The 115343-nt window shown below is 37.7% G+C and carries 120 protein-coding genes, 6 tRNA genes and 2 pseudogenes (2 of these 128 only partly in view); 58 read left to right on the top strand and 70 right to left on the bottom strand.

Translation table 11 applies throughout. The annotated features are described in order from the left end of the window. Positions 1–61: the start of an enoyl-CoA hydratase-related protein gene (locus tag F933_RS15105; protein ID WP_005062617.1), read on the bottom strand. The gene continues 740 nt to the left of window position 1, outside the view; the window shows 61 of its 801 coding nt (coding positions 1–61); the start codon lies at positions 59–61; its stop codon lies beyond the left edge, outside the window. 109 nt (positions 62–170) lie between these two features. Between F933_RS15105 and F933_RS15100 the strand changes: the two genes are divergently transcribed. Beyond that, positions 171–746, top strand: a complete 576-nt coding sequence (locus F933_RS15100) for a nicotinate-nicotinamide nucleotide adenylyltransferase (RefSeq protein ID WP_005062616.1) — start codon at positions 171–173, stop codon at positions 744–746. Here F933_RS15100 and F933_RS15095 read toward each other — a convergent pair. Then, positions 743–1654 carry a LysR family transcriptional regulator gene (locus tag F933_RS15095; protein WP_005062614.1) on the bottom strand — a complete coding sequence of 304 codons (912 nt, stop codon included), beginning with the start codon at positions 1652–1654 and terminating at the stop codon, positions 743–745. The two genes, F933_RS15100 and F933_RS15095, sit on opposite strands and share 4 nt — an antisense overlap. Before the next feature lie 98 nt (positions 1655–1752). Here F933_RS15095 and gstA point away from each other — a divergent pair, with 98 nt between their 5' ends. From gstA to F933_RS15080, 3 genes are read left to right on the top strand one after another with little or no spacing between them, the layout of a single operon-like run. Beyond that, positions 1753–2355, top strand: a complete 603-nt coding sequence (gene gstA, locus F933_RS15090; RefSeq protein ID WP_005062613.1) for a glutathione transferase GstA — start codon at positions 1753–1755, stop codon at positions 2353–2355. 38 nt (positions 2356–2393) lie between these two features. Further along, complete coding sequence (locus tag F933_RS15085; RefSeq protein ID WP_005062611.1) at positions 2394–2606, top strand: tautomerase family protein; 213 nt, start codon at positions 2394–2396, stop codon at positions 2604–2606. 1 nt (position 2607) lies between these two features. Further along, positions 2608–2988, top strand: coding sequence for a nuclear transport factor 2 family protein (locus F933_RS15080; RefSeq protein WP_005062610.1), 381 nt, complete (start codon positions 2608–2610; stop codon positions 2986–2988). Here F933_RS15080 and F933_RS15075 read toward each other — a convergent pair. From F933_RS15075 to dapD, 8 genes and pseudogenes are all read right to left on the bottom strand, one after another. After that, positions 2989–3352, bottom strand: a pseudogene (locus F933_RS15075) (glyoxalase superfamily protein). A gap of 12 nt (positions 3353–3364) precedes the next feature. Beyond that, a complete protein-coding gene (locus tag F933_RS15070) occupies positions 3365–3940 on the bottom strand; it encodes a CAP domain-containing protein (protein WP_005062608.1) in 576 nt (191 codons plus the stop codon). Positions 3941–4056: 116 nt separating this feature from the next. Continuing rightward, positions 4057–4518 carry a peroxiredoxin gene (locus F933_RS15065; RefSeq protein ID WP_005062607.1) on the bottom strand — a complete coding sequence of 154 codons (462 nt, stop codon included), beginning with the start codon at positions 4516–4518 and terminating at the stop codon, positions 4057–4059. Positions 4519–4538: 20 nt separating this feature from the next. Then, positions 4539–5225 carry a Dph6-related ATP pyrophosphatase gene (locus F933_RS15060; protein WP_034711136.1) on the bottom strand — a complete coding sequence of 229 codons (687 nt, stop codon included), beginning with the start codon at positions 5223–5225 and terminating at the stop codon, positions 4539–4541. Positions 5226–5319: 94 nt separating this feature from the next. Continuing rightward, positions 5320–5736 carry a hypothetical protein gene (locus F933_RS15055; RefSeq protein ID WP_005062605.1) on the bottom strand — a complete coding sequence of 139 codons (417 nt, stop codon included), beginning with the start codon at positions 5734–5736 and terminating at the stop codon, positions 5320–5322. 30 nt (positions 5737–5766) lie between these two features. Next, positions 5767–6435, bottom strand: coding sequence for a 7-cyano-7-deazaguanine synthase QueC (gene queC, locus F933_RS15050; RefSeq protein WP_212749955.1), 669 nt, complete (start codon positions 6433–6435; stop codon positions 5767–5769). Between the two features lie 72 nt (positions 6436–6507). Continuing rightward, positions 6508–7218 carry a 7-carboxy-7-deazaguanine synthase QueE gene (gene queE / locus F933_RS15045; RefSeq protein WP_005062603.1) on the bottom strand — a complete coding sequence of 237 codons (711 nt, stop codon included), beginning with the start codon at positions 7216–7218 and terminating at the stop codon, positions 6508–6510. Positions 7219–7335: 117 nt separating this feature from the next. Continuing rightward, a complete protein-coding gene (gene dapD / locus F933_RS15040; protein WP_004805724.1) occupies positions 7336–8157 on the bottom strand; it encodes a 2,3,4,5-tetrahydropyridine-2,6-dicarboxylate N-succinyltransferase in 822 nt (273 codons plus the stop codon). Positions 8158–8449: 292 nt separating this feature from the next. Here dapD and carO point away from each other — a divergent pair, with 292 nt between their 5' ends. After that, positions 8450–9196: an ornithine uptake porin CarO gene (carO, locus tag F933_RS15035; protein WP_005054931.1), complete on the top strand. Its 747-nt coding sequence runs from the start codon at positions 8450–8452 to the stop codon at positions 9194–9196. Between the two features lie 83 nt (positions 9197–9279). Here carO and F933_RS15030 read toward each other — a convergent pair whose 3' ends face one another. The 6 genes from F933_RS15030 to F933_RS15005 form a co-directional block, all read right to left on the bottom strand. Continuing rightward, the gene (locus F933_RS15030; RefSeq protein ID WP_005062602.1) at positions 9280–10203 is read right to left on the bottom strand and encodes a CysB family HTH-type transcriptional regulator; all 924 of its coding nucleotides are present in this window, start codon (positions 10201–10203) and stop codon (positions 9280–9282) included. A 53-nt stretch (positions 10204–10256) separates the two neighbouring features. Next, entirely contained in the window at positions 10257–11327 is a 1071-nt protein-coding gene (locus tag F933_RS15025; protein WP_005062600.1) for a sulfate/molybdate ABC transporter ATP-binding protein, read from the bottom strand. Between the two features lie 11 nt (positions 11328–11338). After that, complete coding sequence (gene cysW / locus F933_RS15020; protein WP_005062599.1) at positions 11339–12223, bottom strand: sulfate ABC transporter permease subunit CysW; 885 nt, start codon at positions 12221–12223, stop codon at positions 11339–11341. Further along, positions 12220–13053, bottom strand: a complete 834-nt coding sequence (cysT, locus tag F933_RS15015; RefSeq protein WP_005062598.1) for a sulfate ABC transporter permease subunit CysT — start codon at positions 13051–13053, stop codon at positions 12220–12222. The genes cysW and cysT overlap by 4 nt, the downstream gene beginning before the upstream one ends. A 75-nt stretch (positions 13054–13128) precedes the next feature. Next, complete coding sequence (locus F933_RS15010) at positions 13129–13731, bottom strand: RBBP9/YdeN family alpha/beta hydrolase (protein ID WP_005062596.1); 603 nt, start codon at positions 13729–13731, stop codon at positions 13129–13131. Positions 13732–13762: 31 nt separating this feature from the next. Next, complete coding sequence (locus F933_RS15005) at positions 13763–14770, bottom strand: sulfate ABC transporter substrate-binding protein (RefSeq protein ID WP_005062595.1); 1008 nt, start codon at positions 14768–14770, stop codon at positions 13763–13765. 427 nt (positions 14771–15197) lie between these two features. Here F933_RS15005 and pabC point away from each other — a divergent pair, with 427 nt between their 5' ends. The 3 genes from pabC to tmk are packed head-to-tail and all read left to right on the top strand — an operon-like array spanning position 15198 to position 17688. Beyond that, positions 15198–16010, top strand: coding sequence for an aminodeoxychorismate lyase (gene pabC / locus F933_RS15000; RefSeq protein WP_005062592.1), 813 nt, complete (start codon positions 15198–15200; stop codon positions 16008–16010). Positions 16011–16012: 2 nt separating this feature from the next. Then, entirely contained in the window at positions 16013–17089 is a 1077-nt protein-coding gene (gene mltG / locus F933_RS14995) for an endolytic transglycosylase MltG (RefSeq protein WP_005062591.1), read from the top strand. After that, entirely contained in the window at positions 17089–17688 is a 600-nt protein-coding gene (gene tmk / locus F933_RS14990) for a dTMP kinase (protein ID WP_005054918.1), read from the top strand. The genes mltG and tmk overlap by 1 nt, the downstream gene beginning before the upstream one ends. A gap of 233 nt (positions 17689–17921) precedes the next feature. Here tmk and nadB read toward each other — a convergent pair whose 3' ends face one another. Then, entirely contained in the window at positions 17922–19559 is a 1638-nt protein-coding gene (gene nadB / locus F933_RS14985) for an L-aspartate oxidase (RefSeq protein WP_171065972.1), read from the bottom strand. Between the two features lie 373 nt (positions 19560–19932). Between nadB and F933_RS14980 the strand changes: the two genes are divergently transcribed. The 11 genes from F933_RS14980 to F933_RS14930 all read left to right on the top strand — a co-directional run bounded on the left by F933_RS14980 (position 19933) and on the right by F933_RS14930 (position 29264). Continuing rightward, positions 19933–21309: a Do family serine endopeptidase gene (locus tag F933_RS14980; protein ID WP_005062589.1), complete on the top strand. Its 1377-nt coding sequence runs from the start codon at positions 19933–19935 to the stop codon at positions 21307–21309. A gap of 118 nt (positions 21310–21427) precedes the next feature. Next, entirely contained in the window at positions 21428–21880 is a 453-nt protein-coding gene (locus F933_RS14975) for an acyl-CoA thioesterase (protein ID WP_005062587.1), read from the top strand. A gap of 154 nt (positions 21881–22034) precedes the next feature. Continuing rightward, entirely contained in the window at positions 22035–23852 is a 1818-nt protein-coding gene (lepA, locus tag F933_RS14970) for a translation elongation factor 4 (protein WP_005062586.1), read from the top strand. A 71-nt stretch (positions 23853–23923) separates the two neighbouring features. Continuing rightward, entirely contained in the window at positions 23924–24787 is an 864-nt protein-coding gene (gene lepB / locus F933_RS14965) for a signal peptidase I (protein ID WP_005062584.1), read from the top strand. 21 nt (positions 24788–24808) lie between these two features. Beyond that, complete coding sequence (locus F933_RS14960) at positions 24809–25186, top strand: DUF4845 domain-containing protein (protein WP_005062583.1); 378 nt, start codon at positions 24809–24811, stop codon at positions 25184–25186. Beyond that, positions 25155–25850, top strand: a complete 696-nt coding sequence (gene rnc, locus F933_RS14955; RefSeq protein ID WP_005062582.1) for a ribonuclease III — start codon at positions 25155–25157, stop codon at positions 25848–25850. Before F933_RS14960 ends, rnc begins: the two co-directional genes overlap by 32 nt. Positions 25851–25854: 4 nt before the next feature. After that, the gene (era, locus tag F933_RS14950; RefSeq protein WP_005062580.1) at positions 25855–26880 is read left to right on the top strand and encodes a GTPase Era; all 1026 of its coding nucleotides are present in this window, start codon (positions 25855–25857) and stop codon (positions 26878–26880) included. A gap of 26 nt (positions 26881–26906) precedes the next feature. Continuing rightward, positions 26907–27104 (top strand): NF038104 family lipoprotein, encoded by a 198-nt coding sequence (locus F933_RS14945; protein ID WP_005054897.1) that lies wholly within the window; start codon positions 26907–26909, stop codon positions 27102–27104. A gap of 9 nt (positions 27105–27113) precedes the next feature. Next, the gene (gene recO, locus F933_RS14940) at positions 27114–27821 is read left to right on the top strand and encodes a DNA repair protein RecO (protein ID WP_005062578.1); all 708 of its coding nucleotides are present in this window, start codon (positions 27114–27116) and stop codon (positions 27819–27821) included. A gap of 53 nt (positions 27822–27874) precedes the next feature. Beyond that, entirely contained in the window at positions 27875–28603 is a 729-nt protein-coding gene (gene pdxJ / locus F933_RS14935) for a pyridoxine 5'-phosphate synthase (RefSeq protein WP_005062577.1), read from the top strand. A gap of 4 nt (positions 28604–28607) precedes the next feature. Beyond that, on the top strand, positions 28608–29264 hold the full coding sequence (locus F933_RS14930; protein WP_005062576.1) for a MiaE family protein: 657 nt from the start codon (positions 28608–28610) through the stop codon (positions 29262–29264). A gap of 110 nt (positions 29265–29374) precedes the next feature. On the opposite strand, the gene F933_RS14925 is transcribed toward F933_RS14930, so the two are convergent. Further along, positions 29375–29450: transfer RNA gene (locus F933_RS14925), tRNA-Asn, on the bottom strand. Between the two features lie 235 nt (positions 29451–29685). Here F933_RS14925 and F933_RS14920 point away from each other — a divergent pair. Both F933_RS14920 and F933_RS14915 read left to right on the top strand, forming a co-directional pair. Next, positions 29686–30117 carry a hypothetical protein gene (locus F933_RS14920; protein WP_005062575.1) on the top strand — a complete coding sequence of 144 codons (432 nt, stop codon included), beginning with the start codon at positions 29686–29688 and terminating at the stop codon, positions 30115–30117. A 102-nt stretch (positions 30118–30219) separates the two neighbouring features. Then, positions 30220–30636: a GFA family protein gene (locus tag F933_RS14915; protein ID WP_005062574.1), complete on the top strand. Its 417-nt coding sequence runs from the start codon at positions 30220–30222 to the stop codon at positions 30634–30636. 81 nt (positions 30637–30717) lie between these two features. Here the strand turns inward: F933_RS14915 and F933_RS14910 are convergent, their stop codons facing one another. Then, positions 30718–31953 (bottom strand): pyridoxal phosphate-dependent aminotransferase, encoded by a 1236-nt coding sequence (locus F933_RS14910; protein ID WP_005062573.1) that lies wholly within the window; start codon positions 31951–31953, stop codon positions 30718–30720. 213 nt (positions 31954–32166) lie between these two features. Here F933_RS14910 and F933_RS14905 point away from each other — a divergent pair, with 213 nt between their 5' ends. The 7 genes from F933_RS14905 to F933_RS14875 all read left to right on the top strand — a co-directional run bounded on the left by F933_RS14905 (position 32167) and on the right by F933_RS14875 (position 37243). Next, on the top strand, positions 32167–32346 hold the full coding sequence (locus tag F933_RS14905) for a hypothetical protein (protein WP_005054882.1): 180 nt from the start codon (positions 32167–32169) through the stop codon (positions 32344–32346). 197 nt (positions 32347–32543) lie between these two features. After that, complete coding sequence (locus F933_RS14900) at positions 32544–33287, top strand: hypothetical protein (protein ID WP_005062572.1); 744 nt, start codon at positions 32544–32546, stop codon at positions 33285–33287. Then, entirely contained in the window at positions 33287–33967 is a 681-nt protein-coding gene (locus F933_RS14895) for a hypothetical protein (RefSeq protein WP_005062571.1), read from the top strand. Before F933_RS14900 ends, F933_RS14895 begins: the two co-directional genes overlap by 1 nt. A 136-nt stretch (positions 33968–34103) precedes the next feature. Next, positions 34104–34595, top strand: coding sequence for a chorismate--pyruvate lyase family protein (locus F933_RS14890; protein WP_005062570.1), 492 nt, complete (start codon positions 34104–34106; stop codon positions 34593–34595). A 15-nt stretch (positions 34596–34610) separates the two neighbouring features. Continuing rightward, positions 34611–35492, top strand: a complete 882-nt coding sequence (gene ubiA, locus F933_RS14885) for a 4-hydroxybenzoate octaprenyltransferase (protein WP_005062569.1) — start codon at positions 34611–34613, stop codon at positions 35490–35492. Positions 35493–35598: 106 nt separating this feature from the next. Beyond that, complete coding sequence (locus tag F933_RS14880) at positions 35599–36936, top strand: alpha/beta hydrolase (RefSeq protein ID WP_005062568.1); 1338 nt, start codon at positions 35599–35601, stop codon at positions 36934–36936. A gap of 100 nt (positions 36937–37036) precedes the next feature. Further along, positions 37037–37243 carry a hypothetical protein gene (locus tag F933_RS14875; protein WP_005062567.1) on the top strand — a complete coding sequence of 69 codons (207 nt, stop codon included), beginning with the start codon at positions 37037–37039 and terminating at the stop codon, positions 37241–37243. Between the two features lie 19 nt (positions 37244–37262). On the opposite strand, the gene F933_RS14870 is transcribed toward F933_RS14875, so the two are convergent. The 6 genes from F933_RS14870 to F933_RS14845 form a co-directional block, all read right to left on the bottom strand. Next, complete coding sequence (locus F933_RS14870; RefSeq protein WP_005062566.1) at positions 37263–37700, bottom strand: DUF2726 domain-containing protein; 438 nt, start codon at positions 37698–37700, stop codon at positions 37263–37265. 54 nt (positions 37701–37754) lie between these two features. Then, a tRNA-Asn gene (locus F933_RS14865) sits at positions 37755–37830 on the bottom strand. A gap of 193 nt (positions 37831–38023) precedes the next feature. After that, positions 38024–38099 (bottom strand) — tRNA-Asn (locus tag F933_RS14860). Positions 38100–38108: 9 nt separating this feature from the next. After that, positions 38109–38184: transfer RNA gene (locus tag F933_RS14855), tRNA-Asn, on the bottom strand. A 146-nt stretch (positions 38185–38330) separates the two neighbouring features. Then, positions 38331–38957 (bottom strand): superoxide dismutase, encoded by a 627-nt coding sequence (locus tag F933_RS14850; RefSeq protein WP_004670542.1) that lies wholly within the window; start codon positions 38955–38957, stop codon positions 38331–38333. A 165-nt stretch (positions 38958–39122) separates the two neighbouring features. After that, complete coding sequence (locus tag F933_RS14845; RefSeq protein ID WP_005062565.1) at positions 39123–39881, bottom strand: Nif3-like dinuclear metal center hexameric protein; 759 nt, start codon at positions 39879–39881, stop codon at positions 39123–39125. A 191-nt stretch (positions 39882–40072) separates the two neighbouring features. Here F933_RS14845 and F933_RS14840 point away from each other — a divergent pair, with 191 nt between their 5' ends. Beyond that, the gene (locus tag F933_RS14840; protein ID WP_005054865.1) at positions 40073–41257 is read left to right on the top strand and encodes a trypsin-like peptidase domain-containing protein; all 1185 of its coding nucleotides are present in this window, start codon (positions 40073–40075) and stop codon (positions 41255–41257) included. A gap of 220 nt (positions 41258–41477) precedes the next feature. On the opposite strand, the gene F933_RS14835 is transcribed toward F933_RS14840, so the two are convergent. The 4 genes from F933_RS14835 to map all read right to left on the bottom strand — a co-directional run bounded on the left by F933_RS14835 (position 41478) and on the right by map (position 46647). After that, positions 41478–42692, bottom strand: a complete 1215-nt coding sequence (locus F933_RS14835; protein ID WP_005062564.1) for an alginate export family protein — start codon at positions 42690–42692, stop codon at positions 41478–41480. A 74-nt stretch (positions 42693–42766) separates the two neighbouring features. After that, positions 42767–44113, bottom strand: a complete 1347-nt coding sequence (locus F933_RS14830; RefSeq protein WP_005062562.1) for an MFS transporter — start codon at positions 44111–44113, stop codon at positions 42767–42769. A 392-nt stretch (positions 44114–44505) separates the two neighbouring features. Beyond that, entirely contained in the window at positions 44506–45627 is a 1122-nt protein-coding gene (locus F933_RS14825; protein ID WP_005062561.1) for an OmpW/AlkL family protein, read from the bottom strand. Between the two features lie 195 nt (positions 45628–45822). Beyond that, positions 45823–46647 (bottom strand): type I methionyl aminopeptidase, encoded by an 825-nt coding sequence (gene map, locus F933_RS14820; protein WP_005062560.1) that lies wholly within the window; start codon positions 46645–46647, stop codon positions 45823–45825. Between the two features lie 223 nt (positions 46648–46870). Between map and rpsB the strand changes: the two genes are divergently transcribed. After that, entirely contained in the window at positions 46871–47623 is a 753-nt protein-coding gene (gene rpsB / locus F933_RS14815) for a 30S ribosomal protein S2 (protein WP_005054855.1), read from the top strand. Positions 47624–47762: 139 nt separating this feature from the next. Next, positions 47763–48641 carry a translation elongation factor Ts gene (gene tsf / locus F933_RS14810; RefSeq protein ID WP_005062559.1) on the top strand — a complete coding sequence of 293 codons (879 nt, stop codon included), beginning with the start codon at positions 47763–47765 and terminating at the stop codon, positions 48639–48641. 79 nt (positions 48642–48720) lie between these two features. Here tsf and F933_RS14805 read toward each other — a convergent pair whose 3' ends face one another. The 8 genes from F933_RS14805 to gloB all read right to left on the bottom strand — a co-directional run bounded on the left by F933_RS14805 (position 48721) and on the right by gloB (position 60059). After that, positions 48721–49947 (bottom strand): multifunctional CCA addition/repair protein, encoded by a 1227-nt coding sequence (locus F933_RS14805; protein WP_005062557.1) that lies wholly within the window; start codon positions 49945–49947, stop codon positions 48721–48723. 95 nt (positions 49948–50042) lie between these two features. Next, positions 50043–52313, bottom strand: coding sequence for an NADP-dependent malic enzyme (locus tag F933_RS14800; RefSeq protein ID WP_005054849.1), 2271 nt, complete (start codon positions 52311–52313; stop codon positions 50043–50045). Positions 52314–52501: 188 nt separating this feature from the next. Continuing rightward, the gene (locus F933_RS14795; protein ID WP_005062556.1) at positions 52502–55378 is read right to left on the bottom strand and encodes a bifunctional diguanylate cyclase/phosphodiesterase; all 2877 of its coding nucleotides are present in this window, start codon (positions 55376–55378) and stop codon (positions 52502–52504) included. Positions 55379–55492: 114 nt separating this feature from the next. After that, positions 55493–56212: a 16S rRNA (uracil(1498)-N(3))-methyltransferase gene (locus F933_RS14790; RefSeq protein ID WP_005062555.1), complete on the bottom strand. Its 720-nt coding sequence runs from the start codon at positions 56210–56212 to the stop codon at positions 55493–55495. A gap of 22 nt (positions 56213–56234) precedes the next feature. Beyond that, a complete protein-coding gene (metF, locus tag F933_RS14785) occupies positions 56235–57071 on the bottom strand; it encodes a methylenetetrahydrofolate reductase [NAD(P)H] (protein ID WP_005062554.1) in 837 nt (278 codons plus the stop codon). Positions 57072–57145: 74 nt separating this feature from the next. Then, positions 57146–58528 carry an adenosylhomocysteinase gene (ahcY, locus tag F933_RS14780; RefSeq protein WP_005062553.1) on the bottom strand — a complete coding sequence of 461 codons (1383 nt, stop codon included), beginning with the start codon at positions 58526–58528 and terminating at the stop codon, positions 57146–57148. Between the two features lie 297 nt (positions 58529–58825). Further along, entirely contained in the window at positions 58826–59032 is a 207-nt protein-coding gene (locus tag F933_RS14775) for a hypothetical protein (RefSeq protein ID WP_004654498.1), read from the bottom strand. 295 nt (positions 59033–59327) lie between these two features. After that, positions 59328–60059, bottom strand: coding sequence for a hydroxyacylglutathione hydrolase (gene gloB / locus F933_RS14770; protein ID WP_005062552.1), 732 nt, complete (start codon positions 60057–60059; stop codon positions 59328–59330). Between the two features lie 365 nt (positions 60060–60424). Here gloB and F933_RS14760 point away from each other — a divergent pair, with 365 nt between their 5' ends. Together F933_RS14760 and F933_RS14755 are read left to right on the top strand one after the other, a co-directional pair. After that, a complete protein-coding gene (locus F933_RS14760) occupies positions 60425–61411 on the top strand; it encodes a hypothetical protein (protein ID WP_005062551.1) in 987 nt (328 codons plus the stop codon). Continuing rightward, complete coding sequence (locus F933_RS14755) at positions 61405–62280, top strand: arginase family protein (RefSeq protein WP_005062550.1); 876 nt, start codon at positions 61405–61407, stop codon at positions 62278–62280. The genes F933_RS14760 and F933_RS14755 overlap by 7 nt, the downstream gene beginning before the upstream one ends. 45 nt (positions 62281–62325) lie before the next feature. Here the strand turns inward: F933_RS14755 and F933_RS14750 are convergent, their stop codons facing one another. The 9 genes from F933_RS14750 to F933_RS14710 form a co-directional block, all read right to left on the bottom strand. Then, entirely contained in the window at positions 62326–63021 is a 696-nt protein-coding gene (locus F933_RS14750) for a methionine ABC transporter permease (RefSeq protein WP_005062549.1), read from the bottom strand. Further along, entirely contained in the window at positions 63018–64043 is a 1026-nt protein-coding gene (locus F933_RS14745; RefSeq protein WP_005062547.1) for a methionine ABC transporter ATP-binding protein, read from the bottom strand. Before F933_RS14745 ends, F933_RS14750 begins: the two co-directional genes overlap by 4 nt. Positions 64044–64113: 70 nt before the next feature. Further along, complete coding sequence (locus F933_RS14740; protein WP_005054829.1) at positions 64114–64989, bottom strand: MetQ/NlpA family ABC transporter substrate-binding protein; 876 nt, start codon at positions 64987–64989, stop codon at positions 64114–64116. Between the two features lie 603 nt (positions 64990–65592). After that, positions 65593–66879, bottom strand: a complete 1287-nt coding sequence (gene purD, locus F933_RS14735) for a phosphoribosylamine--glycine ligase (RefSeq protein ID WP_005062546.1) — start codon at positions 66877–66879, stop codon at positions 65593–65595. A 104-nt stretch (positions 66880–66983) separates the two neighbouring features. Beyond that, positions 66984–68558, bottom strand: a complete 1575-nt coding sequence (gene purH / locus F933_RS14730) for a bifunctional phosphoribosylaminoimidazolecarboxamide formyltransferase/IMP cyclohydrolase (protein WP_005062545.1) — start codon at positions 68556–68558, stop codon at positions 66984–66986. An 80-nt stretch (positions 68559–68638) separates the two neighbouring features. After that, on the bottom strand, positions 68639–68908 hold the full coding sequence (gene fis, locus F933_RS14725) for a DNA-binding transcriptional regulator Fis (protein WP_001086304.1): 270 nt from the start codon (positions 68906–68908) through the stop codon (positions 68639–68641). Between the two features lie 375 nt (positions 68909–69283). Then, a complete protein-coding gene (locus tag F933_RS14720) occupies positions 69284–70147 on the bottom strand; it encodes a DUF3426 domain-containing protein (RefSeq protein WP_005054824.1) in 864 nt (287 codons plus the stop codon). A 14-nt stretch (positions 70148–70161) separates the two neighbouring features. Further along, positions 70162–71067, bottom strand: a complete 906-nt coding sequence (prmA, locus tag F933_RS14715) for a 50S ribosomal protein L11 methyltransferase (protein WP_005062543.1) — start codon at positions 71065–71067, stop codon at positions 70162–70164. A 181-nt stretch (positions 71068–71248) separates the two neighbouring features. Beyond that, on the bottom strand, positions 71249–71617 hold the full coding sequence (locus F933_RS14710) for a hypothetical protein (protein ID WP_005054819.1): 369 nt from the start codon (positions 71615–71617) through the stop codon (positions 71249–71251). Between the two features lie 253 nt (positions 71618–71870). Between F933_RS14710 and mnmG the strand changes: the two genes are divergently transcribed. Then, positions 71871–73751, top strand: coding sequence for a tRNA uridine-5-carboxymethylaminomethyl(34) synthesis enzyme MnmG (mnmG, locus tag F933_RS14705; RefSeq protein WP_034711207.1), 1881 nt, complete (start codon positions 71871–71873; stop codon positions 73749–73751). Between the two features lie 52 nt (positions 73752–73803). On the opposite strand, the gene F933_RS14700 is transcribed toward mnmG, so the two are convergent. After that, the gene (locus F933_RS14700; protein WP_005062540.1) at positions 73804–74367 is read right to left on the bottom strand and encodes a hypothetical protein; all 564 of its coding nucleotides are present in this window, start codon (positions 74365–74367) and stop codon (positions 73804–73806) included. Positions 74368–74522: 155 nt separating this feature from the next. Continuing rightward, positions 74523–75524, bottom strand: coding sequence for an AraC family transcriptional regulator (locus tag F933_RS14695; protein ID WP_005062539.1), 1002 nt, complete (start codon positions 75522–75524; stop codon positions 74523–74525). 582 nt (positions 75525–76106) lie between these two features. Between F933_RS14695 and F933_RS17545 the strand changes: the two are divergent. From F933_RS17545 to F933_RS14665, 6 genes and pseudogenes are all read left to right on the top strand, one after another. Beyond that, a pseudogene (locus F933_RS17545) lies at positions 76107–76490 on the top strand (hypothetical protein); the annotation flags it as partial. A gap of 16 nt (positions 76491–76506) precedes the next feature. After that, a complete protein-coding gene (locus tag F933_RS14685) occupies positions 76507–77472 on the top strand; it encodes a 2-hydroxyacid dehydrogenase (RefSeq protein WP_005062536.1) in 966 nt (321 codons plus the stop codon). 111 nt (positions 77473–77583) lie between these two features. Then, entirely contained in the window at positions 77584–78171 is a 588-nt protein-coding gene (locus F933_RS14680; RefSeq protein WP_034711121.1) for a 1-acyl-sn-glycerol-3-phosphate acyltransferase, read from the top strand. Positions 78172–78294: 123 nt separating this feature from the next. Then, a complete protein-coding gene (locus F933_RS14675) occupies positions 78295–79737 on the top strand; it encodes a M48 family metalloprotease (protein WP_005062532.1) in 1443 nt (480 codons plus the stop codon). Between the two features lie 27 nt (positions 79738–79764). Beyond that, a complete protein-coding gene (locus F933_RS14670) occupies positions 79765–80130 on the top strand; it encodes a GFA family protein (protein WP_005054801.1) in 366 nt (121 codons plus the stop codon). A 40-nt stretch (positions 80131–80170) separates the two neighbouring features. Continuing rightward, entirely contained in the window at positions 80171–80530 is a 360-nt protein-coding gene (locus F933_RS14665) for a hypothetical protein (protein ID WP_005062530.1), read from the top strand. A 73-nt stretch (positions 80531–80603) separates the two neighbouring features. Here the strand turns inward: F933_RS14665 and F933_RS14660 are convergent, their stop codons facing one another. Then, a complete protein-coding gene (locus F933_RS14660) occupies positions 80604–81050 on the bottom strand; it encodes a GatB/YqeY domain-containing protein (RefSeq protein ID WP_004808327.1) in 447 nt (148 codons plus the stop codon). Between the two features lie 29 nt (positions 81051–81079). Beyond that, positions 81080–81295: a 30S ribosomal protein S21 gene (gene rpsU / locus F933_RS14655; protein WP_004652785.1), complete on the bottom strand. Its 216-nt coding sequence runs from the start codon at positions 81293–81295 to the stop codon at positions 81080–81082. Positions 81296–81440: 145 nt separating this feature from the next. Between rpsU and tsaD the strand changes: the two genes are divergently transcribed. Both tsaD and F933_RS14645 read left to right on the top strand, forming a co-directional pair. Beyond that, positions 81441–82448, top strand: a complete 1008-nt coding sequence (gene tsaD / locus F933_RS14650) for a tRNA (adenosine(37)-N6)-threonylcarbamoyltransferase complex transferase subunit TsaD (RefSeq protein ID WP_005062529.1) — start codon at positions 81441–81443, stop codon at positions 82446–82448. A 198-nt stretch (positions 82449–82646) separates the two neighbouring features. After that, a complete protein-coding gene (locus F933_RS14645; protein WP_005062526.1) occupies positions 82647–83150 on the top strand; it encodes a hypothetical protein in 504 nt (167 codons plus the stop codon). A gap of 112 nt (positions 83151–83262) precedes the next feature. On the opposite strand, the gene F933_RS14640 is transcribed toward F933_RS14645, so the two are convergent. From F933_RS14640 to F933_RS14630, 3 genes are all read right to left on the bottom strand, one after another. Further along, positions 83263–84171, bottom strand: coding sequence for a DMT family transporter (locus F933_RS14640; protein ID WP_005062523.1), 909 nt, complete (start codon positions 84169–84171; stop codon positions 83263–83265). Between the two features lie 2 nt (positions 84172–84173). Beyond that, positions 84174–84746 carry a TetR/AcrR family transcriptional regulator gene (locus F933_RS14635; protein ID WP_005062521.1) on the bottom strand — a complete coding sequence of 191 codons (573 nt, stop codon included), beginning with the start codon at positions 84744–84746 and terminating at the stop codon, positions 84174–84176. Between the two features lie 138 nt (positions 84747–84884). Beyond that, positions 84885–85427, bottom strand: a complete 543-nt coding sequence (locus F933_RS14630; RefSeq protein WP_005062517.1) for an HPP family protein — start codon at positions 85425–85427, stop codon at positions 84885–84887. A 91-nt stretch (positions 85428–85518) separates the two neighbouring features. Between F933_RS14630 and F933_RS14625 the strand changes: the two genes are divergently transcribed. Beyond that, entirely contained in the window at positions 85519–86079 is a 561-nt protein-coding gene (locus F933_RS14625; protein ID WP_005054783.1) for a TetR/AcrR family transcriptional regulator, read from the top strand. Between the two features lie 67 nt (positions 86080–86146). Here F933_RS14625 and F933_RS14620 read toward each other — a convergent pair whose 3' ends face one another. Together F933_RS14620 and F933_RS14615 are read right to left on the bottom strand one after the other, a co-directional pair. Then, on the bottom strand, positions 86147–87247 hold the full coding sequence (locus F933_RS14620) for a DUF6670 family protein (protein ID WP_005062514.1): 1101 nt from the start codon (positions 87245–87247) through the stop codon (positions 86147–86149). Between the two features lie 102 nt (positions 87248–87349). Next, the gene (locus F933_RS14615; RefSeq protein WP_005062513.1) at positions 87350–88237 is read right to left on the bottom strand and encodes an ATP-binding protein; all 888 of its coding nucleotides are present in this window, start codon (positions 88235–88237) and stop codon (positions 87350–87352) included. Between the two features lie 176 nt (positions 88238–88413). Here F933_RS14615 and F933_RS14610 point away from each other — a divergent pair, with 176 nt between their 5' ends. From F933_RS14610 to F933_RS14595, 4 genes are all read left to right on the top strand, one after another. Beyond that, a complete protein-coding gene (locus F933_RS14610; RefSeq protein ID WP_005062511.1) occupies positions 88414–89922 on the top strand; it encodes a DUF3336 domain-containing protein in 1509 nt (502 codons plus the stop codon). Continuing rightward, complete coding sequence (locus tag F933_RS14605) at positions 89897–90721, top strand: protein kinase domain-containing protein (RefSeq protein ID WP_005062508.1); 825 nt, start codon at positions 89897–89899, stop codon at positions 90719–90721. The genes F933_RS14610 and F933_RS14605 overlap by 26 nt, the downstream gene beginning before the upstream one ends. Before the next feature lie 106 nt (positions 90722–90827). Continuing rightward, positions 90828–90912, top strand: a tRNA-Leu gene (locus tag F933_RS14600). Positions 90913–90980: 68 nt separating this feature from the next. Next, positions 90981–91054: transfer RNA gene (locus F933_RS14595), tRNA-Trp, on the top strand. A gap of 112 nt (positions 91055–91166) precedes the next feature. On the opposite strand, the gene F933_RS14590 is transcribed toward F933_RS14595, so the two are convergent. The 4 genes from F933_RS14590 to F933_RS14575 form a co-directional block, all read right to left on the bottom strand. After that, complete coding sequence (locus F933_RS14590; protein ID WP_005062507.1) at positions 91167–91409, bottom strand: helix-turn-helix domain-containing protein; 243 nt, start codon at positions 91407–91409, stop codon at positions 91167–91169. Between the two features lie 134 nt (positions 91410–91543). Continuing rightward, positions 91544–92548 carry a cytochrome d ubiquinol oxidase subunit II gene (gene cydB / locus F933_RS14585; RefSeq protein WP_005062506.1) on the bottom strand — a complete coding sequence of 335 codons (1005 nt, stop codon included), beginning with the start codon at positions 92546–92548 and terminating at the stop codon, positions 91544–91546. After that, positions 92545–93978: a cytochrome ubiquinol oxidase subunit I gene (locus F933_RS14580; RefSeq protein ID WP_005054776.1), complete on the bottom strand. Its 1434-nt coding sequence runs from the start codon at positions 93976–93978 to the stop codon at positions 92545–92547. The genes cydB and F933_RS14580 overlap by 4 nt, the downstream gene beginning before the upstream one ends. 145 nt (positions 93979–94123) lie before the next feature. After that, positions 94124–94591 (bottom strand): DUF2946 domain-containing protein, encoded by a 468-nt coding sequence (locus F933_RS14575; protein WP_378236426.1) that lies wholly within the window; start codon positions 94589–94591, stop codon positions 94124–94126. 461 nt (positions 94592–95052) lie between these two features. Here F933_RS14575 and F933_RS14570 point away from each other — a divergent pair, with 461 nt between their 5' ends. From F933_RS14570 to F933_RS14560, 3 genes are all read left to right on the top strand, one after another. Then, a complete protein-coding gene (locus tag F933_RS14570) occupies positions 95053–95430 on the top strand; it encodes a hypothetical protein (protein ID WP_005062502.1) in 378 nt (125 codons plus the stop codon). A 65-nt stretch (positions 95431–95495) separates the two neighbouring features. Beyond that, positions 95496–97598: a TonB-dependent receptor gene (locus tag F933_RS14565; RefSeq protein ID WP_005062500.1), complete on the top strand. Its 2103-nt coding sequence runs from the start codon at positions 95496–95498 to the stop codon at positions 97596–97598. A gap of 14 nt (positions 97599–97612) precedes the next feature. Beyond that, positions 97613–98095, top strand: coding sequence for a copper resistance protein NlpE N-terminal domain-containing protein (locus F933_RS14560; protein WP_228127875.1), 483 nt, complete (start codon positions 97613–97615; stop codon positions 98093–98095). A gap of 41 nt (positions 98096–98136) precedes the next feature. Here the strand turns inward: F933_RS14560 and F933_RS14555 are convergent, their stop codons facing one another. The 10 genes from F933_RS14555 to folE2 form a co-directional block, all read right to left on the bottom strand. Further along, entirely contained in the window at positions 98137–99480 is a 1344-nt protein-coding gene (locus tag F933_RS14555) for a PepSY-associated TM helix domain-containing protein (protein WP_005062496.1), read from the bottom strand. Between the two features lie 133 nt (positions 99481–99613). Then, complete coding sequence (locus tag F933_RS14550; protein WP_005062494.1) at positions 99614–100462, bottom strand: hypothetical protein; 849 nt, start codon at positions 100460–100462, stop codon at positions 99614–99616. A gap of 30 nt (positions 100463–100492) precedes the next feature. Further along, the gene (locus F933_RS14545; protein WP_005062493.1) at positions 100493–102610 is read right to left on the bottom strand and encodes a TonB-dependent receptor; all 2118 of its coding nucleotides are present in this window, start codon (positions 102608–102610) and stop codon (positions 100493–100495) included. Positions 102611–102708: 98 nt separating this feature from the next. Continuing rightward, positions 102709–103830 carry a tetratricopeptide repeat protein gene (locus F933_RS14540; protein WP_005062491.1) on the bottom strand — a complete coding sequence of 374 codons (1122 nt, stop codon included), beginning with the start codon at positions 103828–103830 and terminating at the stop codon, positions 102709–102711. Between the two features lie 55 nt (positions 103831–103885). Next, on the bottom strand, positions 103886–104125 hold the full coding sequence (locus tag F933_RS14535) for a putative periplasmic lipoprotein (RefSeq protein WP_005062486.1): 240 nt from the start codon (positions 104123–104125) through the stop codon (positions 103886–103888). A gap of 15 nt (positions 104126–104140) precedes the next feature. After that, positions 104141–105634, bottom strand: a complete 1494-nt coding sequence (locus F933_RS14530; RefSeq protein WP_005062484.1) for a DUF4331 domain-containing protein — start codon at positions 105632–105634, stop codon at positions 104141–104143. A gap of 319 nt (positions 105635–105953) precedes the next feature. After that, positions 105954–107309 carry a dihydroorotase gene (locus F933_RS14525; RefSeq protein WP_005062482.1) on the bottom strand — a complete coding sequence of 452 codons (1356 nt, stop codon included), beginning with the start codon at positions 107307–107309 and terminating at the stop codon, positions 105954–105956. Next, the gene (locus tag F933_RS14520; RefSeq protein ID WP_005062481.1) at positions 107299–107859 is read right to left on the bottom strand and encodes a gamma carbonic anhydrase family protein; all 561 of its coding nucleotides are present in this window, start codon (positions 107857–107859) and stop codon (positions 107299–107301) included. The genes F933_RS14525 and F933_RS14520 overlap by 11 nt, the downstream gene beginning before the upstream one ends. Positions 107860–107880: 21 nt before the next feature. Further along, positions 107881–108300, bottom strand: a complete 420-nt coding sequence (hisI, locus tag F933_RS14515) for a phosphoribosyl-AMP cyclohydrolase (protein WP_005062479.1) — start codon at positions 108298–108300, stop codon at positions 107881–107883. Further along, positions 108294–109196, bottom strand: coding sequence for a GTP cyclohydrolase FolE2 (folE2, locus tag F933_RS14510; RefSeq protein ID WP_005062477.1), 903 nt, complete (start codon positions 109194–109196; stop codon positions 108294–108296). The genes hisI and folE2 overlap by 7 nt, the downstream gene beginning before the upstream one ends. 110 nt (positions 109197–109306) lie before the next feature. Here folE2 and F933_RS14505 point away from each other — a divergent pair, with 110 nt between their 5' ends. From F933_RS14505 to zigA, 3 genes are read left to right on the top strand one after another with little or no spacing between them, the layout of a single operon-like run. Continuing rightward, a complete protein-coding gene (locus tag F933_RS14505; protein ID WP_034711119.1) occupies positions 109307–110020 on the top strand; it encodes a YcbK family protein in 714 nt (237 codons plus the stop codon). A gap of 6 nt (positions 110021–110026) precedes the next feature. Beyond that, positions 110027–110425, top strand: a complete 399-nt coding sequence (locus tag F933_RS14500) for a hypothetical protein (protein WP_005062474.1) — start codon at positions 110027–110029, stop codon at positions 110423–110425. Positions 110426–110440: 15 nt separating this feature from the next. After that, a complete protein-coding gene (gene zigA, locus F933_RS14495) occupies positions 110441–111664 on the top strand; it encodes a zinc metallochaperone GTPase ZigA (RefSeq protein WP_005062472.1) in 1224 nt (407 codons plus the stop codon). Positions 111665–111732: 68 nt separating this feature from the next. Here the strand turns inward: zigA and F933_RS14490 are convergent, their stop codons facing one another. Further along, positions 111733–112545 carry an IclR family transcriptional regulator gene (locus F933_RS14490; protein WP_005062470.1) on the bottom strand — a complete coding sequence of 271 codons (813 nt, stop codon included), beginning with the start codon at positions 112543–112545 and terminating at the stop codon, positions 111733–111735. A 266-nt stretch (positions 112546–112811) separates the two neighbouring features. Here F933_RS14490 and F933_RS14485 point away from each other — a divergent pair, with 266 nt between their 5' ends. The 5 genes in view from F933_RS14485 to F933_RS14465 are tightly spaced (at most 25 nt apart) and all read left to right on the top strand, a layout consistent with a single transcriptional unit that may run on beyond the window. Beyond that, the gene (locus tag F933_RS14485; RefSeq protein ID WP_005062468.1) at positions 112812–113117 is read left to right on the top strand and encodes a non-heme iron oxygenase ferredoxin subunit; all 306 of its coding nucleotides are present in this window, start codon (positions 112812–112814) and stop codon (positions 113115–113117) included. A 25-nt stretch (positions 113118–113142) separates the two neighbouring features. Continuing rightward, entirely contained in the window at positions 113143–113442 is a 300-nt protein-coding gene (locus tag F933_RS14480) for a recombinase-like helix-turn-helix domain-containing protein (protein WP_005054741.1), read from the top strand. A gap of 17 nt (positions 113443–113459) precedes the next feature. Continuing rightward, on the top strand, positions 113460–114530 hold the full coding sequence (locus tag F933_RS14475; protein ID WP_005062465.1) for an aromatic ring-hydroxylating oxygenase subunit alpha: 1071 nt from the start codon (positions 113460–113462) through the stop codon (positions 114528–114530). Beyond that, positions 114523–115287 (top strand): SDR family oxidoreductase, encoded by a 765-nt coding sequence (locus tag F933_RS14470; RefSeq protein WP_005062462.1) that lies wholly within the window; start codon positions 114523–114525, stop codon positions 115285–115287. Before F933_RS14475 ends, F933_RS14470 begins: the two co-directional genes overlap by 8 nt. Before the next feature lie 12 nt (positions 115288–115299). After that, a protein-coding gene (locus F933_RS14465) for a VOC family protein (RefSeq protein ID WP_005062459.1) crosses the window boundary here: on the top strand, positions 115300–115343 show its 5' portion. Its footprint extends 889 nt past the window's final position; only the first 44 of its 933 coding nucleotides appear in the window; its start codon is at positions 115300–115302; the stop codon falls past the right edge of the window.

The raw sequence follows: 115343 nt of genomic DNA, 5'->3' as shown, positions 1-115343 counted from the left end.
CGCCATCTTCTAAATTTGCTTGCAAATGTTGATGAGGTTGTTGAATACAGCTAAGTGTCATCGTACTATCCTTGCTTTAATCCAGATTGATTTTTAAAGTGCTCTCATTATGTCGCATATTTGCGTTACATAGTGCAACTGATGAGTTCACAAAAAGTGAAATTACGCCTATGTACACATTTGACTATCTTGTTTTTATTGGACGCTTTCAGCCTTTTCATTTGGCACATCTACAAACCATTGAAATTGCGTTACAGCAAAGTCAGAACGTGGTATTGGCATTAGGTTCAGCACAATCAGAACGGAATATCAAAAATCCATTTTTAGCCCATGAACGTGAGCAAATGATTCTGTCTAATTTTTCAGAAGATGATCAGAAACGGATTCATTTCGTGCATGTAGTTGATGTATATAACGATGAAAAATGGGTCAAACAAGTCAAAACCTTGGTTAATCAAGTGGTTCAGCCAAATGCAAAAGTAGGTTTGATTGGTCACTTTAAAGATGAATCTTCGTATTATTTAGCTTTATTTCCTGAATGGGAAATGGTTGAGTTGGATAGTTTAAAGGATTCAATTTCGGCCACGCCTATGCGAGAAGCTTATTATCGAGGTGAGATTCAAACCGAATTTTTCCCTAAAGGCACGATTAAATTTCTGACTGAATTTAAAAATACAAAAGTCTATGCGGAATTGCAGCGTAAATATCTTGAGGGTGATAAAAGTAATTTGGATGAATGTTTTTAAGATTTTAGTTCTTTAAGTAGAAAATCGATGAAAACACGAATATGGAAAGATTCGTGTTTTTTTGATGGATAAACTAAAGAAAATGGGCGTGAAGTGCCTGAAAATTCGGTAAGCACTTCAATCAAATCTCCATTCTTAAGCTCATTTTCTACAATAAAACGATAGGTTTGTAATAAACCAGCGCTATGTTTTGCCAGTGTAACCGTGCCTAAAATATCGTCTAGACAACGAATATTTCCCGCACTTTGATATTCAATTATTTGTTGATTCGTGGTAAATAGCCACGGAACATTTTTCCCCGTGCTAGGGAGAACAAATTGAATGCATTGATGATGCTGTAAATCTTCAAGGCTTTGCGGTGTACCGAATTGTTTTAAATACTCAGGCGACGCCACTACAATCAGTTCAGCCTGTTCTAGTTGCCGTGCAATCAAATTTGAATCAGCAAAATGTCGTCCACGAATCGCCAGATCATATCCTTCTGCTATAAAGTCCACATTTTTATTGGTGAGTTGAACATCTACTTTGATGCTTGGATATTGCTGTGAAAACTTTGCCAATAACGGGAGGATGCGATAGTGTCCATATGGTGTTGGAACACTAATACGAATTAAACCAAAGGGTTGCTGTGTTTGATTTTTGAGTTGCTGTTCTGCTTCTAAAATTTGATTCAGCGCTTGCTTACATTCATCAAAATAGATTTTCCCTTGCGCGGTTAAACGGACTTGTCGAGTCGTTCTTACAAACAGTGGGGTCGCTAAATGCTTCTCTAATCGAGCAATGGAGCGACTGACCGCTGCTGGACTCACACCTGCATGTAAGGCTGCCTTAGAAAAGCTTTCATATTCTGCTACTAAGCAAAACAATTCGACGCTACTAAACATCATCCGTTTTAGAGGGTGATTCATTCATTACACCATGTAAAAAATGATTTGAGTTGTAAGCTATTTAAGCACATAAAAGTAAACAATAAGATGATTCCCATACCTTGTATGGAGTTATTTTTATGAAATTGTTCTATTCACCAAATGCCTGTTCTTTAGCCCCACATATCGTTTTAAGAGAGCTTGGGCTTCCATTTGATTTAATCAAAGTCGATTTGCAACAGCATTTAACTCAACTGGGTGAGGACTTTTATAGACTCAATAAAAAAGGACAAGTACCTGTATTACAGCTTGAAGATGGTTCTTTTTTAACGGAAGGTGCTGTGATTAGTCAGTTTCTTGTTGATCAATTCGAACGTAAGGATTTATTACCTGAAATAAATACCCCAGAGCGTTATCAAACACTTTCTTGGATGAATTTTATTGCTTCAGAAATTCATAAAGCATATTCACCATTTTTCCATGAATCCTATGGCGAAGAATCTAAAACTATCTTTAGTACGATTTTAAATAAACACTATGCATGGGTTGATCAACAGTTAGACGGGCAAAACTATTTAACGGGAAGTAATTTTACCATTGCTGATATTTATCTGTTTGTGGTGACACGCTGGGCTGACTTTATTGGATTTGATCTTGAGCATTTTATTCATTTAACAGCTTTTATGCAGCGAATTGCTCGTCGTCAAACGGTTCAAGACGCAATAGCAGCCGAAGCATCTTAGTATTCTTACCATCTATAAAATTATAAAAGGAGATCCACATGCCTTATATTTTAATTCAAATTACTAAAGAAAATGTCACTACTGCACAGAAACAACAGTTGATTCAAGAGGCTACAGATTTAGTGGTTCGGGTGCTTCATAAAGATCCAGCTACAACATTTGTGGTCATTGATGAAGTTGATACAGATAACTGGGGTGTGGCAGGCGAATCAGTTTCGACCATACGCAATAGACAAAGAATAGGTAAATAAGATGGAAAATAATTCGATAACTAAGATTCAACTGCAGCTCGAAAAATACTTTGATGGTTTGTACTTTTGTGATGTGAATAAATTGCAGGACGTATTTCATTCCGATGCAACTTATATCAACGCTACGGATGATCCGATGCTTAAGTTAGATATGGATAGTTATTTCTCTATTGTTGAAAAGCGTATTTCACCCGCATCTCAAAACCAATTAAGACAAGATAAGGTTATTGCGATCAATTTGATTCATGATCAGTTAGCGATGGTACATGTTGAATGTGTGATTGAACCTAAATATTTTTATGATGCACTGACATTGGTACAAAAGCAGGGTAAGTGGAAAATTATTTCTAAAGTCTTTCATTATCAACTTTTAGCGGATTAATTAAGCATCTTCCCAAAAGATAATTCGATTGGAAAAGGGATCAGTTACACTTAGTTCTAAAGTTTCCCAATCTGTTTTTTTCAACTTGAGGTTTAGCGAACTTATAATCCTTAACCTCAAGTTCATTTTTTAACAAACTCAGATTTTCCCAGTAAATACGAATTGCGCTATGTGGACTCGCATCACCAAAATGTTCAGATAAATGAAGAATACAATCATCTTTGGAAATTTGTAGATAAACAGGGAAGTTATCCCCAAATATATGTTGCCAGTCGATTTGAAAACCTAAGTAATCTAGATAAAATGATCGTGCGAGTTCAATATCAAAGATACGAAAAATAGGGATGATTGAACCATTTTGCATGTTTATTCCTTATTAACGAACACCAAACTGTTGAGTCCAGTAACTCTTTTGTTTGGCGGTTTGATCTAATGAACAGGCGACCGCATAATCTGTAAATTTGGGATGCATTAAATTACTACAATGCACAGGGCTAGCAAGCCAGACCGCCATGACTTCATTTAAATTTTTTTGTCCTCGTGCGACATTCTCACCACCACCTTTACCTTTGAAACCGTATTGTTTTAATCGGATCTTTAAATCTAATCCTGTTGTGCTGATATGCCCGAGAAAAGCATGGCTTGCCATATCTTTAGTATGAGCAACAGCACTGTGATATAAGTTCTGATTCCATTTTAATGGCGCAACAGCAGCAAAATATTGTTTGCCACATTGCCGTCCTTGTTGCCGAATCTCATTAATCGTATTCATAATCATTTGTTGATAAGCAGGATTTTGTATATCTTGGCAACGGATTTCTGTTGTTGCAATTTGAATCTGTGTTACAGAGACTAAGTTTTCTTCTGCCGTTGCGGTTTGTGGTGCATTAGTATTACAAGCAGAGAGTATAAAAAATAAAGGAAACAAATAGAGTGGTCTGCGATAATTCATTTTTAATGTCTTTAATTATTTTAATCTTTTCATCATACGCTAAGGTCCAAGCAGTGAGCAATTTTCCCATAACAAAAAAGCGAGTATGAAACTCGCTTTTTTGTTACCCAACATATTTATGCGGTTTGTAAGGTTTTTAGGTCTTCGAGTACTTGTTCAGCATGCCCAGCTGCTTTAACTTTGCGATAGCTTTTCACTAATTGTTTGTTGTGAAAAATAAAGGTTGAACGTTCAATACCCATGACTTGTTTGCCATACATATTTTTCTCTTTAATAACATCAAAGTGTTTGCATAAGACTTCTTCTTTATCACTAATTAAATCAATGCTAAGCGACTGTTTCTCAGTGAAGTTTTGATGTGCTTTAACTGAATCTCGTGATACACCAATAATTTGACAATTTAAGGCATCAAACTGATCTTTTAAGCAAGAAAATCCAACAGCTTGAGTCGTACAACCAGGTGTTGAGTCTTTAGGATAGAAGTATAAAACTAACCATTCACTTTGGAGTTCGGTTAAGTTTATTTCACCTTGAGTCGTTGAGAAAATTTGATTCGGTAATTGAATATTTTCTGACATTTTTCATCCTTCAATAAACGTTATCGTTGCTCTAATTCAAGTGGTAAAAATGCGTATTCTTCATGATAAACAATTTCACCCCGACTTACAGGAATAGCTTTGTTAAAAATGGGACCATTAATCACTGTGGTGTGAAATTCACCACCTTCGCCACATGGATCAATGCCACGATTTTCTAACTCTTGGATGTACTCCAGAGTTAGGATTTTGCCTAAATCTTCGATTTTCATACCGAGTTTAAGATTGACGGTCACGATAACACTGCGAAAACCAAGATTGATGAACTCTTCTACCACTTCTTTATGTGGGCGCAACCACAGTGGCATGCCCAATTTTAGTCCCACTTGCTGAGTCACCTGATCATGCCAGCAGCCATGTTCAGGCATGTCTAAATCACCAGTGACCAGTACTTCAGCACCTTGTTGTTTTGCTTGATTGAGCAGTGCAATAAACTTACTTTCATAATCAGCCCAACTCGATGATGTCATATAAACAGGTAAACCAATCGCATCAGCTTGAGCACGGATAATATCCAGTGGCATTGCGTGTGAGCGTGAGCGTTGACCTTGTTCTTCTAGCATTACAATCAGTCCAATCACAGTACCTGTTTGCATGGCGTGATATAAGGCGAGGGAACTATCTTTGCCACCACTAAAAGATACGATTGATTTCCGTTGTTCGGCATTAGTTTTCCATTGATCTTGCATGGTGTTATTCAATTGATTCAAAGTAAAAGAGATTTTAGCAAACCCCAATAAAAAAGCCCGCATAAATGCAGGCTTTGTTTTCAGCAATACAAGCTTACTTTTTAGGAGCTTGTTGTTGAGCAGCTTTCATTGCTTCTTCAGTTAGTTTTTCTAACTTAGATACTAATGGAGCACCTAGACATGCTTGTAAGTCTTTATTTTGCTGTTGAACAAAACCTAAAGAACTTGGACTTTTCTTCGCGTTGATTGCGCTTTGAATTTCCCATTTCTGAGCTTCAGTCACTTTACCTTGCGCATCAATTTGACAACCACAGAACTTGCTTACTTCAGCCGCTGTAAGTTTTCCGCCTTTAGCTGTTTGATCTTTACAAACATTGACTAATGCAGATTTCACATTGGTACTTTTATATGCAGCTTGCAATGGGTTATCAGCTGCATGCGTTGCCGTTGCGAATAAAGCAGCAGCTGACATCATTGTAGAAAGAATAAGATTTGATTTAGAAAACTTCATATAATGTACCTAATTTTTACCCTATATCGGTTATTCAGCGTAGCGCGTAGGATCCGCAATACCTGCTTCGATAAAACCTTGTTGACGTAAACGACAACTGTCGCACTTACCACATGCACGTCCTTGAGCATCTGCCTGATAGCAGGATACCGTTTGACTATAGTCTACGCCATGTTCGATACCTAAGCGTATAATATTCGCTTTGGATAAATGTAACAAAGGTGTTTCAATTTTAAGGGGTTTTCCTTCAACGCCCGCTTTCGTTGCTAAACGCGCGAGATTGGCAAAAGCGTCAATAAATTCAGGACGACAATCTGGATATCCTGAATAATCAACAGCATTGATACCAATTACGATGGCTTTTGCGTCAAAAACTTCTGCTGCTGCAAGGGCATAAGATAAGAAAATAGTGTTACGTGCTGGAACATAAGTTACAGGAATGCCTTCTTGTAATTGTTCTGGAACATCAATGTTATGATCTGTAAGCGCAGAACCGCCTAAATTACCTAAATCAATGTTAATGACACGATGTTCAACACCCGCACGTTGTGCTAATGCTCTAGCAGCATCAAGTTCTGTGGTCGAACGTTGACCATACATAAAACTTAAAGCGATACATTCATAATTTGCCTGTGCCCAAGCAAGACACGTTGTTGAGTCTAAGCCGCCAGACAATAATACGATGGCACGAGAACGCATATTATTTTCCATTATTCAACCTAAAATAAATTTGATGAAAGCAATGATTGATTAAAATTGCTTTAGGAACTTTTAACGACCAGATTCGTCATTCCATAACAACTTATGTAACTGCAATTGGAATCGAACAGGGAGATGGTCTTCTAAAATCCACTGGGCTAAGTCACATGCAAATGCTGGGAGAGCAACTGCACCTTTTTCAACAGCAAAAGCAGGAGAGAACCAAACGGTACTGACTTTGTCTTGCAACTGCAATTTTTCAAGTTGCAGTTTTGACCATTCATAGTCAGCACGATTACAAATCACAAATTTAATCTGATCGTGTTGAGTTAAATAGTCGATATTGGTAAATAAATTACGATGATCTTCATTAGAAGTTGGCGTTTTTAAATCAAGAACTTTAGAAACACGCGGATCAACTTTAGATACATCTAATGCGCCGCTTGTTTCTAGAGAAACTTCAAAACCAAGATCACACAAACGCTGTAACAAGATCAAGCAATTGGGTTGAGCAAGTGGTTCGCCGCCAGTAACACAAATATAAGGTGTTTTATGTTGGCTAGCAGTTTCAATAATCTGTTCAAGTGACTGACGTTCGCCACCTTCAAACGAATAAGTGGTATCGCAATAACTGCAACGTAATGGACAGCCTGTTAAACGAATAAAAACCGTTGGTAAGCCAAAAGTATTCGCTTCGCCTTGCAAAGAATAAAAGATCTCTGTAATGCGTAAACCAGCCGCAGGATCTGAGACAGGAATTGCAGAAGAACGTAAGGAAGCCATAAGCAGTTACCACAAACAGATGCTAAACAAGTAGCATGTTACATAAAAACAAAATCTCTACGACCATGACTGATCGTAGAGATGGGGAACAGGCAGTTCCGCAATAAATATTACAAATTAGTCTGCGCGTAATAAATCGTTCAAGCTGGTTTTCGCGCGAGTTTTCGCATCCACTTTTTTCACGATGATTGCAGCATAAAGACTATAAGTACCACATTTTGATGGAAGGCTACCCGCAACAACTACAGAACCTGCTGGAACACGTCCGTAATGTACTTCACCAGTTTCACGATCAAAGATTTTGGTTGATTGACCAATGAAAACGCCCATTGAAATTACAGAACCTTCTTCTACGATCACACCTTCAACGATTTCAGAACGTGCACCGATGAAGCAGTTATCTTCAATAATTGTTGGGTTAGCTTGTAATGGCTCTAATACACCACCGATGCCTACACCACCTGACAAGTGAACATTTTTACCGATTTGTGCACATGAACCAACAGTTGCCCATGTATCAACCATTGTACCTTCATCAACATAAGCACCAATGTTGACATAAGAAGGCATCAAGATCACATTTTTCGCTTGAAAACTACCACGGCGAGCAACAGCAGGCGGTACAACACGAACACCAGCAGCTTTAAACTGTTCTTCAGTCCAGCCAGCGTATTTAGTATCTACTTTGTCATAGAAACGAAGATCACAAGCTTCGATTGGCTTGTTATCATTCAGTTTAAATGAAAGTAAAACTGCTTTTTTTAACCATTGATGAACAACCCATTCACCATCGATTTTTTCAGCAACACGAAGTGTACCGTTATCTAAAGCTGTTAATGCTTCTTCTACAGCTTGACGGATTTCTGTTGGGCAGTCCGTTGCGCTATAGTTTGCACGGTCTTCGAATGCTTGCTCAATGATTGTAGAAAGCTGAGACATGATCTTCCTTCTTCCAAAAAAATTTTAAAGATTTTACACTAAATTGCTTCAATAAGCTTTGAAAAAAGTCGTTACAATATTTTGTTTTATTTATAAGCAATAAAAATGTAACAAAATCGGAGATTATTGTTTTTTATCTATAATTTCAAAATATACAATTACTTTAAATTTGTATCAAAAAATAACAAAAAGTAATCATTTTCTGTATAAAAAGTTGGCGATCAATCTTTTATTATGCAATCACAGAAACAATATTAAATTTTTAATAAGAGTATTTTTTGAGGAGACTTACATGAAAGCTTTGCGCGTTATGTTGGCAGCTGGTGCATTAACAGCAATTGCAGGTACTGCTTTTGCAGCAGATGAGCAAGTTGTTAAAGAATCAGTTTATGCATTCCCATCTTACTTAGACCCAGTGTCAGTTCGTGCTGAAGTAGGTACAACAGGTTATGGTGGTGCTATCACATATAATGCTAACCCATATGTTGGTGTAACATTAGGTTATAACGGTGGCGACATTTCTTGGTCTGACGACATTAAAGTAAATGGCTCAACATATGATGTAGATATGGATAACAAGACTGCATATTTAAATGCTGAAGTTCGTCCATGGGGAACAAGCGAGAGCGTATTCGCTAAATCACTCTATGTTGCAGCGGGTGTTGCATATTTAGATAATGACTACGATTTAACTCGTAATGTTGATGCAACACGTGCTTTCCGTGTAAATAACCAAGACTTCTTAGCGAATGCTGGTGGCGTGAAAATCGATGGTAAAATGGAGTATAAAAACGACATCGCACCATACTTAGGTTTCGGTTTTGCACCAAAAGTTTATAAAAACATCGGTGTTTTCGGTGAAGTAGGTGCTTATTACACAGGTAATCCTAAAGTTACTTTAACATCTACAGGTACAGCAACAACTGCGGGTAGCCAGTCTTTGACTGAGGCTGTGAATGCAGAAGCAAATAAAATTGCTAATGATGACAAATACCAGTGGTTACCAGTTGGTAAAGTGGGTGTAAGCTTTAGCTTCTAAATCACGAATAAAAAAACGAGCTTTAAAGCTCGTTTTTTTATGTTCGCATAATAATAAAAAATGGCTCTCATTGAGCCATTTTTTTATTCTTCAGGATAGGCAACTTTTTTAAGTTCTTTAATATTTGTTTGGGGTGAGCATAAAGAGATAAATTCGTAGCCATAACCACGAAGTAAATGTCCTTTTCGAACTGCAATCCAAGTTGTATTGACGCCAAAAATCTCTGTTTTAAGTTGTTCTAGGCGATAGTCTTTGTCATTGTCATACGCAACATCATTGACAATACCAACGCCCATATTCAGTTCAACATAGGTTTTAATGACATCGGCATCAAGCGCTGACATCACGATATCTGCATGTAAATGTGCATCGTCGAATGCTTTGTCGATTTTTGAACGCCCTGTGAAACCACCATGGTAAGTGATCAGCGGATATTCAGCTAAAACCTCTAAGCTCAAGGTATCTAATTTGGTTAAGGGGTGGTCTTTCGGCGTAATAATACTGTGATGCCACTCATAATAAGGCACACTAGCTAAATTTTCCTCAGTCGTTAAAGATTCAGTCGCAATACCGATATCAGCTTCGCCTTGAAGTAACATTTCAGCGATTTCAACAGGACTTGCCTGTTGTAGAACTAAATGTACTTTTGGAAATAATTTTTTAAATTGATTTACGATTGGTGGCAACACATAACGAGCTTGAGTATGTGTAGTTGCAATCGTTAATGTACCTTCATCAACTTTATTAAAATCATCGGCTAGACGTTTAATATTATCGGCATCGACCAACATCCGCTCAACAATGCTGAGTAGTGATTGCCCTGGTTCAGTCAATCCTAATAAGCGCTTACCTTTACGCACAAACAGTTGTACACCTAATTCATCTTCTAAATCTTTAATGTGTTTACTGACACCAGATTGGGAGGTATAAAGTGCCGCAGAAGCTTCAGTTAAGTTAAAGTTTTGACGAACAGTTTCTCGAATAATTCTGAGTTGTTGAAAGTTCATAAAGTTTTTCCTCATAAGAGGATGGGGCATATTCTTACCCCATCAGTATTATTTTAAGCAACTTGCGTCGATTGATCTGCAAATAAATGAAGTTGAGCAGCACTAATCCAAACTGTTTGATTTGGTTTGAATTGATGTAAATTTGCTTCTTCTACATTTAATAAAATTTCAATAGTACGTCCACTACGATCTTGTAATTCAGCCACGACCCGCCCAGCGATCCACACTTCACGTAAGAAGGTTGCCTCAATCGTATTCGGTTGAGGTTGGGGATGAATATGTAATTCATTTGGTCGTGCAAATGCAATCACTTTACCTTGTGGTGCATCTAAACTTGTTGGTAATTGGATACGATCATCGCCGATTCGGATGATACCGCCAGTATGCTCACCTTCAAAACGATTTGCTTGACCAAGGAAATCAAAAACAAATGGAGTAGCAGGTTTTTCATACACTTCACGCGGTGAGCCGATTTGTTCGACATCACCTTTGTTCATCACAATGATCTGATCTGCAACTTCTAGCGCTTCTTCTTGGTCATGGGTGACAAAGATTGAAGTAATATGCAGTTCATCATGTAAGGTACGTAGCCAGCGGCGTAATTCTTTACGAACTTTAGCATCAAGTGCACCAAATGGTTCATCAAGTAACAAAACGCGTGGTTCAACTGCGAGTGCACGAGCCAATGCAATACGTTGACGCTGACCTCCTGAAAGCTGAGCAGGGTAGCGGTCTGCTAAGAAACCAAGTTGTACCAAATCTAGTAAACGAGTGACCCGTTTTTTGATTTCAGCTTCGGATGGACGTGTTGCACGTGGGCGAACACGTAAACCAAAGGCGATATTGTCAAAAACAGTCATGTGACAAAACAAAGCGTAGTGTTGAAATACAAACCCAACTTGACGTTCACGTACATGGATGTCAGTTGCATCTTCACCTTCGAGTAGAACCTGACCACCATCCGCAGATTCTAAGCCCGCAATAATGCGTAACAACGTTGTTTTTCCGCAACCAGAAGGACCAAGCAGAGCAACCAATTCACCTTCAGGAAAATCTAAAGAGATATTTTTGAGTGCATGGAATGCACCAAAGTGTTTTTCAATATTTTTAACTTGAATACTCATGTGTTCATTCCTTAGGGATTTGTTTTATGTTCATTTGCTTGGTCTTGGCGGACTTCAAGCCAAGTTTTCAAAATCAAAGTAATGATCGCTAAAAATGCCAGTAATGAAGACACAGCAAATGCAGCACTAAAGGTATATTCGTTATAGAGAATCTCGACATGAAGCGGTAATGTGTTGGTTTCACCGCGGATATGTCCTGAAACGACAGAGACTGCACCAAACTCTCCCATAGCACGCGCATTACACAGAATCACACCATAGATCAAACCCCATTTAATATTTGGAAGAGTCACTTTCCAGAAGGTTTGCCAGCCCGAAGCACCAAGTACAATCGCTGCTTCTTCCTCTTCGGTTCCCTGAGCTTCCATTAAAGGTATAAGTTCACGTGCAACAAATGGTACTGTAATAAAAATAGTAGCTAAAACAATGGCAGGTACGGCATACAGAATTTTAATATCATGATCCATTAACCAACCACCAATCCAACCTTGAGAGCCAAAAATTAATACAATCATCAAACCTGCAATTACAGGCGAAACTGAGAATGGCATGTCGATAATCGTGGTCAAAATGGCTTTGCCACGGAATTGGAACTTTGCAACAGCCCATGCCGCCGCAACACCAAATACAACGTTAATTGGTACGGCTATTGCGGCAGTGAGTAAGGTTAGCTTTACAGCGGATAAAGTATCTGAATCAGTCAGTGCATTGATATAAACATTCAGACCTTGTTTAAAAGCTTCAACAAAAACCAAAATCAAAGGTAAAATTAAACAACTCAGAAAGAAGATAAGTGCAACACTAATAAAAGTGTAACGGACCCAAGTCGGTTCGCGGGTTGCATCTCTAGCTTGTAATTTAAGCGCTAAACTATTGCTACTGGTATTTAAGCTCATTGTGCAGTTCTCCCTGTACGACGACTTGCCCATGCTTGTACTAAGTTAATTAAAAATAGAATGGCAAAAGAGAGAACAAGCATAACCACAGCAATCGTGGTCGCACCTGCATAGTCATATTCTTCTAAACGAGAAATAATCATAAGCGGAGCGATTTCTGTTTTGTAAGGCTGGTTACCTGCAATAAAGATCACTGAACCGTATTCGCCGACACCACGAGCAAAAGCCAAAGCAAAGCCGGTCAGTAGAGCTGGAAATAAAATTGGTAAAATGATTTTGGTAATCGTCTGGTAACGATTTGCACCAAGAGCAGAAGCGGCTTCTTCCAATTCAGTTTCAATGTCACTTAGTACGGGTTGTACGGTACGAACCACGAAAGGTATACCAATAAAAATCAGAGCTAAAGTAATCCCAATCGGGGTGTAAGCTACCTCAATCCCAAGTGGAGAAAGATATTGTCCAATCCAGCCTGTTGGTGCATATAACGAGGTTAATGCAATGCCTGCAACAGCAGTAGGAAGAGCAAAAGGTAAATCTACTAAAGCATCGACAATACGTTTACCTGGGAAACTATAGCGAACTAAGCACCAAGCGAGTAATAAACCAAAAATAACATTTACCAATGCCGCTATTAATGCAGCACTAAAGCTAAGTTGTAGAGACTTTAAAATTCGCTCTGACGTTAAGATTTCCCACAAGCCATCCCAACCAATCCCTAAGGATTTGATAAAGACAGCAGATAAAGGAATAAGCACAATCAAAGACACGTAAGCGAGGGTGAAGCCTAATGAGAGACCAAACCCAGGCAGCACTCGGGAACGCTGCGACATGATATTTCCTCAAAGAGAAATGTTTGCTAAAACAAGCAAATAAATAATGCGAATACTAAAAATACGGGAGCGGTGTTAGGCAAATTTTAGATTGAAATTTGCCTGACTCATTCGGGCGACGAGCTGCGTCTTTTTTTCAGGGAGTAAGTAGTTCAGGATCTCAGGGAAAGGACCAAATCCAGATGCGACATTGATATGACCGACAGCACCTAAATTAATGGGGGTTAGTTTCCATGCTTGAGCCAATTGCAAAGCATCGACATAACCTAACCAAGGGTCATTTTCACTAATTAATAAAGTAGTTGGTACTTCAATTTTGATCTGCTGAAAATACTGTTTATAGTCAATCAAGCTATGACGTGCGAAGCCTGCTTCACCAAAACGTGCAGGGTTGGCGGGTGCAACCAATACCAGATTTTTAACTTTTGCTCTGAGTTCTGGGTGCTCAGCAAGCGCAGCAATACTGGTTAAGCAGCCAAAACTATGCGCCACGATTTGAACAGGTGCTGGAGCAGAAACAACAGTTTTAATAAATTGGACAATCCATTCACTGAGCACAGGACGATCCCAATGTTTCTGTTGAACGCGAGAGCTAGACACAAGTTGCTGTTGTAACCAAGACTGCCAGTGTTGCGCTTCGCTACCACCTACACCTGGAACAATTACGGTATGAATCATGTCCGCTCTCCCTATCTACTTTTTAAGTAAATTATTTTGTAGTGCTGTTGATCTTGACGATTTGGTCAAATATACCGCCATTATCAAAGTGGGTTTTTTGTACCTTAGTCCAACCGCCAAACTCTTTATCAATCGTCACAAGTTTGAGTGGTTTAAATGTTGTACTGTATTTCTTTAAAACAGCCGCATTTCGAGGACGATAGAAGTTACGAGCAGCAATTTCTTGACCCGCAGGAGAATATAAATAGTTCAAATATCCACGTGCGATTTGTAAGTTGCCTTTCTTCTCAGCATTTTTTTCTACGACTGCAACAGGTGGTTCAGCCAAAATGGAAAGTGAAGGTGTGATAATTTCAAACTTACCTGGTTGTTCGCGTATTGCAAGAAATGCTTCATTTTCCCAAGCAAGTAATACGTCACCAATACCGCGTTCAGCAAAAGTTGTAGTTGCACCACGTGCCCCTGAATCAAGAACTTTGGTTTGCTTGTAAATTTGGCGAACAAATTCTTGGGCTTTGGCATCGTTACCACCTTTTTGATGTTTTGCCCAAGCCCAAGCACCTAAGTAGTTCCAACGTGCGCCACCAGATGTTTTAGGATTTGGTGTAATAATTTCTACGCCAGGTTTAACCAAATCGCCCCAGTCTTTGATTTGTTTAGGATTACCTTTACGCACAAGGAAAACAATTGTTGAGGTATAAGGTGTTGAGTTGTTTGGTAGCTTCTTTTGCCAATCGGCTGGAAGTAATTTTGCATTTTCAGCAATTTCATCAATATCAGCTGCTAGGGCAAGGGTCACCACATCAGCATTTAAGCCATCAATGACTGCACGGGCTTGTTTACCTGAACCACCATGTGATTGTTTAAAGTCAATGTCTTGACCAGTGCGTTGTTTCCAAAATGCACCGAACTGTTTATTGAAATCTGTATAAAGTTCACGAGTTGGGTCATAAGAGACATTTAAAAATTCTTGTGCCGCGAAAGATGAAACGGAAAGTAGTGCAGCAATAACGCCGACTTTAACTTGAGATAAACGCATGAAAACCCCTTTAATTGATCTGTTATCAGCAGATCTTCAATCATTGTTTGGAATATGTACGCAGCATAACGATAGTTTTTTTGCAAAAAAAATAATTAAAATCGAATTTGATATGAATTAAAAAGAAATATAAAAAACAGATAACTTATGCATATTTTTTGATAATAACTTTGCTTATATCTATGAAAACAAGATGTTGTGTCATAACGGTTTTAAATGTGGCGTATAAAAATTAGTTTATTTTTAGTTCGCTTGATTTTGGATGAAATCTAAATTTGTTTTATTCGTGGGATAGTTGTTTAGCGGCAAGATTAAAAAGCCAATCACGGTTATGTTAAACATTCTGGTCGCTGATCTGTTACCTAGAATTTCCGAAACTTAGCTTTCAAGGTATGATGATGGCGTATTTCAAACTGAATTCTTGATCATGCAGTGTTATAAAAACGGACAATTGATTGATTCGATCCCATTATTAGATCGAGCCTTTCACTATGGAGATGGTTGTTTTACCACTGCACGGATTTTTCAAGGTGTGTTCGAACTAAAACACTTACACTTCGCACGCTTAAAAGTAGCTTGCCAAAACCTAAGTCTCGACGCCGATCTTTCTCTAATTGATGAATCATTGGAACAACTTAAACAGCAAAATCCAACTTTGAATGGTACCTTTAAAGTCGTTATCAGTCGTGGTGAAGGGGATCGAGGCTATAGTCTTCCTTTACATGCGGCTGATATTTACGTGTGGTATTACCCTAGAGTGATGCAAGTTTTTCAACCTGAATGGATTGAAAGTGGATTGTTAACTCATGCTTTAGGTCTCAATATGCCGCACTTGGTTGGGTTGAAAACATTGAACCGATTAGAGCAAGTCTTACTTAAACAAGAAGCTGATCAGCAAGGCTGGCTAGAAGCATTAGTGAGTGATGTGCAGGGTTATATTGTAGAAGGGGTGAGCAGTAATTGTTTTATTCGCATAAATGATCAATGGATTACGCCTGAACTTCGGTATAATGGCGTTCACGGTGTGATGCGAGCGACAATTCTCTCTCGAATGCAGCAACAGGATATTCATTGTGAGCAACGTTGTATTGAATTAAATGAAATTGAACACATTCAAAGCTTATTTTTCTGTAATGCTTTGCATCCAATGAAAGCCGTCATTCGATTTAATCGGCAAGCTTTAGCTCAGCAACCATACCTTGATTTATTTAAAACTTTAAAACTTAGCCAGATTGACTAAATATGCCAAAGCCACCTAATCCAAGTAAGACTAAGAAAAAACCAAAAGCTAAACCGAAATCTATCTTTCCATTAAAAGCCTCTTTCATCGCGATCATCATTTTTGTAGTGCTGGTTTTGGGTGTTTTATGGTCAAGTTTATTTAAGAATTATCCTATTGACTCTAAAAAACAAATTTTAGTGATTTCTTCGGGTGACACTTATTCTGGTTTTATTGACCGTTTGGCAGAAGAAAATAAGGTGAATTTTCCGATTATTTTAAGGATTTATCAGAAATTTATGATTCATGACACCATGAAAGCGGGTGTATATGAAATTACACAAGGCATGAGTGTTCGTCAGGTTTTAGAAATGCTATCGAATGCTGACAATGCGCAGATGAATCGTATTTTAGTGATTGAAGGCACGACATTTAAGCAACTTATTAATAATTTAAAGAAAGATCCAAATGTGACTAAAACTGTCTTACACTTACCTAAAGATCAGTTATTAAAAGAGTTGGATATCCCTTATTCTCATCCAGAAGGTTTATTTGCACCTGATACGTATTTCTTCGCAAAAGGTGAAACAGATAAAAAAATCTTAACTGATTTGTATCGCCGTCAAATGAAATCATTAGATGAGGCTTGGGCTAATAAAGCACCGAATTTACCCTATAAAGATAAATATGAAGCATTAATCATGGCTTCAATTATTGAAAAAGAAACCAGTTTGGATAGCGAACTTGAGCAAGTGTCGGGTGTGTTTGTTCGTCGTTTGAAAATAGGGATGCGTTTGCAAACTGATCCAACAGTGATCTATGGCATGGGTGACAACTATAAAGGCAATATCACTCGTAATGATTTACGCACACCAACGTCCTACAATACTTACACCATTAATGGTTTACCACCAACGCCAATTGCTTTACCAAGTAAAAAAGCGATTGAAGCAGCCATGCATCCAGACGATGCTAAAAATATTTACTTTGTTGCTACAGGTAATGGTGGGCATAAATTTACAGCGTCTTTAGAAGACCATAATCGTGCAGTGCAAGAATATTTAACTGTGCTACGTTCAAAGAAAAAGCAGGGTGAATAATGTTTATTAGTTTTGAAGGTACGGAAGGTGTTGGTAAGACTACGCTGATTCGTAAAATTCATCAGTACTTTGAACAACAAAGTAAAGAAGTGGTGTTGACCCGTGAACCCGGTGGAACACCATTGGCTGAGCAGATTCGTTCCTTATTATTGGCTGTGAATCATGAAGAGCAAATGAGTCATGATACCGAGCTGTTATTGATTTACGCTGCACGTGCACAGCATTTACAACAAGTGATTTTACCTGCATTAACGGCGGGAAAAATTGTGCTGAGTGATCGTTTTACTGATGCTAGCTTTGCTTATCAATGTTCTGGACGTGGCTTGAGTCAGGAAAAGTTGCAACTGTTGAATCAAACTTTTGTGGCGAAAATGCCGAATATTACATTTTGGTTGGATGCCCCGATTGAGTTGGGAATGACTCGTGCACGAGAGCGTGGTGCATTGGATCGTTTCGAGCAAGAAAAATTGAGTTTCTTTGCGAAGGTTCGTTCTGGTTATGAGACTTTATGGCAAGCAGAGCCTGAGCGGATTAAGCGTTTGAATGCAACGCAGAATGCTGATGTTGTGTTTGATGAAGCTTTGCAATATTTGAAATAAGAGGCTTGATAATGAGTTTGCCCTGCCTCATAAAAATGCGGGTAAATGAATGCTTTTTGTATAGGTCTTGCCTTACTTTTCAGGGATGAAAAGTAACAAAAATCCTTTGTTGCGCTGACGGTACATCCTTGATACCGCAGCGCAACAGGCGACATCCATGTCGCCTACCACGATACTAAATAACAACTACAAACTCATTTATAAAGCTTAAGAAAATCAATAGCCTTAAAATATCACTCATTCACCAACGGCTGCTCCACCTTAAAATTCGGTGGCGTCAATACTGTTTTGCGAATTTCATTCAACAGTTCAGGATAATCCAATGTGTAATGCAAACCACGCGATTCCTTACGTTCCATCGCGCAACGTACAATCATTTCTGAAACCAGCACTAAGTTACGCAATTCAATCAAGTTCTTGCTGACACGATAATCTTGATAGTATTCATTAATTTCACGTTTCAACATTTCGATACGGTGTAAAGCACGTTGTAGTCGTTTAGTCGTGCGAACAATACCCACATAGTTCCACATGGTAGAACGTAGCTCATCCCAGTTTTGTAAGATGACAACATCTTCATCCGCATCGGTGACTTGAGATTCATCCCAAGAAGGTACATCTGGAAATTCAAAGCTTGTGTTGTGTTTGCTCTTAATATCTTCTGCTGCGCTCATGCCATAAACAAAACATTCGAGTAGTGAGTTACTTGCCATACGGTTTGCGCCGTGTAAACCTGTATAAGAGGTTTCACCAATGGCATATAAACCATCTAAATCCGTTTGGCTATGCTCATCGACGACCACACCACCACAGGTATAGTGCGCAGCAGGAACAACAGGAATCATATCTTTGGTGATATCAATGCCAAGTTCAAGCAAACGTGCATAAAGTGTCGGGAAGTGTTCAGTAATAAACTCGGGTGATTTATGCGTGATGTCTAACCAGACATGACGAATACCTAGGCGCTTGATTTCATGGTCAATGGTACGTGCTACAATATCACGTGGTGCAAGTTCAGCACGCTCATCAAAACGCAACATGAAACGTTCACCGTCTGGTAGACGCAGATAAGCGCCTTCACCACGCATTGCTTCGGTAATTAAGAAAGAGCGTGCTTTCGGATGATATAAACAAGTCGGATGGAATTGGTTAAATTCCATATTGGCTACACGACATCCTGCACGATAAGCCATCGCAATACCATCACCTGTTGCGATATCAGGATTTGATGTGTAAAGATAAGCTTTCATTGCGCCGCCGCAGGCAAGCGCAGTAAACGGAGCTAAAAAGGTGTGAACTTGTTCATGATCTTCATCAAGTGCATATAAACCAATTGCACGATTAGTCTGATCTTGATGACCAAGTTTATGTAATGTAATTAAATCGATCGCAATATAATTTTCAAAAATTGTAATATTTTCACGCTCTTTTGCTCGTTCAACCAAGGTGGTTGAAATGGCTTTTCCAGTTGCATCAGCAGAGTGAATGATACGACGTTGCGAATGACCACCTTCGCGTGTTAAATGTAATTGTTCATCATCATCTAAGGTGAACTGCACACCTTGCTTGAGTAGGAAGTCAACAGAAGGTTTGCCGCCTTCAACTGTATGTTGGACTGCATCTAATTCACAAAGATGAGCACCTGCAATCATTGTGTCACTTATGTGTTGTTGAATAGAATCAGTTTCATCTAATACTGCAGCAACACCGCCTTGCGCATAGAAAGTACTCGCTTCTGTTAAAGCTGCTTTTGCTAAAATGGCAATCTTGTAATGACTTGGTAAAGAGAGTGCAAGACTTAGACCTGCACCACCACTGCCCACAATTATCACATCAAAATGGTGAATTGTTTTTAAATCAGGCATGTCGATCTGCTTCAGTTTCAAACGTTTGCTAATGACACCGCTTTTTTCTCAAAAAGGCAAGTGCCAATCTGCCTAGAGTTGAGTGATTTTTTAGCGAATGTTGACAATTTTAACTAAGAGTATCTTTAAGCTAGATGAAAAAACAAACGGATTACGTTTCAATACATTGTTTTAATCTGAAATTAAGCTGATTGACTTAAAAATAGTGTGAATGAATTAATGATGAATTTAAATCTCCATAATTTATTCACATTCCATGATTGTTTTTCTTTGTATGCATTGAAAACATAAACATATTTTTACGAAAAGAGTTAGGGGATTATGCTAAAAACATAGTCTTAAAATTAATTAAATCAATTGGTACATAGGTTCTTGCTTCATGAAAAGTCGCTATTTACAACAAGGAATGTATGCTGCCGTATTTACGGTGGCAGCTGTACAGGTTAATGCTGCATCGCCAGTGGATTTTTCAAATCTCGTAGAGCAGGTGAGTCCTGCTGTCGTGAGCGTCAATGTTGTGAAAAAAATGACTCAGGATGAGTTGTTACAACAACAAGTCCCAGAAATTTTACGTCGTTTCTTCGGTAATCAAGTCATTATTCCTCAACAACAGGGACCACAAGAAAAAACAGGTTACGGTAGCGCATTTTTTATTAGTAAAGATGGCTATTTGGTTACTAATCATCATGTGATTGAAAATGCATCACGAATTAGTATTACCTTAAATGATCGCCGTGAATTAGATGCAACTTTAGTGGGTAGCGATGAACGTACCGATGTTGCTGTTCTAAAAGTGAATGGTGCAAATTTCCCTGAATTAAAAATTGGTAATGTAAATCAGCTAAAAGTGGGTGAACCTGTTTTAGCGATTGGTTCACCTTTCGGTTTTGATTACTCTGCGTCCGCAGGTATTGTGAGTGCTAAATCTCGAAATATGAGTGGTGAAACGTCAGTTCCTTTTATTCAAACGGATGCTGCATTAAACCCAGGTAACTCAGGTGGTCCATTATTCAACCAACGTGGTGAAGTTGTTGGTGTGAACTCACGTATTTTTAGTGGGACTGGCGGTTATATGGGTTTGTCATTCTCTATTCCAATTGATGTTGCAATGGAGGTAGTACAGCAGCTTAAAACTACAGGTAAAGTGACGCGTTCTTATCTTGGTATTATGTTGCAAGATATTGATCGAAATTTAGCTGAAGCATATAAATTACCGAAACCTGAAGGCTCGTTAATTACACAAGTCACCGCGAAATCACCAGCAGAAAAAGCAGGTTTGAAATCTGGTGATGTAATATTGAAAATTAATGGTGCTTCTATTTCGCGTACTAGTGATTTACTCAATGTATTAAACCGTGTTGCACCAGGTCAGACAGTTCAGTTAGACGTTTTACGTGATGAAAAAACACGTACAATTTCAGCAACTTTGGGAACAGCACCTGACGATACTCCAGCAGCTGAGGATAAAAATAATCCAACCAGCGGTTTAGGTATGAGTATTCGTAACCTAACTGAAGCGGAACAGTCTCGTTTAGATGTTCGTGGCGGTATTTTGGTACAAGATGTGAAGCGTGGTGGTTTGGCTTCATTATCAAATATTGTTGCTGGCGATGTAATTTTGCAAGTTAACGGCACACCGATTACCAATAGCCAAATGTTTGCAAAAACAGTTGCTGCGTTACCAAAAAATAGCGTTGCTCGTGTTGCGATTATTCGTCAAGGTCAACGTGCAATTTTAGGTTTGCGTTTACCTTAATAAGCTAGGTATTTTTGAAAAACCACTCTTCAGCTTGAGTGGTTTTTTATTTTGTAATACCGAAATGTTTCGTCTAGTGTATGCACATGAGTTTTATTATCGTGATTAAACAATATTTATGAGTACGATTTTTGATTTAAGAATACAAGTTCAACCAAATCATATTGATGTGCTTGGGCATGTAAATAATGTAGTTTATGTTCAATGGATGCAGGACGTTGCAGCAGCACATATTGAAACGCTTGGTTTGGGAGTTGCGCAATATTTAGAGTTAAAGCATGCAATGGTTGCTGTTGAGCATCATGTTCAATATCGTAAAGCTGCTTTGCAGGGTGAGGAAGTCATTTTAAGAACATGGCTAGATGATATTAATGCACTGTATTCTTTTCGTCAGTACGCATTTTATCGTCCACAAGATCAAAGTGTTTTATTTGTTGGAAATACCAAATGGGCATGTATTGAAATTAGTACAGGTCGCCCTAAACGCATGTCACCGAGCTTTAGCCAAGCATATCAACCAATCAGCTCTGAATTAAATCCAATGGATTTTTCAATTTCATATGAAAAATAATCGCTGCTGTCTAGAAGCTATGGTTTCGTATGCAGATAATTATTTTGAATACTTTGAAAGGTCATTCTGTTATAATTCCTCACAATTTTGTTAAACCGCTTTGGCTCATCACTTTCATTGAAGTATTGAGCGTTTTATTTTCTCAAGGTAACCCATGGCGCAAGCTAAAAAATCCGTAGATATCAAAAATATACGCAATTTCTCGATCATTGCTCATATTGACCATGGTAAGTCGACTTTGGCTGACCGTTTCATTCAAATGTGTGGCGGCTTACAAGATCGTGAGATGCAAGCTCAGGTATTAGACTCAATGGAGCTTGAGCGTGAGCGTGGGATTACCATTAAAGCTGCATCGGTTACCCTGTATTACACGCATCCAAATGGTCAAGAGTATCAACTCAACTTTATTGACACTCCGGGGCACGTTGACTTTTCTTATGAGGTTTCACGTTCTTTAGCTGCATGCGAAGGCGCTTTATTGGTTGTTGATGCTGCACAAGGTGTTGAAGCGCAATCCGTTGCGAATTGCTATACAGCGATTGAGCAAGGCTTAGAGGTTTTACCAATTTTAAATAAAATTGATTTGCCTCAAGCAGAGCCTGAACGTGTCATCCATGAAATTGAAGAAATTATTGGAATAGAAGCAACGGATGCACCTACATGTTCAGCTAAGACTGGCTTAGGTGTTGAAAGTGTTCTAGAGCGTTTAGTCGATGTTATTCCTGCACCGGAAGGCGATCGTGATGCGCCATTACAAGCATTAATTATTGATTCATGGTTTGATAATTATCTTGGTGTTGTTTCTCTAGTTCGAATCAAACAAGGTCGTATCCGTAAGGGCGATAAAATGTTGATTAAATCGACAGGACAAACGCATCCAGTGACTTCAGTTGGTGTGTTTAATCCGAAACACACAGAAACAGACATTCTTGAAGCTGGTGAAGTTGGCTTTGTCATTGCAGGGATCAAAGATATTTTTGGTGCACCTGTAGGCGATACGATTACTTTATCTAGTACACCAGACGTCGCAATTCTACCGGGCTTCAAGAAAGTTAAGCCACAAGTTTATGCTGGTTTATTCCCAATCGATGCAAGCGATTTTGAACCTTTCCGTGAAGCGCTACAAAAATTACAAATTAATGATTCTGCATTGTTCTTTGAACCAGAAAGTTCGGACGCATTAGGTTTTGGTTTCCGTTGTGGTTTCTTAGGCATGCTACACATGGAAATTGTACAAGAGCGTTTAGAGCGTGAGTACGATCTAGATTTAATTAGCTCTGCACCAACTGTAATTTATGAAGCTTTAACTAAAAAAGGCGACATTATTTACATTGATAGTCCATCAAAAATGCCTGATGGTTCAACCGTAGAAGATTTGCGTGAACCGATTGCTGAGTGTCACATTCTTGTTCCACAAGAGTATCTGGGTAATGTCATGACCTTGTGTGTTGAACGTCGTGGCGTGCAAAAAGATATGAAATTCTTAGGAAATCAAGTGTCTATCACTTTCGAAATTCCTATGGCTGAAGTTGTGATGGATTTCTTTGATCGATTGAAGTCGTGTTCACGTGGTTTTGCATCACTTGATTATAACTTTGTGCGTTTTGAGAGTTCATCTTTAGTTAAGGTTGACGTGTTAATTAATAGTGAAAAGGTTGATGCCTTAGCTATGATTTGTCACCGTCAAGATGCACGTCATCGTGGTATCGCTTTGGTTGAGAAGATGAAGGACTTAATTCCTCGTCAAATGTTTGATGTTGCAATTCAAGCAGCGATTGGTGCACAAATTATCGCACGTTCAACCGTAAAAGCGATGCGTAAAAACGTATTGGCAAAATGTTATGGTGGTGACGTTTCTCGTAAGAAAAAACTACTTTCTAAACAAAAAGAAGGTAAGAAACGTATGAAGCAAGTAGGAAGTGTTGAAATTCCTCAAGAAGCGTTCTTAGCTGTTTTGAAAGTAGATAGATAAAGAAAAGATGAGCGGGGTGGTTTGTTGATACTTCGCTACAAGACGAGCAGCTGTGCTGTGAGAGAGGGTGTGTGGATTTTGATTTTAATTTGATTCTAGTGCCTGTTACACTGATTTTTTTCTTAGTGTGGCTGCTTGATAAGTTTGTATTTAAACAACGTGCAAACAAAGGTCGAGATCAAGAAAATTTTGTAATTACTTGGGCATATGATTTCTGGCCAGTTTTGGCTGTGGTCTTAATTCTACGCTCTTTCTTATATGAGCCATTTAATATTCCATCTGATTCTATGGTACCTACTTTAGAAACAGGTGATTTTATTTTGGTGAATAAATTCGACTATGGTGTTCGCCTACCGATTGTAAATACTAAAGTGATTGATGTTGGTGAGCCAAAACGTGGTGAAGTGATTGTCTTTCGTTATCCGCCACAACCTACGATCAGTTATATTAAGCGTGTTGTTGGCCTACCAGGTGACCATATTCAATTTAAGGATGGCCAGCTAATTATTAATGGTCAACAAATTGCGAAGGTTGCTACAGAAGTTAAGCGTGATAAAGATCAGCTTGAAACACCTACGGTCTATTATTTCAAAGAAACATTAGGCGAGCATCAACATCTAATTCGTTATTTAGATGGGCGAAATCCATTAGCGGAACAGTTCCAGTTTGCACAACTTAAAGGGACTGAAGCATTGGTTCCTTTTGTTGCAAAAGCAAATGATGTATTTATTCAAAGTAATGGAAAAGATTGGGAAGTTACTGTTCCACAAGGACAGTATTTTGCAATGGGGGATAACCGAGATCAGAGCGCGGATAGCCGTTTTTGGGGGTTTGTTCCAGAGGCTAACTTAACTGGTCGTGCTTTTTATGTATGGATGCATAAAGAACCGGGTCTAAATATTCCAAGTTTTAACCGAAATGGTAAAATTAACTAATAAAAAATATAGGATATAAACATGCGTAAATCTCAGCAAGGGGCTTCGTATATCGCAATATTATTTGGGGTGGTTTTATTCGCAATTGCAGTTAAGGCCGCAATTGCAATTTGGCCAGCATATTGGGATGACAAAATTATTGACTCTGAAATTGAAAGTTTATTAAAAGACAGTCCTGAAAATATATCGCCAAGTAAGTTTGCATCCCAAATGGAACAACGTTTAGAGATGAGCGGAGTTGGCGATCTGCGATTTAAGGAAATTGCACAAGTCACTTATAAAGATGATTTGATCGTAAAGAAAAAGTATGAAGTGCGTAAGCCGTTCATGCTCAACATTAGTTTAGTTATGACTTTTGAGAAAACATTTGACCAAAAATCTGCCAAACAAGCTCAGTGATGCGCGACTGCAAGCGCGCATAGGCTACGAATTTAAACAAGTAGACCTATTGAAGCTTGCTCTTACTCATCGCTCTGTAAGTCACAAGCATAACTATGAACGCCTAGAATTTCTAGGCGATTCATTGTTAGGAATGATCATCGCCAACTATTTATATCTATCCTATCCATTGGAGAATGAAGGCCGTCTGACGCGTATGCGAGCGACCTTAGTTCGGCAGGAAGCTTTAGGTAAAATAGCCAATGACTTACAGTTAAGTCGGTCATTAATTTTAAGCACTGGTGAATTAAAATCTGGTGGTCATCATCGAGAGTCAATTTTAGCAGATACCGTTGAAGCAATTATTGGTGCTATTTATTTAGACAGCAATGATCTAAACCAGCTGCAAAGCATTGTGTTAAAATGGTATGAACCCTATCTTGATCATATCGAACCGACAGATCAACTGAAAGACCCGAAATCACGTTTGCAAGAGTATTTACAAGCACGTAAAAAACCTCTCCCAGTTTACGAGGTTGTAGATATTCAAGGTGATGCCCCGAATCAACATTTTAAAGTGGAATGTGATGTCGCGGGATTACCAAAAATTATAGGCGAGGGCTCAAGTCGTCGTTTTGCCGAACAAACGGCAGCGGCAGAGATTTTAAAATTATTGGAGCAATAACCTGATGTCCCATTCAGAAGAAAATAAGCCAGAAGCAACTGAACAGCAAGACGGTAATAATGTAGTTGATCAATTTTTTAGTTCTCAAGGAACAACCATTCCTTCAGATTTCAAAAGCGGTTTTGTTGCAATTGTTGGACGTCCAAATGTAGGTAAGTCAACTTTGATGAACCACATCTTAGGTCAAAAGCTATCAATTACCTCACGTAAACCACAAACTACACGTCATAAGATCGTGGGAATTGACTCACGTGAGAAATCACAGGCCGTATTTGTAGATACCCCTGGGATGCATAAAAAAGAAGTGCGTGCCATCAATAAGATGATGAACCGTGCTGCACATTCAGCATTACGTGATGTAAATTTAGTTTTATTTGTGGTTGATGCACAAAAGTGGACTCAAAACGATGAATTAGTTTTGGAAAAACTTAAAAATGCAGATATGCCTGTGATCCTAGTGATCAATAAGCTCGATACCTTTGAAAATAAAAATGAAGCTTTACCACTGATTCGCGAGCGAGCGAAGTTGATGAACTTTGCTGAGATCGTTCCTGTATCTGCATTGCGTGGTGCGAATTTAGATCATTTGCGCGATACGATTGAGAAGTATCTGCCTTATCAACCGCCATTGTATTCTTTGGATCAAATTACCGATCGTTCTGAGCGTTTTCTAGCGAGTGAAATCATTCGTGAGAAAATTATGCGTCAGTTAGGTGAAGAGCTTCCGTACGATTTAACTGTGCAGATTGAGTCTTTCAAAACTGAAGAAGCAGCAGTAAATGAAAAAACAGGTCGTTTGAAACCACCTTGTACTTATATTGATGCTACGATTTTTGTGGAGCGTCAAGGTCAAAAAGCGATTGTGATTGGTGACAAGGGTGCGAAGCTGAAAAGCATTGGTATGGACGCGCGTGCAGACATGGAAAAAATGTTTGAGCAAAAAATCATGCTAACGCTTTGGGTGAAAGTCAAAGGTGGTTGGTCTGATGATGAGCGTGCACTTAAAAGTTTAGGTTATAGCGATATTTAACTATCTCGTTGACAATGGAAACAGGTATGAAAACAACAATCCGTTTACTCGCAATCGTGGCATGTGTATTCATGTTGCAGGGCTGTATTCATAAGCTTGTGACTGTACCTGTGAAAGTTGCTTATAAGACCACCAAAGGTGTTGTTAAAGGGACTGCTGCGGTTGTTGGTGCAGTGATTCCTGATGGTGATGATGAAGAAAAGGATGAGAAAAAGAAGGACTAGTCTCGTACTATGATGCGTAATGAAGTCCTACATGGCTATTTGATTCATCATCGTAAGTATCGTGAAAAAAGCCATATTGTGCATTTATATACGCAAGAATATGGTCGTGTGGATGGGATTCTAAGACAGACACCTCCTCCTCAATATCAGCCGATTCGCTTGCAAGCCACAGGTAAATCTGAACTTAAAAATTTTACAAAGCTCGAAATTCTCAATCAGCCTGTGTTTTTTCACGGTGATGCATTTTTTGCGGGTTTTTATTTGAATGAAATTTTGTTGCGCTTATGTCCACTAGAAGAGGCAATGCCACAAACTTTTCAACAATATCAACTGATATTATTACAGTTGCAGCAATTAGCCTCACATGAGCAATCAGCATTATTTTTGAGACAGATTTTACGTCAATTTGAACATGCTTTATTACAAGAGCTTGGTTATGCAATTGATTTTTCAACTGATGCAAATCAGCAAGAAGTGCAAAGTTCTCAGCATTATCACTTTCAACTCAATGATGGTTTTTTACCAGTTGCAAAAGCATCACGCTCTACGCTGGCTGGCGAGCTGATTGGCTCAATGCGTTGTTATGAGCAAGGACAGGATTTTTCTGCCGAACAATTGCAATTATTGGGTAAACTATACCGCCAGATGATTAGCTCTCTTTTGGGTGATCGACCATTGAAAAGTCGTCAACTTTGGATTCAAAATACGCAAACTTAATCTTCTTAATGCATCAATAAAGCAGGTAGAAGAGTAAACAATAGGATATTTTTATGGCCGCGATCTTAGGTGTAAACATTGATCATGTTGCGACATTAAGACAAGCACGAGGTACAACTTACCCTGATCCAGTTCAGGCTGCTTTGGTTTGTGAAGAGGCAGGTGCTGAAGGGATTACTTTGCACTTACGTGAAGATCGCCGCCATATTCAAGATGATGATGTACGTCGTATGCGCCCATTATTGAAAACGCGTATGAATCTGGAATTAGCGGTAACCGATGAAATGATTGAGTTTGCCAAAGAGATTCAACCGCAACATGTGTGTTTTGTACCTGAGCGTCGTCAAGAAGTTACCACAGAGGGTGGCTTAGATGTTGTTGGTCATTTTGAAAAAGTCAAAGCTGCTACTGAAGCGCTTAAAGCTGTAGGAAGTGATGTGTCTTTATTTATTGATGCAGATTTCGCGCAAATTGATGCCGCAGTGGCTTGTGGTGCACCGACGATTGAAATTCACACAGGTGCATATGCAGATGCCGAGACTGATCAAAAACAGCAAGCAGAACTTGAGCGCATTATTAAAGGTGCAGAATATGCGGCTGCCAAAGGTTTAGTTGTAAATGCTGGACACGGTTTAAATTTGGGAAATGTTGCTGCAATAGCTGCGATTCCGCAAATTCATGAACTCAATATTGGTCATTCTATCATTGCGGATAGTGTATTCGTTGGGCTAACTCAAGCTGTAAAAGACATGAAAGCAGCAATTCAGGCGACTGCGGGATAAGTTGATGAGTAGTTTAAATTATGATGAGTTAATGCAACCTGTCATTGGGTTTTTAGGTTGTACTACTCCTCAGGCATGGTTGGATGAAGCGGTAAATAACCTTGATATCTTGATGCAAGATCATGCGAATTGTGAGAAAAAAGCAGCTAGTACGGCAATGAATTTGATGTTCCGTTATAGTTTCTTCACCGATTTGCAAGTGAAATTGGCGCAACTGGTGCGTGAAGAAATGCTGCATTATGAGCAAGTTTTGGAATTCATGACCAAACGTGGGCAAGAATGGAAGGGTTTGAGCGCAGGGCGTTATGCAGGTGGATTACGTAAAGAAATTCGTACCTATGAGCCTGAGGCCTTGATTGATGTGATGATTATTGGTGCATTTGTCGAAGCACGTTCTTGTGAACGTTTTTATGCGTTAGCTCCGATTGTGGATGATGAGTTAGGGCGTTACTACCGCTATTTACTAAAATCGGAGTCTCGTCATTTTGAGGACTATTTGGCTTTAGCTTTAGATGTTGCAAAAACGGCGAAACTTAAAGATCCAGAAGAGACGATCCAGCAACGTATTGAGCATATTCGTGAAGTGGAAAAGAATCTGATTTTAAGTCCTGATGATACCTTTCGCTTTCATAGCGGTGTGCCAGCAAAGGTCGCTGCCTAATTTGAGTTAAAATATAAAAAGCTTCTGTTGATCAGGAGCTTTTTTTATGGGCATTTTGGTTGTTTAGTAATAAAAAAAGCCCTAATCAATGATTAGGGCTTTCTAGAATTTGGCTCTCCCACCTGGGCTCGAACCAGGGACCTGCGGATTAACAGTCCGTCGCTCTACCGACTGAGCTATGGGAGAATCTGAGTGCCATTATAGGCGGCTTTTAAAATCGGTCAAGATAAAAATGTCATGTTTTCTTCATTTTTGCATCGTATGCTTTTTATTTGCACAATTGAATTAAGCCAAGAAAAATAACTTGAATTTTGGTGAGTCTGTTGCTAGATTCAAGTCATATAAAGCGTTTAGATTTTTTCTAAACAGTGTGGATTTAACCCTACTTGCCAGCACTAAAATGGCTAAACCGGAGGTCGAAATGACTACTCTTCGTATTGAATCAATTTTTTCTAATTTTTCTTTTTATCAAGATCATTATCTTGAGATTATTCAAAATCCTCAGCAATATTACACACCTGTTGATCATTCATTCTTGAATACTTTTCCATTTAAAAAGCAAACCTTATATCTAGGTGATCTTTTACAGCTATGGTTTGGAAACAAGTGGAAAATTGAAGATTATAATAATTTATTAATAGAGAAAAATTCATTGGCAGTTAGACAAAGTACACCATTGTATTTATTTCAACTTGGAGGCGAGTTGATTTTAGGGGCAAATACGGCATTAGCTTGGTCAGTGGCAGAAGAGAAGATTGTATCTGTTCAGGTGAAAAGTATTTGGCAGTATGCTGTTTTTAGCCATTTATGCACACGTCCTAAAGAGTTTAATAAAAATAAAGCTATTGCATGATTGCTTTCAATCATATTTATGATTTAGTTTGAAAATTATTTATTGGCTGAAAAACAACTGTTAAAATTGAAAAAAATAATTTGAGAATGAGGTCAAAATATAATGAAAGGACAATGTGTTTGTGGTGAAACGAGATTTGAAGTTGAATTGAAAAATCATAATGTTCATGCTTGCCACTGTTCAATCTGTCGAAGACAGACCAGCGGTATAATTATGACAATCGATGTTGAACAAGGTGCCTTGAATTTTATAAAACAAAATCGACTCGCTATTTATGAATCATCTGAATGGGGAGAGCGAGGATTTTGTAATGCATGTGGAACCAATTTATTTTGGCGTACAAAAGACCAAAGTTATTGTAATGTTAATGCGTTTGCTTTGAATGAAATGCCTGAAGATTTAAATCTAGATATGGAAATCTATATTGATAGTAAACCTGATTTTTATGCGTTTGAAAACTCAACCAAAAAATTAACAGAATCAGACGTCGTTGCTTTGTTTACAGCGAATAAAGAATAGCTAAATTTAAATGCAAAATATTTTTTAAGATTTTATAAAAAAGAAGCTTCATGACGAAGCTCCTTTTTATTGTAACTACAACTATTTAGCAGCTTTTTCTGCTTCGATTGATGCAATTGCAGCATCAATACCTTCAATTGAATCAGCAGCTTTTTTGATACGCGCTAAAGCATCGACTAATACATCATCAGCAGTTGCATATGAAATACGCATAAATCCACCTAAACCAAATGCATCACCAGGAACGACAGCAACACCAGTTTCTTCCAGTAACCATTCCGAGAATTCTGTGCAAGATTTCATGCCTTTGGCACGGATTAATGGACGGATGTTTGCATACGCATAGAATGCACCATCAGCAGGTAAACAAAAAATACCGTGGATTGCATTTAAGCCATTAACAACTAAATCATGACGACGTTTAAATGCTTCAATCATTGGTTGTAAAACGTCTTGCGGTCCATTTAATGCTGCTTCTGCTGCAACTTGCGAAATTGAAGTTGGGTTAGACGTAGATTGAGATTGAATATTCTTCATTGCACCAATCAGTTTTGCAGGACCTGCTGCATAACCAATACGCCAACCTGTCATTGCATACGCTTTTGAAACGCCATTAAGTACGATTGTACGGTCATACAAGTCTGGTGCAATTGTTGCGATATTGTAGAACTCATCTTCCCAGCGAATTGGTTCGTACATATCGTCAGAAGCAATCAATACTTGTGGGTGACGACGAAGTACATCAGCCAAAGCTTCTAATTCAGCCTTAGTGTAGATCATGCCTGTTGGGTTAGAAGGGCTATTTAATACAAGTAAACGTGTATTGATTGTAATCGCTGCTTCTAATTGTTCAGGTGTAATTTTGAAACGTTGCTCTTCACCACATTTCACAATAACAGGTGTACCTTCAGCAATAATCACCATATCTGGATAACTCACCCAGAATGGAGCAGGGATGATCACTTCATCACCCTTATTCAACAAAGCAAGCGCTAAGTTAAAGAAACTTTGTTTACCACCACAAGACACCAAAATTTGGTTTGCTTGATAATCTAAATTATTATCACGTTTAAGTTTCGCAATAATTGCTTTCTTTAAACTTGGAGTACCGTCTACAGCTGTATATTTTGTAAAGCCTTTATTAATTGCTTCAATTGCTGCATCTTTGATATGTTGAGGGGTATCAAAGTCTGGTTCGCCTGCACCTAAACCAATCACATTTTTACCAGCAGCTTTAAGCTCAGCGGCTTTGTTGGTTACTGCAAGTGTAGGGGACGGTTTGATAGCATTGACACGATCAGAGAGACGTACGTCCACGGCATTATTCCTTCTTATGGGATTAGAAAATAAAAAGCAGATTATCTTAGCTTAAATAGACTTCTTTGTGGTCAAAACTTGCCTTAATTGCATAAAAAGTTACCAAAATAGAAGTCCTATGAGTACAGTCATTTTTTACATATTTTATTTTTTTAAAACTGACAAAAATCTATTACAATAGCGACTAGAAATTTAGATTTCGAGAGAATTTCAATGACTACGCAACAACCAAAAGCCAAAAAAGCTTTGGTGAAATTACCATTTCCTATGCCGTCTGCTGAGGATGGTTCTGAGGATGCAACGCATAATCAGGTTCGTCCAAAGCCTGAGCAATATGCAGATCGTACTTGGATGCCGCCACGTGGTACTCGTCGTTCTATGGGTAAACGCTAATAAAAAAGCCAGTCAATTTATGATTGGCTTTTTTATTTCAATTAAAATAAAAATTACTTTACCTATGAATAAATAAATATATGCCCGCTGTAATGCTTTTGATACCATTTGCTTAAAACACACACAACTGATGCAGATAAAAACTTAAAAATCGACAACAATAATGAAAAAGGGAAGAGTTGATCAGGGAAAGTTCATTGTTTCAGTTCAAACGTGTGTTCATGGTATTTGCTTTAATTATTATTGCCAATCTATGCGGTGTCTATATCGCAATGTGGGTCTTCAAACACTTTAATATTTATATTCCGTTAAAGAATCAAGATGTCGCAATTGATTTACAAGAGCCTTTGCAGGTGAGAGTAAAAGTTAAAGATGCACTAAATATTGATGTAAATGGACGTGTGAATGCCAAAATTCCAATTAATGAACAATTGAGTGTTCCGCTCACTCAAACTCTTACACCTCGTGTCTATTTTGATAATTTAGTTCCAATTAGCACCACGATTCCTGTTAAAGAAACGATTAAAGTAAATCAAAATTTACCAATTGATACTAAGGTTCAAGTAAAAATTCTTGGTAAAGATGTGACCTTGCCTTTAAAAGGTTCAATTCCATTGCAATTAGACGTCCCGATTGATATCCAAGTCCCATTACAGCAAAAAGTACGTTTAAAATTTGACGCACCAGTAAAAACAGTTTTGAAAGAAAATTTAAATATTCCTTTGAAAGCAGAGTTGGATGCCAATATTCCAATACAAGGTAAGCTGAATGTTCCAATTACTTCGGAATTGAATGCTTCTGTAGATGTGAAAAACACTTTACCCGTGAAAATTGCGCAGGGCGAGTTAAAAATTCCTTTATCCACCATGTATTTGAATCGTGTTGAAGCAAAACCTGTCGAAGTTCAAGCTGCTGAACATGATGTAAAGGCGAGTGAGTAATGGATATTACTAAATCACTGAAAAGTTTATTGATTAGCTTCGTAATAGTCACGACCTTGGTTGCTATTTTGTTTTGGTTTTACTTAAACATTCAGGCTTCTTTGATTGTTTCTGCGCAACAGGCTGATATTCGACTACCTGAATCATTAGGTACTAAAATTCAAGTTGGTGATCATTTAAAAGTAAGGTCTGAAGGTCAATTGAATACGGTTTTGGATATAGATCGGACGCTACAATTACCATTAAAGGGTAGGTATTTAGCTGATCTCAGTTTTGAGGTGGAAACACCTATTATGGTTGATATTAACTATGAAACGATGCTGAAAGTGGATGAGGTTGTACCGATTCAAACAAGTACGGATTTGATTTACCAGAACAAACTATTACCTAAATTCCCTTTAAGTTTGAATATCCCTGTCAAGTTAAATATTCCATTTCAACTAAAACGAACTTATACCGTACCTGTGAAAATTGTTTTTGATGGGCCCGTGCATTTTGCTTTTGATGAGTCAGTTGATTTACCAGTGAAACATCAATTCAAGCCAAGCTTTTATATGAATGATACGATTAATATGAGTAAGATCTCGTCGTTTGATGCGATCATGTATAATTCGGTACAGCAAACTAAAGCAAACTTAGATATGCAAATGGAGTTGCCGTTAAAAAATGTAAGACCTTAAATACCAGATTAATTTTGAGTTATAAAACATATTATACTATTTAAAGAATTTAAAAGTATTCGCTTGAGTGAAAAGTGATGGGTTTTTTCGTAAATAATTCATGTAAACTAATCGCGATGTTTTTAGTGAGCCAAGCATGCGAAATTTACGACCAAACAGAATAAATGGGAGAGAAATTCCTAAAGAATTAAAAAAATGGTTATATGCATCTGGTTCATTAACACAACAACTCACTGATCTTGGCGGCGGCGCGTTTCATGTTGAGCGAACGAAAGAACATTATCAGCGTTTAACAATGAAAGATAGTCGATGGATGAATATGCCAATACATCATATTGCATGGGTCCGAGAAACAAATTTGTATGGCGGTGAAGAGCAGCCATGGGTAAAGGCCAAAAGTATATTTCCTATTCTTAGTCTACAAAAGAAAGCTCGATTATTTAAACATATCCGTAATAAGCCAATTGGTTGGTTTTTATTTCAACGTACTAATCCTGCATGTCAAAGACGAGTAATCTATCTTGAAGAGGGATGGACTAGACAAAGTTGTTATACTTGGCATGGATGTAAGTTCATAGTACAAGAAACTTTTTTACCAGCATTTGAACAGTTTATTAGACAGCATTGACTCTAAGGATTCATCATGGAAACAGTGCAACACACAACATGGCGACAACGTTTAGAAGCCTATTACTATTTATGCCGTTTTGATAAGCCAATTGGAACTGAATTGGTTTTTTGGCCAACAATGTGGGCTTTATGGATTGCATCTAAAGGTACGCTAGACCTTAAAATTTTACTTGTTATGATTCTAGGCGTCATTTTTATGCGTGCAGCAGGTTGCGCTATTAATGATTTTGCTGATCGTAAAGTGGATGCCCATGTTGAGCGAACCAAAACTCGTCCATTAGCAACAGGCAAAATTCGTGCGCGTGAAGCTGTTTTTGTTTTTTTTGCATTAGTTTTTGCAAGCGCTTGTCTATTATTTTTCTTGCCTATAGAAACTTTTTATTGGTCATTTGGCGCATTATTTTTAGCTTTCATCTATCCCTTTATGAAACGCTATACCAATTTACCTCAAGTGTTCTTAGGGGCTGCTTTTTCTTGGTCGATTCCAATGGCATATACCGCTGTTGGACAGACACCTGACTTAACTTGTTGGCTATTATACTTCGGTAATTTAGCATGGACTGTCGCTTATGATACGCAATATGCAATTACAGATCGTGAATATGATTTAAAAATTGGTGTGAAATCTACAGCCATTTTATTTGGTCGATATGACATACAAATTATTGCCTTGTTGCAAATCTTGAGCCTGCTCTTAATTGGTTCTGCACTCTATATTGAAAATATTCTTATACCATTTGGAATACTTTCATTGATTGTCGTTGCAGCTGATTTTATTTATCAAACATTCAAAACAAAAGATCGTGAACCGCAAATTTGTTTTTGGGCATTTCGTCACAATAGATGGGTTGGAATGATAATTTTTCTAGGAATCTTTTTGCAATTAACATCTTAAAATGACCGATTAGTTGAAAAGTGTTCTATGCAGAGCACTTTTTTTATGCCTTAATAAAGTCGCGCGTAGTTTCGTGCACACAAAAACAAGACTAAAAGGACATTTTATGAAACGGTCAAATATTGCTTTAGCAATAACTTTCTCAATTTCTGCTTTATTTCTATCAGCGTGTAACGACAGTAATGATGATTATTCAAGCAGCAATAAAGATAAAACATTTATCTCAGAAAGTAGTTATTCAAAAGATAGTTTGAATTTTGCTACTTCAATTAAAGTTATGACTTATAACATGACGAATGTGCAGGGTAAAACAGCAAAAGCTACCGCTATGGTTATGTTCCCTAAAGTTGCTGCACCAAGCGATGGTTATCGTGTAGTGGTATGGGAGCATGGAACAGTGGGAGTCGCAGATAGCTGTGCTCCTAGCAATAATGTGCTTAATCCACGTTTTAAAATTTTAGCTGAAACACTCCTAGCTGCTGGTTATGTCGTTGTTGCACCTGATTATGAAGGTTTAGGAACTGCGGGTATTCATCCATATCTTAATTTAGGAAGTGAGGCAAAATCTGCGATTTCTGCAATGCAAGCAGTTAAAGATCATTACAATACTAAATTAAATGGTGCTTGGATGTCGGTAGGGCAGTCGCAAGGTGGTCAAGCTTCTATTGGAACCGCTGAGTATGCAAATGCTGATATATCTTATAAAGGCGCTGTTGCAGGTGCTCCAGCATCAAGTTTAGGTAAGATTATTCTTGAAGTTGCTCCAGCTGCATTAGCTGAAATAGAAAAGGCTGAGGTATTGAATAATGTGCCATTAGCAAATCGTGTTTCTGTAGATTCTTATGCAACACTACTGGCATATGCTGCATTAACTGGTGTTGGTATTAAAGCTTATGAACCAAGATTCGACTATCGAGATATTTTCCAAGATCGCGCTAAATCATTGGCAGAGTTCGCTGAAGGTACGACAGGTGAAAATGGTTTATGTCTTGATAATGATAGTGATTCAAGTGCGAGCCTTATTGAGAAATTTAAAGCCGACATCATCAAATTTATGACGGATAATCCAGATAAAAAAGTGATGGATTATCCCGGCTTAGATACCAACAATTTCAAAACGAACACAACTGTTCAGAAGTTTTTGATAGATAATCAGCCAGGGACTAAACGTATTGATAAACCAGTCTTGATTGTGCAAGGTACAGCAGATACCAATGTTCCTTACCCTGTTACTCAGGCATTGGTTGCTAATTTGAAAGCATTGGGTTCGGCTGAAGTTGAATTAAAAGCTGTAGTTAATGCATCACATACACAAGCGATTGTTTGTAAAAACTTAGATATTTATAACTTTATTCAAGCAAAAATGCCTGCGAAGACAAATGTGGTGATTGATCCAGCAAAAATTGATGCAAGTAAAGACCCTCAGTGTACGGGTAAGTTTTAAACTCAAAACTTAATTTTTAATGTTAAAAGAGTCTCTTTATAGAGACTCTTTTTTGTTATATTGTTGCATCGCTTAGAACAAGTATTTAGGTTTGATAGATATGAGCCAGCAAGTGGTGGAAAAAAAACGAGTACCGTGGTTATTAATGGCTTTAGGATTATTGATTCCGATTTTTATTGTTGGAATGGCTTTTCTTGCTGCAAGAAGTGATGCTGAAACCAAGAAAAAATATGATCAGCAACGTGCTGAAATTGCAAAAAAGTTTGAACAACAAAAACAAGTTGAACCAACAACTCAGGCTGAATAATTCAGCTGAGGATGATGTATTATCGGATATCCATCTGTAATTGTTTTATAGATGGAATTTCACTATAGCGTTGTATTCGATATCCAGCTTCCTGTAGCATTTTATCTCTTTTTTCATCTTCTTTTTCTTTTCCAATATGACTCGGATCATCGAGTTCAATCACAGCTAAAACATTCATTGATTGGTCTAAAATAACAAAGTCGGTGACTTTCCGATTGAACTTACTTCGAATTTTATAATGACTACTGGTAATTAAAGCGCTAAAAGCGACTTGAGTTAATATGTGATGTTGTGGAAAGGCATGTTGAAGGCGTATAAACATTCGTGATTCAAAGGATGTAATCACTGGTCGAGCAAAGAATTGTTGTTTATGGAAAAAGAGTGGGCGTAAATAGCTTAATAAAAGTAATACTGTACTGATAGTGCCAATAATGAGAAATAGATTTGATTCAAACATGTTTTTATCAATACTTAATAAAAAACCCACTCAACGAGTGGGTTTTTAGAATTTTGGCTCTCCAACCTGGGCTCGAACCAGGGACCTGCGGATTAACAGTCCGTCGCTCTACCGACTGAGCTATTGGAGAATCTTGGTACGCATTCTATGCATGTCGTGGGTTGCGGTCAAGCAATTCATTCGAAAAAATTTAAATATTGATTTAATTGTATTTTTTATCATCATTTTATGGATTTTAGCGATAGGAAAATGAAAACTTATTTTATTTGACAGATTTTGGGAAATAAAAAAGCCTACATCAATGATATAGGCTTTTAGAATCTTGGCTCTCCCACCTGGGCTCGAACCAGGGACCTGCGGATTAACAGTCCGTCGCTCTACCGACTGAGCTATGGGAGATTAGTAGATTGGCTCTCCAACCTGGGCTCGAACCAGGGACCTGCGGATTAACAGTCCGTCGCTCTACCGACTGAGCTATTGGAGAATCTGATGCGCATTTTATGCATGAAAGAGGCATGCGTCAATAAGAATAGTAAATAAAATGAATCGTTTGCTTGATAAATATTCTTTTATTATTTTGTGCATAAAAAAACTGCCCATAGTGGGCAGTTTTTATTCAAGAAATAAAAATTATTTCTCAACACCTGCTGGTTGACCCGCAAGTTTTGCATTTGCGTAATCCCAGTTCACTAAACTTTCTAAGAAAGTCGCGATGTATTTTGGACGTAAGTTACGGAAATCGATGTAGTAAGCATGTTCCCAAACGTCAATTGTTAATACAGCAATTTGACCGTGAGCAAGTGGAGTATCAGCATTTGCAGTTTTAGTAATTGATAATTTACCATTTACTTCATCAGCTACTAACCAAGCCCAACCTGAACCGAATTGAGTTGTTGCAGCAGCAGTAAATTCTTCTGCAAATTTTTCGTAGCTACCAAAAGCTTCTTCGATTTTCGCTGCGATCGCACCAGTAGGTTTACCACCACCATTTGGTTTCATGCTGTTCCAATAGAACGTGTGGTTCCATACTTGTGCAGCATTGTTAAAGATACCTGCTTTAGATGCATCACCAGCAGAAGCTTTGATGATTTCTTCTAAAGTTTTACCTTCAAGGTCAGTACCTTTGATTAAGTTGTTTAAGTTAACAACGTAAGTATTATGATGTTTGTCGTGGTGGTATTCTAAAGTTTCGCGAGTAATGTGCGGAGCTAAATCATCATAGCCATATGGAAGTGCAGGTAAAGTAATGGTTGTCATGTTTCAATCCTTGCATTTGCTGGGTTTTACATTAAGTGGCTCTATTGTAAATGATTCTAAAGACAATAGGACAGTCTTTTAAAGAACTATACACAATAACGACTTAATTTAAATGTATAACCCAAATGGAAAAAAGATTTAACAAAATCGGTTTCTTCAATTTTATTAAATCGGGTTATTTAATTCAAAATATGTTGTATCTATCGAAAATTCGTTTGTGATTGCTTGTGCTAGACGTTGTACGCCGTAACGTTCAGTTGCATGATGACCACATGCAAAATAATGAACACCAAGCTCTTTCGCTTCATAGAAAGTACGTTCACTCACTTCCCCAGAAATATAGGCATCACATTTTTCTTGAGCAGCTTTATGAATAAAATCCTGAGCGCCGCCTGTACAAAAGCCAACCTTTTGAATTGTGGTTTTATAGCAAGGTAAATGGATGACTGAAAAATCGAAGATTGATTGGAGCTTTGCTTTAAAATCATCAGGATGTATTGAATTTTCTAAATACCCAATATTACCAATCGGATGTTTCTCTGTTGAGTCTAAAGCTTCTATATTTTGTAGACCCATTAAATCGGCAATTGCTGCGTTATTACCTAGCGTTGCATGTGAGTCTAAAGGTAGGTGATAGGCAATTAACGAAATATTATTTTTAATCAATTTTTTTATACGATTACCACGCATCCCTGTAATCGGGTAGGATTCACCTTTCCAGAAATAACCATGATGTACAAGTAATGCATCTGCATTCTGCGCGATTGCAGCATCAATGGCATCTTCGGATGCTGTTACGGCACAAACTATTTTATTGACCTCAAGTTTGCCTTCAATTTGCAAACCATTCGGTGCATAGTCTTTGAACTCATTTGCTTTTAATGTTTGATCACACCATTGCACAATATCATGCAAATTTGCCATGGACTTCCTCAAATAATTACATCTTTTATAACAGTCAATAAAAACATATTTTTAAATGTAACTAAAGCTAGACAAAACTTTTTTAACTTTTGCATTGATTTTAAGCAATTTACATTACAATAGTGGAAACTTTTAGTTCTTCAATAAATTAACTCGTTACATAACTAAATTTCTCCTAGAGGATAATTAACGTGCGCCGTGCATTTACATGGTTACCTTGGGTATTACTCATTCTTGTTACATTAAGTTTTCTGGTCTGGCAGAAATCACATCAACCAAAACCTACTGTTGCGGCTGATGGCGTAAAAATGCCTGCGGAAAAAGTTGAACCGCTGATTGATACAACACGAACGGGTGGGGTGGTTTCTTACAGCGCTGCGGTTAAAGTAGCTGCGCCTGCTGTCGTCAATATTTTCACAACCCAAAAAGTAAAACAGATGAATCATCCATTATTGAATGATCCTGTTTTTCGTGAATTTTTTGGCAATCAAATGCCACAGCAACCTCAAAATGAAAATAGCTTGGGTTCAGGTGTGATTGTTCGTGCTGATGGTTATATCTTAACGAACAATCACGTGATTGCTCAGGCTGAACATATTGTCGTGGCATTGCAAGATGGTCGTCGTGCTGAAGCGAAAGTAATTGGCACAGATCCTGATACTGACTTGGCTGTGATCAAAATTGAGTTAGATAAACTTCCTGTTTTACCATTTAAATTGAGTGGTAATGAAGTGGGTGATGTTGTACTCGCAATTGGTAATCCATTTGGTGTAGGACAAACTGTTACTCAAGGAATTATTTCTGCGACAGGTCGTTCAGATTTAGGTATTAATACCTATGAAGATTTTATTCAAACTGATGCAGCAATTAACCCAGGTAACTCAGGTGGTGCATTAATTGACGTTGCAGGTAATCTAATTGGTGTAAACACTGCTATTTTCTCGCAGTCAGGCGGTTCGTTAGGTATTGGCTTTGCGATTCCTGCTAAAGTTTGTCAACAAGTTTTAAATTCCATTTTGAAAGATGGTCGTGTCGTTCGTGGTTGGTTAGGTATCAGTCTGATTCCAAATACTTTGGATGAAGATGTCTTACAATCAAAACCAGTGGGCGTTATCGTTGCAGATGTATTACGTGATGGACCTGCTGATGCGGCTGGTGTAAAACGTGGTGATAAGATTATTCAAGTGAACAATGAGCAAATTTCATCTGCTTCACATTTGATTAATTATGTGGCGTTGCAAGCACCTGAAAGTTTAATCAATGTCGTGATTGAGCGTGATGGTAAGCAGCAAACGGTAAAAGTGAAAGTAGGTGAGCGTAAGGTGCAACAAAATGCTCAATCTCAGTACATTCCACTACCGAAACATCAACAATAATTTATCAGTTTAAACTCATAAGGGTTGCTTTGTAAGCAACCCTTTTTTTGAAAAATAAAAAAGCTTGCTGAAAAAGTTTTATCAGCAAGCCCTTTGCAATTTCTATCGTTTTTTATTTTTTATTAAATCATCTAAATTTGATGGTTTAATGACAGTTTTCTGAAAGTTAAATGACAAGCAAAAATTCATTATCTTTTCATCTTATTCAAAAAGTTGCTTTTTAGTATTTATAATCAAGCTGTAACCATAATTTTTTCGTATCTACACCAAAATCATTTGCTTGATAGTCTGAATATTTTGCTAAAGCAGACAAGCCTTTAATTGGTAGCGTATGGCTATAAGAAATTGAATATTCTTGACCATAATCTATATTCTTTTCCTCACTACGATATTGATGTAATTCCGTCCCAAGTTTGCCTTTGCTAAAAATGTTAAAATTAGAGGTGATGTATAAGTCTTTCAAACCATTGGCAGGCGTTGTTAGGAACATATCCGTCCAACCATTAAATTTGTGCTTTGTTGCTAATGGCGTTTGGAATGCAATCTTTCCATCGTCACTACTCAGAACTTCGTAACCAATAGAAATGTCCCCAATAGTTGTTGATTGACTCGATATATTATAACCCAGCTCAAGAGCATAATAGTCAGCATCATAATTGGTTGGTTGATCTGCATATTCTGTTTGATTTGCATATTCTGCTGAATATTTGAAGTCATTTTTCTTACCTGTCACTCTCAAACCATAGGTTTGATTTGACCACGCAGCAAGATCTTCAAAGTCCATCAAATAACCATAAACCACGGCATTTAAAAGAGGGTTGTAATTGATTTTGGCTTGAATCAGATGAATTTTACTTTCTTGTTTGCTCGCTTGAGCTTGAATAAACTTCGGCTCAGGTTCTTCGCTTCCAAAAATCGTATTGACTTGATCAATATATGAATAAAATAATCCAAATTCTTTGCAAGGTTTATAGTTCAAGCTTACAGCATCAAAGGTTTGGTCATTCTGTCGCCAAGCCACTGCGCCTACAAAACGTTGATTATCTAAATTAATTGTTTGACGACCTACAGTTAAATCAAGCTTAGGGTTGTAAACATATTTTAAATACGCTTGATTGAGCTGTAAGCTCTCAGCATCAGGAACACTACTGTATTGAGTTTGGCTATTTCGAGTGCTATTAAATTCATCATTAATCTCGGCTGTACCTTCACCTTGAACGAATGCACTTAGACCGTGCCATGAACCCGTTTGAAGTGCTGGTCGAATGCGTAATGTCCATGCATCCGCATTTTTGAGCGCATTATTTTGATCGACAAGCTCATAACGTAAACGAGTATCTAAACTAAGTTTTGTTTGAGAGAAAAAATCATCCGATGCTGAAGCTAGAGTCGATAAACATGCAAGCGTGATTAATGAATACGAAAATTTATTCATCGCAGTATCCTTTATAAAGTATTTGAATTTGGAGTAGGGGAGGATGAGAAAGCCTCATCCTCCAAAGTAAGCGTTTAGGTTGTTAAATTACGCTCAAGCAAAGCTTGCTCGTATAATTCTTTTTCTTTGTCTTTATGTTCAACTGAGAAGCGAATGAGAATGACACTAAATGCAGCCACAGTCACGAGGCAACCCAAAATCATCAAACAGGTTTGAACATCGAGTAATCCTTTGAGTAAGAAACCTGCGGCAACCGCACCTACGTTTCCGCCTGCACCTATGATTCCTGCTACGCCACCCAGTGCATTGCGATCAATAAATGGTACTAATGCGTAAGTTGCACCACATGACATGTGTGTAAATAGTGCAAATACAGTCATGGTGATAATCGCCAAACCAATCGTATTCATTTGAGAGAATAAAATTAAGAACAAGCCTTCAAGTAAAATGAGGATAAATAAAATTTTAGTACGACCATCTAAGCCTTTGGTAAGCGCGACTTTATCCGATACGATTCCACCAAGTGCACGAGCAAATAATGCAAGCAAACCAAAGATACCAGCAGTTAAACCTGCTTCTTTTAAACCCATGTTGAAATGGTCAACGTAGTACATTGCAGCAATGTTATGAATGAAGATTTCGATGCCAAAACATGCAGCATAAGATACGAATAGAATCCAAACGCGATAGTTACGTGCAGCTTGCATCAAAATAGCCATGCCACCTTTTTTACCACTACCAACTTCTACACCATTCGCACGTAATTCTTTGAAATCACCTTGTGGGCAGTCTTGAGTCAATTTCCAATAAAGCACACCAACAATGAGCATCATTACACCAGGGACAAGCAGTGCAATTCTCCAACCCATTGCTTGTTCAACACCAAACATTACGATCGCGCCCAAAATTAATGGCATGATTGCTTGTGTCGCGCCGCCACCTGCATTTCCCCAACCCGCAGATGCCGCGTTAGCTGTACCTACTACGTTTGGAGCAAACATAACGCTAGTATGGTATTGAGTGATTACAAAACTTGCACCAATCGCACCAATCAGAAGACGGAAGAATAAGAAAGATTCATAGGTGTTTGCTGCTGCAACACCGAATACAGGAATACTGCCTAAGATTAATAATGCGGTATAAGTTTTGCGAGGACCATATTTATCACATAGCGGACCGACGATAAGGCGAATGAGGATTGTGATTGCAACAGCAGCGATATTGATGTTCGCGATTTGATCTTTGGTTAAATTAAATTCCCCTTTAATAACGGGCATCAGTGGTGCGCAAGCAAACCATGCGAAGAAGCAAACAAAGAATGCAAGCCAAGTCATATGGAAGGCACGCATTGCAGGAGTTGAAAAGCTAAATAATTTTATTTCAGTGGCTTTTTTTGCATTTAAATTCATTTTTGAAGACATGGCCTTCTCCTGAACTGTACGTTATTAATTTTTGCTTAGTAAACGTTTACAAAAGCAAATCGAACAGAGCGGACATCGTTGGCCGTCATCAAAATTTTGTGAATCATCGTTGATCCAACATGTTTGATGTAAAGCAAGTGCCATGCCAAAACAAATTATCAACCAAATGAATAATTTAAACTATTCATTATAATTGGAATAATGATTTAATTTTATTAATCTGATTTATCTTCGTAAAACATTTAAGTTTAATAAAATAAATAAATGAAAATTTTGTCTAACAAGATTATTAAAACTGTCTGTTCTTGGTGCGTGATTTTTATTCAGATTGATTTAAAAAGTCGCGAAAAATAAAAAAAAGCAGCACGAGCTGCTTTTTTCTTGATCTTGGTTTAGAAGCGGTAGCCAACACCGACATAAGTAATTAGAGGATCAATATCAATTTTTGTATTTGCTCTGATCAATTCTTTGCCTGTATTGCGGTCGGTTACAGAAATTTTGGCCTCATTATTCATTTTTGAATAAGACACAGAGCCAACAGCAAACCAATTTGGATTAAAGTCATAGGTAGCACCTAAAGTCACAATCGGTGCAAAGGTATCTGTTGCTTTGAGTTTGACAATAGGATCTGCGGATGAGGTTTTACCATCTAAGGCTGCGCCAGCTTTTCCATCATGAATGTTTTGAATCATATGACCTGCTTTGATGAGATCGGATTCAATACCAGAATTCATTTTTAATGAGTTGAAGTATGCGTACATGACACCAGCTCCAACGTAGGGGCGGAATTTATTGACACCAGACTTACCAAATTGATAATGGAGTTCTACGGCTGGTAGCCAAGCGCGCGCAGATGCAGCTTTATCACCTTGTGTGAGGTCTGTAATATGAATGTCTTGTTTTAAAGGGATATCACCCAGAACTGCACCAATACCTCCTGGTTTATCTACACCAGTTAATGGTGCGTAAATATCACCTTTCCCTTTGATATCGACTTTTGGCGGAACACCTGCTTTTACTTCTAGAGAAAGATTATCTGTGAAATGATAATTCATCATTATACCAACAGTATCAACATCGTCGGCTTCTAAACCGGTACCTTGAGCTTGCCAGTTTGATAATCCATTGATTGTAGCTTCACCAGAAATATTACTTCTTAAATGGGTAACACCATCTATCTGTTCAGAAATAACACTTGAAACGATAGGGGTTTTAAGTAATGTCGATAAAGTATTATATTTAGTCTGACCTTCTTCTGTAGAGCGATCAATTGCATTTAATACTGATTCTGCGGTCACTGATCCAACCTTAGATTTAGACCCTTCTGCAACACTGGTATTGATATTGATTGGATTAGCACTTCCTTGTGGCATGGCATGCAACCAGCCAGCAGAGACAGAAAAACGCTTAAACCCATCTCCATCTTTCAAACTAAAATAAGGTGATTCAGCGAAAGTAGTTGTTGGTAAGGTTGCAGCAATACCTATAGCAACACAAAGGATGTGTTTTTTCATAAGGAGGACTCCATGTCCGATTTATAAGGAACTTTTTATTCCCCTCAAAATAACCCTTTTTACTAAATGGTTTGTTTAGTTAGAATTTATAATTGTTATGCTTATGAATACTTTTGTTTGATTTAGATAAATTGATGAAGAAATTGTGAATGCGTAAAAAAAGCCACCGAAGTAGCTTTTTTTAAATGAAATAAATTACATAAAGCGAGATAAATCTTCTTCAGGGCGTGCAGTTAACACTTCAATGCCCGTTTTAGTTACCAAAATCGTATGTTCATATTGAGCAGATAACTTGTGGTCTTTTGTGACAACAGTCCATTTATCACCTAAAAGTTTCGTTTGCCAAACACCAGCATTCACCATCGGTTCAATGGTAAAGGTCATGCCAGCTTCTAAACGCATGCCTGTACCTTTTTGCCCATAGTGTAAAACTTGTGGTTCATCATGGAATACATTACCAATACCGTGACCACAATATTCACGCACAACACTGAAACGTTCGGATTCAACATATTGTTGAATGGCATGGCCCACATCACCTAAATATGAGCCATCTTTAACCGTTGCCATACCACGATACATTGCTTCTTGAGCTACAGAACAAAGACGGCTAGCTAAAATAGAAGTGTCACCCCCTACCACATACATCATATTTGTATCACCGTGATATCCATCTTTAATAACAGTCACGTCAATATTTAAAATATCACCATTTTTTAAAATTTTATTGTCAGAAGGAATGCCATGACAAACAACATGGTTGACTGAAGTACAAATCGAATGTTGAAAAGCAGGGCGGCCTGGTGCAGCACCATAACCCACACATGCTGGAATAGCGTGTTGCACATTTTCAATATGATTGCGACAGATTGTATCGAGTTCTAAAGTACTCACTCCCGCTTTAATATGCGGTTTAATCATGTCTAAAACTTCAGCCGCCAATTTACCTGCAACACGCATCTTTTCAATTTCTTCAGGTGTTTTGATTAATCGACGAGGAGCTGTATAAGTTGTATTCATGATCTCTAAAAACTTTTGGTAATTTGCAAGTGTCTATGGTATAAATAGCCGCCTATTTTATCAAATGCTTTTCGTGATAATTTTCTGTTTAGAAATTGTCCGTGAAACATTGTGAAATAGTTTTACAAAATCCGCACATATATCGTCACATTACTCTGGGTGCCTAGCAATAGGTGGAGAATGCGGATATATGGAGGCCTAACCCAAACTTAAGGTAAAGAAAATGGCAGATTACAACGTAAGCATGCGCGACCTTCTTCAAGCAGGCGCACACTTTGGTCACCAAACTCGCTTCTGGAACCCAAAAATGCGTCAATACATTTTTGGCGCGCGTAACAAAATTCACATCATCAACCTTGAGCACACTGTTCCTGCGTTAAATGATGCATTGAACTTTGTAAACAATCTTGCAAGCAAAAAGAACAAAGTATTGTTTGTTGGTACTAAACGTGCTGCTTCAAACATCATCCGTGAACAAGCTCAACGCGCTGGTCAACCATATGTAGATCACCGTTGGTTAGGTGGTATGTTGACGAACTGGAAAACACTTCGCCAATCTATCAACCGTTTAAAAGACCTTCAAACTCAAGCTCAAGATGGTACTTTTGCTAAGCTTACTAAACGTGAAGCTTTAGAACGTACTCGTGAGATGGAAAAACTTGAACGTGCTTTAGGCGGCGTTAAAAACATGGGTGGTTTACCTGACGCATTATTTGTAATTGACGTTGATCACGAAGCAATTGCAATTAAAGAAGCTAAAAACTTGGGTATTCCTGTAATTGGTATCGTTGATACAAACTCTAACCCAGATAACGTTGATTATGTTATTCCTGGTAATGACGATGCGATCCGTGCAGTTACTTTGTATGCTTCAGCAATGGCTGATGCGATTCTTGCTGGTAAAGAATACGCTCAATCACAAGCAAATGCACAAGCTAAAGGCGAAGAAGCTGCGAAAGAAGCTCCTGAGGCTTAAGGCGTTTTGACGCAAGCTTGTCATTTTTGTGATTTAAAATGATGACAAATTGAGCGTCGAGAAAGCAGAGCGGCCCAGAGAAAACTTTGGGCCGTTTTTGTTGAAAAGATTCATATTCTACCGATTTTAGGAGATCAACATGACTGCAGTTACTGCGAGCATGGTAAAAGAATTACGTGACCGTACTGGTCTTGCAATGATGGAATGCAAAAAAGCATTAACAGAAGCAGGCGGTGACATCGAACTTGCGATTGATAACCTTCGTAAATCAGGTCAAGCAAAAGCTGCTAAAAAAGCAGGTAACATTGCTGCTGATGGTGCGATCACAATTATTCAAAACGGTAACAAAGCGATTCTTGTTGAAGTTAACTGTCAAACTGACTTCGTCGCTAAAGACGAAAACTTCAAAAACTTTTCTGATAAAGTTGCTGCTGCTGCACTTGCTGCAAACGAAACTGATGCTGCGAAAATTGCTGAATTGAAACTTGAAGACGGTGCTACTGTAGAAGAAGCTCGTGTTGCACTTGTTCAAAAAATCGGTGAAAACATTCAAGTTCGCCGTGCTCAAATCGTTGAAGGCGAAAACTTAGCTGTTTACAAACACGGTTTAAAAATCGGTGTTGTAGTTTCTTACACAGGTGATGCTGATACTGGTAAAGGTATTGCAATGCACGTTGCTGCGTTCAACCCAGTTGCTGTAAGTGCTGAAGCTGTTCCAGCTGACTTGATCGCTAAAGAGAAAGAAATTGCTGAAGCAAAAGCTTTAGAATCTGGTAAGCCTGCGAACATCGTAGAGAAAATGGTTTCAGGTTCAGTTGATAAATACTTGAACGAAGTTGCTCTTGATCGTCAAATGTATGTTATCGACAACGATAAGAAAGTTGCTGATGTATTGAAAGCAACTGGTACAGTTGTAGCTCAATTCGTTCGCTTCGAAGTAGGTGAAGGTATTGAGAAGAAAGCTGAAATGAGCTTTGCTGATGAAGTTGCCGCTGCTCAAGCTGCTGCTGCTCAATAATTTTTACTGATTCAGTAAAGATTAAAAAAACCCAGTCGATTTGACTGGGTTTTTTATTGATTGAGGCATTTAAATTTTCTTACTCAGCATGCCGCTCTTTAAATTTAGCCAATGCTTCAATGCGGTATTGAATCAGCATTTCACCGATTTCCGCACCTTGAATATGATCAGGCAAATCTTGTGCTCTAATATTTCTCACGATTTCCATCGCATCCAAAACATACTGTGCTTGAGGGTAGGGGCGATCTTCTAGACCTAAACGACCTTTAGCATCACATTCACAGGCTTGGACAAAAGCAAGCACCTTTTCAGGTCTACGTAATACATCTAAACGTTGCAATAAACGCCATAATGTTCCTGGTTTAAGATTTTTAACTTGATGACATTTCAAATGTTCTTTACAAACAATTAGCGCTAAATTTTTAAGATATGTTGGTATTTTTAAACGATCTGATATCTCGGTTACAGGTTGTATACCACGTTCTTCATGTAGGATATGCCGTGGTAATTCATCAACAGGTGTAAGGGCTTTGCCTAAGTCATGTACCAATACAGCAAAACGGACTTCAAGTGGGTAGTTTGCTACACAAGCCTGTTTAAGTGCCATTAGGGTATGGATACCACAGTCGATTTCAGGATGGTACTCAGGACGTTGAGGCACGCCAAATAAAGCATCGATTTCAGGGAAAAGAATTTTTAAAGCATCACAGTCCTTCAATGTTTGAAAATAGAGATCTGCATGATCTTCCATCAATGCTCTTGATGTTTCTTTCCAAACACGCTCAGGCGTTAAAGCATTTAATTCACCTGATTGAGCAATATCTTTCATTAGTTGCAATGTTTCATCAGCAATACGAAATCCATAACTAGCATAGCGTGCAGCAAATCGAGCAACACGGAGTACGCGAAGAGGATCTTCAGTAAAAGCATCTGAAACATGACGTAAAATTTTATGATCTAGGTCTTTTTGACCACCATACGGGTCATAAACTTTACCAGAGTCATCCATTGCCATAGCATTAATAGTGAGATCTCGGCGAATCAAATCTTCTTCTAATTTTACGGTTGTATCTGTAAAAAACTGAAAACCATGGTAACCCATCCCAGATTTACGCTCTGTGCGCGCAAGTGCATATTCTTCTTTTGTTTTCGGATGCAAAAAAACGGGGAAATCTTTTCCAACGGGTTGGTAACCTTCAGATAATAATTGCTCGGGTGTTGCTCCAACCACCACATAATCTTTTTCGTGATAGGGGTGACCGAGCAAATGATCTCGAACAGCACCGCCTACTAAATAAACTTGCATGAAAAAACCTCTATTCTTCACACAATCATGCTACAGAATAGAGGTTTTCTCAAGTCTTAAGCGAAGCTTTTATAGGCAAGCTTCACTAAAGGTTATTAGTTTTGGCTTTGTTGAATTTCAGCAACAGTAAGTGCTGTCATATTCACTAAACGACGTGTAGTCGCTGTTGGTGTTAAAATATGAACAGGTTTTGCTGCACCTAAAAGGATCGGCCCAATGGTTACATTATTGCCTGAAGTTGCTTTCAATAAATTGAAAGAAATATTTGCAGAATCAAGGTTTGGCATAATTAATAGATTAGCAGAACCTTTGAAACGTGAATTTGGATAGGCAAAATGACGGATAGTATCATCTAAAGCTGCATCACCATGCATCTCACCCTCAACTTCAAGTTCAGGTGCTTGTTCAGTCAGTAAGCGGTAAACTTCACGCATTTTTTGAGCGCTAGGATCAAATTGATCACTACCAAAACTTGAATGAGAAAGTAGAGCAACACGTGGAGTGATACCAAAACGACGAACTTCTTCAGCTGCTAAAATTGTCATTTCAGCAAGTTGTTCAGCAGTAGGATTAGTATTTACATACGTATCTGCAATAAACAAGTTGCGATCTTCAAGCATCAATGCATTTAAGGTAAAGAATGTGCTGCGACCTTCTTTCAAACCAATCACGTTTTTTACGAAATCTAAATGGATGTCGTAGCTTGAATAAGTACCACATAACATACCATCTGCTTTACCGAATTTTACCAATAAAGCTGCAATCAATGTCGAACGACGACGTGCTTCGCGTTGAGCATATTCAACGGTTACGCCTTTGCGTTGCATCGTGTTGTGGTAGTCTTTCCAAAAATCATCATATAAAGGATTGGTTTCTTGATCAACGATCTCAATATTGACGCCGTGTTGTAAACGTAAACCCAGTTTCTTGATGTTGTCTTCAATAACGGCAGTACGACCAATAAGAATAGGTTTAGCTAAACCTTCGTCAACAACAATTTGTACTGCACGTAATACGCGTTGATCTTCGCCTTCAGCATAAGCAATGCGCTTAGGATCTGTTTTTGCCTGAGAGAAAATTGGCTTCATCAAGAATGCAGAGTTATAAACAAACTCAGAAAGTCTTTGACGATATGCAGAGAAATCTTCAATTGGGCGAGTTGCAACACCAGAATCCATTGCAGCTTTCGCCACAGCAGGTGCAATTTCTAAAATCAGACGTTGATCAAGTGGGCGAGGGATAAGGTAATCACGACCAAATGATGCAGATTTTTCACCATAAGTTGCTGCGTCTGCTTCAACATGTGCCATGCGTGCAATTGCGTGTACGCATGCAATTTTCATTTCTTCGTTAATGGTTGTTGCACCGACATCGAGTGCGCCGCGGAAGATATAAGGGAAGCAAAGCGCGTTGTTTACTTGGTTTGGATAGTCTGAACGACCTGTTGCCATAATGACATCTGGACGAACTTCATGAGCATGTTCAGGTAAAATTTCAGGATCTGGGTTCGCAAGCGCAAAAATAATTGGATTTTCAGCCATTACTTTAACCATTTCTTTGGTTAATATTCCTGCGGCAGAAAGACCCAAGAACATATCAGCGCCCGTCATTACTTCATGTAATTGCGATGCTTGAATGTCTTGAACATAACGTTTTTTAGACTCATCAAGTCCTTCACGAGATGTAGTCAGCAAACCGCGTGAGTCTGCAACAACGATATTCTGTTTATTTACACCGAGGGCGCAAAGTAAATCTAAGCATGAAAGTGCTGCAGCACCTGCACCAGAAGCAACGATTTTAATTTCATCGATTTTCTTATTAACGAGTTGTAATGCATTGAGTAATGCAGATCCAACAATAATACTGGTACCATGTTGGTCATCATGGAATACAGGAATTTTCATGCGTTCACGAAGTTTCTTTTCAATGTAGAAACATTCTGGCGCTTTGATATCTTCTAGGTTAATACCACCAAATGTTGGTTCTAATGAAGCAACAATATCCACAATTTTGTCTGGATCATTTTCAGCAATTTCGATATCGAATACATCAACACCAGCGAACTTTTTAAATAGAACGCCTTTACCTTCCATAACTGGTTTAGAAGCAAGAGGACCAATATTTCCTAAACCAAGCACTGCTGTACCATTACTTACGACGGCGACTAGATTTCCACGTGCTGTGTATTTCGCAGCAGCAGAAGGGTCACGTTCGATTTCCAAACATGGAGCGGCAACACCAGGGGAATATGCAAGCGCTAAATCTCGTTGGTTAACGAGCTGCTTGCTAGGTGTCACACTGATTTTTCCTGGTGTTGGAAATTCATGGTAATACAAAGCGGCTTGTTTTAAAGATTGATCGTCCATCTGAGTCTCGATTGTTCCGATAACCACCAAGTCTATATACCTGATGATTATATTAAAATAAGTGCACAAGAATATAGCACTAGTTCATGCATTCGCACAGTCAAAAAAGCTTATTTTCACTGAACGTTAAAGCTTATTGACAATTTTATTTGTGCCCAAATTAACAGCAAAAAAGCTTGAAAATGCTATTAAATGGAATATCTTGCGGTTGACAGTCGCATGTGTTGTTGAAGATATTCGGTTGCATGTACAGCTGTTAATGGTTTTGCAAATAAGTAACCCTGTAATATGTCACAGTTTTGTCGTTTCAAATATTCCCGTTGCTGTTCTGTTTCTACACCTTCCGCAACAACTTTTAAGCCAATCGTTTTACCCATAGCAATCATGGCATTAACGATCGCATCTTGTTTAGGATTACCGATTTTTGAAATAAAAGCTCGATCAATTTTAAGGATGTCAATTGGATATTCGGTTAAGTAAGCGAGGGATGAATAACCTGTTCCAAAGTCATCAAGTGCTATCGAGATATTGCGTTCTTTAACAGCATTTAGAACCGTTTTCACACTTTCTGTATTTTCCAAAAATGCAGATTCTGTAATTTCTAATTCTAAATTTTCACCCGAAATTGAATACTGTTCTAAAACGGCATCAATATCGTGAAGTAACTGACCACGTAATATCTGTTGAGCAACAATGTTTACACCAATATGGATATGATGAAATCCTAACTTTTTCCATGCTTGTATTTGCTTGGCTGCTTCATAGAGTACGAATCGACCGATATCGGAAATGAGACTTGTACTTTCTGCTAAAGGGATAAATATATCTGGCATGATCAAACCCTTCGTTGGATGTTTCCAACGAATCAGAGCTTCAAAACCGTTGATTTGACAATCTTTAGCAAAAATTTTAGGTTGATAATAAACAACCAACTCATTATTTTGAATGGCTTTTCTTAGATCTAACTCTAAATCAGTATGTTTCGCAACGAAATTAGTTCGTTCACTAGAATAGTAACGAATGGTATTACCACCCAATCGTTTTGCTTCAGTTAGCGCTTGTTCAGCATGAGTATTTAAATTATCAACTTGTCGACCATGTTCAGGATAAATGGCAACACCAATTGAAATACTCACCACATATTCTTGATCTGCAATATAGAACGGTTTACTAAAGGCTTCGACAATATTGCTGCACAGTTGATTGATTGGTGGATGTAGTGGTGACATTTCATAAATGATTGCAAAATCATCGGCGCTTAAATGTGCAACCAATAGCGCATCAATATTACTAATTCTCAGTCTTTGCGCGACTTGTTTTAATAATTCATTTCCTGCTTGATTGCTCAACAATTCGTTGAGTGCTCTGAATCTATCAATATTTAAACGAATAACAGCAAGATGCTGAATAGAGGCTTCATTAACTAAATATTGGTGGAGTTGTTGATGATAATAAAAACGATTCGGTAGATCAGTCAGGGTGTCATAATTGGTTAGATAAGATAAACGCTGTTCTTGATGTTTACGTTCTGTCTGATCGGAAACAATCCCGATATAGTTAATCACTCTATCTGATTCATCTTTTACGGCATTGATATGCATCCATAAAAAACATGATTTTTCAGAAAGATAGGTTTCCTGGAATTCGCCTTCATACTCGTGTTCTTCGTGTAAAGTATCAAGAATAGAGAGATGGAAGTTATGATGGTGTTGTTTATTTTGTTTAGTAATTTCAAATAATTGCTTTTTTAAAATAAATTGCTTACTCAATCCTGACAATTGTTCATATTTAGGATTCACTTCAATAAAATTGAAATTTTCATCTAGAATGAAGATACCTTCAGAAGCTTGCTCAAATACACTTGCAGCGAGTTTTAATCTTTCTTGATGTTTCTTTTCTTGGTTGATATCGCGATGAATACCGACCATTCGTAAGGGTGTTCCGTCTTTTTTATTTCGAAGAATGACTTGTCCTACATCATGAATCCACGTCCATTCACCAGTAGGGCGTTTAATACGGAAAGTTTCTTCATAACGGTCAGTTTGTCCACAGAGATGAGCGTACAAAGTGTTTTTTACACGTTCGACATCATCAGGATGTACGATTTTATGTAGAAGCGAGTAGTGATTACTAGAATCTCGAGTAACTTCTTTACAATGAGAGTTTGTGATACCAACGGTATTATTTTCTAAGTTCCATTCCCAAGGTCGAATCCCTGCTGTCTCATGTGCAAAGGCTAAGTTTTGACGATGTTCTTGCAAACTCTCATTCATCTCAGTCAAGTCATAGGTACGTTCTCTGACTTTCTGTTCTAATAAATGATTATTAAATTGAAGCTGGGCTTCAATATCTTTTGATTTATTCACCTCTCTTTGCAACTGCTGGCAAAGTTCTTCGGTCCATTGGTTATGTTGCTCTGCAATGTCAATTAATTGTTTATTTTTCTCTAACACTTGCGAAAGACGTTGATGAATTTTGAAGGTGGCTTGAGCGCAAAGTAATGTTGCTAAAAAAGACGAATAATAGGCAAGATAAAATAAACTATGTTCTTGATCACGATGGATAAATTGTGAAATGACTAAAGGTGTAATGCTTGGAATAAAAAAAAGGAAAAAATAACGAATATGCTGAGTTAAAAATGTCAGTGCAATAATGTGAGATGAGGTCAGTAATAGCGCAGTTAACGTCAGTATGTGTGAAGCCGATAACGTAGGAACATCTTTTATGAGAAATGAATTAATAACGATGGTACTAATTCCCAATAATAATCCAGTTAAAAAGCATATGATTTGAAAGGTAATATTGGTTTTCTGAGTAAAGCGTACTGATGAATAATGTTTTAATGAGAAATGACAAATCGTATAGAAACACAACAGAGAGATGAGCGTGATTGCCATCCAAACTGAAAAGACATTACTATCAAACGAATAAAAAAAACCAAATAAAACATAGTCTAATAGTGAAATACAAAATACGCTTAAAACAAATAGGCGCACATGATTAGGATAGTTAATTTGATCCGTATAAACAAAATTTGACAAATTTTTTTCCTGAACCCCTAACATATAAAGAATAATCCTTTTCATTTTTATCTCTGTTTACAGTGTTTGTTTTTGTGTAAACATGATTGTATTTTATTTTAAATTACCGCTAAACCCAGCTGAAAGCAATCCAAAACTTTAATTGCTAGCGAAGTGATAATTTAAAATAGATAAGGCTACAACTGGAGCGGTTTCAGTCCTTAAAACACGGTCTCCAATACACCAGTTTTTAAAATGATTTACATTTGCAGTGTTAATTTCTGCTTCACTTAAACCACCTTCAGGTCCTATGAGTAAAGCTAAGTTATTTTGGCTATTTTGCAATACATTTTCTTGATTTTTGTTTGGTGCTAAAACAAAACGAGATTCAGGTAGGTTAGAACTGAACCATTCATCCAAACTAATTGGTGCTAACACTTGAGGAACACGATTCATTCCACATTGTTCGCATGCCGCTATTGCAATCGATTGCCAATGATCCAACTTTTTTTGATCACGATCATATTTAAGTCGCATTTCACAGCGTTCACTGGTCAATAACTGAATCGTCGTAACACCAAGTTCAGTGGCTTTTTGAATCGCATAATCCATACGATCACCTTTGCTCATAACTTGACCTAAAACAACACTAAAAGGTGCAGTACGATCTACAGAATCAAATTGATCAATAGAAACAAACGCATTTTTTTTATTAATTTCAGTGAGTGTTACAACATACTCACCACCTTTTCCATTGAAAAAGGTGGCTTGTTCTTGCTCTTTCGCGCGAAGTACACGCACCCAATGATGAAATACCGATTCAGTTAATTCAATGGTATTGCCAGTATTAAGTTCGGTTTCGATATAAAAACGATTCATGTTTGGGAGCGGCTCGTACAAATTAATTTAAACCCAGATCAACAACGAGTTGTCGAGTTGGTTCAGTTTGGTTCATAGAATAAAAATGGAGTGTTGGTGCACCACCAGCAATCAAGCGTTCGCAAAGCTTTACAATGACTTCATGACCGAATGCTTTGATGCTCGCACTGTCATCCCCATAAGCAGCGAGTTGCTTGCGAATCCAACGTGGGATTTCTGCACCTGTACCATCTGCAAAGCGAATTAGATTGCTTGCATTGGTAATCGGCATAATACCTGGCGCAATAGGAATATTTACACCCGCTTTAGCAATGCGCTCGATGAAATAGAAATAAGCATCTGGGTTGAAGAAAAATTGGGTAATACCTGCATTTGCACCGGCATTTACTTTTTCAACAAAACGTTGAATGTCAGCATCAAAGGTGTCAGCTTGAGGATGCATTTCTGGATAGGCTGCAACTTCAATATGAAAGTGATCACCTGAATGCTCACGAATAAAGCGAACTAAGTCCTGTGCATAAGGCAACTCACCTAAACCAACCTGACCCGATGGTAAATCACCACGCAATGCGACGATGCGATCAATTCCTTGTGATTTGTATAAGTCTAAAAGTTCAGCGATACGTGCTTTGTCATCACCGATACATGAAAGGTGAGGGGCTACGGGTGTACCTTTGCCATTGAAATCATTAATTGCAGCTAAAGTACGTTCACGTGTAGAACCACCCGCACCATAGGTAATCGAGAAGAATTCTGGATTTAATAGTTGTAGTTCTTGATGAACAGTTTTTAACTTTTCCGCACCTGCATCAGTTTTTGGTGGGAAAAACTCAAAAGAAATAGGAACACGTTTTGTCATTTCAAATCCTTTTTAAAATCGCTTGGAAATTTTTAGAAAAAAGGGCAGTCCGTCAAACGTCTGCCCTAGTTTTCTTAGTATTTATAAGCGTCAGATTTGAATGGACCTTCTACAGGCACACCAAGGTAATTTGCTTGTACTTGAGTCAACTGGGTTAACACGCCACCAAAGCCAAGAACCATTGCCGCAGCTACTTCTTCATCTAATTTCTTAGGAATCAGTTCTACACGGATTTTCTCAGCTTTTTGATCTTCAGGAAGATCAGCAAATTTCTCAGCGAACAAGTGCATTTGACCTAACACTTGGTTAGCAAAAGAACCATCCATAATACGTGATGGGTGACCAGTTGCATTACCTAGGTTAACCAAACGACCTTCAGAAAGAAGGATTAAGTAATCATTTTCATTTTCTGAACGATACACTTGATGAACTTGAGGCTTAACTTCAACCCATTTGTAACCACGAAGGTAGTTCGTGTCGATTTCAGTATCAAAGTGACCGATGTTACAAACTACTGCACCCGCTTTTAATGAATCAAGCATTGCTGCATCACAAACGTGGTAGTTACCCGTTGTTGTTACGATAAGGTCAGTATTTTGAAGAAGGTCAAGGTTGATGTCTTCTTTCTTGCCTGTTTGGACGCCATTTTTGTATGGAGATACAACTTCGTAACCGTCCATGCATGCCTGCATTGCACAGATTGGATCTACTTCAGTTACGCGTACAATCATGCCTTCTTGACGAAGTGATTGTGCAGAACCTTTACCTACATCACCGTAACCAATCACAAGTGCACGACGACCAGATAACAACATATCTGTACCACGTTTGATCGCATCATTTAGAGAATGGCGGCAACCATATTTGTTGTCGTTTTTAGATTTCGTTACGGAATCATTTACGTTGATTGCAGGAACTTTTAAAGTGCCATCACGTAACATTTCATACAGACGTTGAACACCTGTTGTTGTTTCTTCAGTTACACCGTGGATTTTTGCAATCACTTCAGGGTATTTTTCGTGAACAAGTAGTGTTAAATCACCACCATCATCAAGAATCATGTTGGCATCCCAAGGTGTGCCATTTACATTGATTTGTTGTTCAAGACACCACATGTATTCTTCTTCAGTTTCGCCCTTCCAAGCAAACACAGGAATACCCGCAGCAGCGATAGCAGCAGCAGCGTGATCTTGAGTAGAGAAGATGTTGCATGATGTCCAACGAACTTCTGCACCGAGTTCAACTAATGTTTCAATCAGTACAGCCGTTTGGATTGTCATATGAATACAACCCAAAATTTTTGCACCAGCAAGTGGTTTCTCGGCCGAATAACGCTTACGTAAACCAATCAAAGCTGGCATTTCTGCTTCAGCAAGTTTGATTTCTTTACGGCCATAATCAGCGAGTGAAATATCAGCAACTTTATAATCTGTAAATGAAGCAGTAACCGCGTTCATCAGGATCTCCTAGAAAAATAGTATGGATCATTCTGTTCGCGGATGCCGTTGTTGGTTAAAGCGAGTGTCTAACCGATGGTCGAGCCTGGCAAATTGATCTTTAGTACCAATCAATCGTCGCAGCATCCCTCGACTACCGCAATATAATACTTGGAATTCAAGTTTGTTCCAATGTTATTTTATGAGAGATGGTCAGAAAATGAAGGGTTAATCAGGAGAAAATTTAAATATTGTGAACTTTAGAGATTAAGGATTCCAAATCCATTTGGAACCCTGATTGCATATCTATTGCTAAGATCATGCTTTTAAATGATCTTCAAATTCTTCACCGAGTTGCATTGCTAAAGCATTACCAGATAAGTCGCAGGTGACTAAGCCATATTCTTTTTTAAAACTAAATGTAAAGCCACGATTATCTGTAAGATTTTTAACAGAGTATCCTAATTTTTCTAACCAAATACGAAAAGCCAATACGTTTTTTGCTTTAACAACTCTATTTTTCATATTTGAACTCCATGTGCATGTGAATGAATATTTATTTATTAATAAGGGTGAACTAAAATTTTTTAAAGGGGTGTTGCATATATTTATTTTTCTTCATGTAAGTAATGTAATATTAGATTAATTGAAACTGAAGCAAAACTTAATTTTTAAGTAAAAAATTTTTTAATTTGATGAATTATTTAAATATTTTAATAATAGAGTTCATTGGGCTTTAGATTGAATTAAATGTAAAAAATAATTTCATTTTCCACTTTTTTAAAATGGAAAATGACAAATTTAAAACTTAAAAATTTACTTAAAATTGATCTTTAAGACCTCGGATATGCGCAAACTCTTCAACACTTTCAGTGCGTAAAAAAGGGTTGGTTGCCAATTCTAATTCGATATTGCTTGGTAAAGTCATTTTTTCTGTTTCCCTAAGCATTTTTACTTCTTTATACCGATCTTGAAGCGCTACGTTATGAGGTTCCACAGTTAAAGCAAACTCAGCATTGGCAAGGGTATATTCATGTGTGCAATATACTTTGGTTTGGATTGGTAGTGCTGCAAGCCGGTTTAGCGAGTGATACATTTGCTCGGCTGTACCTTCAAATAAACGACCACAGCCCATTGCAAATAAGGTGTCTCCACTAAATAAGGAATCAATTTCTTCAATAAAATAGACAATATGACCGAGCGTATGACCTGGGGTGGCAATAATCTCGACTTTTAAATTGTTGAAATAAAAATGATCATCGTTTTGTAATGGATTTGATACAAATGAAATTTTACTTAATTCTTCTCTAGGTCCGTAAACAGCAATATTTTGATCAGCCAACAAAGCTTGCACACCTTCAGTATGGTCACGATGCCAGTGTGTGAGCCAAATTTGTTTAATTTGAAGTTGTTGTTGCTCACAAAAATGACTAACTAAGCTTGCTTCAGTTGGATCAACTACAACAACCTCTTTTGTGGAGGTGTCTTCCAATAACCAAATATAGTTTTTTAAGGCATTTTTTACGTCAATAGCATGAATTTTATAATGCATATCCGAGTCCTAAATCTTTGTTTAATGTGGTTATTGCTATTGAATGAGATTAATACATTCATTATTTGCAGTGTAAGTGCAAAAAGTAAAGAGTGCAAAGCACTTGGAGATTTAGCTTTGAGTATTGACTGTTTAGGGCAGATTGTGACTGCTTATGCAGCTCTTTATTTTTATGATTGACAAGTAAAGTATTTTCTATGAGTATGATATAAAAGTTTTATAAGTTAATGATTTATAGTCATCTTTACGATTATAACGATATTTAATTAAAGCTAAATAATTTAAAAAATTAGATTTAACAATATAAGTACATATCGTTTAGCGAGGATGAAACATTTATAAATCAAAGAAGAAGAGAGGGAATTATGTCTGATTTGATAGATCATGAAGTGGTCACTATTTTCAAAAAATATTTATATCCTCTATCCAACAAACTTACTGAAATGCTGAATGAACATTTTAGTCATCAAACAGAGCGCCGTGGATGTGGATTTACTCAAGCCACTCGTGTAATTGCAGAATATGTTTCTCAGCAACGTGATCTTTTGGGTTTCCAAGATCTTCGTATTTTTGAAGATTATGATACGAAAGCGCTTAAAAATATTTTGAATCAATCTTCTTCGTATGGTTTGGTTTTAGATACTTGGAGGAATTTAGATATCAATCCAGAAGTACAGAAAACTTTGGCACATTTAAACCCCCAGGAAATATTCACCCAAAATTTGCAGCAAGAATCTGATTTTCAAGCTGGTTTAAGAAAAATCTATGAACACGCTGAACTTGAAGAAAGTATTCTCATTTGTCAGTTGCTTGCTGACATTATTCTTCCTCAAGAAGTACATAATATTAAGATGATCGAATGCCATGCTTTAGAAGAAAAACCCAAAGTAGGCTCTTGTCCGATGGCGGAAAAGTTTTTTCTTCGAATTGCACATCACCGTTTACTTAGACAAGGTGAAATCAACATATTTGTTGATGAAAATGATCAACCGATTATGATGGAAAAGCTGAATATGGGAGATAACCATTCCTGTATTAGCTTAGTTCCCTTAATGATGAATGGTGTAAGGCTACCTGCGGGAAGTTTATTTTCTGCAAACTACGAAATTGATCAACTCGAAAAATATCAAAACAAACAATACAAAGGCTTTGTGATTCCAATTTCTGTGATGAATGGTTTTTGGTTTTTGAGACTAACGACTTTGGCGATCTCTCCTAAAAATCGTGCACGCGCATTTGGATATCATTTTAAGCAACAGGTTGATAATGGATTATTTCGACCAGATACGACTGAATTGAGCCAATTGATGGAAATTGCTCATGATCAAATCTATGTAGGACATCCATGCTAAAAGCTTGTTATTCGCCACGCTATTTTGCTAAAACGCATACCAATAGTATGGAAAAACTCACGGCAGTTGCGGATGTATTGCGTACTGAAAAAATGGTTGAGTTAATAGATCCTGGAATAATCGATGCTGAGATATTAAAGAGATTACATCATCCGCAATTTGTTGAAGCTTTTTTATCTGGTGAAACTGCTTTTGCAACAATTCAAGGATTCAAACCTTGGAATGAGCAATTGCGCGATGCCATTCTATCTGTGCAAGCTGGACAGTTAATTGGAGCTGAAATCGCACTGAAAGAGGGAATTGCTGCGAATATTGCTCAAGGTTTCCATCATGCAAGTTATGAATCTGGTGCAGCATATTGTACTTTTAATGGTTTGGCTTTGGTTGCAAAACAAAATCCTGAAAAACGGATTTTTATTTTAGATTGTGATCAACATGGTGGTGATGGCACAGCAATTTTTACCAATCGAATGACCAATTTGATCAATTTTAGTATTTTCGGTATTCGTTTTGGCTGTAAGGCTGGTGAACGCAGTTTGACACGCTATATCCATCCTAAACAAGGAAATTTTGATTTATACCGTGAGGCTGTTTTTGAGGCTTTTCAGTATGCGTCTCGTTGGGAGACAGATTTAATTATTTATCAGGCGGGTATGGATTGTCATCAGCATGACAAATATGGCTCAAAATGGTTTACCACTGAACTGCTTTTTGAAAGAGATCGTATCGTCTTTGAAATGGCAAAAAAAATGAAAATTCCTTTACTGTTTGTGTTAGCAGGAGGATATCAATTACTGGATGATTTAGTACCTTTACACGTAAATACATTTAAAGCAGCAAATGAAATTTACTTTCCCAAGAAAGGCTGAGATATAAAAAAACGCTCGAAGTGAGCGCTTTTTTACAACGATGAACTAGCGTAATTTGGCTAACCAATCGCCAAGCATTTGCACCATTTGTACCAAAAGCAGTAAGACAATAACCGTTAAGATAACCACACTTGTATCAAAACGTTGATATCCGTATGAAATTGCCAAGTCTCCGATTCCACCTGCACCAACAGCACCAGCCATTGCAGTTGCACCGATTAAGGAAATCGTACCTGTGGTTAAATTCAGAATAAGAGAACTGCGGGCTTCTGGAATGATAAATTTAAAAATAATTTGCCAAGGTGAGGCACCCATTGCTTGTGCAGACTCGATAATGCCTTCATTAACTTCGAGTAGAGACGTTTCAATTAAACGACCTAAATATGGACCGACATAAATTGTTAAAGGTACAATTGCTGCCCATGTTCCAATTGAAGTGCCAACAAGCATTTTTGTTAAAGGAATAACAGCAATCAATAGGATGATAAAGGGAAGGGAGCGAAGTGCGTTGACAATAGGATTGAGTAAGTAGTAAATCGCTCGGTTTTGTAAGATACCTCCAGTACGGGTTACAACAAGTGTAATGCCTTGTATTAATCCCCAAATACAGCCAAATAACAGGGAGAAGAACACCATTTGAAAGGTTTCTTGTAGAGCTGTAACGAATTGGTCAATCGAAAGTGAGCTATGCCAAAATGGAGCTGTCACTTGAGTGAGCCACTGTACTATGAAATCTCTCATTGACTTACTCCAGATTGCTCAACTTTCACACCTTGAAGTTTTAGAAAATTAATTGCATCTTCAATAATAATCGGATCACCTAAAAGCTGTATAAACATTTGTCCTATCACGGTGCCGTTAATTTCAGTCATATTGGCGAACAAAATATTTAAACTCAGATCAAACTGTTTAATAACGGCTTGAATCACTGTTTCTTGAGCTGAAGTACCTAAAAACTGCAAGCTATAAATACTATTATGATGTTTATGCTCAAGATTATTTAAAATATTGATAGGTAACTGTTGCTGTAAAACTGTTTGAATAAATGTTTTAGTCGTTGGGTGCTGTGGCTGGCTAAAGATATCCAACGTTGGGCCAGTTTCAATCACATGACCGGCTTCCATGACCGCAACATAATCACAAACTGATTCAATTACATCCATTTCATGCGTTACCATGACAATAGTGATATTTTGTTCCTGATTAATTTTCTTTAATAGTGCGAGAACAGATTTTGTAGTTTGTGGATCAAGTGCAGAAGTTGCTTCATCACAAAGAAGGATTTTAGGGTGATTTGCTAAAGCGCGGGCGATACCGACACGTTGCTTTTGACCACCTGAAAGTTCATCAGGGTAAGCATCTTTTTTATGTTTGAGGTCAATGAAATCCAATAACTCGGCAAGTCGTTTTTCACGTTCAGCTTTGCTATGCCCCAGCAATTTTAATGGCATTTCAATATTTTCAGACACAGTTTTGGTCTGGAGTAAATTAAAGTGCTGAAAGATCATGCCAATGTTTGCACGTTCTTGACGAAGAGTGCGCGCATCTAAAGCGGTAAAGTCTTTCTGATTAATAATGACTTGACCCTGAGATGGGCGCTCAAGCAAATTAATCAAGCGGATTAACGTACTTTTACCTGCACCACTATAGCCAATAATGCCAAAGATACTGCCTTCTGGAATCTCTAAATTAATTTGATCCAGTGCTTTGATCGTTTGACCTTTAAGCTGATAGTGTTTCGAAATGTTTTTAAATTGGATCATGTTCGTCAATACTAAGCAGAAAAGAAAAAACAGGCAAAGTCACTTTGCCTGTTTCATTGAGAAGATTATATTACGAATTCGCTTCTGTGAGATAGCTCGTCGGTTTATTTACGTCGACTTTAGTGCCCGCAAAATGTTCTTGTACATATTTCTTCACGGCTTCAGTGTGGTAAAGCGCGCCAACTTTTTGCAATACAGCATCATCTTTACGAGATTCGGCAGTAGCTAAAACATTGACGTTGAGTTTTGTACTTTGGTCAATTGGCTCATAGAAAATAGCATCTTTTAGGACGTTTAAACCACCTTCCATCGCAAGTGTATTACCCAACAAAATCGCATCAACTTCGTCTTTAACACGTACCGCTGTTGCCATTTGAATAGGTTTGATTACGATTTTTTTCGCATTTTCAATAATGTCAGCAGGTGTACCTTTTACTGGATCAAAGTCAGCTTTAAGTTTGATTAAACCTGCGCTTTGTAAAAGCAATAGAGCACGTGACTCGTTTGCGCCGTCATTTGGAATAGCAATTGTTGCGCCTTGAGCAAACTCTTCAACTTTTTTCACTTTGCTCGAGTAAATACCCATTGGCTCTAAATAAGTTGTTGAAACAGGAGCGATCTTATCTTTATTTGCAGCATTAAAAGCAACAAGGTAAGCGTAAGATTGGAAAGCATTTAGATCAACTTCTTTGTTGGCTGCGGCAGTGTTCATTGCTACATAATCAGTGAAGTTTTTAATTTCTAGTTTAACGCCAGCAGCTTTAGTTTCAGGTAAAGTCGCAATATAACGCCAAATATCAGCATCAGAACCAGTAGACGCGATAACAACTGTTTGAAGTCCGGCAGCATCACTTTTTTGCTCAGTTGAAGTTGCATCAGGTTGCTTACTGCATGCTGCGAGTAATAATACCGATACACTTAAAAAAAGACTAATTAGCTTTTTCATGTATAAATCCTTATCGGAAATAATGGCGAGGAAATTATCATTTCACTAGCATTAATAATTGCAATGGGTTTTTATGTTGTAAATTGGCATTGCACTTAAATCATTACTTGCATGACATTGAAGTACTGAAAGAAGTGCATGGAGTTACAACATCATAAAAATTGATGAATATTCATGTTCTAAATCAGTATATACATCTAGGAAGTGAAGTATTCATCAATTTCAAAACAAAATTTGGTTTAGATACAGTTGATATTTTTAAAATTGATAATTCAATCAATTGAAAATACTTAGAAAAATATCTTTTAACAAAAAAGAGCATCTAAAATTTCGGCAATCATAGCAATAATTTTACTTGGGTTATAGTGGGAAAAAAATTACAACTAATCATAAGAATATGATTAATTGAGGAAATTAAGTACAGAGTAAATATAAATCAATGAAAATTTTATGTATTTTCTTAAAAGAGTATTGAGATAAATCAATTGAATAGTAAATATATAATTTTCTGAATTTTATATTTGAAAAATGAATATAGAATTTAAGTTTGTGCGAAATAAGGAATAAAAAAGCCTTCCGAAGAAGGCTTAGATTTCAATGAGATTATTCTGCTTTTTCACGTGCAATTGCACGATAGCCGATGTCACTACGATATTGCATACCTGTAAATGTGACTTGACCGCATACTTCTAATGCATTGATTTGAGCTTCTAGAACTGTATCGCCAAGTGCTGTAACGCAAAGTACTCGACCACCTGAAGTGATGACATGACCATCATCACTCATGGCTGTACCCGCATGGAAAATTTTGGTGTCTTCAGGTGATTGACCAATACCAGAAATTACATCACCTTTACGCACTGTATCAGGATAACCTCCCGCTGCAAGTACGATGCCGATAGATTTACGTTCATCCCATTCAGCTTCTTTTGGTAAATTACCTGCAATACCAGCTTCAACTAAATCAACCAAAGATGATTTTAAACGCATCATAATCGGTTGAGTTTCAGGATCACCAAAACGACAGTTAAACTCGATCACACGTGGTTGACCTTGCTCATCAATCATCAAGCCTGCATATAAGAAGCCAGTATAAACATGACCGTCAGCAGCCATACCATCAATGGTAGGGCGCATCACTTCGTTCATGACACGTTCAAACACTTCTGGTGTTACTACTGGCGCAGGGGAGTATGCACCCATACCACCTGTATTTGGACCTTGGTCACCTTCAAAAATACGTTTGTGGTCTTGAGAGGTCGCCATTGGCAAAATATTGTTGCCATCGATCATACAGATGAAGCTTGCTTCCTCACCATCAAGGAATTGTTCAATTACTACGCGAGAACCAGCATCACCAAACTTATTACCAGCGAGCATGTCGTCAATCGCAGCAAAAGCTTCTTCATTGGTCATTGCTACGATGACACCTTTACCTGCCGCTAAACCATCAGCCTTGATAACAATTGGTGCACCATGTTGTTCAATATAAGCTTTAGCCGTATCTACTTCAGTAAATACGTCATAAAAAGCCGTTGGAATGTTATGACGTTTTAAGAAATGTTTAGCAAATGCTTTTGAACCTTCAAGCTGTGCTGCATATTGAGTTGGTCCCCAAATTTTTAGACCAGCTTCGCGTGCTGCATCAACAACACCATTCACTAATGGTGCCTCAGGTCCCACGATTACTAAAGCAACATCGTTTGTCTTTGCAAAAGCAATGATTGCTGGATTATCTAAAATATCAAGTTCAACATTTTCACATTTGTCTTCTATTGCGCTACCCGCATTACCTGGGGCAACAAAGACTTTAGTCACTTTCGTATCTTGTGCGATTTTCCATGCAAGTGCATGTTCACGGCCACCGCTACCCAAAACTAAAATATTCATTATTAAGTTATTTCCCTTTTCCGTATTTAAGAATATACCTGTTCAGAATAAAAAAGTCCCTCTAATGCGACTATAGCATCGCAGAAAAGAGGGACTTCGGGGTATTAATGACGGAAGTGACGCATACCCGTGAATACCATTGCAATACCAGCTTCGTCAGCGGCTGCAATTGTTTCTTCATCACGCATGGAACCGCCCGGTTGGATGATACATTTGATACCTGCTTTTGCAGCGTTATCAATACCATCACGGAATGGGAAGAATGCATCAGATGCCATAACCGCACCCTCAACCACTAAACCAGCATGTTCAGCTTTGATCGCAGCAATACGAGCGGAGTTGACACGGCTCATTTGACCTGCACCTACACCAATCGTTTGACGGTTTTTTGCATAAACAATAGCGTTTGATTTCACGTATTTTGCAACTTTCCAAGCAAAGATCATGTCATCAATTTCTTGTTCAGTCGGCGCACGTTTAGTCACAACTTTAAGGTCATCTTTAGTGATCATACCTAAGTCTTGATCTTGAACTAATAAACCGCCGTTTACGCGCTTATAGTCAAGTTGAGCAGCACGTGCATCAATTGCAGGGAGTTCACCACACACCAACACGCGTACATTCTTTTTCGCGCCAGTGACTTCAAGCACGCCATCAGCAATACTTGGAGCAATAATCACTTCAACAAATTGACGATCAACAATTGCTTGAGCAGTTTCTACATCTAACTCACGGTTAAATGCAATAATGCCACCAAATGCAGACTCTGGATCAGTTGCATAAGCAAGATCATAAGCCGCTTTGATACCATCTAGAGAAACAGCTACACCGCATGGGTTCGCATGTTTAACGATCACGCAAGCAGGTTTTGCAAATGATTTTACACATTCTAATGCAGCATCTGTATCAGCGATATTGTTATAAGAAAGCTCTTTACCTTGTAATTGCTTAGCAGTTGAAACTGATGCTTCTTGAGCATTTTCTTCAACATAGAACGCTGCATTTTGGTGTGGATTTTCACCATAGCGTAAATCTTGTGCTTTATTTAACTGGGTGTTAAAGGTACGAGGGAATAAATCTGCTTCACCTTCAGTTTTACCAACACGTGCACCTAAATAAGAGGCAATCATGCCGTCATATTGTGCAGTGTGCTCATAGGCTTTTACTGCTAAGTCGAAACGAGTCTCGTAAGAAAGGCCACCATTTGCTTTTAATTCAGCAATAACAGCATCGTAGTCAGAAGCATTTACAATGATACCCACTGAAGCATGGTTTTTTGCTGCTGCACGTACCATTGTTGGACCGCCGATATCGATGTTCTCAATCGCATCAGCAAGCGAGCAGTTTGGTTTAGCAACTGTTGCAGCAAATGGGTAAAGGTTAACAACAACAAGATCAATTGGATCAATGTTGTGTTCTTGCATCACAGCTTCGTCCAGACCACGACGAGCTAAGATACCACCGTGAATTTTTGGATGTAGTGTTTTAACACGACCATCCATCATTTCAGGAAAACCAGTGTGTTCAGAAACTTCCACTACAGCGATATTGTTGTCTTTAAGCAACTTATAAGTACCGCCAGTAGATAAGATTTCTACACCTTGGTCTGCAAGGTTTTGAGCAAATTCAACGATTCCAGTTTTGTCGGAAACAGAGATTAAAGCACGTTTGATAGTCATGATTTTAGTCAACAGTTTGAAGTCTACAGATTAAAACAAAGGCAAAAAAAATGCCCACGAGAACGTGAGCATTTTATCAATTATTCACTCATTAAACCGTGAGCTTTTAACTTTTTGCGTAAAGTTCCACGGTTAAGGCCTAAAATCTCAGCAGCACGTGTTTGGTTGCCACGAGTATATTCTAAGACCACAGATAAAAGAGGTTTCTCCATTTCTGCTAAAACCATGTCATAAACTTGAGATGGTTGCTCACCTTGCAATTGTGCAAAATAATGACGAACTGCGCGATCTACATGGATGCGGAGAGCGACATCAGATTGAGCCGTAAAAATAGGAGATTTGCTATTCATGCGTGTTAATCCGAAAAATCAAAATATCACTTGGGTAAAGTGATATATAAATGTGGTCTAAATTACTGAGCCCTGTTTTAGATCCTAAAACAGTGACTCTAAAACAAAAGGACTTTTAGCTTGCCACAAATCCTCGAATTGTGTAAAAAATAAGCGTAACAATAATTAAAGATTTGTTACAGCCTACTTTCAAAAACAAAAAAACCAACAATGCGCTTATAAGTTAGAAGCACAGTTCGTTTAACGATTTTATTGTCTGTAAATTACGAGAAGTAAGTGGGTGAAGCATTCGTGGCGCGTATCATACCACTCTCTGCGAAAAAATGAGCAATTAAACTGCACTTTTTTTTATTTTTTTGTCACTTTTTTTAGTTTTTAGGGCTGTACAATTTCTAAACTATAGTTGTCGAAGCTATTTTTACTTTTAGGAACTGTAAATTCAAATCGAAAAGGGCTGTTTGATGGAATTCTTTCTATCGTTTTCAAACTATCTACAAGATAGTCTTGCGGCTGGAGTGTAATCTCAGTCGTGACTTCACCTTTCTCTTCTAAAATAACTTTAATAGAAGGAATTAAAATACTATTTTCATGGTGATTGATTAAAACACCTGAAAAATTGGTTTCGTCTTTATTTGAACGTTTTAATTTTACTTTTTCAAAACTCAGGTATTTATATTGTTGATCTAGTGTTTTACAGGTCAAAACACTGCAAGCGTAGTTAAAAATTCGATTCAGTGCAGGACTTTCATGCATTAATTTTGGATTAAACCATAAGATTTGAAATGCAAAAACTAAAATAAGTGCAATGTTGCCCACACCCCAAAGCGTATAATAAAGCCAGCCATGGTGTTTGCTGCTTTGTTCTTGGTCTATCAGTAAACTATCTTCTGATAAATTCAAGTTAGGTAAAGCGGTTACAGGTTCAGTATTAAAGTAATTAAGGTTATTTAGATAGGTCAGCAAATCAATATTTGAATTTTCAATTTTTTGATCAAAAATACTTAAAATTTGCATTTGCTTTTCAGCAAAAGAGCTATCGGGCTGAATTGATGAAAATAAAGAGCGATTCGCAGGCGATGGAATCGAATCATTTTCATCTGTCTTAAGAAGATTGGTCAATGCATTAAAGTTAATTACGCATTTGGGGCAACAAACCATGCCCTGAGCAACACTGAGTTGTGAAAGGGTTACTTTGTACACGGTGGAGCATTTTGGGCAGCGGGTTTGTTTTTCACTCATAAGGAACAAAATTCTCAAATTGTTGTTTTACGTTTTCCTGAAATGCGGCACCAATTCTCTTCACGCTTTTCGATCCCTAATATATCAAAAAACTCAGAGTAAACACTAGAAACATCAGCAACTTGCTCTTCGATTACACCAGCAAGTGCGAACTCCCCCTCATTTTTTAATAAACGTGAGAACTCAGGCGCTAGTGCCATTAATGGTGCTGCTAAAATATTTGCAACAAGTACGTCTGCTTGTTGTGGTTTGAATTCTTGATCAAACTCTTCAGGTAATCCTACATAAAGACGATCTAATACGCCATTAAGTTCTGCATTTTGTTTTGTAGCAAGCACAGCTTGCGGATCAATATCCGTTGCATAAACTTTTTTTGCGCCTAGTAATAATGCAGCAACACCTAAAATACCAGAACCACAACCATAATCGATTACGACTTTATCTTTAACATCGGTTTTACCTAACCATTGTAAACACAAAAATGTACTTGCATGATTACCAGTGCCAAACGCTAGACCCGGATCGAGTTTGATATTGGTTGCATCGGCTTCAGGTGGTTCTAACCATTCAGGAACAATCCAATATTTTTCACCAATTTGGATAGGTTCGTAATAGTCCATCCACGCGCGTTCCCAAACTTGATTCTCTAAATATTCATGACGCATAGGTACATCAGGGAGTTGTGCTTTTAGGAACGCTTCTAATGTATCGACATCAATTGGGTCATCTTCTTCTTGTTGATAGATTCCAGTAACGATCACTTTATTCCAAAGTGGAGTTTCACCTGGTAAAGGTTCTAATAGTGCCTGATCCTCTGCATCATCTAAAGTAACACTCACTGCACCTAATGAAAGGAGTAATGTCTCGGTGAGTTCAACTTGATTTTGATCAACAGTAATATGAATTTGTAACCAGTTCACAGGAAAACCTAAATAAATGTATTTGCAGTTATTGTAATAGATTCGAGCACGATAAAGGGATCATAAAATAATCAGATTACAATTTTAAGATGAATTATTTTTTATATGAATTTATCTAATACATTATTTTTAATATAAATAAGGTCTAAAAAGACCTTATTTATAATTTCGGTTTTATAAATTATGGTGCAGTTTGTTCCATATCTGTTGTTACAGGTGGAGCAGGGGCTATTGGTGCTGCTTCAATTGGCGCGCTGACAGGTCGAGGTGCTGACTGAGTTTCTGATATTTTACTTTGAGTTTCTGGAGTCACTTCATTTGCTGGTGTTGGTGCTTGAAATGCTAATTTACCAGCTTCATTTTGTTCACAAACACCATTGAAAACTACGCCTTTGTGCGCAAATGAAACCATGTCGCCTTGCTTTTTAGCTTTACATACTTGTACATACTTTTGTGCGAGAGGGTCAGTATTTGCTTTCGTATTTGCATGTGCCGCTGCTGTAAAACATAGACCACAAATAAGCGATGAAAATAAAAGCTTAGTATTCATATCATTTTCCTAAAGTATTTATTTATGCAATATATAGGATAAGAAATTTTTTAATTAAAACAGTCGTGATCAAGTTAAGAATTATGAGTTGCTATGTTAATAATGCATAAAAAATGCAACATAAGGTTTCTTTTTGTATATTGTTAAATGAGATCAATGAGTTGAGATGCCTAAGAAAACAGAGAGTTTTTGCCAACTCGCTTTAAAACTTCTGTATAATACTCTGTCATTTTTTGAATACACATTTACCACTATGCACTATCCTAAAGTTTATGACGTTATCGTAATTGGTGGCGGTCACGCTGGTACTGAAGCGGCGCTAGCTGCTGCACGTATGGGAAGACAAACATTATTGTTGACGCATAATATTGAGACTTTGGGGCAGATGAGCTGTAACCCAGCAATTGGTGGTATTGGTAAATCACATCTTGTCCGTGAGATCGATGCGCTTGGTGGTGCAATGGCACTAGCTGCGGATAAAGGTGGTATTCAATTTCGTATTTTGAATTCACGTAAAGGTGCAGCAGTACGTGCAACGCGTGCTCAAGCAGATCGCGTACGTTATAAAGCGGCAATTCGTGAAACTTTGGAAAATCAAGCCAACTTAGATATTTTCCAACAAGCTGCAGATGATTTAATTGTTGAAGGCGATACCGTTAAGGGTGTTGTCACCCAAATGGGTATCCGTTTTGATGCCAAAACTGTGGTATTGACGACAGGTACGTTCTTGGGTGGTGTGATCCACGTTGGTCTACAAAATTCTAGCGGTGGTCGTGCGGGTGATCCGCCATCGATTGCATTAGCTCACCGTTTACGAGAACTAAAATTACCTGTAGGTCGTTTGAAGACGGGTACGCCACCACGTATTGATGCACGTTCAGTTGATTTCTCGGTCATGACACCACAACCGGGTGATTTCCCATCTCCTGTCATGTCATTTATGGGTGATGCTTCAATGCACCCTGAGCAAGTGAATTGTTATATCACGCATACCAGTGAAAAAACACACGAAATCATCCGTGGAGGTTTAGATCGTTCACCAATGTATACTGGTGTGATCGAAGGTGTTGGTCCACGTTACTGCCCATCGATTGAAGATAAAATTCACCGTTTTGCGGATAAAGACTCTCACCAAGTATTCCTTGAGCCTGAAGGCTTAGATACACATGAGCTTTATCCAAATGGTATTTCAACTTCTTTACCATTTGATGTTCAGTTTAATTTAGTTCGATCAATTCGCGGTATGGAAAATGCGCATATCCTGCGTCCGGGCTATGCGATTGAATATGATTATTTTAATCCACAAGCATTAAAGTTCACGCTTGAAACTAAAGCGATTCAAAATCTGTACTTTGCTGGTCAAATCAACGGTACTACAGGTTATGAAGAAGCGGGTGCTCAAGGTTTACTTGCTGGCTTAAACGCTGCACGTCGTGCATGGGAACAAGAAGAATGGACACCAAAACGTGATCAGGCCTATATGGGCGTACTGGTTGATGACCTTATTACTTTGGGAACTAAAGAACCGTACCGTATGTTTACCTCGCGTGCGGAATATCGTTTGATGTTACGTGAAGATAATGCTGATCAACGTTTAACGTCGATTGGCCGGGAACTTGGTTTGGTTGATGATGAACGTTGGGCTGCGTACAGCGAAAAAATGGAAGCAGTTGAACGTGAAACGTCTCGTTTACAACATTTATGGGCAGCACCGAATAATCCAATGGGCAAGAAATTCGTTGAAATGACGGGTGCTGATCTCAGTAAAGAATGTAGTGCAATTGATTTATTGAAACGTCCAAATATCAATTTTAGTCAAATCGCTGAATTAACAGGTTCTGAAGTTTCAGAGCAAGTGGGCGAGCAAATTGAAATTGCTGTGAAGTATGAAGGTTATATTAATCGCCAGCATGAAGATGTTGCGCAATTGAAGCGCCTTGAAGAAACTCGAATTCCTGCTGATTTTGAATATGATGGTATTTCAGGTTTATCTCGTGAAATTACCTTGAAGTTAAAAACAGTTCGTCCAGAAACCTTAGCACAAGCAACTCGTATTCCTGGTGTAACGCCAGCCGCGGTACAATTATTGATGATCACGATTCGTAAAAATAATATGGCGAAAAAGTCAGCTTGATTTTTTAATATGCCTGAAAAAGCCTAATCAAATATGATTAGGCTTTTTTTATTTACAAAGCAATTTCAATCCCTTGACTTAGATTTTTCTGGTCTAATCGAGTGTTGGTATCAATTTTAGCAAAGGCCTTTGGTAGTAAACGTCGAGCAGTTTGATTGACTCTTTTTTCTATCCATTTAGGCATTTTTATCGCTAAAGGATTTGTTTCTGTGTGAGAAACATCGGTTAACACGCGTGTTCCCATAATGTAATCAAACCAAGGCTTCGTCACACACCAATTAGCATTCTGATTACTCGTCATGTGATGGTCATAGTGCCAAGGAATGCGTTTTTTAGCATATTCAGGATCAAGATGTGATTTGGCATGAACTTTCCAGTAGTTCCAAATCCCATAATACAAACCAGCTGTAAAAAATGGAGCAACAGGTAGGAATACTGTTGATGCAACTGCCAGACCAATTAATGCTGATTTTTCATTGTACATTTCAGAGTTTTTAAACATCGACTCTGCATAGCCTTCATCATGAAAACCATTTAAGCGAGCGCGTTTATGATGAGCAATATGTGTAAAGAATGGACTATTTCTATTTTTGCTTGGAAATTCATGTAGCCACACTTTATGAAAATACTATTCCATGCCATTCGCGACAAAAATACCGACTGGAAAACCGATCATATTCGTTAACCTCATAAAATATGATCAGATTGTAGAAACTTAATGGTGAGAATTTTTGACTGAACTGGCAGCTTTGATTTGCCGATCAAATCAAATTATTGTTGTTTTCGTTGTCGATAGGCTGTTGGTGTTTCACCTGTCCAACGTTTGAATGCTCTAGAAAAAGCGGAGGGTTCGGAAAAACCTGTGAGATATACAATTTGATCAATACTTTCTTGCGTATGGGACAGTAATCGTCTTGCTAAGCGTTCGCGATAATGAGCGATCACTTTTTCGTAAGTGGTATTAAGTAACTGTAAGTCTGCTCTTAAACTTCTTGAGCTACAGTTTAAATACCCTGCGACAACCTCTTGATCAAATTCTCTAGATTCTAATAAGCCACTCGCTAAAATCTTTTCTATAGCTTCAATAAGTTGATGTTTATTGAGTAGTTCAAGTTGTGATTCGGCATGATGCTCATGTATTTTTAATAGTTCAGGTTCATGGGCAGCTGAGGGGAGGTCTAATAATTTGCTATCAAAATGTATATAGCCGTATTGCTGTCCAAGATGAACAGAGCATCCCCAGATTTTAAAATATTCTTCTGCTTCAGCACCATGCTCAAAGGGTAAACCAATTTCAATTGGAGTGAATGCATCATCACTAATATATTTAAAAAAGGTCAGTAAAATTCCAATGGCACATTCTAGATAATGTCTAACAGGATGTTCTAAACCTGAAATCATCGCAATATTTTGATTCGGAAATTCTAGCTTGAATGACATTGCATCAGTGAGTAATGCTTGATAGCGAATTGTTCTTTTTAATCCTTCACCAAAGTTTGGGCTACTCAGAAAAAGATATTCGATTACCTGTCCACGAAAAGGTGGAATATTGGCACCTACATGGAGACCAATATTTCGATCTTTGCTAATTTCAACTGCTGCATCCCAAAACCGCTGTTGTGTTGAGTTGTCACGACGAATAAATTTATTAGGTAGCTGATCTGGGAGATGAACACGAGCAAAGATTGAAGCAGCATCTAAGTCCATCTTTTGCATGGTTTGATAAACCATCCATAAAAAGATGCCAGCATCACTGGTTTTTCTTGAAGTCATAAAACAAGGTAAATTCGAGTTTTAAACAATATACTCGGTTATTTTTATGATTCAAACAAATTGTATTTTTGAGATTAATAAAAAATGCGATATGTCCATAACAGTAAATTTACTATTAAATTATTTCGTTATTTCTATTCGAATAGGGTAGTAGGTTTGAATTTCTGTAATAGATTTTATTCAAATAATTAAAAATGCCGATTGCCTTTTTGATTGAGCAAAAGCTCACCATTCATGCAGGTTTGGTTTATGTTAAACTCTGAAGTATCACAATAGTCAATCAGGCTGTGAATTGGGAAACGAGTGAATTAGATGATTGGGCAGCAGCGAAATATATTGGCAACATTAGGAATTGATGTGTGGATTCCTAGAGATATTGTTTGTCAAAAAAATACTGCTTCTGCTTTGTGGCGAGATCAAAATATTGAGCAAAATACTCAAACCTCGTCGATCCAATTTGATTCTAAGGTTTCTCAGAACGTTACAGAAATAAAAGTTGAACACCAGTCTGTTGCAATACAAGAAGTCGAACTTTTACAGCAAAAACAGGAAGCTGTAGTACAACCAATTGCAAAGCAAAGTTTAATTGAAAAAGAGCAGATTGTAATTACAGCTCAAATTCAATCATTTGAGTTACAAATGTACGTTTTAGATAATTGCGCAATTTTATTGGAAAGTAGTCAGTTAAATGATGCTCAGCGGATGTTGTGGCAAAATATTCAAAAAGCAAAATTAGGGCAATATGCAGAGCTGAAATGGCCATTTCCCTTGGCAGCTTTTCAGGAAAGCCGCGGATTGTCTTCATATATTCAAGGTTTTTTGGATGCAGCTGCAACAAGTAAAAAGATATTATGCTTAGGTCAACTAGACTTTATTCAACATTCTAATATATTACATTTGGCTAGTTTAGAAGAAATGCTTGCCCAGCCTGTATTAAAAAAGCGGCTGTGGCAATTGATGCAATAAAAATCGGAACATCTTAATGAAAAAAGTCGTTGTATTTAGTCAGATTGATCAAGAAGTTTTAGTGAAATTACAGCAGACTTATCGTGTTGTGGTGCTTAATCCAAAGTTCGGCGATATTAATCAACAAATACGAACAGAAGTCGTTGATGCCGATGCCATGATTGGTGCTGGTCGTTTACTCAATGAGAGTAATTTATCGACTGCACAAAAACTCAAAATTATTTCAACTATTTCGGTGGGTTATGATAACTATGATGTTGATTATCTTAATCGAAAAAAAATATGGTTAGCCAATACCCCGCATGTTTTAACGGAAACTACTGCTGATCTTGCATTTACTTTATTACTGAGTGCCGCTCGTAAAATTCCTTATTTGGATGCATGGACGAAACAAGGGCAGTGGAAACGTACTGTTGCGACTGAACAATTTGGGGTAGATGTTTTTGGTAAAACTTTGGGTATTATTGGTTTAGGGAATATTGGAGCTGCAATCGCTCGTCGTGGTTTTTATGGTTTTAATATGAATGTTTTATACCATAATCGCCGTGAAAAACTCGAAGTAGCACAAGCATTTAATGCTCAATACCGTTCGCTAGATGAATTATTGCAACAGTCTGATTTTATCGTAGTTGCTGTCGATTTAAATAGTGAGTCGAAAGCGCTGATAGGTGCAGAGCAATTTGCTTTGATGAAGAATAATGCAGTATTTGTGAATATTGCACGTGGTTCTGTCGTTGATGAAAATGCACTTATCCAAGCTCTTCAGCAAAATAAAATTTTTGCTGCTGGGTTAGATGTTTATGCCAAAGAGCCCTTGCAAGAATCTGCATTATTTCAATTGCCAAATGTCGTTACTGTACCTCATATTGGTTCAGCAACAACGGAAACGCGTCAGAAGATGGTCAAACTTGCCTATCAGAATCTAATAGATGCTTTAGAAGATCGAACACCCCGTTATCTCGTCAATTCAAAGTTTGAATAATTGCTTACAATGCTGAGCAATTGACTGCTGCATTATTGTGCGTGTTGATCTTTTTAAGTTGATTAATATTGGTACACTTGCGCCTTTTGTGATTTCGTCTTGGGGTGTGTAGTGTTTGAGAAATTGGCTGGGAAAAGTTTAAACTTAATGGGTTGGGAACTGGATAATCATTGGGATTTGAATGTTGACCAATGTGTCATGATTGCAGCTCCACATACGAGCAATTGGGATGCTTTGTATGCACGTTTGGCTCTTAAAGCTTTAGGTGTAAATGTTCGTTTAACGATTAAAGACAGTTATATGAAATTCCCTTTTGGTCCATTTGTTCGAGCAATGGGTGGTATTGGGATTGATCGTCGTGTCAAAAAAGAGGGACAAGAGAGACCAAGTATGGTTCAGCTCATGAGTGATCTTTTTAAAACACATCCTAAACTTGTAATGTTGGTTACGCCAGAAGGTACTCGCGCAAAACAAGAACAATGGAAGACGGGTTTTTATCATGTTGCCACCACGGCTGGAGTGCCAATAGCATTGGCTTATATGGACTATGCCAAGAAAAAAACAGGTGTAGGGAAAATTATTTATCCTACAGGTGATTATGAAAAGGATATGGCGGAAATAATGGATTTTTATGCACAGATTCATGCGAAATTTCCAGAAAAATTTAGCGTAGATCAGCGTTATATTGATCATAAATAGTTTTTGATTTCAAAATATATAAACTTAGGCAGGAAAATCCTGCCTTTTATAACACTTCGTTGCAAATTTCTTCATTTTCTAATGCTATATTAAAATTCTTCATTAGAATCATAGAGAAAACACTTGAGATCTTTGCTGCTTGCATGTGGCTTACTTGCCACTACTCAACTTAGTCATACTCAGGTTTTTTTACCTAATTTACCAACAGGACAAACAGATGTTCCTGAGATTGGTAGTGGTATAGGTTTGCTCGATCAACAAAAAGAAAAACTAATTGGTGAGAAAGTCTATCGCCAAGTGCATAAACAGTTGCCAACTGTACAAGATGCATGGTTAGAAGGGCAATTTTTACAAGTTTTTTCAGGAATTTTAAGTCAAACACAACTGGGTCAACCGATTGGTTTGGTTGTCGTAAAAGATCCACAAATTAATGCTTTTGCAGTTCCGGGTGGCTTATTTGCAATTAATACTGGATTGATTACATCTGCTAAAAATTTAGATGAAATTGTTGGGGTTATGGCACATGAAATTGCGCATGTCACTCAGAGACATTATAGCCGTTCACAAGAAGCATTTAAGGGGCAAGGTTTACTCGCATTAGCAGGAATTCTTGTGGGGGCAGCAATTGCTTCACAAGCGGATGGTGATGTAGGTTCTGCTGTTATGTTGGGTACTCAAGCCGCACTCATGGATAAGCAGCTTAGTTATAGTCGTAATCAAGAGCGTGAAGCGGATCGTATTGGTATGCAGTTCATGTATGCTGCTGGCTATAATCCACAGAGTATGGCTGACTATTTTGAAACCATGCATCGAGCGACCAGTAGAGTAAGTTTTTTACCAGATTTTTGGTTTACACATCCATTAACCACTGAACGTATGAGTGAAGCTCGATTACGTGCGAATCAGCTTCCAAAAGTAAAATCAAAAATTTATGACCAAGACTTTGAGATTTTAAAACTTTATACATTGGTTGTTTCAAACCAAGCGACCGAAGTTCAGCTGCAATCTTTTGCCAATCAGAAAAATCCAGCGGGTCAACTAGCATTAAGCAAGTTTTACTTAGAACAAGGAGATTTCGCTAAAGCGCAAGAAAATTTAGATTTGGCGAAAATGAAGTTGAAAAATCATATTTTAGTGCCTTTGATTCAAACTGATATTTATTTGGGGCAAAATAAGTTAGAGCAAGCCAATAATACGATTAGTCCCTTACAAAGAACCATGCCTGAAAATAGAGCTTTGTCATATAAATTGGCTGAGGTGTTGATTAGACAAGGTCAAGTGGCACAAGCTCAATCGTTAGTTCAACGATTTATTCACAAAAACCAAAGAGACATTGAGGGCTGGCAACTGTTGCAGCAAGCCACCAATTTGGATAAAAGCTCACCACTACAAGCAGTCAATGTGCTTTGCTATCGTGCTGAAGCTGAATATTGGTCGGGCTATGAAGAAAATGCAATTAAGTCAATGTTACATGCACAGCGGTTAGCGAAAGGTAATTTGATGATGTCAGCAAAAATTGACTCGCGCTTGAAACAAATGCAAGATGAACGTCGTATGAAAATTTAATCTTGATCAAAAGTAAGAGAAATAAAAATGATTAAAGGACAGTGTTTGTGTGGGGCAGTGCAGTATGAATATTTGGGGACGATAGAAAATAGTATTTTATGTTATTGCCAGCACTGTCAGCAGGCACAAGGCTCAATCGCTGGTTGGAATAGTCCACTAGATCAAACACAATTTAAAATTTTATCAGGACAAGATCAGCTCAATGAGTATTTTCATACGCCAATCAAGGCGCGTGTTTTTTGTAAAAACTGTGCGAGTCCGCTGTATTCTTATCGTACAGATTTACCTGATATTATTCGTTTACGTTTGGGCACAGTTACTGAAGGAAATCTTCCTCCACCAAAAGAAGAGTTTTTTCTTGAGCATAAGCCAAGTTTTATTGAATTAAGATAATATGATGTACGTAAGGAACCGCTGAGAAGTTAGAGAATTTATGAAGAAGATTTTAGTTTTTATTTTTGCGATAAGCAGTGTGGAGATCAGCTCAGCGGCATCAATTGAGCAGTATGCAAATTCAGTTGATAAAATTCGTAGTGTTTATGCACAGGATATCCGTAGCTTTTTACGAAGTTTGAATCCACAAATTTCACAATTTACGCCTGGGCAGCAAGCGAAATATTGTCAAATTAATCAGCATTATATTCAGGATATGTCTGATGCGATTGAGCAAAATCGATCATCATTACCACAGCAATATGCAAGTATGACCAAGCAGGATTTAATCAAGCAAGTGATAGAATCAAAAGAGATGCAAATGCTAGAAAAATACAATATTCAGTGTGATTTTAAATAATAGAAAATAGTTGGGTTCATTGTAGAAATGAATCCAATTTTAATTGAATAATATAAAGAGGGAATTAAGCAGATCAGCTTAATTTTGCTTTAATTTTAGCAGATACTTGTGCAGGATCGGCACGCCCGGCTATGATCGGACGTAGAGAATTCATCACCTTACCCATATCTTTCATGCTAGTAGCTTCTTGAGCAGCAATCGTTTGCTCAATGATGGAATCAAGTTCTTCCTCAGTCATAGCGGCTGGTAGAAATTGAGAAATAACCTCAACTTCGGCTTGTTCCTTACTAGCTAAATCATCTCGACCAGCGCCTGAAAAGGCCTTGATCGATTCTTTACGTTGTTTAATTTGCTTTTCAATGACCGCAAGAACCTGAGCATCGTCAAGCTCAATGCGCTCATCGACTTCGATTTGCTTAATTGCTGCCTGTACACCACGAATAACCGTTACTGTTGCCATATCTTTGGCACGCATTGAATTTTTTAACACGTCAGTAATTTGGTTTTTTAAAGTATTCATAGTCTCTTCAGCAGTCAATCACAAATTAATTAGTAAAGGCGAGTAGTACGTACAGATTCGCGAGTCAATTTCTTTTGATAACGCTTAACCGCAGCAGCTTTTTTACGCTTACGTTCTTGAGTTGGTTTCTCATAGAATTCACGCTTACGAACGTCAGCTAAAACACCAGCTTTTTCGCATGAACGCTTGAAACGACGGATAGCTACGTCTACTGGTTCGCCTTCTTTCAACTTAACTTGTGGCATGTAAAATCCTCTAAGATTATGGATAAGATCTAACGCACGATTGCACTAGATCGCAAGTGAAGGTCAGTATTTTACTCATTTACAACTCAGATCACAAGTCTATAATAGCTCTGATATTATTTTTGATCGTTGTAAAGGCAGTTTAATGATTGTTTTGGGCTTAGAAACTTCGTGTGATGAAACTGGGTTAGCACTCTATGATAGCGAGCTCGGCTTACGTGGACAGGTTTTATATAGCCAAATCAAACTGCATGCCGAATATGGTGGTGTTGTGCCTGAATTGGCTTCGCGTGATCATGTTCGTAAAATGATTCCTTTAATTAATCAGTTGCTTGAACAAAGTGGTGTAAAAAAACAAGAGATTGATGCTGTCGCTTATACCCGTGGTCCTGGACTCATGGGTGCATTGATGACAGGTGCATTATTTGGTCGAACCCTAGCTTTCGCATTTAATAAACCTGCGATTGGGGTACATCATATGGAAGGTCATATGCTTGCTCCATTGCTTTCGGAAACACCACCGGAATTTCCGTTTATCGCATTATTAGTTTCAGGTGGACATACGCAACTCATGGCGGCGTATGGTATTGGTCAATATGAATTGCTTGGTGAGTCGATTGACGATGCAGCAGGTGAGGCCTTTGATAAAGTTGCTAAAATGATGAAACTGCCTTATCCGGGTGGGCCAAATATTGCAAAGTTAGCTTTACAAGGTGATGCCAAGGCATTTGAGTTTCCTCGTCCAATTTTGCATCAAGGCTTAGATTTTTCTTTTAGTGGTCTAAAAACAGCTGTTTCAGTACAGTTGAAAAAGTTAGGTGAAGAAAATCGAGATGCGGATGTTGCTGCTTCTTTCCAAGAAGCTGTAGTTGATACTTTAGTGAAGAAATCACTTAAAGCATTAAAGCAAACTGGGTTAAAGCGTTTGGTGATCGCGGGCGGTGTGAGCGCTAATCTTCGTTTGCGTGAACAATTAGAAACTTCACTAGCAAAGATCAAAGCACAAGTCTATTATGCCGAGCCTGCATTATGTACGGACAATGGTGCCATGATTGCTTTTGCTGGATATCAGCGTTTAAAAGCAGGCCAACATGATGGTTTAGCAGTAACCACGACACCAAGATGGCCGATGACTGAGTTAGAACCAACCTAATGTAAAAACTTGTTTGTTGATCAGTTCTTAATTTTTTAATAAATAAAGGTTATACCTATATTTACTAGACTATTCTTATATCTAAAAGTCAACTTATTGATTCATATACATGCTGAAGATTCAATATCCAATCAATCATATAAATTGTTGGATAAATTATTTATTTTAATGAGCTAAACTCATTGTGGAGTACAAAATTTGAAAATTTCTTATGTTTTTACATGTGGTCGATTAGAATCTTTATTTAAGATTCTACGTCTTATCCAAAAGGGTGAGGAGCATGACACATCTGAAGATAAAAAAATTATCGAACAATTTAGAAAAGATATTACTTTAGGGCGAACGTTTGAGGAAACTGAGCTTTATCAACTGATTCAAGCAAGTGAAGATAAAATTGTTGTGAACCGATTAAGTAATATTCTTCGAGATAAACCTGCTCATCAAAATAAGTTTGATTTGGATGAATATAAAACAGGTGCTTGGTCTGAGTTTAGCGATTATAGGCTAGCAGTTCGATTCTCAAATGCCAAAACTGAGTTAAGTCAAAAACACTTTGAAAAAACAGGTGAATATATGACGAGTCGTGGTATCGCAAAGTTAACTGGTTTTAATCCAGCGAATATCAAGAATATGTTGCAGCATAAAAGAAGTGTAGTGAAAAAAATGCTGTCGACCTTAGAGAAATTAGCAAGAGAGTATTGATATTTAAGCTCTATTGTTGGTGCAGAGAAAATTTATTTCTCTGCATTATTTAGATTATTTTTTAAAATGATGATTCATTGACGGTTATTATCAATATTTAATATTACTCAGATTATTTGTTATTAGACAGCACCGTCAAACAAACAAAAATTAGAATCATACCAATCCAGCCAATGAGTGCGAGTTGCTCACCAACCAATAAGATTGCAAATAAAGCAGCAACCAGCGGTTCAAATAATGTCAGCGTCGTTGCAGTACTTGCAGAAATGCTATTTAAAGCATAACCAAATAACAAGTAACCTAGAAACATCGGAATCAGCATCATATAAATCACAACATAAAGATTTATTGGTTCATCAAATAGATTAGAACCTGTAAAAAATAACGTTGGTAATAAAATCAAAGCACCAAAACCAAAAATTAATCCCATAGAAGCCTTTGAATCGACCCCACGATCAATCATCTTTTTTGCAGCCCAAGAGTATAAAGAATAGGTGAGCGCGGCGATTAGCCCAAGAGCAATACCAAAGGTTTTCTGATCGGTCGCAATCGTTTGTGTTGAAATTTCAGAATGTGATTCACCAATCGAGAGTAATAAAACACCAACAATTCCAAATACGAAGCTAATAAACCATTTTTTAGATAGTGCTTTCTTATCAAAAAACTTTTCCAGTAGTGCTGTAAACAATGGTGCTGAACCGATCGAAATAACAGTACCGATGGTAATGCCAGCCATACGCATTGAGCTATAAAAAGCCAATGGGTAAATGGCAACGGAAATTATTCCAATCAACAGGACAGGCAAATAAGAACGAATTTGTGGCAAATGGAAGAGAATTTTCTTATAAGCCAATAATGCTTGTAATAATCCACCGCCACCCATTGCAATTGCACCAATCGCTAACGGACTTAAATTAGGAGCATATGAGGCGGCAGTACCTGTTGTGCCCCACAAAATAGAGGCAATTAATACAGCAATGAACCCATAGCGAGCATTGAGGTTTAAACTGGAATTATTCAATTTTAGATTTCTCGTTCTAATAGGTTTTTAACCATTTGTTTTGCTGCAAAAACCTTAGCGCTTGAACTTTCTAAGCCAGCGCGAGCAATACAACCCTCTAAAATAAAAGAGATTAACAGCGCGAGTTCTTCAACTTTTTTTGGATCATCAAATAATTGTCTTAAATGACTCGCAACAATATTTTCGATCTCATCTTTATGGTTTTTGACAGCTAATCTTTCAGGACTATGCGCTGGAAACTCCGCGGCTGCATTCAATAATCCGCAACCACGAAAACCTTTTTCATATGCGAATTCAGCATGATCTTGATAGGCATCAAAAATCGTCAAGACCCCATCTAATGGTGTTTTGATTTGAACTTTTCTTTTCTCATAAAGGTCTAACCATTCTTGATGACGAGCTTCGATATAACAGGTGATTAAATCTGATTTGGTTGGGAAATTATTGTACAGAGACATTTTTGCAACTTTGGCTTTATCCGTAATGCTATTGATCCCTGTATTAGCAATTCCATCGTTATAAAACAAAGTTGATGCTGCATCCAAAATTTTTTGTTTGGCTGATTTAGTGTTCATATGAATAATATTAGGTATACCGATCTACCTAATATTATTGAAAAGGAAAATAATTTGCAAGATGATATTAAATCGATGAAAAAGAGGCATATTAAAATTGATTAAAAAAATAAATATATTCTCAATCTATTTAGTGACTTATTTGTGATTTTCTTTGCTGTGAATGATTGCTAATCCATAAATCGGCCATTTCTTTTCAGCTTTAAAGTTATTGACTAGCCATGCAACCAACACTAAAGCAATTGAGCCTAAAAGTACTGGAAATAATAAGAAGCCCCATTGGTATTGAATGGTATGTGCTGTCAGCAATATCACCAATGGATTTGCACCTGCAGGTGGGTGTACACAACGCAGAATTTGCATGGCTGCAATTGCACAACCGACAGAAAGAGCAATGCTCAAAGCAGATACGCCAAAAACTTTAAGAAACAGTAAGCCAATAAATGCGGAGATAAAGTGCCCTAAAATGACATTGCGTGGTTGGGCTAAAGGAGAGTGAGAAACGGCATATAAAATGACACAAGTCGCGCCAAAGGGTGCCATGATAAATAAGTTATTTGTTAATTTACTCAGTAATATTAAGATCAAAATACTGAATGTACCGCCAATTAAACTTCTTATAATATCAATAGATTGGGGTGGTGGGGCGAGATGTTCTCGACCATTGAATAAAGATAACATGGTGATCTCACTATAGGGTTGCTTTATAGCGATAATATAACTAAAATTGCAAATAGTACAGATTTGTACTATTTTGAGTGAGTAAATTTTTATGTCAAAGTCAGCCAAAAAAATTTTGCATACAGCTGAAAAATTATTTTATGAAAATAGTTTTGTGGGAGTAGGTGTTGATCTCATTCGGGATGAATCTGGCTGTTCAAAGACTACGATGTACACCTATTTTAAAAATAAAAATCAATTGGTGAAGTCTGTTTTGGAAGCGAGGGACGAAAAGTTTAGAAACAGCTTGTTAGATTATGTCGCTGATGAAACAGGAAGGACTGCACTTAATCGGCTGATCGATTGGCATTTATTATGGTTTCAAGAAGATAATTTTAAAGGATGTTTATTTGTCAGAGCAGTGGCAGAGTCACATTTGAGTGATCAAGAGATTATCACGGTATCAAAAGAGCATAAAGTGTGGATTAGAAATTTAATTGCAGAATATCTGCAACCTTTTCCTAATGCAGAGATGTTGGTCGAAGTGACCTATACCCTTATAGAAGGGCTGATTAGCCGCTTTTTGGTCGAAGGTTTTGAAACAAAAGTGGCAACTGAGATTAAGGATTCAATTAATCAATTTATTGATAATTTGAGTCCTCCGAAGATTTAAAGCGTGTGAGTATGTTTTAGATAGTTTAGCCTTTGATGTTTCAGCAAAGGCTAATCGAGGTATTTATTTAATCTTCAAACGTTTTCTGATCTTCTACATCAATATATTCGATGTATCCGCGACCTTGCACAGTATCATTTAAATATACAGCTGAAAATGTATAAGACCCAGCATAACCAATGCCGTGTCCATAACGATAAGGGCTGTCTATTTCAGCGATAAGTTCTAACACTTTTTTACCGTTATCATCTTTGACTGACCAAGAAAATAGTTGTGGTAAACGCATTTTTTTACCGCTAGGTGAAACATAATCATCAATTTGATGAGAAATCACTTTAAATTCAACATTGGTATACACTTCAGCAGCTTGATCAGTGTGGCGAACATGCAAGGTATAAGCGACGGGTTGACCCAATATATCTGCTTTGGTTAATAACAGCTGAGTTGTTTCATTCAGATTAATAATTTGATAGGTGAAGAAGTCGAGTGGTAATTTATAAGGTTCAGGTAGCAGTTTTTTAACTACGCCATGTGCGCCAGTCGCTCTAGCATATTCATAAGTACATAAGCCTTCAGCATCAGTTATTTGCCCTTGATATTCAAGTTGACCTTTAAATCTCGATAAAAGACTAAAATGATCGTAAACAGGTGTTTTGATAAACCAAGAGGCTTGATTAGTCACATCTAGATCGAATTCAAAACTTAAACCATGATATTCACCTTGAAGATGAATCGTGGGATAACTGCCTGTAATAGAAACTTCATTGCCTAATTCAATTTGTGTACCATCAACATGAATATTGGTTTGCTCTGGGATGATATACGCTTTTAATAAGTGCTGATCTATCGCAGCAGTGCTTGAATAGAAAGTGGCTGTTTTACGTGGATCATCCCTAGTAATGTCGTCATGGTCAAACGCCAGTGCACCCGGCGTTCCGAGTAAAATCATGATATTTAGATATCGATGTGGTTCAGGTAATAGCGGGAAAAAAATTCCGTAATGTGTCCATGTATAAAATTTTTCATCGGTTCTTGGAAGAATGATATCTGCTGCATCAAATGGTATCGTTGAATATTTGATGGCTTGATCTAAAGCACCTTGAGCGAATATGAGACTCTTTCCCAAAATTTTGCTTGTAAGTGCAGTAGGGGGCAATTGTTTCTTCATTTTATTTCCTAAACTCAAGCTATGCTGAAGCTAAGGTTATGTGAAACAACTGCCTAACCTAAATGGAAATAAGGACAAAGCCGCAGCTTTTAAGGACAATTATTAGGTGATTTTGTTCGACAATTTTTCAAGATTTTGTGAGCCAATCCAATGCTTTGAGAATTGATAAGCGGCACGCCCTGAACGTTGACCACGCGCTTGACACCATTTTAAGCTCTCGCCGCGAACAATATCATTGTATTCCAAACCTGCTTTAAGAATGTAATGTTCCACAATAGTTAAATACAACTGTTGATCCATTGGATAGAACGAAAGCCACAATCCAAATCGATCAGACAGTGAAATTTTTTCCTCAATCGCTTCTTGCGGATGTAGCTCTGTGTATTGCGGAACATCAACTTTACGCACAGGGGTATTTTCATGCATAAATTCAGGAAGTAAATGACGGCGATTACTGGTCGCATAAATAATAAAATTGCTTGAACCTGATTGTAGTGAGCCATCTAAGACACTTTTTAAACTACGATAATTTTCATCTTCGGCGTTAAAAGCGAGGTCATCACAATAAACGATAAATTTTTCAGGTCGGTCTTGAATCATTTTTTGGATTTTAGGTAAATCGGATAAGTCATCGCGTTCAATTTCGATTAAACGTAAACCTTGTGTAGCATATTCAGTCAGTAGTGCGCGTACAATCGATGATTTTCCAGTTCCGCGAGAACCTGTCAATAAAACATCATTGGCTGGCAAACCATTCAAAAACTGTAGAGTATTTTGGATGATTTTATCTTTTTGTCTTTCGATTCCTTTTAAGTCCTCCAAATACATTTTTTTAGGTTGTTGTATGGCGACCAATTCTTGATTTTCCCATCGAAAAGCAATTGCTGAAAAATCTGTAGGTTGTCTTGGTGCAGGAAGGATTTGCTGTAATTGGGTCAAGACATTAGATAATGATTGGATAATAGATTCGGGTAAATCAAGGAGAGCCATAATACAAACCAAACTTATTGATCGATAGTTAGGGATACTATCACCGCCATATTCAAAATAAAGGAAATATCATCAAAAGAATGCAATAAATAGATTTTATACTTGATTGTTGGTGCCGCTTTTTGCATTGTATAGGTGCAAGATTATAAAAAATATGATGAGATTTAGGACTGCGAATGTTAAAAAGAGTTCAAGAAAAAAGAAATACATATCAAACATATAGAATTGGTATGCTACAAGAACACTTACAACATGCAAATTCTTACGCTGAATGGAAAGAAATCGCCTTAAAATTGGATGAAGAATCTGGTCAGGAGGCATGGAAATATGACAATCAATCGCCTTATTTTGATGCGGAAATTCTGTCTAAACGTCATAACTTATTAAAAAAATATCGCACACAGCGCAGGACTCTCGATTTAATTTATGTGCTTAGAGAGGGGTTGTCGTATGACTTTGCCAATATTGGGCATCCGATGCTGTATGCTGAAACGTATATTGGGACTAAAAAAATAATAGAAAACTATGTCGAGGAAATGAGTGAATGCTTCCAATATTTAGCTTCGAGCGAGTGCATCACATTTCAATTGAAAGAAAAAATTCATTTTTTTGAAGAATGCCAAAAAGCTTATGGACAACCAGCACTTATGTTCTCAGGTGGTGCAACATTGGGCCTGTTTCATACAGGTGTTTGTAAAGCTTTGCTTGAACAAGATTTGATGCCAAGCGTTTTATCAGGTTCAAGTGCGGGCGCAATCATGACAGGTATGCTCGGTGTTTCTGCTCCCAATAAGATTCCTGAATTACTAAAAGGAGAGCACTTTTTCAGTGATGCTTTCAAATTTAGAAAAGTCAGTGAGCTTATTCGCGGAAATGGTGGAATTGCGGATGTCATGTATTTGAAAAAGTTTCTGATGCAAAATCTTGGAGATGTGACTTTTGCAGAAGCTTATCAACAATCAAAACGGCATATCAATATTGTCATTGCACCTTATAACACAGCTCAAAACCCGCGTATCATGAATGCATTAACAGCACCAAATGTTTTGGTTTGGAGTGCGGTATTGGCTTCTTGTGCTGTACCTGTATTATTTCCACCTGTGCATTTGACTAGTAAACGTTATGATGGATTGCACACGCCGTATTTAGCTAATACCAAATGGGTTGATGGCAGTATGCGCAGTGATTTTCCTCAAGAGAAAATGGCGCGGCTTTACAATATTAATTATACAATCGCCAGTCAGGTCAATCCGCATATTGTACCTTTTATGCAAAGCGATAGTGAAAGATTTCGCCGAGATGTGTTGAGTTGGCCTGAACGAATTATTCGACATCAAGGCAAGGCAATTGCCATGGAGTTAATGGATCTAACACGAAATTATATGGGGAGTTTTTTTCCAATTCGCCGAGTTTTAGATCATGGCTATGGAATTTTGGGGCAACGCTATTATGGTGATGTCAATATTATTGCCAAGTATGGTTTAAGACACTATAACTACATGTTGAAAAACCCTCGACCAAAACTTTTTAAAATCCTTCAGCAAGAAGGTGAGAGGGCAACATGGCCTAAACTAAGCTCAATTGAAACACACGCACGAATTGGTAAAACCATTGAGCATTGTTTAACGGCATTACGAAAGCAGGAAGAAAAGCAGCAGAATGAGTTTTACTACGTGGATTTATGATCCAAATATTCAAATAAATAATTTGGTCTTAACCACTAAAAATCAAAGTTATCAATTTGGTCGGCGACTATATTCTTTTCATGTAGATGAGAAAAAATATTGGCTCAAATATCACGAGGCAAAACATCATCAAATTTTAGAGCACGCTTTTTTAGATGAGTTAGATTTTTATCGTCATAGTGATTTGATCAATCAGAATATTCTACTGCCGCACCAAATTATTCAGCTTAACCAGTTTGTTTGTTTTAATGAGCTAATCACCGAGGGCTCTGGATTAGTTTTGATTGATAGTCATGTTTTTTTTACAGATATCAAATTAATTAAAGATATCGAAATGATTAAGCACAAGATCAATTTAGTATTAGATGTTTTAAGTGATTTACATGAATCAGGTTGGATTCATGGTGATTTGAAGCCTGAGCATTTTCGTTGCTATGATAATCTTTGCAAGCTCATTGATTTTGAGCAAGCCCATAAACAGGGTGTGACTGCTTCAAACTTAAATGCAACACCACACTATATGGCACCTGAACTTTTTCATGGTCAACAAAAAACAGTTCAAACTGATTTATATGCATTAGGTATTATTTTATATGAATGGCTTATCCATTCGAAGCTAACTGCAAAAACCTATCACGATTGGGCATTGCTACATTGTCAACAATTACATATACAACTGCCATCTCACTTTTTGTGTTTCTTACCATTAATTGAGGGTTTGTTAATGAAGAATTCTGATCAACGTTTTAGTTCAGTTATAGAAGCAAGAAAGTGTATAAATGCGGTCAAGTTGTTGTAAAAATAAACATAAATCTTTGATTTGAATATTATATGTTCATTTGAATGCATTTTTTGTTAGAAAGTCTTGTCATGAAGATGCTTTCTCACTAATATGCATACCCATCGGGGGCGTGGCGAAATTGGTAGACGCACTGGATTTAGGTTCCAGCGCCGCAAGGTGTAAGAGTTCGAGTCTCTTCGCCCCCACCAAATTTAAAAAGCAAGAATATCTTGCTTTTTTTATGGTTAAACCAGAAATGACTTAATCATGCGGTTATAGAGGATTGGTGTAATGGTAGCATGACGGTCTCCAAAACCGTTCGTCAAGGTTCGAGTCCTTGATCCTCTGCCAAATATGAAAAAGAGACTTTATTTAAAGTCTCTTTTTTTATTTCCTTATTTTAGATTTCTTTCAATATCTTAAAAAGAAAAGACCGTACAATAATAAAGTACGGTCTTTAAAATTACCCTAGATTGTTTAAAACAAATTCGGGAGATTTGATAAATAATCGGATTAATGCTTGTGAAGGTCTAGAAGGGTGCCTTTTACCTCGTTCCCAACTTTCTAAAGTCCGGGTTGAAATACCGAGTTTTGTTGCAAGTTGAGCCTGAGAAATTTTCATAAGCTGACGTACTTTAATAATTTCTTGAGCAAACTCTGGTTCTTGCATCTGTAGTAGCGAAGGTGTATCAAATACTTGATTCATCTTAAACCTCGTAAATTAATATGCAAGTTTGAGTAAAAGCCTAAACAGCATTGCGATCAGTAGTAGCCCGAAGAAACCACCTAACCACAGCAAGATAAACCATTGTGTTTGTGATAATTTCATATCCGTTACTCCTAGTGATAGCCTTCATCACCTATCCGAACTTTATCTCTGAATACCCAATACGCCATGATGGTGTAAATGATAATAATCGGAATCAAAATAAGTGCACCAATAAGCGCGAATAATTGACTATTGGCTGGTGCGGCTGCATCCCAAATGGTGACAGAAGGTGGAATAATATAAGGAAAAATACTGATTAAAAAACCTGTATATGCCAAGAATACCAACGCCAAGGTGTATAAAAATGGCATTGATTCTTGTCGTTTTTGACATGCTTTAATCGTTAAATAAGTAAAGACTAAAACTAAAATCGGTACAGGGCTGAAATATAAAATTTGAGGTTGCGTAAACCAACGTTCAGCTATCATTGGATGTGCTAATGGGGTGTAAATACTGACCGATGCAAAGATAAGCAATAGTCCGATAATCAATTTTGGCATCAAGTTGTACATGCTGAGTTGTAGTCGATCATCTGTTTTCATGATCAACCATCCACAACCAAGTGCAGCGTACACAACGACAACACCGACCCCAGTGAAAAGAGAGAAAGGTGTTAGCCAATCTAAGCCACCGCCTGCATATCGTCCATCAACAATATGAATCCCTTGAATATAAGCACCTAAGATGACACCTTGCAAAAAGCTGGAAAGTACAGATCCACCAATAAAAGCAGCATCCCACAAATGCTTCGTACGATTTGCTTTAAAACGAAACTCAAAAGCGACGCCACGGAAGATCAGCGCAATCACCATCAAAATAATTGGCATATAAAAAGCAGATAGAACTGCTGCATAAACCATTGGAAAAGCTGCAAATAAACCTGCACCACCCAAAACCATCCATGTTTCGTTGCCATCCCAAACAGGAGCAACAGTATTCATCATGACATCGCGTTCTTGCTGATCTTTGATAAACGGAAAAAGAATCCCGATACCTAAGTCAAAACCATCAAGTACAACATAGATAAAAACACCAATGGCAATGATTACAATCCAAATCAGAGATAAATCAATCATGATGAAGCTCCTTGATCACGATCATCAATTTTTTCATCAGCTGCACTTAACGGACGCATTGGTGTTTTAAAATGACCGACACCACCCACTTGTTCAGCTTGGCTATCAATAAACTCTGGACCTTTATGCATCAGTTTCAGCATGTAATAAATGCCCACACCAAATACAATGCAGTACACCACCACAAAAATAATCAGCGTTAAACCGACTTGTTCAGCCGAAACCGGTGATAAGGCATCTTTAGTTCGCATGACACCGTAAACCACCCACGGCTGACGACCTACTTCTGTGGTAAACCAACCTGCAAGTAATGCAATAAATCCTGATGGCCCCATAATCAAAGCGAAACGATGAAACCATTTGTTTTCATAAAACTTACCCGTTTTTCTGAGCCATAAACCCATCGCTGCAAGCAAAAGCATCAGCATGCCTAAGCCGACCATAATGCGAAAACTCCAAAAAACGATTGTAGAGTTTGGACGATCTTCAGGAGCGAAATCTTTTAATCCTTTAACCGTACCATCCATAGAATGGGTTAGGATTAAACTGCCCAAGTTGGGAATTGCAATTGCATATTTGGTACGTTCTTCCTGCATATCTGGTATGCCAAATAGATAGAGTGGCATACCCTCATCGTAATTGGTTTCCCAATGACCTTCCATTGCTGCAAGCTTGGCTGGTTGATGTTTTAGCGTATTAAGACCATGCGCATCACCCACGAAAACCTGTAGTGGTGCTAAAATCAGAATCAACCACAGAGCCATTGAAAATGATTTCTTGACCAATTCATCACGTCGACCTTTCAGCAAATGCCAAGCGGCTGTTGAAGCAACAAGAAGTGCGGCAACCATAAAGGCTGCAATTGCCATGTGTGCTAAGCGATAAGGAAATGATGGATTAAAGACGATTGCAAACCAATCTTGTGGAACAACAATACCATTTTCGATAGTGAAACCTTGAGGTGTTTGCATCCAACTATTTGATGAGAGAATCCAGAACATAGAAATACATGTTCCGACTGCGACCATCAGGGTGGCAAAGAAATGTGCTTTTTTACCGACACGGCCCCAACCAAATAACATGATGCCAAGAAAGCCTGCCTCTAAGAAGAAAGCACTGAGTACCTCATATGCTAATAAGGGGCCAGTTACACCACCTGCGAATCGGGAAAACTCACTCCAGTTGGTTCCAAACTGGTAGCTCATGACCACACCAGACACCACGCCCATTCCAAAAGCGACAGCAAAGATTTTGACCCAGTATTTAAATAGATCTTTATAAATAGGGTCATTGGTTTTTAGCCATCGCCATTCTAAGACAGCTAAGAAACTGGCTAAGCCAATCGATATGGCTGGAAAAATGATATGAAAAGATACAGTGAAGGCGAATTGGATTCGAGCCAGTTCAAGTGCCGTTAAACCTAAGGTCATGATTGCACCTCCAATATTCTGAAACTAGCTAAAAATATAGCTATATAAGATTCTACCCGTGTGTGGGCATCAGATATCATTGAAAACATTACTACGATCTCATGAAAATATTCATTATCAAAACAATGATGTTTTGAGCTTGTAATTACAGAGAGGGTAGTAGCGGAGGGGCTCGACCTTGAGGGATCAGAAATAACTGCTGAAGATCAAAGAAAACATGGAAATAGTTTTCAATAAATGCAAGAAATCGAACCTGAATCCGAACTAAAACTTGAGTTAAATCTATATCGGGTAAAGGTAAAACATGACTATAAACTACACAATATTGACATTGGTGTCCTGGATCATGATGGTGGTGATTTGATGGCTTGATTTGATCGATTAAATTATTTGATTGTTCGATATGATGAAAATGACTTGAATGCTTTTCATCATGTTGATGACTTGAAACATCAGTTGCATGATGATTTGCGTGTACAGAGTGATCAAATTTAAATGCTTGAGCAACAGTTTCACATACCGGAGAAATTTGATATTGCTCAGGAAGGAGAGGCTGAAGAAAAACAGCGATTTGTAACAAGATTGCGTAACAACCGAGCAATCTTCCTAAAATCATAAGCATTTAGATAATAACTCTAATACTCGAATATCTAAAGATTCTATAATAATAATGTGATTTTACAAAGTGATATTAATCAAAAAACATGTTTTAAAGCGATTAGAAAATAAAAGCTAGATTTCTTAATGAATTGAATTTAATAAATATTTTATTTTATTGGAAATATAACAATATGTTAGTCAGCTTATTTTTTGTCATTCAACTAAACGACTAATCCTGAATTGAAAATATAATAAAAATATTTTCCATACACTGTAGGACGTTTAAATAAGCAAATAAAATATGGTGGAAATACAAGAAAGCTATTTTATTATTTTAATTATGTAAATCAATAATATAAATAAATTTGAATTAATTTTATAAATTTAATAAAAAATATGAGGAATGTTAATATAACCGTTCTAAAAATCTTGATGTAGACCTTGCGAATATCAATCGTTTTAGCATTCTCTGCGATGCTATTTCAAATTGCTGTTTTTTTACAGCCTTTACTACCTGAGCAATATCAAATAGCTAGGGTGTGTCAAAGTGTTGCTGAAATACAGCACAAGACGGATCAGCATCATAATCATTTGATCAAGCATAATGTGATTGCTGAGATAAAGCAGACAGTTAAATCAAATATGGAACATCAACATGATATTCATCATCAATGTGTGTTCTGTACAATATATAGTCATTTAATTTCTAATCTTGATTCAGATCTCCCTGAAATCTTTGCTCGAATACAAGTAAGATTAATAGCCTTTCAGAAAGCGTTTAGACATATCCTTTTTGAGCTGCAATGTCTTTTCTTAAGTCCTCAAGGCAGAGCACCACCTTTATTGGCTTAATTTTCAAAACTCAAATCAGAGCTATTCAATGGCTCTAATGAAAATTTATGCATTAAAGGTCAACAATGAAATACTTTCACTTTCATCCATTAGCACTTGCTATTTTAGCGGTTCAATTCTCTTCAACCGCAACTTTAGCAGCTGAATCTTCAACTGAAATGGATGCCACTCGATTAGCGACGATTATTGTTACTGCTGAAAAACAAGATGAGCGTCATTCATCATCACAAGCAATGACGCAATTTAATCATGACCTGTTAGATGTTCCATTTACTAAATCACATGTATCTTCAACAGATATTCAAAATCATAATGTTCAACGGATCAGCGATGCACTATCGCACGTAAACGGTGTGGTATATCAAGATAGTTATGGTGGTGGATTTTGGGATAATTATTCATTCCGTGGCTTTAGTACCGATCCCAATATGGGAACGATCTATATGCGGAATGGATTAAGTTCTGTCAGTGGAATTCATACCACGCGAGATATGGTGAATATTCAGGCGGTTGATTTCTTGAAAGGACCGATGGCTGCGATGTATGGGCAGGGTGCGATTGGGGGAATTATGAATATCACCACTAGACAACCTGAATGGCAGCCTAAAAGCGTAGTTAGTTTGAGTGGAAGTACTTTAGAAGAATATCGAATTGCAATGGACACCACCAATGCGATCAATGACGATTTTGCCTATCGTTTAGGCGCATCTTATGAAAACAATCAAAGTTTCCGTGATCATGTTGATAATCAGCATTATTACATTGCGCCTCAATTGGCTTGGAAAATTTCTGAGCAAACCCAGTTAAATCTTGATACTGAGTTTTCAGCGTCTAAAGGCGTATTTGATCGAGGGATACCGATGGTCAATCGGAAATTCCCAGTCAATAAGAAAATCTTTCTAGGCGAGCCTAGTGATGGTGATATTGAAATCAAAAACCAAATGTATCAACTGCGCTTGAATCACGCCTTCAATGATGATTGGAATAATACAACGGCAATTACCTATAATCATGGTGAACGTGCAGGAACTTCGACTGAAATTGGTTCGATTACCGCAGATGGCAGAACCGTAAATCGTTTCCGCCGTGCTCGACAATTTGAAACAGATACCACCAATTTCCAGTCGATCTTACGAGGAAAGTTTAAAACAGGTTCTCTGAAACATGAATTCGTGACCAATGTTGAGGCGGGACACTACACCATTGATCAAACGCAAAGAAGAAATGCAGCAGGAACGAATAGTCCGATAGATATTTATAATCCTATTTATGGTCAAAACCTTCTTCCATTAACTCGAATAAGTAAAGATATGAAAGAAACCCAAAATATGATGGGCTTCAATCTACAGGATCAGATTTTTTTAAATGAGCAATGGAGTATTTTGCTTGGTGGACGCTTCAATCACTTAGAACAGCAGATTGAAAATCATCTAACGGCAAAATCAGCTCAACAGACATTTACACCATTTACACCCCGGGCAGGGATCAATTTCAAAGTAACTGAACAGCTTTCCTTTTATAGTAATTGGGGTAAAGGATTTGAGCTAAATACAGGTTTAAATAAGAATAATGAGTTATACCAACCTGAAAAAACCACGACTTGGGAATTCGGAGCTAAGTATCAGTTTCTTCCGAAAAGCTGGTTAGGATTAACTTATTTTGACTTAGATAAACGCCATTTGCTTACTGAAGGCATCACCGATAGTTATGTTGATAACGGTCATGTACAAAGTCGAGGAGTTGAATTGGAGTTACAGCATCAAATCAGTGATCAACTTCGAGTCAATGCAAATTATAGCTATACGGATGCTTCAGTTTTAGAAAGTGAAGTCGATAAAATAGGTTCACGTCTGAAAAATATTCCTAAACATACCGCGAATATTAATGCGGATTATCAATTGAACCTGTTTGGGCGAGAAGCAGGTCTTGTTGGAAATATTAATTATTATGGTCAGCGAAGTGCAAACTATATTGATAATGGAACGACTCTACCTGAGTTTACCGTTGTCAATGTTGGTGGCTATATTCAAATTCGACCAGACCTACGTGCGCAGTTAAATTTGGATAATCTATTTGATAAAGATTATTACGTAGCAAGTTATACCAACTATTGGGTACAACCCGGTGAACCTTTAAAAGCGACTTTACGTTTTGATTGGTCCTTTTGAGCTTGATGATAGGAATGAAACAGAGCAATAGCATGTCGATGATGAAGAAAAGAGCATTAAGTACTTTCATTTTAGCGAGTGTTATCATGGGGTGTAGTCAGAATGATCCCAATCCTGAACAGGAAAAAATTAGTGCTGAAGTTAAACCGAGCATTGATCCCTTATTGCAAAAATGGATAGGCCATTATCAAGGAATATTGCCTTGTGCAGGATGCATAACTTTTTGTGAAAACTGTGATGGAATGACTGTCGATCTAAAGATTATGGCAGATCAAACTTTTCGTTTAGAGCGAACAAGTAATAGTGACCACAACAAACATGAGTTGTATGTTGGAAATTTTAGTTTCATGGATCATGGAAAAATTAAAATTCAATTACAACATGTGAAAGAGCGTAATCAATTGATCTTAGGAGATGATTATGTGGAAATTTTAGAAAGCAAAACTGGTGTTCCATATCAGGCTTTTGAAGATTTTCAACTTGATAAACTTGCCTAAGATAATGGCTAGACACTATTTTTAGTGTCTAGCATCATGAATTATGACAATCTAGATTGATGCTGTTGAATCATGATGAAGGCAATCGCGACGATTAAACTTATCGCTAAGGTTGGCAAACAAATCAGAAGAATAAACAAAGATATCAGAAGCGAAATTTTCTGTTTTAAGTTGCCATTTTTCCAAAGCAGTAAGCTCTGTTTGACGAGGTTGATTGTGGTTTGTTTTAGATTAAATGTGCGACTCCAAAGCCAAAATGCAATCACAATGAGTGCGCATAAAGCGATTGCATATATCATTAATAAAAGTTGATTGACCCAACCAAACAACACACCAATATGCGCATCCACACCCCATCGGGTGAGTTTCGCAGCGACTGGGAAATCGTCAAATTTTAAATGATCAATCACTTTATCCTTTTGCAGATCAATCGAAATACTGTCTGCTTCTGTAGGCCAACGACGACGTATTTCTGAAACTGTCCATGCAGTATCTATGGTTGTTGGCGGTTTGATTTGCAGTTGAGAACTGTGAATCCCATGTTGTCTGGCAATTTGTAGCGCTTGATCAAAATCCTCAGCCTTTATGAGTGGCTGATGGTTCATTTGTTGCATATCGGTATGATGATGTGCATGTATATCAACTGATTGTTTATTATTAGAAATAGAGGTAATGAGAGCTGGTGTTTGCCAACTCAAGGCTTGGCGAAGTATGCGGATATTTTCTCCAGTCCATTTAGACCAAGTCAAACCTGTAATCGCAACAATCAGTAAGAGCGGAAATAAAATGATTCCAATTGAGCTATGCCATTTTAAAAGTATATTTCTTGGCGTTGCGATCTGTTTTAAATGTTTTCGGCGTTTATACCAATGATAGAGACCTGAGAGGCTTAGAATTGCTAACCAGCTTGCAGCCAGTTCACTATATAGTCTTCCATAGTCGCCAAGCAGTAAATTACTGTGAAATTGATCAATTAGAGTTCTAAACGGAAGAACACCACTCGTTCCATAAACAGGAAGTTGCCCCTTAAGTTCTAAAGTATATGGATTAACGAAGATAGCTTGATTACTTATATTTTCAACAGGGTCACTATAAATGACACGTGTCGTTTGATTGGAGGTAGGCGCTGGTCGCACTTCAGTAATCTTCGCAGATTCAGGGATGAGTGCTTGTGCTGCTTTTATTTGCAAACTGAGCTGTTGAGCTGGAATATTTTCACTTTGGACAAAGAGTTGTTCTTTATAGATATATTGTTCGATTTGTGGACTACTAACGTATAAAAATCCAGTAAATGCCGCAATAAAAATAAATGGGGCGATCAATATTCCTGCATAAATATGTATTAACCGGAATAGATCTCGCCAAAAATTAGCAGATTGGGGCATAAGAGTGAATAGAGCTTGTTCCTAAGAATTTTAAATTATATACCTTAGACCTTAATAATGAATTAAGTTAATTTGCAGGTATTTTTGATAAATATATATCTAAATGAATTTTTGGGAAATTTGAAGGATAGGTTTAGATTTGAATCCTAAATGAATAAGATTTTTCGTTTAGATTACTGCTGATAAAAACTGAATCGAATGAGATATTTTGTAATAAAGCTTTAATTTTTTGAGTATTTTGTGATGGGTCGTAAGGCAGTTTAATTAAAATAACAAGATTAACTGGATCAACCATAAATTCGATGCTTGTAGGGTTGATCTGGGTGGTAGTTAAATTATTTTCATTTAAAAGTGTTGTGACTTGATGAGCCAATTGATTAATTCTTATTTCCTCGTCTGTTGTTTGTGTTGCTGAAACTGCTTTCATAAGTGTGGAGTAATGTTCTAAATCTTGCTTATTATCAATAATTTCAACTTTATAGAGCCCAAATGAGTCACTCTCCGGTTCTGGTAGCGACATTTGATTATTTTCTAAAAAATCTGTTTGCATCGGTTTGATATTTGCCTGATAGAGATTGGATACGTCCTTTGCTTCTTTGATGGCTTTTTTTGCTCTATTTTGTGCATCCAAGAGTGGATCGTAAAGATTATTACTATTTAGAAGCTGAGTATCTTGAGTTAAATCAAAAAAATTAGGCAATTGATTGTCTAATAGATTATTGGAACTCTTAGGATTTTGGGTATTTACTTTATTGTCATTTGGCTTTGTATCATTTTTTGAGGGTATGTTGCGAGAAGAGGAGGATGAAAAAGTCTGAGCTTTAAGCGTTGATGCTGAAATGAAAGTAACGTTCATTGTTGAAACATTATCAATATTTTTTTCAGCTTCAAATTTTAAAAGTATGGTAACGATAATAATGTGCACGATAATGCTAAAGAGGAATGCGCTCTGTGAAACATTCAGTTTTTTTGGAGTCCACATAATTTTCCTCCTTAGCATTTATCTGGTCAATCAGAATAAATATCGTAAGGTCATTCTGAGGTTTCTACCCTCAGTTGGGTGAACATGTTTGTCAAAAATGCCCTCACGTTCAGTTGAGTTTGGAGAACATGCGGAATCGCCTAAATCTTGACGACTGCATGACGCATAGTAATATTCAATATCATTCACCTTTTGATCAAATACATTGAATAGTTCTAATTGTGCTTGGAAATTTTTATTAAATTTATAACTGCCTTGTAAGTTTACTAATGTCGATGAGTCTGAACGAACGGAATTATCTTCAATCAAAGGACGTGAACCAAAGTAACGTAAACGACCGCCAAAGTTTAATTGATCATTAAAATGATAGGTGAATCCTGCTGCTAGTGTTTTTTCAATCGCACCCGGAATATGATTTCCTTCAGCACTGTTATTTTTAAATCTTGCTTTTGACCAAGCAGCATCTAAATCAATAATCCAAGCATCAGTTGGTTGATAGTATTGTGAAATTTCAATCCCTTGGCGTTTACTTGGTCGACTGGCTTCAGTGGTGCCAGCGTCACCGATAAACAAAAGTTCTGAATCAGAGTCGAGTTGCCATATAGCAAGTGTGCTGGTAAGTTCTGGAATAAAGTTAGCTCTCAGTCCAATTTCAGAATTGATGGTTCTCACTAAAGGTGATACAGAGTCAATTTTGCTTAAATAGTTACTGTCTCTTGGGTCAACATTCAATCTTGTCGTGGTACCTCTAGCATCATTACTATGAAATCCATACGCATAATTCAGATAATATTCAATATTTTTCCAAGGCCCTAAAACGATGCTCAGTTTAGGGCTGAGAATTTGATCAGTTTCATTACCTGAATTTTCTTTACGATCTGAATTGACATCAAATGAATAAAAATCGCCACGAACTCCAAATATAGTCTTTAACCAAGGTTGCCAACTGGTTTGGTTTTGCCCCCATATGCCCACAGAAAACTCTTGAATATCATCTTGTCGGATTGTGCTAAAACGTTGACGATTTTGGGTTTGGTATAGTCCTAGATCCGTGATGTAGTCATATCGAAATGAAGCGCCTACAGTATTTAAAACATCTTTTTCTTGCCAATTTGTAATCCAACCTTTTTGGTATTTTGTACCAATAGTCGCTCTTTCTTCAGCTTGCTCAAATTGATCGCCACGGATTGGATCATTTAAAAAATAACTAAAATCTGAAAATAAATTGAGTTTGTTATAAACAGCATATGAAGAAAGTTCACTAAATTGCTGGTCATCATGACTTTGAGCATTATACCAAAGTGCTGTACGAGAAGATTTACCGCCGTCACTACTGTTAAGTGTGTCAAATCGATCGAGTTCACCATTATCAATCAGGCGTTGGGGAATCTGATCAGTTGCATCCCATTTTGATTGATAATGTTGAAAGCTGATAGATTGATTTTTATCATGGTCACCCGTGTAATATTTTAGAAATAGATTTTGTTTGGATAGGTTTTCAGGATTTTTCCAAGGTCCATCGTTATTTAAATTTTCAATAGCAGCAATAATTTCCCCGCTCTGCAATTTCAAATTGCCAACACCTAAAACTCTGAGTAAATCATTTTTTCCTAGCGTCATTTGGACATATGGACGATCTAATGATTGAATACTAGAAATTTTTGCTGTGCCTGCTGAAGCAAAATCACCATCATCAATTGATGTTGAACCTTTATGATATTGAATTGTTTCAATCAGTTCAGGGATTAAGAAATTTAAATCGGTATAACCTTGACCGTGTGCATGAGTGACCATATTGATTGGTATTTCATCAAATGAAGTGGCAAAGTCAGTACCATGATCTAAATTGAATCCGCGTAAGAAAAATTGATTCGCTTTACCTGTACCACTATGTTGAGTCACGATTACACCTGGTATTGTCTCCAATACTTCTGCAGGGCGTGATAAAGGTCGCGTTTCAATTTGTTCCTTGATAATTGTGCCCTGTGAAGCAGTAAATGCGATTCCAAATGTGTCACTTGAATTTGCGTTAGCACTTAGTTTTATGGTTGGTAAACTATGAATTAGTTCACCTCCGGCTTGGGTTGTTTGATTAATACACAAGTTACTGCTACTAATCAAAATGATTGAAATAATTCTAGTTTTCATTTTTTTCACTAATTTAATTTTTATAATTCATATTAGATTTAGGCTTGTGAAATCACTGTGAAAATACAGTGATTTCTTCGATTTTTACTCATTAAAAATCAAAGCTTAGTTACTAATTTTTCTAATTCAGGAACTAACACCGGATTTTGATAACCTGTTTTTTTACTCCAGTTTAAGAGCTTTTCTGCACTATTTTGATTTTTACTTTCAATCGCTAAAGCGGCATAGACCTCAAAATCTTCATTTTCTCTTTGCATATCCCAGTTTTTCGCAGCGATCTTGAGACCTTCTTGGTATTGCTTTGATATCCAAAGGTATTGTGCTTGCTCTCTTAAATGAATGTGATCTTGCTGTTTCAATAAAGTTTGAACGCGCAAGCTTAATTCACTTAAGTCTTGATTTGATGAGCCATCAGCTAGTTTTTGTTTTGCTAAAATAATTCGATAAAGTGCACCATCATGATAACGATAGGGTTCTAAGATCGTTATTGCAGTTTGATACTGTTGTTGAGCAATATACCAATTTGCTTTGGCGAGAGTATTCGGCAGGTTATCTGTTGCAAGTAATGGAATAGCTTGCGTCGCAAGTTGTTGATCATTAAATCGTGTGGCAACTTCAAGCAAAATATTTCCAAACCACTGTTTATCATTTTTACTAAGTCGTGAAGTCTCTTTTAAAAGCTCATCTGCTTTGGGTTTTAAATCTGAATAACTTTTGGTCATTGCTTCAACTTGGAGGATACAACCAGCTTGATACCATTTGACTTCGGAATCACTTAGTTGATTACATAAGCTGAGCGCTTGATCAAATTGACCTTGCAGTCTGTAAATATTTGCGAGCTGTAAAATAGCATCATATTGGTTTGGCTGAGACTTCAGTATTTCTTTTAAGGTCTTTTCTGCTGTACTAAAATCATGATTAGCTTGCGCTAATCGAGTTGCCAGTAATTTATTTTCCACATCAGAAGGGTTTTTACTGGTTTTCATTAAGTTTTCAGCTTGTTCCAATAAATCACCATCACCACGAGCATATGCTTTTTCGAGCAATACCGTAACGATTTGATTTCTTACTGTATCGTTATAATGATTATTTAAATTAGTTTGATTATTTAAACTTTCGGGATTTGAAACAGCATGCTTATGTTGATGCTTAGGATGTGCATATACAGTACCAAGATAGCTAAGAACCAAAACAGAAAGTGTTAGTTGCCGAATAAACATTAAAAAAACTCCTAAAAAGGTGCTTAGTTAGATAATGCAACTAAGCACCTTTGTTTTAAAATTTAACTGCTACGGGTTCAGCTTTATTATTTATCGTTGATTCTGCTATTGCAGTCAGCGTTTTCGGTTCAGCTTGTTCAAAGTTGCTTTGCGATTGGTTGGTCAATATCAACGTTTCTTTCAGTACAGCATCACCTTGAGATTGGTTGTTATTGTTGGGTTTTGATTTATTATCATCGCCACCACATCCGCTTAATCCAATTGCAACCATGAATAACAACATATATTTTTTCATGGTAGTTACTCCTGATTATTTGCTAGCTGTATTAAACGGTGAGCCCGACACTGGAGTATTTAAATAAGGGAAGGTCGTACCAAACTGTTGCGGTGATTGTAATGCACCATCAGTAAAACTGATTCCTCCCGCTTTAGCATCCGTTGCTTTACAGCCTACGGCAGTATTTACACCATCAATCGTGCATAACAAGCCCATAGCAACACGAAGCTCAATATCTACGACATCATCACCTGGGCGACGACCATTTGGGAATCCAGCAGTATCACCACCAATGACACCTAAACGACTTTGTTTATCTTTAGTCATCGGTGCGATTGCTGTATTTAAACGGAGCATCTCAGATGCTTTCACATTTTTTGGCTGATTTAAACCAGGAATACCCAATAAGAATGCATTCACTAAGTCAGTACGTGGGAAATTGGTTGGAGCAACAACTGCGCCGCCTGTTGCATCTTTAAATAGAACTTCGATTAAAGTTGGTAGAGCAGGATTAGTGACATAATCAGCAAATTGACCATCATTTGCTGGCTTACTTGCATTAAATTTATCTTTGTCTTTTAAGCCGATCACAACTTCGTTGACTAATGGCATACCTAGACGCGAAACTTGAGTCCATGCGCCACCCACTTTTGCTGCGCTATTCAGATTACTTTCTGGATTTGGATTTAATAAAGTCGCTTGAGGTAAGCTCGCAGTCGTCCAACCACCAATCACAGTATCGTTTGTAGACACTAAGCATGATTGTGGTACTTCAAGTGCAATCGTCGTGACGTTTTTATCTGCAATTGTATTTAAGCCTTGGTCTTCAGCATTGACACCAGAAGGTGCAAGTTGAGTTGCTGGAATTTTGATATTGACCAAGTCAAATACTTCACCTAAGTTTACTGCAAATGAATCTTGACGTTGTCCCACGAAAACTTTACCTGAACCACAGCTTCCGAAATTCACATTTTGTACAAAAGTGTCTGCATAGGCTTGGTAATTAGGAATAGATTTTGTACCAACATTATCAAATGGCTTTTTGAAAGTGCCGAGGACATTACGATCACCTTTGCGACGATCTCCTTTAATCATCGTTACTGTGAAAGTTTCAGCAGTATTTTGAGCCGAGCTACTATCATTGGTAATTTTGCCGATATTGGATAATGGAACAGAAATATTTTTGCCGCCCACTGGAACTTGAAGGTCTTTTAGTTCTTGATTAAATTTGAACTGAAAAGTGATGTCTTCTTGTGCATCTCCGTTATTGTCTACATGAATTTCATATAGTGCTTTAGAATCTAGTGAAAAGTAATTTGGACCACCATAGGCATCTTGCAAGGGCTGGTAGTTAGCCAAAAGTGTTACGTAGTTACTACGCCCAGATTCATAGCTTTTAAACATATAAAAATCTGTAGCGTCTACTTTGGGTAGTTTAGTGATTGATGGTGCTTCTCGGTGACTTGAAGCAAATGATGTTGCACTAAAGCTACTTAGCAAAATTGCAATAAGTAGGCGAGAGTCCATAGAGCTTCTCCTTGATCATTTCTGTGATCTCAGGTTTTAATTTTTGATAGATTTGTTATTGGTCTTATGCTTTTCCCTATAGTAAAAATTAGTTATTTGCATTAGACATTATAGATTTACTGGTGTAGCTGTGAATTTTGTGTGATGCATTTGGCGTATTTATTGTAACTACATGATTTTTTTAATTTAATAAATATATTTTTGATGCGATCGAATTCTAGGGTTAGGTCTAGATTTACCTGTTTTCTTAAAAAAGAAAAGCCTGAAACTCAGGCTCAAAATTCAAGATAAATTGTATTATTGATTAAAAATAGAAATCTTAACGATTGATTTCTAATTCATGCCCCCGACAATTTAAAAATAACTGATTTTGATGCCATGCTAGTTGCCCTGAAACAATGGTGGTATCCACTTCATAACGAAAGCTTTTATCTTGGAATGGACTCCAACCACATTGCATATAATTTTTTTGATCTTTGACCGCAATTCTACGGGTATTTTCTTTGATTAGAACGAGATCAGCCCAATAGCCCTCACGAATATAACCACGGTCTTTAATTTTAAATAAGTCGGCAACTTGATGAGATGTCTTACGCACCATCGTTTCGATATTGAGCTTTCCATCTGCAACCAGTTCCATCAATGCGGGCAGAGCATGTTGCACCAGTGGCAGACCTGAAGGAGCATTCATATAGGATTGTTGTTTTTCATCCCAAGTATGTGGTGCATGGTCGGTTCCAATAATATCCAAACGATTACTGTTTGAAATCGCATGGATCAAAGCCTCTTTATCTTGTTGGGTTTTGATTGCCGGATTACATTTTATTAAATGTCCCAGAGCGGCATAGTCAGCATCATCAAAACTGAGATGATGAATACAGACTTCGGCTGAAATATGTTTCCGATTTAAAGGCAGATCTTTAAATAAACATAATTCTTTGGCTGTGGTCAGATGTAAAACATGCAGTTGAGTGCCGTATTTCTCGGCTAAGGAAACAGCGAGTCGAGAACTTTCAAAGCAAGCCTGTTTATCTCGAATTTTAGGGTGCATCACTGCTGGAATATTTTCGCCATATTTATCCAAATATAGTTTTTCCTGTTCTTTAATCCGAGGTGTATATTCACAATGTGTCAATAAGATGGTTGGTACATTAGCAAATAAACGCTCTAAAATTTTAGGATCATCGACCAACATATTGCCTGTTGATGCACCCATAAAGACTTTGACACCACTGACTAATTTAGGATCAAGTTGTTCAATAATATCTAAATTTTCAGAACTCACGCCAAAATGAAATGCGTAATTTGCCATGCTATGTTGCGCTGCGATCTGCTTTTTTTGTGCTAGTGTCTCTAAGTTCAGTGTTGCAGGATTGGTATTAGGCATATCCATATAACTGGTAATCCCACCAATGGTTGCAGCCATAGATTCAGAGGCGATACTGCCTTTTTGTGGTGAGCCAGGATCTCTAAAATGCACTTGATCATCAATCATGCCAGGGATTAACCAAGCCCCATTTGCATCAATGGTTTTCGCATTGAAAATACCAGTGATATTGCTAGCAATTTTCTCGATTCGTCCATCTTGAATCAGTACATCGGCAATAAACTGTTTATCTTCATTGACTAGATTGGCATTGCGAATAATGATCTTGGGAAATTGTCTAAAATTCATTGTGCAATGCCTTATATCCTTTGACTAATTCGATATTGGTGCTCACCACACTTTCAGAAAACTCACTGATTGAAACATCAACAGGCGGATATTGGCTTAAATCGGTTTTAGGGTTGATATAGCTCATGGCAGGAACATAAAAGTGACTTGGTAAATCACGCCCGTCCACCACTGCATTGTGTCGGATCGCACTATGATCACCGACTTTGCAGTTGAATAAAACGCTATTAAAACCGACAAAAACATGGCGACCAATTTCACAAGGGCCATGAATAATCGAACGATGGGCAATAGATGAGTTTTCACCAATCTTCACCGCAGCGCCTGCTTTAGAATGAATCACCACACCATCTTGGATATTGGAGTTTGCACATATAATAATGGGTTCCATTTCTCCATGTTCATCGGTTTCATCAGCACGAATTACGGCATAAGGACCAATAAACACATTGGCATGTACGATGACTTTGCCGCAGATAATAGCAGTTTGATCGACATAAGCAGATTGATCGATAACAGGCAAATGACCCGATGGATTTTTACGTAGCATAGAATTACCGCTTAAAATAAGTTAAATCACAGGTTGAGTTAAAATCGTCACTTGATCTGTATTTAGACCAAGATAAAAACAAGTCGGGCGTAGGGTGTGGCAGGCTGGACCAGTTTGATCAACAAGGAATAATAGGCAGTCGCCATCACAATCGAGTCTGGCATCCGTCAAATATTGACGATGTCCTGAACTCTCACCTTTACGCCATAAGCATTTTCGTGAGCGCGACCAATAGCACACTTGTTTAGTCTGCAAGGTTTCGATTAAGGCGTCTCGATTAACCCAAGCCATCATCAATACTTCTTTGCTTGTTTGATCTTGAGTGATCGCTGGAACTAGACCATCTTGGTTCCATTTGATCTGTTCAAATACAGCTTCAAAATTAAATTTCTGTCCCAAAGATCCATGTTCCATTTGTTCAAAAATAGAATGCTTTACCATTGCCACGAACCTTGAGCCACCGCATCATGCGCATGCAGGCTTTCTGCATGAATGACTTTGAAATTAAAGCCATTAATACTTTTATGATTTAAAAATGTGCCATACAGTCGTCTTAAGGCATCTTCACAAAACATCAGGTTTTGACCGTTGGCAATTGCGAAAGCCTGTTCATCAATACGTTTAACGGCTGTTTGAACTGGTGTCATGAGGGCTTGCTCAGCCTGATTGATAAATAAAATCAGTGGGATGTGTTGGATATTTTGATCAAGTCTGAAATTAAGAATCGCAAAGCTTCTTTGACTATGCGGTGTTGCAGCAATCGCATCTGTACTGCTTAGCCAATCTAAAATTTCCTGCTGATCTAAACGAATGTCTTGATTGTTGAGTGCCGATTCAAAACGTTGTTGAATAATGTTTCTTGAAAGTGCAGCCGAGCAAGGACAGGTTGATGAATAGGGAATCTCAACTTTTAATTCTGCTAAAAACTGCTCATCTAAAAGTTGGCATGACAAAACAAAAGGGTAGCTTTTCCAACCTGAAAGCTTGCTGATCAATGCAGGTCGTTCGATATACAGTTCGCTATGAATTTCAATTTTTGCATGTTTGGATAGATCATGATGACTTACTAAAAAGTCTTGTAATAAAGACCTTAAATCCATCAAGTTTAAATTTCCAATCGAGCTCAGTTCTAACAGTCGTGTATACAAGCGTGACATATGAATCCCTTTGGCTAAGGGATCGTCCAAACTGACATAAGCATTCACTTGACTTTGACATAGCGTATTTTCGACACGAACGGGTAATGCAATTTTTTCCATGCCCACCCAATCAAGGCAATGGCTATACGCTTTGGGTAAAATGGAGTTGGCTGAAATATCAGGAAGAGCAAGATTCATTTGGTGATAGCTTAAGTTGTAATATTTAATGTAATGTTATAACATAACAATAAGCATCGACAAGCTCGCTGCGAAGTTAATTTGAATTAGCAGACCTTAGCGAATCAAAAATGAAAAAAATCTACATGCTCGGATTCATATGTGGTCTATCTGCTTGCCAGTCTCAAAACCAAGCGATTTCGTTCAATCAGTATGCCCCGCGTGAAATAAAAAATACGATTCCAAAAATTATTCTTAAACCCAAGCCTATTCCTGCTTCTTATCAGATGTGGACAATGCACGCTGATCATCAGCAACAGAGACAAGCTTATAAAAACTTTTTAAAAGTACAGGGAGTAGATGCATTTATTCCAGATTTTGAGTTTTTTCAAACTGCCAGAGATTGGCAAAAGTGTAATTATGTCGAATACGAAGTTCCTCCCAAAGAGCTATGGAACAACATCGTTCCCACATTAAATATTTTGCATAAGTTGCTACAACAAGGGCGAATTGATCAGATTACGGTGACATCTGTGTATCGCAGCTTTGCACTAAATCAGTGTGCAGGTGGTGCGGGTGCTTCAAAACATGTCTTTAACGCCGCACTCGATTTTCGTATAGGCAGTGAAACACCTGACCCCATTGAACAAATTCATATCGAAAATACAAAAAAGAAGCTTTGTGAATTCTGGATAGCGCAAGGTGAAGCGTTAAATATGGGTTTAGGTGTATATGCATCAGGACAAATCCATATTGATACAGCAGGCTATCGTACATGGGGTGTTGATCATCGTTATACCTCATCGCCGTGTATCAGTAATTCTTTTAATAATAACAATGAGTAAATTGCAATGAAGCTCACTATCGCCCAACAAAATATTTTAGATATTTTAAAAACAGAAAATAAAGCCATGAGTGCTTATGCGTTATTGGAAAAAGCCAAACCTTATGGCTTTCAAGCGCCTATTCAGATTTATCGAATCCTTAAAAAACTGTCAGAACATTGCCTGATCATAAAACTAAATACCTTGAATATGTATGTATTAAATCAAGCTGAAATTTCAGCGAGTTATCGGCTTTTTACCGTGTGTACAGAATGTCAAAGCGTGCAAAGCATCGCTATTCCACAACTTAAAGCCTGTGTGGAAAGTACCATCCAAGCCAAACAATTCAATCCGAGTTACCCATATTTAGAAGTATTGGGTCAATGTTTCTCATGTCTTTCTAAACATCAAACTCAACATTTTTAATCAGTGAGAACGCCAATGAATCATTCTTTAGCCACTCTAGCCAAACTTCCTGTGACCGTCCTATCTGGTTTTTTAGGTGCAGGAAAAACCACGTTGCTCAATCATATTTTGAACAATCGTGAAGGGCGGAAAATCGCCGTAATCGTCAATGATATGTCTGAAGTGAATATTGATGCGGCATTAGTTCGTGAGGGCGGTGCTGAATTATCACGTACAGATGAAAAACTGGTGGAAATGAGCAATGGTTGTATTTGTTGCACCTTACGAGAGGATTTATTGATTGAGGTACGGCGTTTAGCTGATGACAATCGCTTTGATCAATTAGTGATTGAATCAACAGGGGTTTCTGAACCGTTACCCGTTGCAGAAACATTTACCTTCGAAGATGAAAATGGTGTCTCACTAAGTGAATTTGCACGTTTAGATACCATGGTGACTTTGGTCGATGCTTATAATTTTTTAAAGGATTATAGTTCGTTAGATAGCCTAACTTCACGAGGTGAATCGTTGGGTGAGGACGATGAACGTAATGTGGTTGATCTCTTAATCGACCAAATTGAATTCTGTGATGTGATTATTTTAAATAAAGTTGATTTAATTAATAGTGAAGAAAAAGAAAAATTATTTGGCATCCTACATTCACTTAACCCAAGAGCGAAAATTGAAATTTCTGAATTTGGGCAAGTGAAGCTAGATAAAATTCTAAATACTAACTTATTCGATTTTAATGAAGCAGCTCAAGCACCTGGTTGGTTAAAAGAATTAAGAGGTGAGCATACACCTGAAACCGAAGAATATGGGATCAGTAGTTTTGTTTATCGGGCAAGAAAGCCTTTCCATCCACAACGTTTTTTTGATTTTGTAAATTCTGAATGGCAAGGGGTGATTCGTTCAAAAGGTTTCTTTTGGTTGGCTTGTAATCCAGAGTTTGCAGGGTCTTGGTCGCAAGCAGGTGCGATGGCTCGTCATGGTGTAGCAGGATATTGGTGGGCAGCAGTACCAGATGAGCATTGGCCAGAAGATCAAAGCAGTCGTGATGCGATCGAAAAAAGTTGGGATGATTTAACAGGTGATGCGCGTCAGGAAATTGTTCTGATCGGTATGGATATGGATCAAGCTGCTTTGACTGCTCAGTTTGATGCTTGCTTATTAACAGATGATGAAATGGCACTTGGCGCAAAAGAATGGGAGCTGTTTGATAATCCATTCACGGGTTGGACAGATATGATTTTAAGATAGAACATTTGTGAGCTTCTAGCGTTTAGAAGCTCACTTTTACCTATTTCAAATTGAGATGATATCAATCATCAATAGATAAATTTGGAAATCTTATCAGCGGTCTGAATCACTGTGTCTGCAATTTCATTTTTAAAATAATGTTCATCATAGGTGCCTAAAGGACAACTGACAGATAAAACAGCAGTTATTTTACCAGTGGATTGTTTGAAAATTGGAGCGCCACAAGCAGCCATGTCATGATTGTAATGCCCCCAGCTAACCATTGATCGTTGTGTTTTAACAAAGCTGAGGCGTTGAAGTAATTCTTTGAGATTTTTGGGAGTTAACTCGGAAAAAGTTTCCCACTCATTGAAATTTTTATAACGATCCCGAATTTCATTTTCAGATAGGTCAGCCAATAACATTTGTCCAATCACAGTCGCATGAGCAGGCCAGCGAGTACCCAAACCAATGTTACTGCTAAAAGTACCATTCGACTGCACATTATTGATAAAGACAATATGTGTGCCTTCCAAAATCGATAAATGTATTGCAAGTTTAGTTTGATCACGTAGTTCTTTCATCAATGGTGTAGCCAAATCTAACAGCGATTGCTTTGATAAACTGTTAAAACCTAGCTCCATCACTTTTGAATCAAGTGCATAGGTTTTTTGAGACGCTTTTCTGAGGAAGCCACATGATTCTAAGGTGTAGATCAGACGAAAAGCACTAGATCGGTTTACATCCAAAATCTCTGCAATCTCGGTGATGGTCATTTCTTGGGTTTGCTGATTAAAGGCTTGCAAAATTGCCAAGCCACGTACCAAACCGGGTACTAAATAGCGATCGTCATTTTTTGTGAGCTCAGATTCTTGAGAGTCTGTTTCTATGGTTGAGTTCATCAGCTTAATTTTCCTACAAAAAACGCAAATAATAAAAATTTAATTTTCTTAGGATTCTATTCTAACTGTAAAGTAGAACGAAAAGATAGTTTTATATATAAAACAAAATTTCTCAAGTAAAACGTAAAAGAATGTGTAATAAACATCAAGTATTTGATTTTAAATAATATATATAGTTTGACATAAAAATCATCATAGGAGTATTCTTTATTAAAGTTTGTTATATCAAATAATGTTTTATATATAAAACAAATGAGGATGCAAGGATGAGTTGGATCTCAGTTTGTCAGCAAGACGACATCACCGAAGACGAGCCAAAAGCCATTGAAGTTGACGGTAAGAAAATTGGCGTATTTTTCATCGATGAAAAATATTTTGCTATCGAGAATGTTTGCCCACATGCCTATGCCTTATTAACTGAAGGTTTTATTGAAGATCAGACCGTTGAATGTCCGTTGCATGAAGCGATTTTTGATATTCAAACGGGTGAGCTAAAGAGTGGACCGGGATGTCGTGATCTATGCACTTATCCTGTACGTGTTGAAGGGCAGGAAGTACAAATTCAACTCTAGGTCTTAATTAAAAGGAAGGAATCGCGTGAAAACATTTAATGAAAAGCTAGCGAATTGGATACATGCCACGCCAGCAACAGAAGCAGGAATTAACAACATTCAGGTTCCGGGGCAGCCAGAACTTTTAATTTGGCAAACTCGCTATAAAGAACCAACCGTATATGAACAAGACTTTGTTCAGCATCTAATTAAAGCCTTTACAGCAGGTGTGACTGAGCTTGCAGATTTAGTTCAGACTTTAAACCAGCAAGGTTTTCGTTGTGAGTCTGGTGAGCTTTGGACTTCTGATAGTTTTTCAGAAGAAATGCAACGTTTAGGTTATTGATTCAAGGAAGAACGATTATGAACGCAGCAGTATCGTCAGTAACACCAAGTGTTGAAGAATATTTAGATTTAGGTTTGCGTGACCAGTGGCATCCAGTGCTTGCCAGTTGGGAAGTCGCCGCAAATCCAGTGGGTATCACTCGTTTGGGTGAGAATATTGTGGTTTGGCGTGATGACCAAGGTCAAGTCCATGCTTTAGAAGATCGTTGTCCACATCGTGGCGCACGTCTTTCATTAGGTTGGAATCTTGGAAATCGTGTGGCTTGTTGGTATCACGGTGTCGAAGTTCGCCATGATGGTGTGGTCGAAGATGTACCTGCTGTACATGATTGCCCAATGAAAGGCACTCAATGTATTAAGAGCTATCCAGTGATCGAAGCACATGGTGCAATTTTCCTTTGGTTTGGGATCGACCCAAATGAAGAACCGAAAGCACTCGATTTTCCTGAACAACTTGCGAGTGAAGACTGGAGTGCATTTCTGTGCCAAGCAGATTGGAAAGTGAATCATCAGTATGCGATTGACAATGTGATGGACCCAATGCATGGCAGTTATTTGCATTGTACTTCGCACTCAATGGCAGAAGGTGATCGCACCGCGGAAATGAAACATCGTTCAACTGAGCATGGTTTTGTTTTTGAGAAAGAAGGTCAAATTGGTGTCAATTTCGACTGGGTTGAATATGCCAATACAGGTGCAAGCTGGTTACGTCTCTCGATTCCTTATCGCAAAGATTTTGGGCCGGGTGGTGAGTTTTGGATTGTGGGTTATGCAACACCAATTGATGCCAATAATACCCGCGTATTCTTCTGGCGTTGCCGCAAAGTCAGTGGTTGGCAACGGAATGTGTGGCGTTTCCTTTACCGTAATCACTTAGAAAAATTGCATTGGGATGTATTGGAACAAGATCGCATTATTTTAGAAAACCTTGCACCGAATGCACGTCAAAAAGAATTCCTCTATCAACATGATATCGGCTTATCTCGTTTACGCCGTTTAATGAAAAAAGAAGCAGAAAAGCAGTTAAAGAAAATTGCAGCTTTGAATACCTCAAACCGTATTGAAATGCAGGAAGAAGCGCATGGCTAATGTTGCATTGTTACAAGGCAAAAAAGTCCTTGTCACAGGCGCGGCAAGAGGCTTGGGGCGTGACTTTGCACAAGCAATTGCTGAAGCAGGTGCTCAAGTCGTCATGGCGGATATTTTAGATGATCTTGTTCAGAAAGAAGCGATTGAACTTCAGCAACAAGGTTTAAAGGTTGAGGCGGTCAAAATTGATTTGTCTGATGCTGTTTCAATTCAGCAGGCTGTCGAACAAGCTGTTAAATATTTAGGTGGATTAGACGGTTTAGTCAATTGTGCTGCTCTAGCAACCAATGTTGGTGGTAAAAGTTTGATGGATTATGACGCTGATCTCTGGGATCGGGTCATGAACATCAACGTCAAAGGCACCTGGTTAGTCACAAAGTCATGTGTGCCATTCCTCAAACAAGCAGAGGCGGGAAAAGTGATTAATGTCGCTTCTGATACAGCTTTGTGGGGCGCACCGAATCTAATGGCATATGTAGCCAGCAAAGGCGCATTAGTTGCAATGACACGTTCTATGGCGAGAGAGCTTGGGCAATTCAACATATGTATCAATACGCTTTCACCGGGTTTAACACTTGTAGAAGCGACTGAATATGTCCCGCAAGAACGTCATGATTTATATGTGAATGGTCGTGCGATTCAGCGTCAGCAACTACCACAAGATTTAAATGGAACAGCACTGTATTTACTGTCGGATTTGTCTTCTTTTGTGACAGGTCAAAATATTCCAGTAAATGGCGGTTTTGTCTTTAATTAAGGAGTTTGTCTCATGATTACAGGGATTGAGATTTTAAAATTTGGTGTTGAGGACAG

This window comes from Acinetobacter beijerinckii CIP 110307 (assembly GCF_000369005.1).
In the GTDB taxonomy this organism is placed as follows: domain Bacteria; phylum Pseudomonadota; class Gammaproteobacteria; order Pseudomonadales; family Moraxellaceae; genus Acinetobacter; species Acinetobacter beijerinckii.
This window is presented reverse-complemented; position numbering and strand designations above follow the sequence as displayed.

What these genes read in the sequence shown, in the direction of transcription:
- fis (WP_001086304.1), bottom strand. Translation starts at nt 68,908, where the DNA reads ATGAATAGCAAATCTCCTATTTTTACGGCTCAATCTGATGTCGCTCTC.
- F933_RS14850 (WP_004670542.1), bottom strand. Translation starts at nt 38,957, where the DNA reads ATGACAACCATTACTTTACCTGCACTTCCATATGGCTATGATGATTTA.
- F933_RS14890 (WP_005062570.1), top strand. Translation starts at nt 34,104, where the DNA reads ATGCGAAATTTACGACCAAACAGAATAAATGGGAGAGAAATTCCTAAA.
- F933_RS15080 (WP_005062610.1), top strand. Translation starts at nt 2,608, where the DNA reads ATGGAAAATAATTCGATAACTAAGATTCAACTGCAGCTCGAAAAATAC.
- lepA (WP_005062586.1), top strand. Translation starts at nt 22,035, where the DNA reads ATGGCGCAAGCTAAAAAATCCGTAGATATCAAAAATATACGCAATTTC.
- F933_RS14580 (WP_005054776.1), bottom strand. Translation starts at nt 93,978, where the DNA reads ATGACCTTAGGTTTAACGGCACTTGAACTGGCTCGAATCCAATTCGCC.
- F933_RS14760 (WP_005062551.1), top strand. Translation starts at nt 60,425, where the DNA reads ATGTCTGATTTGATAGATCATGAAGTGGTCACTATTTTCAAAAAATAT.
- F933_RS14520 (WP_005062481.1), bottom strand. Translation starts at nt 107,859, where the DNA reads ATGCTACGTAAAAATCCATCGGGTCATTTGCCTGTTATCGATCAATCT.
- F933_RS14670 (WP_005054801.1), top strand. Translation starts at nt 79,765, where the DNA reads ATGATTAAAGGACAGTGTTTGTGTGGGGCAGTGCAGTATGAATATTTG.
- F933_RS14490 (WP_005062470.1), bottom strand. Translation starts at nt 112,545, where the DNA reads ATGAACTCAACCATAGAAACAGACTCTCAAGAATCTGAGCTCACAAAA.
- tsf (WP_005062559.1), top strand. Translation starts at nt 47,763, where the DNA reads ATGACTGCAGTTACTGCGAGCATGGTAAAAGAATTACGTGACCGTACT.
- F933_RS14920 (WP_005062575.1), top strand. Translation starts at nt 29,686, where the DNA reads ATGACTACTCTTCGTATTGAATCAATTTTTTCTAATTTTTCTTTTTAT.
- recO (WP_005062578.1), top strand. Translation starts at nt 27,114, where the DNA reads ATGATGCGTAATGAAGTCCTACATGGCTATTTGATTCATCATCGTAAG.
- metF (WP_005062554.1), bottom strand. Translation starts at nt 57,071, where the DNA reads ATGACAAAACGTGTTCCTATTTCTTTTGAGTTTTTCCCACCAAAAACT.
- F933_RS14500 (WP_005062474.1), top strand. Translation starts at nt 110,027, where the DNA reads ATGAAGCTCACTATCGCCCAACAAAATATTTTAGATATTTTAAAAACA.
- F933_RS14830 (WP_005062562.1), bottom strand. Translation starts at nt 44,113, where the DNA reads ATGTCTTCAAAAATGAATTTAAATGCAAAAAAAGCCACTGAAATAAAA.
- ahcY (WP_005062553.1), bottom strand. Translation starts at nt 58,528, where the DNA reads ATGAACGCGGTTACTGCTTCATTTACAGATTATAAAGTTGCTGATATT.
- F933_RS14795 (WP_005062556.1), bottom strand. Translation starts at nt 55,378, where the DNA reads ATGTTAGGGGTTCAGGAAAAAAATTTGTCAAATTTTGTTTATACGGAT.
- pdxJ (WP_005062577.1), top strand. Translation starts at nt 27,875, where the DNA reads ATGGCCGCGATCTTAGGTGTAAACATTGATCATGTTGCGACATTAAGA.
- cydB (WP_005062506.1), bottom strand. Translation starts at nt 92,548, where the DNA reads ATGATTGATTTATCTCTGATTTGGATTGTAATCATTGCCATTGGTGTT.
- gstA (WP_005062613.1), top strand. Translation starts at nt 1,753, where the DNA reads ATGAAATTGTTCTATTCACCAAATGCCTGTTCTTTAGCCCCACATATC.
- F933_RS14570 (WP_005062502.1), top strand. Translation starts at nt 95,053, where the DNA reads ATGCTATTTCAAATTGCTGTTTTTTTACAGCCTTTACTACCTGAGCAA.
- F933_RS14710 (WP_005054819.1), bottom strand. Translation starts at nt 71,617, where the DNA reads ATGAATACTAAGCTTTTATTTTCATCGCTTATTTGTGGTCTATGTTTT.
- dapD (WP_004805724.1), bottom strand. Translation starts at nt 8,157, where the DNA reads ATGTCTCAGCTTTCTACAATCATTGAGCAAGCATTCGAAGACCGTGCA.
- F933_RS14475 (WP_005062465.1), top strand. Translation starts at nt 113,460, where the DNA reads ATGAACGCAGCAGTATCGTCAGTAACACCAAGTGTTGAAGAATATTTA.
- F933_RS14660 (WP_004808327.1), bottom strand. Translation starts at nt 81,050, where the DNA reads ATGAATACTTTAAAAAACCAAATTACTGACGTGTTAAAAAATTCAATG.
- F933_RS14805 (WP_005062557.1), bottom strand. Translation starts at nt 49,947, where the DNA reads ATGCAAGTTTATTTAGTAGGCGGTGCTGTTCGAGATCATTTGCTCGGT.
- F933_RS15010 (WP_005062596.1), bottom strand. Translation starts at nt 13,731, where the DNA reads ATGATTCATACCGTAATTGTTCCAGGTGTAGGTGGTAGCGAAGCGCAA.
- tsaD (WP_005062529.1), top strand. Translation starts at nt 81,441, where the DNA reads ATGATTGTTTTGGGCTTAGAAACTTCGTGTGATGAAACTGGGTTAGCA.
- carO (WP_005054931.1), top strand. Translation starts at nt 8,450, where the DNA reads ATGAAAGCTTTGCGCGTTATGTTGGCAGCTGGTGCATTAACAGCAATT.
- rpsB (WP_005054855.1), top strand. Translation starts at nt 46,871, where the DNA reads ATGGCAGATTACAACGTAAGCATGCGCGACCTTCTTCAAGCAGGCGCA.
- F933_RS14905 (WP_005054882.1), top strand. Translation starts at nt 32,167, where the DNA reads ATGACTACGCAACAACCAAAAGCCAAAAAAGCTTTGGTGAAATTACCA.
- F933_RS14975 (WP_005062587.1), top strand. Translation starts at nt 21,428, where the DNA reads ATGAGTACGATTTTTGATTTAAGAATACAAGTTCAACCAAATCATATT.
- F933_RS14535 (WP_005062486.1), bottom strand. Translation starts at nt 104,125, where the DNA reads ATGAAAAAATATATGTTGTTATTCATGGTTGCAATTGGATTAAGCGGA.
- F933_RS14665 (WP_005062530.1), top strand. Translation starts at nt 80,171, where the DNA reads ATGAAGAAGATTTTAGTTTTTATTTTTGCGATAAGCAGTGTGGAGATC.
- F933_RS15100 (WP_005062616.1), top strand. Translation starts at nt 171, where the DNA reads ATGTACACATTTGACTATCTTGTTTTTATTGGACGCTTTCAGCCTTTT.
- F933_RS14685 (WP_005062536.1), top strand. Translation starts at nt 76,507, where the DNA reads ATGAAAAAAGTCGTTGTATTTAGTCAGATTGATCAAGAAGTTTTAGTG.
- F933_RS15030 (WP_005062602.1), bottom strand. Translation starts at nt 10,203, where the DNA reads ATGAACTTTCAACAACTCAGAATTATTCGAGAAACTGTTCGTCAAAAC.
- F933_RS14915 (WP_005062574.1), top strand. Translation starts at nt 30,220, where the DNA reads ATGAAAGGACAATGTGTTTGTGGTGAAACGAGATTTGAAGTTGAATTG.
- F933_RS14470 (WP_005062462.1), top strand. Translation starts at nt 114,523, where the DNA reads ATGGCTAATGTTGCATTGTTACAAGGCAAAAAAGTCCTTGTCACAGGC.
- F933_RS14560 (WP_228127875.1), top strand. Translation starts at nt 97,613, where the DNA reads ATGAAACAGAGCAATAGCATGTCGATGATGAAGAAAAGAGCATTAAGT.
- F933_RS14625 (WP_005054783.1), top strand. Translation starts at nt 85,519, where the DNA reads ATGTCAAAGTCAGCCAAAAAAATTTTGCATACAGCTGAAAAATTATTT.
- F933_RS14635 (WP_005062521.1), bottom strand. Translation starts at nt 84,746, where the DNA reads ATGAACACTAAATCAGCCAAACAAAAAATTTTGGATGCAGCATCAACT.
- F933_RS14605 (WP_005062508.1), top strand. Translation starts at nt 89,897, where the DNA reads ATGAGTTTTACTACGTGGATTTATGATCCAAATATTCAAATAAATAAT.
- F933_RS14485 (WP_005062468.1), top strand. Translation starts at nt 112,812, where the DNA reads ATGAGTTGGATCTCAGTTTGTCAGCAAGACGACATCACCGAAGACGAG.
- cysW (WP_005062599.1), bottom strand. Translation starts at nt 12,223, where the DNA reads ATGAGCTTAAATACCAGTAGCAATAGTTTAGCGCTTAAATTACAAGCT.
- F933_RS14895 (WP_005062571.1), top strand. Translation starts at nt 33,287, where the DNA reads ATGGATATTACTAAATCACTGAAAAGTTTATTGATTAGCTTCGTAATA.
- F933_RS14590 (WP_005062507.1), bottom strand. Translation starts at nt 91,409, where the DNA reads ATGAATCAAGTATTTGATACACCTTCGCTACTACAGATGCAAGAACCA.
- ubiA (WP_005062569.1), top strand. Translation starts at nt 34,611, where the DNA reads ATGGAAACAGTGCAACACACAACATGGCGACAACGTTTAGAAGCCTAT.
- F933_RS15005 (WP_005062595.1), bottom strand. Translation starts at nt 14,770, where the DNA reads ATGCGTTTATCTCAAGTTAAAGTCGGCGTTATTGCTGCACTACTTTCC.
- F933_RS14870 (WP_005062566.1), bottom strand. Translation starts at nt 37,700, where the DNA reads ATGTTTGAATCAAATCTATTTCTCATTATTGGCACTATCAGTACAGTA.
- F933_RS14525 (WP_005062482.1), bottom strand. Translation starts at nt 107,309, where the DNA reads ATGAATTTTAGACAATTTCCCAAGATCATTATTCGCAATGCCAATCTA.
- F933_RS14550 (WP_005062494.1), bottom strand. Translation starts at nt 100,462, where the DNA reads ATGTGGACTCCAAAAAAACTGAATGTTTCACAGAGCGCATTCCTCTTT.
- cysT (WP_005062598.1), bottom strand. Translation starts at nt 13,053, where the DNA reads ATGTCGCAGCGTTCCCGAGTGCTGCCTGGGTTTGGTCTCTCATTAGGC.
- F933_RS14790 (WP_005062555.1), bottom strand. Translation starts at nt 56,212, where the DNA reads ATGAATCGTTTTTATATCGAAACCGAACTTAATACTGGCAATACCATT.
- queE (WP_005062603.1), bottom strand. Translation starts at nt 7,218, where the DNA reads ATGGCTTCCTTACGTTCTTCTGCAATTCCTGTCTCAGATCCTGCGGCT.
- pabC (WP_005062592.1), top strand. Translation starts at nt 15,198, where the DNA reads ATGCAGTGTTATAAAAACGGACAATTGATTGATTCGATCCCATTATTA.
- F933_RS15060 (WP_034711136.1), bottom strand. Translation starts at nt 5,225, where the DNA reads ATGCAAGATCAATGGAAAACTAATGCCGAACAACGGAAATCAATCGTA.
- rpsU (WP_004652785.1), bottom strand. Translation starts at nt 81,295, where the DNA reads ATGCCACAAGTTAAGTTGAAAGAAGGCGAACCAGTAGACGTAGCTATC.
- F933_RS14880 (WP_005062568.1), top strand. Translation starts at nt 35,599, where the DNA reads ATGAAACGGTCAAATATTGCTTTAGCAATAACTTTCTCAATTTCTGCT.
- F933_RS14875 (WP_005062567.1), top strand. Translation starts at nt 37,037, where the DNA reads ATGAGCCAGCAAGTGGTGGAAAAAAAACGAGTACCGTGGTTATTAATG.
- F933_RS14620 (WP_005062514.1), bottom strand. Translation starts at nt 87,247, where the DNA reads ATGAAGAAACAATTGCCCCCTACTGCACTTACAAGCAAAATTTTGGGA.
- F933_RS14825 (WP_005062561.1), bottom strand. Translation starts at nt 45,627, where the DNA reads ATGAAAAAACACATCCTTTGTGTTGCTATAGGTATTGCTGCAACCTTA.
- F933_RS14505 (WP_034711119.1), top strand. Translation starts at nt 109,307, where the DNA reads ATGAAAAAAATCTACATGCTCGGATTCATATGTGGTCTATCTGCTTGC.
- F933_RS14930 (WP_005062576.1), top strand. Translation starts at nt 28,608, where the DNA reads ATGAGTAGTTTAAATTATGATGAGTTAATGCAACCTGTCATTGGGTTT.
- hisI (WP_005062479.1), bottom strand. Translation starts at nt 108,300, where the DNA reads ATGGTAAAGCATTCTATTTTTGAACAAATGGAACATGGATCTTTGGGA.
- F933_RS14960 (WP_005062583.1), top strand. Translation starts at nt 24,809, where the DNA reads ATGCGTAAATCTCAGCAAGGGGCTTCGTATATCGCAATATTATTTGGG.
- F933_RS14540 (WP_005062491.1), bottom strand. Translation starts at nt 103,830, where the DNA reads ATGTTTATTCGGCAACTAACACTTTCTGTTTTGGTTCTTAGCTATCTT.
- zigA (WP_005062472.1), top strand. Translation starts at nt 110,441, where the DNA reads ATGAATCATTCTTTAGCCACTCTAGCCAAACTTCCTGTGACCGTCCTA.
- F933_RS14750 (WP_005062549.1), bottom strand. Translation starts at nt 63,021, where the DNA reads ATGAGAGATTTCATAGTACAGTGGCTCACTCAAGTGACAGCTCCATTT.
- F933_RS14755 (WP_005062550.1), top strand. Translation starts at nt 61,405, where the DNA reads ATGCTAAAAGCTTGTTATTCGCCACGCTATTTTGCTAAAACGCATACC.
- mnmG (WP_034711207.1), top strand. Translation starts at nt 71,871, where the DNA reads ATGCACTATCCTAAAGTTTATGACGTTATCGTAATTGGTGGCGGTCAC.
- F933_RS14545 (WP_005062493.1), bottom strand. Translation starts at nt 102,610, where the DNA reads ATGAAAACTAGAATTATTTCAATCATTTTGATTAGTAGCAGTAACTTG.
- F933_RS15025 (WP_005062600.1), bottom strand. Translation starts at nt 11,327, where the DNA reads ATGAGTATTCAAGTTAAAAATATTGAAAAACACTTTGGTGCATTCCAT.
- F933_RS14720 (WP_005054824.1), bottom strand. Translation starts at nt 70,147, where the DNA reads ATGAGTGAAAAACAAACCCGCTGCCCAAAATGCTCCACCGTGTACAAA.
- F933_RS14845 (WP_005062565.1), bottom strand. Translation starts at nt 39,881, where the DNA reads ATGGCAAATTTGCATGATATTGTGCAATGGTGTGATCAAACATTAAAA.
- F933_RS15065 (WP_005062607.1), bottom strand. Translation starts at nt 4,518, where the DNA reads ATGTCAGAAAATATTCAATTACCGAATCAAATTTTCTCAACGACTCAA.
- F933_RS14610 (WP_005062511.1), top strand. Translation starts at nt 88,414, where the DNA reads ATGTTAAAAAGAGTTCAAGAAAAAAGAAATACATATCAAACATATAGA.
- F933_RS15070 (WP_005062608.1), bottom strand. Translation starts at nt 3,940, where the DNA reads ATGAATTATCGCAGACCACTCTATTTGTTTCCTTTATTTTTTATACTC.
- F933_RS15055 (WP_005062605.1), bottom strand. Translation starts at nt 5,736, where the DNA reads ATGAAGTTTTCTAAATCAAATCTTATTCTTTCTACAATGATGTCAGCT.
- F933_RS14945 (WP_005054897.1), top strand. Translation starts at nt 26,907, where the DNA reads ATGAAAACAACAATCCGTTTACTCGCAATCGTGGCATGTGTATTCATG.
- F933_RS14740 (WP_005054829.1), bottom strand. Translation starts at nt 64,989, where the DNA reads ATGAAAAAGCTAATTAGTCTTTTTTTAAGTGTATCGGTATTATTACTC.
- F933_RS14530 (WP_005062484.1), bottom strand. Translation starts at nt 105,634, where the DNA reads ATGGACTCTCGCCTACTTATTGCAATTTTGCTAAGTAGCTTTAGTGCA.
- purH (WP_005062545.1), bottom strand. Translation starts at nt 68,558, where the DNA reads ATGACTATCAAACGTGCTTTAATCTCTGTTTCCGACAAAACTGGAATC.
- F933_RS14835 (WP_005062564.1), bottom strand. Translation starts at nt 42,692, where the DNA reads ATGAATAAATTTTCGTATTCATTAATCACGCTTGCATGTTTATCGACT.
- gloB (WP_005062552.1), bottom strand. Translation starts at nt 60,059, where the DNA reads ATGCATTATAAAATTCATGCTATTGACGTAAAAAATGCCTTAAAAAAC.
- F933_RS14775 (WP_004654498.1), bottom strand. Translation starts at nt 59,032, where the DNA reads ATGAAAAATAGAGTTGTTAAAGCAAAAAACGTATTGGCTTTTCGTATT.
- era (WP_005062580.1), top strand. Translation starts at nt 25,855, where the DNA reads ATGTCCCATTCAGAAGAAAATAAGCCAGAAGCAACTGAACAGCAAGAC.
- F933_RS14980 (WP_005062589.1), top strand. Translation starts at nt 19,933, where the DNA reads ATGAAAAGTCGCTATTTACAACAAGGAATGTATGCTGCCGTATTTACG.
- folE2 (WP_005062477.1), bottom strand. Translation starts at nt 109,196, where the DNA reads ATGAATCTTGCTCTTCCTGATATTTCAGCCAACTCCATTTTACCCAAA.
- F933_RS14745 (WP_005062547.1), bottom strand. Translation starts at nt 64,043, where the DNA reads ATGATCCAATTTAAAAACATTTCGAAACACTATCAGCTTAAAGGTCAA.
- mltG (WP_005062591.1), top strand. Translation starts at nt 16,013, where the DNA reads ATGCCAAAGCCACCTAATCCAAGTAAGACTAAGAAAAAACCAAAAGCT.
- F933_RS14800 (WP_005054849.1), bottom strand. Translation starts at nt 52,313, where the DNA reads ATGGACGATCAATCTTTAAAACAAGCCGCTTTGTATTACCATGAATTT.
- tmk (WP_005054918.1), top strand. Translation starts at nt 17,089, where the DNA reads ATGTTTATTAGTTTTGAAGGTACGGAAGGTGTTGGTAAGACTACGCTG.
- F933_RS14630 (WP_005062517.1), bottom strand. Translation starts at nt 85,427, where the DNA reads ATGTTATCTTTATTCAATGGTCGAGAACATCTCGCCCCACCACCCCAA.
- F933_RS14565 (WP_005062500.1), top strand. Translation starts at nt 95,496, where the DNA reads ATGAAATACTTTCACTTTCATCCATTAGCACTTGCTATTTTAGCGGTT.
- F933_RS14555 (WP_005062496.1), bottom strand. Translation starts at nt 99,480, where the DNA reads ATGCCCCAATCTGCTAATTTTTGGCGAGATCTATTCCGGTTAATACAT.
- purD (WP_005062546.1), bottom strand. Translation starts at nt 66,879, where the DNA reads ATGAATATTTTAGTTTTGGGTAGCGGTGGCCGTGAACATGCACTTGCA.
- F933_RS14695 (WP_005062539.1), bottom strand. Translation starts at nt 75,524, where the DNA reads ATGACTTCAAGAAAAACCAGTGATGCTGGCATCTTTTTATGGATGGTT.
- queC (WP_212749955.1), bottom strand. Translation starts at nt 6,435, where the DNA reads ATGCGTTCTCGTGCCATCGTATTATTGTCTGGCGGCTTAGACTCAACA.
- F933_RS15095 (WP_005062614.1), bottom strand. Translation starts at nt 1,654, where the DNA reads ATGAATCACCCTCTAAAACGGATGATGTTTAGTAGCGTCGAATTGTTT.
- F933_RS14615 (WP_005062513.1), bottom strand. Translation starts at nt 88,237, where the DNA reads ATGGCTCTCCTTGATTTACCCGAATCTATTATCCAATCATTATCTAAT.
- F933_RS15085 (WP_005062611.1), top strand. Translation starts at nt 2,394, where the DNA reads ATGCCTTATATTTTAATTCAAATTACTAAAGAAAATGTCACTACTGCA.
- map (WP_005062560.1), bottom strand. Translation starts at nt 46,647, where the DNA reads ATGAATACAACTTATACAGCTCCTCGTCGATTAATCAAAACACCTGAA.